Origin of the sequence: Pseudoxanthomonas koreensis, assembly GCF_041890415.1 — a bacterium.
Taxonomy (GTDB): domain Bacteria; phylum Pseudomonadota; class Gammaproteobacteria; order Xanthomonadales; family Xanthomonadaceae; genus Pseudoxanthomonas; species Pseudoxanthomonas koreensis_A.
Genome location: NZ_CP169056.1, coordinates 782,780 through 896,547 on the forward strand (window position 1 = coordinate 782,780; position 113,768 = coordinate 896,547).

Annotated in this window: 99 protein-coding genes, 2 tRNA genes and 1 pseudogene (2 of these 102 running past the window's edge); 52 read left to right on the forward strand and 50 right to left on the reverse strand. The window is 69.5% G+C overall.

Going from position 1 to position 113,768, the window contains the following annotated elements; all coding sequences use genetic code 11:
* The 6 genes and pseudogenes from ACEJ41_RS03665 to ACEJ41_RS03690 all read right to left on the reverse strand — a co-directional run.
* Window positions 1-583, reverse strand: partial view of a hypothetical protein gene (locus tag ACEJ41_RS03665; protein WP_374013442.1) — the start only. 764 nt of this gene lie to the left of the window's left edge; 583 of the gene's 1,347 nt are visible here — the first part of the coding sequence; its start codon is at window positions 581-583; its stop codon lies beyond the left edge, outside the window.
* Window positions 584-727: 144 nt separating this feature from the next.
* On the reverse strand, window positions 728-2,155 hold the full coding sequence (locus ACEJ41_RS03670; RefSeq protein WP_374013443.1) for a hypothetical protein: 1,428 nt from the start codon (window positions 2,153-2,155) through the stop codon (window positions 728-730).
* A 14-nt stretch (window positions 2,156-2,169) separates the two neighbouring features.
* Window positions 2,170-3,705: a hypothetical protein gene (locus ACEJ41_RS03675; protein ID WP_374013444.1), complete on the reverse strand. Its 1,536-nt coding sequence runs from the start codon at window positions 3,703-3,705 to the stop codon at window positions 2,170-2,172.
* Window positions 3,706-3,967: 262 nt separating this feature from the next.
* Window positions 3,968-5,638 (reverse strand): annotated as a pseudogene (locus tag ACEJ41_RS03680) (type IV secretory system conjugative DNA transfer family protein); the annotation flags it as partial.
* A 46-nt stretch (window positions 5,639-5,684) separates the two neighbouring features.
* On the reverse strand, window positions 5,685-6,968 hold the full coding sequence (locus tag ACEJ41_RS03685) for a hypothetical protein (RefSeq protein WP_374013445.1): 1,284 nt from the start codon (window positions 6,966-6,968) through the stop codon (window positions 5,685-5,687).
* A 22-nt stretch (window positions 6,969-6,990) separates the two neighbouring features.
* Window positions 6,991-7,812 carry a hypothetical protein gene (locus ACEJ41_RS03690; RefSeq protein ID WP_374013446.1) on the reverse strand — a complete coding sequence of 274 codons (822 nt, stop codon included), beginning with the start codon at window positions 7,810-7,812 and terminating at the stop codon, window positions 6,991-6,993.
* An 803-nt stretch (window positions 7,813-8,615) separates the two neighbouring features.
* Between ACEJ41_RS03690 and ACEJ41_RS03695 the strand changes: the two genes are divergently transcribed.
* The 13 genes from ACEJ41_RS03695 (at window position 8,616) to ACEJ41_RS03755 (ending at window position 20,990) form a co-directional block, all read left to right on the forward strand.
* A complete protein-coding gene (locus ACEJ41_RS03695; protein WP_374013447.1) occupies window positions 8,616-9,062 on the forward strand; it encodes a hypothetical protein in 447 nt (148 codons plus the stop codon).
* 6 nt (window positions 9,063-9,068) lie between these two features.
* On the forward strand, window positions 9,069-9,956 hold the full coding sequence (locus ACEJ41_RS03700; RefSeq protein ID WP_374013448.1) for a virB8 family protein: 888 nt from the start codon (window positions 9,069-9,071) through the stop codon (window positions 9,954-9,956).
* Window positions 9,956-10,729: a TrbG/VirB9 family P-type conjugative transfer protein gene (locus ACEJ41_RS03705; RefSeq protein ID WP_374013449.1), complete on the forward strand. Its 774-nt coding sequence runs from the start codon at window positions 9,956-9,958 to the stop codon at window positions 10,727-10,729. The genes ACEJ41_RS03700 and ACEJ41_RS03705 overlap by 1 nt, the downstream gene beginning before the upstream one ends.
* Window positions 10,726-11,928 (forward strand): TrbI/VirB10 family protein, encoded by a 1,203-nt coding sequence (locus ACEJ41_RS03710; protein ID WP_374013450.1) that lies wholly within the window; start codon window positions 10,726-10,728, stop codon window positions 11,926-11,928. The genes ACEJ41_RS03705 and ACEJ41_RS03710 overlap by 4 nt, the downstream gene beginning before the upstream one ends.
* A gap of 12 nt (window positions 11,929-11,940) precedes the next feature.
* On the forward strand, window positions 11,941-12,978 hold the full coding sequence (gene virB11, locus ACEJ41_RS03715; protein WP_374014055.1) for a P-type DNA transfer ATPase VirB11: 1,038 nt from the start codon (window positions 11,941-11,943) through the stop codon (window positions 12,976-12,978).
* Between the two features lie 58 nt (window positions 12,979-13,036).
* Complete coding sequence (locus ACEJ41_RS03720; protein ID WP_374013451.1) at window positions 13,037-13,912, forward strand: lytic transglycosylase domain-containing protein; 876 nt, start codon at window positions 13,037-13,039, stop codon at window positions 13,910-13,912.
* Between the two features lie 60 nt (window positions 13,913-13,972).
* Window positions 13,973-14,347, forward strand: coding sequence for a TrbC/VirB2 family protein (locus tag ACEJ41_RS03725; protein WP_374013452.1), 375 nt, complete (start codon window positions 13,973-13,975; stop codon window positions 14,345-14,347).
* Complete coding sequence (locus ACEJ41_RS03730; protein ID WP_374013453.1) at window positions 14,340-14,651, forward strand: type IV secretion system protein VirB3; 312 nt, start codon at window positions 14,340-14,342, stop codon at window positions 14,649-14,651. The genes ACEJ41_RS03725 and ACEJ41_RS03730 overlap by 8 nt, the downstream gene beginning before the upstream one ends.
* A gap of 4 nt (window positions 14,652-14,655) precedes the next feature.
* On the forward strand, window positions 14,656-17,142 hold the full coding sequence (locus ACEJ41_RS03735) for a VirB4 family type IV secretion/conjugal transfer ATPase (protein WP_374013454.1): 2,487 nt from the start codon (window positions 14,656-14,658) through the stop codon (window positions 17,140-17,142).
* 20 nt (window positions 17,143-17,162) lie between these two features.
* Window positions 17,163-17,990 carry a hypothetical protein gene (locus tag ACEJ41_RS03740; RefSeq protein ID WP_374013455.1) on the forward strand — a complete coding sequence of 276 codons (828 nt, stop codon included), beginning with the start codon at window positions 17,163-17,165 and terminating at the stop codon, window positions 17,988-17,990.
* Window positions 17,991-18,023: 33 nt separating this feature from the next.
* Complete coding sequence (locus ACEJ41_RS03745; RefSeq protein ID WP_374013456.1) at window positions 18,024-19,136, forward strand: type IV secretion system protein; 1,113 nt, start codon at window positions 18,024-18,026, stop codon at window positions 19,134-19,136.
* Window positions 19,133-19,567, forward strand: coding sequence for a hypothetical protein (locus ACEJ41_RS03750; protein ID WP_374013457.1), 435 nt, complete (start codon window positions 19,133-19,135; stop codon window positions 19,565-19,567). The genes ACEJ41_RS03745 and ACEJ41_RS03750 overlap by 4 nt, the downstream gene beginning before the upstream one ends.
* A gap of 160 nt (window positions 19,568-19,727) precedes the next feature.
* Window positions 19,728-20,990: an MFS transporter gene (locus tag ACEJ41_RS03755; protein WP_374013458.1), complete on the forward strand. Its 1,263-nt coding sequence runs from the start codon at window positions 19,728-19,730 to the stop codon at window positions 20,988-20,990.
* 4 nt (window positions 20,991-20,994) lie between these two features.
* Here the strand turns inward: ACEJ41_RS03755 and ACEJ41_RS03760 are convergent, their stop codons facing one another.
* The gene (locus ACEJ41_RS03760; RefSeq protein ID WP_374013459.1) at window positions 20,995-22,284 is read right to left on the reverse strand and encodes a diguanylate cyclase; all 1,290 of its coding nucleotides are present in this window, start codon (window positions 22,282-22,284) and stop codon (window positions 20,995-20,997) included.
* A 102-nt stretch (window positions 22,285-22,386) separates the two neighbouring features.
* The gene (locus tag ACEJ41_RS03765) at window positions 22,387-23,703 is read right to left on the reverse strand and encodes an NAD(P)/FAD-dependent oxidoreductase (RefSeq protein WP_374013460.1); all 1,317 of its coding nucleotides are present in this window, start codon (window positions 23,701-23,703) and stop codon (window positions 22,387-22,389) included.
* Between the two features lie 252 nt (window positions 23,704-23,955).
* Between ACEJ41_RS03765 and ACEJ41_RS03770 the strand changes: the two genes are divergently transcribed.
* From ACEJ41_RS03770 to ACEJ41_RS03795, 6 genes are all read left to right on the forward strand, one after another.
* Window positions 23,956-25,338 (forward strand): glutamine synthetase family protein, encoded by a 1,383-nt coding sequence (locus ACEJ41_RS03770; RefSeq protein ID WP_374013461.1) that lies wholly within the window; start codon window positions 23,956-23,958, stop codon window positions 25,336-25,338.
* Between the two features lie 144 nt (window positions 25,339-25,482).
* Complete coding sequence (locus tag ACEJ41_RS03775; RefSeq protein ID WP_374013462.1) at window positions 25,483-26,604, forward strand: polyamine ABC transporter substrate-binding protein; 1,122 nt, start codon at window positions 25,483-25,485, stop codon at window positions 26,602-26,604.
* 5 nt (window positions 26,605-26,609) lie between these two features.
* A complete protein-coding gene (locus tag ACEJ41_RS03780) occupies window positions 26,610-27,764 on the forward strand; it encodes an ABC transporter ATP-binding protein (protein WP_374013463.1) in 1,155 nt (384 codons plus the stop codon).
* 2 nt (window positions 27,765-27,766) lie between these two features.
* On the forward strand, window positions 27,767-28,672 hold the full coding sequence (locus ACEJ41_RS03785) for an ABC transporter permease subunit (protein WP_374014056.1): 906 nt from the start codon (window positions 27,767-27,769) through the stop codon (window positions 28,670-28,672).
* A complete protein-coding gene (locus tag ACEJ41_RS03790) occupies window positions 28,669-29,514 on the forward strand; it encodes an ABC transporter permease subunit (RefSeq protein ID WP_374013464.1) in 846 nt (281 codons plus the stop codon). The genes ACEJ41_RS03785 and ACEJ41_RS03790 overlap by 4 nt, the downstream gene beginning before the upstream one ends.
* 924 nt (window positions 29,515-30,438) lie before the next feature.
* Window positions 30,439-31,302, forward strand: a complete 864-nt coding sequence (locus ACEJ41_RS03795) for a pirin family protein (RefSeq protein WP_374013465.1) — start codon at window positions 30,439-30,441, stop codon at window positions 31,300-31,302.
* 37 nt (window positions 31,303-31,339) lie between these two features.
* Here the strand turns inward: ACEJ41_RS03795 and ACEJ41_RS03800 are convergent, their stop codons facing one another.
* A complete protein-coding gene (locus tag ACEJ41_RS03800) occupies window positions 31,340-31,807 on the reverse strand; it encodes a DUF4426 domain-containing protein (RefSeq protein WP_374013466.1) in 468 nt (155 codons plus the stop codon).
* A 5-nt stretch (window positions 31,808-31,812) separates the two neighbouring features.
* Window positions 31,813-32,658: a pyrroline-5-carboxylate reductase gene (gene proC, locus ACEJ41_RS03805; protein WP_374013467.1), complete on the reverse strand. Its 846-nt coding sequence runs from the start codon at window positions 32,656-32,658 to the stop codon at window positions 31,813-31,815.
* Between the two features lie 304 nt (window positions 32,659-32,962).
* On the opposite strand from proC, the gene ACEJ41_RS03810 reads away from it, so the two are divergent.
* Together ACEJ41_RS03810 and ACEJ41_RS03815 are read left to right on the forward strand one after the other, a co-directional pair.
* Entirely contained in the window at window positions 32,963-34,000 is a 1,038-nt protein-coding gene (locus tag ACEJ41_RS03810; protein ID WP_374013468.1) for a type IV pilus twitching motility protein PilT, read from the forward strand.
* Window positions 34,001-34,050: 50 nt separating this feature from the next.
* Window positions 34,051-35,181, forward strand: a complete 1,131-nt coding sequence (locus ACEJ41_RS03815) for a PilT/PilU family type 4a pilus ATPase (RefSeq protein WP_374013469.1) — start codon at window positions 34,051-34,053, stop codon at window positions 35,179-35,181.
* Window positions 35,182-35,221: 40 nt separating this feature from the next.
* Here the strand turns inward: ACEJ41_RS03815 and ACEJ41_RS03820 are convergent, their stop codons facing one another.
* Complete coding sequence (locus ACEJ41_RS03820) at window positions 35,222-37,030, reverse strand: DUF4153 domain-containing protein (protein ID WP_374013470.1); 1,809 nt, start codon at window positions 37,028-37,030, stop codon at window positions 35,222-35,224.
* Window positions 37,031-37,110: 80 nt separating this feature from the next.
* Here ACEJ41_RS03820 and ACEJ41_RS03825 point away from each other — a divergent pair, with 80 nt between their 5' ends.
* The 3 genes from ACEJ41_RS03825 to ACEJ41_RS03835 all read left to right on the forward strand — a co-directional run bounded on the left by ACEJ41_RS03825 (window position 37,111) and on the right by ACEJ41_RS03835 (window position 39,203).
* The gene (locus ACEJ41_RS03825) at window positions 37,111-37,677 is read left to right on the forward strand and encodes a YqgE/AlgH family protein (RefSeq protein WP_374013471.1); all 567 of its coding nucleotides are present in this window, start codon (window positions 37,111-37,113) and stop codon (window positions 37,675-37,677) included.
* Window positions 37,670-38,143, forward strand: a complete 474-nt coding sequence (gene ruvX, locus ACEJ41_RS03830) for a Holliday junction resolvase RuvX (RefSeq protein WP_374013472.1) — start codon at window positions 37,670-37,672, stop codon at window positions 38,141-38,143. Before ACEJ41_RS03825 ends, ruvX begins: the two co-directional genes overlap by 8 nt.
* 115 nt (window positions 38,144-38,258) lie before the next feature.
* Window positions 38,259-39,203, forward strand: coding sequence for an aspartate carbamoyltransferase catalytic subunit (locus ACEJ41_RS03835; protein ID WP_374013473.1), 945 nt, complete (start codon window positions 38,259-38,261; stop codon window positions 39,201-39,203).
* 36 nt (window positions 39,204-39,239) lie between these two features.
* Here the strand turns inward: ACEJ41_RS03835 and ACEJ41_RS03840 are convergent, their stop codons facing one another.
* The 6 genes from ACEJ41_RS03840 to ACEJ41_RS03865 form a co-directional block, all read right to left on the reverse strand.
* Window positions 39,240-40,946: a von Willebrand factor type A domain-containing protein gene (locus tag ACEJ41_RS03840; protein WP_374013474.1), complete on the reverse strand. Its 1,707-nt coding sequence runs from the start codon at window positions 40,944-40,946 to the stop codon at window positions 39,240-39,242.
* An 89-nt stretch (window positions 40,947-41,035) separates the two neighbouring features.
* Window positions 41,036-42,562, reverse strand: coding sequence for an exopolyphosphatase (gene ppx, locus ACEJ41_RS03845; RefSeq protein ID WP_374013475.1), 1,527 nt, complete (start codon window positions 42,560-42,562; stop codon window positions 41,036-41,038).
* A 47-nt stretch (window positions 42,563-42,609) separates the two neighbouring features.
* Complete coding sequence (gene ppk1 / locus ACEJ41_RS03850; protein ID WP_374014057.1) at window positions 42,610-44,715, reverse strand: polyphosphate kinase 1; 2,106 nt, start codon at window positions 44,713-44,715, stop codon at window positions 42,610-42,612.
* 38 nt (window positions 44,716-44,753) lie between these two features.
* The gene (phoR, locus tag ACEJ41_RS03855; protein WP_374014058.1) at window positions 44,754-46,100 is read right to left on the reverse strand and encodes a phosphate regulon sensor histidine kinase PhoR; all 1,347 of its coding nucleotides are present in this window, start codon (window positions 46,098-46,100) and stop codon (window positions 44,754-44,756) included.
* Between the two features lie 96 nt (window positions 46,101-46,196).
* Window positions 46,197-46,889, reverse strand: a complete 693-nt coding sequence (gene phoB, locus ACEJ41_RS03860) for a phosphate regulon transcriptional regulator PhoB (protein WP_374013476.1) — start codon at window positions 46,887-46,889, stop codon at window positions 46,197-46,199.
* A gap of 91 nt (window positions 46,890-46,980) precedes the next feature.
* The gene (locus ACEJ41_RS03865) at window positions 46,981-48,642 is read right to left on the reverse strand and encodes a M48 family metalloprotease (RefSeq protein WP_374013477.1); all 1,662 of its coding nucleotides are present in this window, start codon (window positions 48,640-48,642) and stop codon (window positions 46,981-46,983) included.
* A 155-nt stretch (window positions 48,643-48,797) separates the two neighbouring features.
* Here ACEJ41_RS03865 and grxC point away from each other — a divergent pair, with 155 nt between their 5' ends.
* Both grxC and ACEJ41_RS03875 read left to right on the forward strand, forming a co-directional pair.
* Complete coding sequence (gene grxC, locus ACEJ41_RS03870; protein ID WP_374013478.1) at window positions 48,798-49,085, forward strand: glutaredoxin 3; 288 nt, start codon at window positions 48,798-48,800, stop codon at window positions 49,083-49,085.
* A 160-nt stretch (window positions 49,086-49,245) separates the two neighbouring features.
* A complete protein-coding gene (locus ACEJ41_RS03875) occupies window positions 49,246-50,253 on the forward strand; it encodes an isocitrate dehydrogenase (RefSeq protein ID WP_374013479.1) in 1,008 nt (335 codons plus the stop codon).
* Between the two features lie 703 nt (window positions 50,254-50,956).
* On the opposite strand, the gene ACEJ41_RS03880 is transcribed toward ACEJ41_RS03875, so the two are convergent.
* The 6 genes from ACEJ41_RS03880 to ACEJ41_RS03905 form a co-directional block, all read right to left on the reverse strand.
* Window positions 50,957-51,033: transfer RNA gene (locus ACEJ41_RS03880), tRNA-Arg, on the reverse strand.
* Between the two features lie 85 nt (window positions 51,034-51,118).
* The gene (gene thiD / locus ACEJ41_RS03885; RefSeq protein WP_374013480.1) at window positions 51,119-51,937 is read right to left on the reverse strand and encodes a bifunctional hydroxymethylpyrimidine kinase/phosphomethylpyrimidine kinase; all 819 of its coding nucleotides are present in this window, start codon (window positions 51,935-51,937) and stop codon (window positions 51,119-51,121) included.
* A gap of 4 nt (window positions 51,938-51,941) precedes the next feature.
* Window positions 51,942-53,648, reverse strand: coding sequence for a SulP family inorganic anion transporter (locus ACEJ41_RS03890; RefSeq protein WP_374013481.1), 1,707 nt, complete (start codon window positions 53,646-53,648; stop codon window positions 51,942-51,944).
* Window positions 53,649-53,729: 81 nt separating this feature from the next.
* On the reverse strand, window positions 53,730-55,133 hold the full coding sequence (locus ACEJ41_RS03895) for a PhoH family protein (RefSeq protein WP_374013482.1): 1,404 nt from the start codon (window positions 55,131-55,133) through the stop codon (window positions 53,730-53,732).
* Window positions 55,134-55,260: 127 nt separating this feature from the next.
* Window positions 55,261-55,737 carry a peroxiredoxin gene (locus tag ACEJ41_RS03900; RefSeq protein WP_374013483.1) on the reverse strand — a complete coding sequence of 159 codons (477 nt, stop codon included), beginning with the start codon at window positions 55,735-55,737 and terminating at the stop codon, window positions 55,261-55,263.
* 10 nt (window positions 55,738-55,747) lie between these two features.
* Window positions 55,748-56,323 (reverse strand): glycine cleavage system protein R, encoded by a 576-nt coding sequence (locus tag ACEJ41_RS03905; RefSeq protein WP_374013484.1) that lies wholly within the window; start codon window positions 56,321-56,323, stop codon window positions 55,748-55,750.
* Between the two features lie 146 nt (window positions 56,324-56,469).
* Here ACEJ41_RS03905 and dapA point away from each other — a divergent pair, with 146 nt between their 5' ends.
* The 4 genes from dapA (at window position 56,470) to ACEJ41_RS03925 (ending at window position 59,686) form a co-directional block, all read left to right on the forward strand.
* Complete coding sequence (dapA, locus tag ACEJ41_RS03910; protein ID WP_374013485.1) at window positions 56,470-57,378, forward strand: 4-hydroxy-tetrahydrodipicolinate synthase; 909 nt, start codon at window positions 56,470-56,472, stop codon at window positions 57,376-57,378.
* Window positions 57,379-57,405: 27 nt separating this feature from the next.
* Window positions 57,406-57,921, forward strand: coding sequence for a hypothetical protein (locus tag ACEJ41_RS03915; RefSeq protein ID WP_374013486.1), 516 nt, complete (start codon window positions 57,406-57,408; stop codon window positions 57,919-57,921).
* Window positions 57,922-58,006: 85 nt separating this feature from the next.
* Window positions 58,007-58,876 (forward strand): LytR/AlgR family response regulator transcription factor, encoded by an 870-nt coding sequence (locus ACEJ41_RS03920; protein WP_374013487.1) that lies wholly within the window; start codon window positions 58,007-58,009, stop codon window positions 58,874-58,876.
* 240 nt (window positions 58,877-59,116) lie between these two features.
* Entirely contained in the window at window positions 59,117-59,686 is a 570-nt protein-coding gene (locus ACEJ41_RS03925; RefSeq protein ID WP_374013488.1) for a cytochrome b, read from the forward strand.
* 55 nt (window positions 59,687-59,741) lie between these two features.
* Here ACEJ41_RS03925 and fdxA read toward each other — a convergent pair whose 3' ends face one another.
* The 5 genes from fdxA to ACEJ41_RS03950 all read right to left on the reverse strand — a co-directional run bounded on the left by fdxA (window position 59,742) and on the right by ACEJ41_RS03950 (window position 63,754).
* Window positions 59,742-60,065 (reverse strand): ferredoxin FdxA, encoded by a 324-nt coding sequence (gene fdxA / locus ACEJ41_RS03930; protein ID WP_374013489.1) that lies wholly within the window; start codon window positions 60,063-60,065, stop codon window positions 59,742-59,744.
* 107 nt (window positions 60,066-60,172) lie between these two features.
* Complete coding sequence (locus tag ACEJ41_RS03935; RefSeq protein ID WP_374013490.1) at window positions 60,173-61,060, reverse strand: 2-dehydro-3-deoxygalactonokinase; 888 nt, start codon at window positions 61,058-61,060, stop codon at window positions 60,173-60,175.
* Complete coding sequence (locus ACEJ41_RS03940) at window positions 61,057-61,983, reverse strand: SMP-30/gluconolactonase/LRE family protein (protein WP_374013491.1); 927 nt, start codon at window positions 61,981-61,983, stop codon at window positions 61,057-61,059. Before ACEJ41_RS03940 ends, ACEJ41_RS03935 begins: the two co-directional genes overlap by 4 nt.
* Entirely contained in the window at window positions 61,977-63,125 is a 1,149-nt protein-coding gene (dgoD, locus tag ACEJ41_RS03945; RefSeq protein WP_374013492.1) for a galactonate dehydratase, read from the reverse strand. The genes ACEJ41_RS03940 and dgoD overlap by 7 nt, the downstream gene beginning before the upstream one ends.
* Window positions 63,122-63,754: a 2-dehydro-3-deoxy-6-phosphogalactonate aldolase gene (locus ACEJ41_RS03950; RefSeq protein ID WP_374013493.1), complete on the reverse strand. Its 633-nt coding sequence runs from the start codon at window positions 63,752-63,754 to the stop codon at window positions 63,122-63,124. The genes dgoD and ACEJ41_RS03950 overlap by 4 nt, the downstream gene beginning before the upstream one ends.
* A gap of 130 nt (window positions 63,755-63,884) precedes the next feature.
* Here ACEJ41_RS03950 and ACEJ41_RS03955 point away from each other — a divergent pair, with 130 nt between their 5' ends.
* The 9 genes from ACEJ41_RS03955 to ACEJ41_RS03995 all read left to right on the forward strand — a co-directional run bounded on the left by ACEJ41_RS03955 (window position 63,885) and on the right by ACEJ41_RS03995 (window position 83,356).
* On the forward strand, window positions 63,885-64,844 hold the full coding sequence (locus tag ACEJ41_RS03955; RefSeq protein WP_374013494.1) for a LysR substrate-binding domain-containing protein: 960 nt from the start codon (window positions 63,885-63,887) through the stop codon (window positions 64,842-64,844).
* Window positions 64,845-65,066: 222 nt separating this feature from the next.
* Window positions 65,067-65,993 carry a TonB-dependent receptor plug domain-containing protein gene (locus tag ACEJ41_RS03960; protein WP_374013495.1) on the forward strand — a complete coding sequence of 309 codons (927 nt, stop codon included), beginning with the start codon at window positions 65,067-65,069 and terminating at the stop codon, window positions 65,991-65,993.
* Entirely contained in the window at window positions 65,888-68,278 is a 2,391-nt protein-coding gene (locus ACEJ41_RS03965; RefSeq protein WP_374013496.1) for a TonB-dependent receptor, read from the forward strand. Before ACEJ41_RS03960 ends, ACEJ41_RS03965 begins: the two co-directional genes overlap by 106 nt.
* Before the next feature lie 624 nt (window positions 68,279-68,902).
* Window positions 68,903-71,854 carry a TonB-dependent receptor gene (locus ACEJ41_RS03970; protein WP_374013497.1) on the forward strand — a complete coding sequence of 984 codons (2,952 nt, stop codon included), beginning with the start codon at window positions 68,903-68,905 and terminating at the stop codon, window positions 71,852-71,854.
* Window positions 71,855-72,017: 163 nt separating this feature from the next.
* Window positions 72,018-74,246, forward strand: a complete 2,229-nt coding sequence (locus ACEJ41_RS03975) for a WD40/YVTN/BNR-like repeat-containing protein (protein WP_374013498.1) — start codon at window positions 72,018-72,020, stop codon at window positions 74,244-74,246.
* Window positions 74,243-76,183, forward strand: a complete 1,941-nt coding sequence (locus ACEJ41_RS03980) for a sialate O-acetylesterase (RefSeq protein ID WP_374013499.1) — start codon at window positions 74,243-74,245, stop codon at window positions 76,181-76,183. The genes ACEJ41_RS03975 and ACEJ41_RS03980 overlap by 4 nt, the downstream gene beginning before the upstream one ends.
* Before the next feature lie 22 nt (window positions 76,184-76,205).
* Window positions 76,206-77,915 carry a DUF5597 domain-containing protein gene (locus tag ACEJ41_RS03985; RefSeq protein ID WP_374013500.1) on the forward strand — a complete coding sequence of 570 codons (1,710 nt, stop codon included), beginning with the start codon at window positions 76,206-76,208 and terminating at the stop codon, window positions 77,913-77,915.
* Between the two features lie 74 nt (window positions 77,916-77,989).
* Window positions 77,990-80,854: a TIM-barrel domain-containing protein gene (locus tag ACEJ41_RS03990; protein WP_374013501.1), complete on the forward strand. Its 2,865-nt coding sequence runs from the start codon at window positions 77,990-77,992 to the stop codon at window positions 80,852-80,854.
* A 72-nt stretch (window positions 80,855-80,926) separates the two neighbouring features.
* Window positions 80,927-83,356, forward strand: a complete 2,430-nt coding sequence (locus ACEJ41_RS03995) for a glycoside hydrolase N-terminal domain-containing protein (protein ID WP_374013502.1) — start codon at window positions 80,927-80,929, stop codon at window positions 83,354-83,356.
* Between the two features lie 996 nt (window positions 83,357-84,352).
* On the opposite strand, the gene ACEJ41_RS04000 is transcribed toward ACEJ41_RS03995, so the two are convergent.
* Window positions 84,353-84,427, reverse strand: a tRNA-Glu gene (locus ACEJ41_RS04000).
* A 94-nt stretch (window positions 84,428-84,521) separates the two neighbouring features.
* Here ACEJ41_RS04000 and pcnB point away from each other — a divergent pair.
* The 6 genes from pcnB to pgi all read left to right on the forward strand — a co-directional run bounded on the left by pcnB (window position 84,522) and on the right by pgi (window position 90,144).
* Complete coding sequence (gene pcnB, locus ACEJ41_RS04005) at window positions 84,522-85,859, forward strand: polynucleotide adenylyltransferase PcnB (protein WP_374014059.1); 1,338 nt, start codon at window positions 84,522-84,524, stop codon at window positions 85,857-85,859.
* On the forward strand, window positions 85,856-86,365 hold the full coding sequence (gene folK, locus ACEJ41_RS04010; protein ID WP_374013503.1) for a 2-amino-4-hydroxy-6-hydroxymethyldihydropteridine diphosphokinase: 510 nt from the start codon (window positions 85,856-85,858) through the stop codon (window positions 86,363-86,365). The genes pcnB and folK overlap by 4 nt, the downstream gene beginning before the upstream one ends.
* Window positions 86,366-86,438: 73 nt before the next feature.
* Window positions 86,439-87,254, forward strand: a complete 816-nt coding sequence (gene panB / locus ACEJ41_RS04015; protein ID WP_374013504.1) for a 3-methyl-2-oxobutanoate hydroxymethyltransferase — start codon at window positions 86,439-86,441, stop codon at window positions 87,252-87,254.
* 7 nt (window positions 87,255-87,261) lie between these two features.
* A complete protein-coding gene (gene panC, locus ACEJ41_RS04020) occupies window positions 87,262-88,104 on the forward strand; it encodes a pantoate--beta-alanine ligase (protein ID WP_374013505.1) in 843 nt (280 codons plus the stop codon).
* A gap of 145 nt (window positions 88,105-88,249) precedes the next feature.
* The gene (gene panD / locus ACEJ41_RS04025) at window positions 88,250-88,630 is read left to right on the forward strand and encodes an aspartate 1-decarboxylase (RefSeq protein ID WP_374013506.1); all 381 of its coding nucleotides are present in this window, start codon (window positions 88,250-88,252) and stop codon (window positions 88,628-88,630) included.
* On the forward strand, window positions 88,630-90,144 hold the full coding sequence (pgi, locus tag ACEJ41_RS04030) for a glucose-6-phosphate isomerase (RefSeq protein WP_374013507.1): 1,515 nt from the start codon (window positions 88,630-88,632) through the stop codon (window positions 90,142-90,144). The genes panD and pgi overlap by 1 nt, the downstream gene beginning before the upstream one ends.
* Before the next feature lie 157 nt (window positions 90,145-90,301).
* Here the strand turns inward: pgi and ACEJ41_RS04035 are convergent, their stop codons facing one another.
* The 15 genes from ACEJ41_RS04035 to ACEJ41_RS04105 all read right to left on the reverse strand — a co-directional run bounded on the left by ACEJ41_RS04035 (window position 90,302) and on the right by ACEJ41_RS04105 (window position 103,173).
* The gene (locus ACEJ41_RS04035; RefSeq protein WP_374013508.1) at window positions 90,302-90,574 is read right to left on the reverse strand and encodes a hypothetical protein; all 273 of its coding nucleotides are present in this window, start codon (window positions 90,572-90,574) and stop codon (window positions 90,302-90,304) included.
* A gap of 394 nt (window positions 90,575-90,968) precedes the next feature.
* Window positions 90,969-91,859: a DNA ligase gene (locus ACEJ41_RS04040; protein ID WP_374013509.1), complete on the reverse strand. Its 891-nt coding sequence runs from the start codon at window positions 91,857-91,859 to the stop codon at window positions 90,969-90,971.
* A 110-nt stretch (window positions 91,860-91,969) separates the two neighbouring features.
* Window positions 91,970-93,331 (reverse strand): magnesium transporter, encoded by a 1,362-nt coding sequence (gene mgtE / locus ACEJ41_RS04045; protein WP_374013510.1) that lies wholly within the window; start codon window positions 93,329-93,331, stop codon window positions 91,970-91,972.
* 156 nt (window positions 93,332-93,487) lie between these two features.
* Window positions 93,488-95,209, reverse strand: a complete 1,722-nt coding sequence (gene ptsP, locus ACEJ41_RS04050) for a phosphoenolpyruvate--protein phosphotransferase (protein ID WP_374013511.1) — start codon at window positions 95,207-95,209, stop codon at window positions 93,488-93,490.
* 61 nt (window positions 95,210-95,270) lie between these two features.
* On the reverse strand, window positions 95,271-95,540 hold the full coding sequence (locus ACEJ41_RS04055) for an HPr family phosphocarrier protein (protein WP_374013512.1): 270 nt from the start codon (window positions 95,538-95,540) through the stop codon (window positions 95,271-95,273).
* The gene (locus ACEJ41_RS04060; protein WP_374013513.1) at window positions 95,533-95,925 is read right to left on the reverse strand and encodes a PTS sugar transporter subunit IIA; all 393 of its coding nucleotides are present in this window, start codon (window positions 95,923-95,925) and stop codon (window positions 95,533-95,535) included. Before ACEJ41_RS04060 ends, ACEJ41_RS04055 begins: the two co-directional genes overlap by 8 nt.
* A gap of 92 nt (window positions 95,926-96,017) precedes the next feature.
* Window positions 96,018-96,890, reverse strand: a complete 873-nt coding sequence (gene rapZ, locus ACEJ41_RS04065) for an RNase adapter RapZ (RefSeq protein WP_374013514.1) — start codon at window positions 96,888-96,890, stop codon at window positions 96,018-96,020.
* Complete coding sequence (gene hprK, locus ACEJ41_RS04070) at window positions 96,887-97,837, reverse strand: HPr(Ser) kinase/phosphatase (RefSeq protein ID WP_374013515.1); 951 nt, start codon at window positions 97,835-97,837, stop codon at window positions 96,887-96,889. The genes rapZ and hprK overlap by 4 nt, the downstream gene beginning before the upstream one ends.
* 82 nt (window positions 97,838-97,919) lie before the next feature.
* Window positions 97,920-98,234, reverse strand: a complete 315-nt coding sequence (hpf, locus tag ACEJ41_RS04075) for a ribosome hibernation-promoting factor, HPF/YfiA family (protein ID WP_374014060.1) — start codon at window positions 98,232-98,234, stop codon at window positions 97,920-97,922.
* Window positions 98,235-98,295: 61 nt separating this feature from the next.
* Window positions 98,296-99,726, reverse strand: coding sequence for an RNA polymerase factor sigma-54 (locus ACEJ41_RS04080; protein ID WP_374013516.1), 1,431 nt, complete (start codon window positions 99,724-99,726; stop codon window positions 98,296-98,298).
* Window positions 99,727-99,784: 58 nt separating this feature from the next.
* Window positions 99,785-100,507: an LPS export ABC transporter ATP-binding protein gene (lptB, locus tag ACEJ41_RS04085; RefSeq protein ID WP_374013517.1), complete on the reverse strand. Its 723-nt coding sequence runs from the start codon at window positions 100,505-100,507 to the stop codon at window positions 99,785-99,787.
* Window positions 100,507-101,046 carry a lipopolysaccharide transport periplasmic protein LptA gene (gene lptA / locus ACEJ41_RS04090; RefSeq protein WP_374013518.1) on the reverse strand — a complete coding sequence of 180 codons (540 nt, stop codon included), beginning with the start codon at window positions 101,044-101,046 and terminating at the stop codon, window positions 100,507-100,509. The genes lptB and lptA overlap by 1 nt, the downstream gene beginning before the upstream one ends.
* On the reverse strand, window positions 101,024-101,581 hold the full coding sequence (gene lptC / locus ACEJ41_RS04095; RefSeq protein ID WP_374013519.1) for an LPS export ABC transporter periplasmic protein LptC: 558 nt from the start codon (window positions 101,579-101,581) through the stop codon (window positions 101,024-101,026). Before lptC ends, lptA begins: the two co-directional genes overlap by 23 nt.
* Entirely contained in the window at window positions 101,578-102,144 is a 567-nt protein-coding gene (locus ACEJ41_RS04100) for a KdsC family phosphatase (protein ID WP_374013520.1), read from the reverse strand. Before ACEJ41_RS04100 ends, lptC begins: the two co-directional genes overlap by 4 nt.
* 24 nt (window positions 102,145-102,168) lie before the next feature.
* The gene (locus tag ACEJ41_RS04105) at window positions 102,169-103,173 is read right to left on the reverse strand and encodes a KpsF/GutQ family sugar-phosphate isomerase (RefSeq protein WP_374013521.1); all 1,005 of its coding nucleotides are present in this window, start codon (window positions 103,171-103,173) and stop codon (window positions 102,169-102,171) included.
* Between the two features lie 65 nt (window positions 103,174-103,238).
* Between ACEJ41_RS04105 and ACEJ41_RS04110 the strand changes: the two genes are divergently transcribed.
* The 3 genes from ACEJ41_RS04110 to ACEJ41_RS04120 are packed head-to-tail and all read left to right on the forward strand — an operon-like array spanning window position 103,239 to window position 105,097.
* Window positions 103,239-103,469, forward strand: coding sequence for a BolA family protein (locus tag ACEJ41_RS04110; RefSeq protein WP_374013522.1), 231 nt, complete (start codon window positions 103,239-103,241; stop codon window positions 103,467-103,469).
* A gap of 54 nt (window positions 103,470-103,523) precedes the next feature.
* Window positions 103,524-104,798: a UDP-N-acetylglucosamine 1-carboxyvinyltransferase gene (gene murA / locus ACEJ41_RS04115; protein WP_374013523.1), complete on the forward strand. Its 1,275-nt coding sequence runs from the start codon at window positions 103,524-103,526 to the stop codon at window positions 104,796-104,798.
* Entirely contained in the window at window positions 104,798-105,097 is a 300-nt protein-coding gene (locus tag ACEJ41_RS04120; RefSeq protein WP_374013524.1) for a hypothetical protein, read from the forward strand. Before murA ends, ACEJ41_RS04120 begins: the two co-directional genes overlap by 1 nt.
* 4 nt (window positions 105,098-105,101) lie before the next feature.
* On the opposite strand, the gene ACEJ41_RS04125 is transcribed toward ACEJ41_RS04120, so the two are convergent.
* The 4 genes from ACEJ41_RS04125 to purM form a co-directional block, all read right to left on the reverse strand.
* Window positions 105,102-105,815: a DUF3108 domain-containing protein gene (locus ACEJ41_RS04125; protein WP_374013525.1), complete on the reverse strand. Its 714-nt coding sequence runs from the start codon at window positions 105,813-105,815 to the stop codon at window positions 105,102-105,104.
* An 89-nt stretch (window positions 105,816-105,904) separates the two neighbouring features.
* Window positions 105,905-106,570 (reverse strand): phosphoribosylglycinamide formyltransferase, encoded by a 666-nt coding sequence (gene purN, locus ACEJ41_RS04130; protein ID WP_374013526.1) that lies wholly within the window; start codon window positions 106,568-106,570, stop codon window positions 105,905-105,907.
* On the reverse strand, window positions 106,567-107,016 hold the full coding sequence (locus ACEJ41_RS04135) for a hypothetical protein (RefSeq protein WP_374013527.1): 450 nt from the start codon (window positions 107,014-107,016) through the stop codon (window positions 106,567-106,569). Before ACEJ41_RS04135 ends, purN begins: the two co-directional genes overlap by 4 nt.
* A gap of 2 nt (window positions 107,017-107,018) precedes the next feature.
* Window positions 107,019-108,068: a phosphoribosylformylglycinamidine cyclo-ligase gene (purM, locus tag ACEJ41_RS04140; protein ID WP_374013528.1), complete on the reverse strand. Its 1,050-nt coding sequence runs from the start codon at window positions 108,066-108,068 to the stop codon at window positions 107,019-107,021.
* A 215-nt stretch (window positions 108,069-108,283) separates the two neighbouring features.
* Between purM and ACEJ41_RS04145 the strand changes: the two genes are divergently transcribed.
* From ACEJ41_RS04145 to hda, 3 genes are read left to right on the forward strand one after another with little or no spacing between them, the layout of a single operon-like run.
* Window positions 108,284-109,387 (forward strand): DUF2066 domain-containing protein, encoded by a 1,104-nt coding sequence (locus ACEJ41_RS04145; protein ID WP_374013529.1) that lies wholly within the window; start codon window positions 108,284-108,286, stop codon window positions 109,385-109,387.
* Complete coding sequence (locus ACEJ41_RS04150) at window positions 109,384-110,574, forward strand: AI-2E family transporter (RefSeq protein WP_374013530.1); 1,191 nt, start codon at window positions 109,384-109,386, stop codon at window positions 110,572-110,574. The genes ACEJ41_RS04145 and ACEJ41_RS04150 overlap by 4 nt, the downstream gene beginning before the upstream one ends.
* 26 nt (window positions 110,575-110,600) lie before the next feature.
* Window positions 110,601-111,299 (forward strand): DnaA regulatory inactivator Hda, encoded by a 699-nt coding sequence (gene hda / locus ACEJ41_RS04155; RefSeq protein WP_374014061.1) that lies wholly within the window; start codon window positions 110,601-110,603, stop codon window positions 111,297-111,299.
* A gap of 18 nt (window positions 111,300-111,317) precedes the next feature.
* Here hda and murU read toward each other — a convergent pair whose 3' ends face one another.
* Together murU and ACEJ41_RS04165 are read right to left on the reverse strand one after the other, a co-directional pair.
* Window positions 111,318-112,034 carry an N-acetylmuramate alpha-1-phosphate uridylyltransferase MurU gene (murU, locus tag ACEJ41_RS04160; protein ID WP_374013531.1) on the reverse strand — a complete coding sequence of 239 codons (717 nt, stop codon included), beginning with the start codon at window positions 112,032-112,034 and terminating at the stop codon, window positions 111,318-111,320.
* On the reverse strand, window positions 112,034-113,038 hold the full coding sequence (locus ACEJ41_RS04165; RefSeq protein WP_374013532.1) for an aminoglycoside phosphotransferase family protein: 1,005 nt from the start codon (window positions 113,036-113,038) through the stop codon (window positions 112,034-112,036). Before ACEJ41_RS04165 ends, murU begins: the two co-directional genes overlap by 1 nt.
* Before the next feature lie 87 nt (window positions 113,039-113,125).
* Here ACEJ41_RS04165 and ACEJ41_RS04170 point away from each other — a divergent pair, with 87 nt between their 5' ends.
* Window positions 113,126-113,768: the start of a mannose-1-phosphate guanylyltransferase/mannose-6-phosphate isomerase gene (locus ACEJ41_RS04170; protein ID WP_374014062.1), read on the forward strand. 779 nt of this gene lie beyond the right edge of the window; the window shows 643 of its 1,422 coding nt (coding positions 1-643); it begins with the start codon at window positions 113,126-113,128; the stop codon falls past the right edge of the window.

A 113,768-nucleotide genomic window follows, 5' to 3' on the forward strand; every position in this document is an offset into this window, starting at 1 on the left:
GGGTGTTGGCGTCCGGGACCTGGCCGGTGGTGTGGCTGATCCGGCTGGACAGCGCGTTGAGCGCAGCCTGTTCGGCCCGGGCTTCGGAGAGCCGGCGTTCGGACAGGTACCTGTCGGCCGCATCGGTGATGTCGGCCACGCCGCCGTGCGCGGCCTGCTTCAGCGACGACCTGACCTGGCGATGCAGCAGGTCGTTGTTGCGCGTGCTGTCCTTGCGTTCCAGCGCATGCGAGGTTTCATGGGCCAGCGTCGTCACCAGGAAGTCGTGCAGCGCTTCCCCGGTGCCCTTCGACGGGTTGGCCAGGTAGGTCTCGATGCGCCGGGGATTGAGGTGGATGGTGCCGTCCTCGCCCCGGTAGCGCCCCGAAAGCGATTCGTTGGTGAACCGGATCGACGTCAGGTGGCCGTCGCGCCAGGCCTTGCCGAGCAGCGTCCCCAGGTGGGGCGAGCTGTCGATGGCCTTGGCCAGCTCCGCGGCGGCGGCGGGGTGGGACTGCTGCAGGTCGGAGAGCAGCGCCTGGTCGGGCGTGGCGGTCGAGCGGGCCAGCATGCGCTGGAGCACGGGGGGAAGTTCAAGACGCATGGATGACCTCATGGATGACAGGTCGGTACCCGTTGCCGGGGGACCGATGGCGCGGACCAGATGCATCCGCGGGAGCAGCCGTTGCCAGGCCCGCGTTCACGGGCCGGCGTTGTTGCCTGGGCCGGGCATCGGCCCGGCGGATGTTCATTGCAGCAGCCCCGGCGCCGCGCCTGCGGCGTGCGCGGGCTCGGCCGCGGGTTGCCGGCTGGCCTGGCGGGCCGGCGGTGCCTCGCCGCTGGCGGTGGCGTGCAGGTCCACCGATGCCAGATGGGTGGGGTGGCGGCCGCGCAGGGTGATGCCGTCTGCGGCGACGATGACGTCGATGGGATCCCCGGCGCGGATGCCTGCGTCCCAGGCGGCCCCGGTGAACCGGTTGATCCAGGGCTGTGCGACCTTGGCATCGGCCGGCAGCGCGTCGCGCAGGCTGTGTTCCAGTTGCCCCTGCAACGCCGCCCGCGCATCTGCATCGGGCGCATGCGCCGAATGGCCGTCGCGGGCACGGTACGGTGACGGTACGTCCATCCTGGCCCCGCCGCGGGCCTCGCCACCGAACATCAGCGCGCCGTGCTCGCGTTCGTGCACGAGCACGGGCTGGCGCACCCAGCCATCGTGCTGCCGCGCCCGGTCCAGCAGCGCCTGGAGGTCAACGCCAAGCGCGCCGGCATCCAGCTCCAGGCGGCCCTCGAAGCGGGTCGCATCGCGCATGCTGGCGATGGTGGCCAGCGCCGGCAGGAAGCTTTCGTTGTTGTAGAAGCGCTGGTCCAGTGCGCACTCGCCCCAGCGGCGGCTCATGTGGGGGGCGACCATGCCGCGCGCGTCCAGCTCGACGCCGGCCCGCAGTGGCGGCGCAGGGCCATCGACCGGGGCCACGCAATCGGCGTAACTGGCGCCGCGCTCGCGGAACAGGGCCTGGTCATGCGCCGTGCTGCCTCCGGGCAGCTGCGCGTGCGCCTGGAAATCGTTGAGCAGCACGTCCAGGTTGCGCGACACCTGGGCCACCACCGGGCCACCGTGCTCGTGCTCGATCCGGCTCATCAATGCATTCCAGCCGTGCACCTCGGCCGTGGCTTCGTTGAGGAATTCGCGTTCCTGGAAGTGCTGCATCAGCGGGGTGATGTTGATGGTCCCCTGCTGGCCCGCCTGGCGGACCGCCTGCGCGAACTCCAGCCGCAGGCGTTCCCTGTGTTCCTGGAACGTCCCCGGAGTGAGCGAGTGATAGGCCTCGTGCGCCAGGGTCGGGACGAGGCTGTCCTCCTCCTTGCCGGCAAGCTCCTTCTGCATCCGGTAGTCGACCATCATGCTCAGGGTGGGGGGGCGGTACACATCGTGGGCGTGGAAATTCACGCTCATGGTCCCGTCGTTGCGCAGGTACTGCGCTTCCGGTTCCCATGCCCTGGATTCGGTGATCCGGGTCAGGCGTCCCATCCGCATCGCGTCGGACACCATCCCGGCCAGGTATGGCGAACTGCGGATGGCCGATTCGACCCGGTCGGCCAGCCCGCCGGCGCCTGTGTGGCGCAACGTCTCCACCAGGGTGCCCGGGTCCAGCATGGCTTCTGCGGGTTTGGTCATGGCAGCGTCCTTTTTCAAAAGGCCAGCGCGGGCGGGCGTGCGGAGTCGACCTGGTGGGCGGCCGGGCCTTCCTGGCTGGCGCCGGCCTGGCTGCGGTGGCCGGGGGGCGCGGACAGGTCGATCGACGCCACGTGGGTGGGGTGCTGCCCGTGGAGGGTGACCCGGGTTCCATCGAGGGACGCGCTGATGGCTTCGCCGGGCCGGAAGCCGGCGGTCCTGGCTTCATCGGTGAACTGGGCCAGGCGTTGCCGGCTCACCATCGCCCCTTCCGGCAGCACGTTGTGGAAGGCCTGCTCGATCTGCAACTGGAGCGGCTCGCGCGCAGGCGTGGTGGAGGCCGGTGCAGGCCTGGGCGGCTCGGGTGCCTTGGCGTCGCCGTCGGCCGCCGCGGACGGACGGGTGCCGTAGACCGTGACGGTCGTGACCGGCGGCGGGGGCTGTTCACCGAAGGTGATGGCGCCCAGGTTGGGGTCGTGGATCGTCAGCCGGTGGCCGTGCTTCCACAGCTCGGCCATGCGCATCTGCGCCATTCGCGCGTCGATGCCCACCGCGGCCAGGTCCAGCCGCACTTCTCCGTCGAACGACGCGTTCTCGGTGCCGTGCCGGATCGCATCCAGGGCATACGCAAAGTACATGGGCCGGTAGTTCGAGGACACCGCGCATTCGCGCAGGGCGGGCAGCGAGCGCGCGTCCAGGGTTCCGTCGGGGGCCATCCGGATGCCGTCGTGGGGGGTGGGGACGCCGCGCTCGTCGTACTGGACGCACCCGGTCAGGCCGGTCTGCTGGATGCGCTCGAGGATTCGGTGCCGGTGCACGGCCCAGTCCAGCCGGCTGGACCAGGACATCTGCGCCGGGAAACTCCATTCCCATTCGGCCACGCCCGGGCTGAGCAGCGCGCGCGCGGTGCTTCCGTTGGCCAACTGCGCCAACGGGGCTTCATTGCCGACCCGGCTGACCAGTGCATTGATTCCCTGCAACTGCGCATGGGCTTCTTCGTCGAGGCGGCTGTCGATGAACTGGTTGACGCGCGCGGTCATGTCCAGCCGCGGCCGATCCGGGTTCATCGCCGAGGCCGCCATGCTGGCCCTCCAGGTGGCCGAGACCAGGTCGGGGACGCCGTGCGGGTTGTGCAGCGCGCAGTCGGCGTGCCAGACCTCGTGGCCCACGACCCAGGTCAGCGCATCCTGCCAGCGCTCGGCGCGCGACTGGTGCTCGCGCGGATCGACCACCGGGCCGGGCAGGTCCCGCGACACGATGCTTTCCAGCATGGCGGAGTTGACCGCGATGTCCTTGCGGCCCGGGTAATAGGCACCCAGCGCATCCGGGTTGCTGGTGGTGCCGATGGATGCGATGCCGCCCTTCTCGGCGGTCTTGCGGAACTGGCGGGCCAGGAACGGGGACTGGTTCACCGCCTCGCGGATCTCGTGGGCCAGGTGGTCGTGGCCGCTGCCATGCAAGGGTGCCAGGAGGGTGCCGACGTGGTCGGGCGGGCCATCGGCCGGCGCGGTGGGCGGCCGATCCTGGGAGGCATTGGTGGAGGATGCGGACATGTGGATCCTGGGCAATCTTGAAAGTGTGTGCGGGGTCGCGTGCCGGGCCGGCGGTTTCAGTCATGCATCGCGGCGGGGACCGCGCGCGGGGGCAGGTGCGCCGCGCATCGACCAGCGGCGGCACCCACCATGGCCAGGCGGGTCATCGCGGCGGCACCGGGTTGGGATCCCCGGCCGGCGCTTCCTGCGCGCCCATCGCCAGCAGCGCCAGGATCGACGCCGGGATCTCCGCCGGTGCCGGGACGGGCACCGCCTGCGCCGGCTCCAGCGACAGCGGCGCGACCTCCACCCGCGGCAGCAGGCGGCGGGTGAAATGGCGCTCCTTGTAGTAGCGGATCTTGCGGCACAGCACCGGGTGGGGCAGGCCCTCGTACAGCACGATGGCCTTGTCCGGGCCGAGCGCCTTCAACTCCTGGGGCAGCATCAGCGCGCGCCGTTCCAGCATCTCGTTGTCCGACACGCTGCGGCCCTGGCCATGCGAGCGCGTGCGGCTGCGCCTGCGCACGGTGGTGTAGCCGAGCATGTCCGAGTATTCGTTCGCGTCCTGCTGCTCGCGCGGTGCGAAGATGATCTGCAGCGCATGGTTGGTGATCATGGTGCGCGCCAGTTCCTTGCCGTACACCGCGTCCAGCTGCGCCATCGACTGCACGATCGGCAGCAGGCGCAGGTTGTAGCCGGCCATGTAGGCGACCGCGCGGGCGAGGATGTCCACCCGCCCGATGGAGGTGAACTCGTCCATCAGCAGCAGGCACTGGTGCCGCAGCGAGGGATCGTTCTGCGGCAGGACCTTGGTATTGACGTTGATCAGCTGGCTGAAGAACAGGTTCACGATCAGGCGGCTTTCGGCCAGCTTGTTGGGCTGGATGCCCACGTAGATCGACATCCGCCGGCGGCGCAGGTCACGCAGGTCGAAGTCGTCGGCGCTGGTGGCTGCATCCAGCACCGGGTTGAGCCACGGGTTCAGCGGCTCGCGCAACGACCCCATGATCGAAGCGAAGGTGACGTCGGCCTGGGACAACAGCCCGGCGAACGCGGTGCGCGCGTGTTCGCTCAGGAACGGGCGTTCGGACAGCCGCTGCAGGTAGGGCTTGAGCTCGGAGCCGTCCCCGGAGGCCACGCGCAGCACCGTGCCCAGGGTGGGGTGCGGCGCGACCGGGTTGTCCTCGTGCTGCTCGAACACGTACAGGGCAAAGGCCAGGAAGGCGTTGCGCGCATGACTGATCCAGAACGTGTCCTTGTCGCCGGCATCCGGGTAGAGCAGGGCCGCGATGGCCTGCAGGTCCGAGACCCGGAAGGCCGGGTCGGCCGAGACGTAGGACAGCGGGTTCCAGCGATGGGTGCGCCGGTCCTCGGCGAAGGGATTGAACAGGAACACCTCATGGCCGATGGACCTGCGCCAGCCCGAGGTCAGGTCGAAGTTCTCCTGCTTGATGTCCAGCACCACCACCGACTCGCGGTATTCCAGCAGGTTGGGGACCACCACGCCCACGCCCTTGCCCGAGCGGGTGGGCGCGGCCAGGATCGCGAACTGCTGCCCGGACAGGCGCAGCTTCATGCCCATGAGGCTGCCGACGATGATCCCGTCGTCCTTGCGCCTGAGGAAGCCGCGCGGCACCAGGTCCGCCAGGCCGGCGAAGCGGGCGCGGCCATGCAGGTCGTGGTGGCTGCGCAGCTTGAACAGCATCACCACCACCGACAGCCAGGCCAGCATCACCAGCCCGAAGCCTGCGCCACCGCCCAGCCAGATGCGCCACGCATACGGGGCGACCTGGGGGTGGTCCAGGTGACGCAGGTAGCCGTAATAGGTCCCCACGCTCACCAGGCCGCCATCCAGCCCCAGCAGCAGGAGCACCAGGTAGCCGGACAGGTACAGGCCACCCAGCAAGGCCAGGCAGCCGGTGATGATGGCGATGAGCAGGCGCGGAGTGGTCATGTGGCGGGGAGCATCGGAGGCGGGGAGCTTGCGTGGTGGCCGGTTGCTACATGTGCATCGCGTGCGGCTGGGCCTGGGCCGGGCGGTGCGCGGCATGCAGTTCGGCGTCCGCGGTCATGCGCTGCGCCTCGGGCGTTGCGTGGCCGGCTGCCGCAGGCGGTGGCTGGCGCAGGTCCACCGCGGCCACGTGGCTGGGGTGTTCGCCGTGCAGGGTCAGGCGCGTGCCGGCCGCGGCGATGTGGATCCGCTCGCCGGGCTGGATCCCGACCTGTTGCGCGGCATGGGTGAGCTGGGCGATGCGCTCATGGGACACCGTGCTGCCCGCGGGCAGGTGGGCCTGGAGCGATTGCTGCACGTGCTGGTACAGCGGGTCGACGCGCATGTCGGCCATCGTCGTGCGCCCTGCCGTCGGGGGAGCACCGGCCAACTGCGGATCACGGCTGTCCGGCACGGCCTGGTTGTCTGCCAGGCTCCACGGGCTGCGCGCGATTTCCCGGTACGGATCGTCGGGGTGGAATTGGGCCCGCAGTTCCTGCCGCTCCAGGCGCAGGTTCCGGGCGTCATCCAGTTGCTCGATCATGGCCGGGTCGCGGACCGGTCGCCGGAACGGCAGGGGGATGGTCCCGGCTGGGATGACGACATGGTTCCAGGCGCCCGTGGCGTCGTCGCGTTCGTGGTAGACGCGCTGGGCGCCGATGATGTCGGGGTCCGAATGGGGGCGGTCGACCCCCGCCTGGGCCCAGGCGGCGCTGAGCCGTCCGGCATAGCTGGCCGATTCGTTCCTGCCCTCGGCGGAGGACCAGTCGGTGTACTGGCGGATCTGCTCGAGCGTGGATGCCGCGCGCCAGGTACCGGCCGCGGTGTTGTCGAGCATCGTGTTCCAGATCGGCTCGATGGCCCCGGGCCCGTCGCGTTCCTCGGCCATCAGCATCAGCTTGCGCGGGGTCCAGGCCTCGCGGTCGATGCCGGCCAGTTCGAAGGTCTCGTCGTGGACCTTGGCCACGGCGCTCCCGGGGAGGTTGAGGGCCTGGTCCCGGCGGCCGCTTTCGTACAGCTGGCTGCGCGTGGCCAGGTCGTTGCGCATCAGGTCCACGCCCACCGCTTCCCAGTCGCGCTCGGTCATTCCCGGACGGGTTTCCTCGGCGATGCCCCGCGCATAGGTGTTGGCGGTCTTGCCGGGCATGTTGTCGTTGCGCACCACGCCAAGGGCCAGCAGGCCATAGCCGTCGTTGCCGGGCGTGTTGGCCAGGTAGTTCCAGTAGAGCTCCCGGTTGCCCTGCGCCGCGTAGTGATCCAGGACCCGGAGGTCGCGGGCGGTGAGTTCTGCCATGTGGTGTTCCGTCCGTCCGGGTCTAGTCGATCAGGCTTTCGTGCAGGAGGGAGCGCACCCGTTCCTCGATGCGCCCCCAGTGGCCCAGGTAGGCGCGCGGGTAGCTGGCCGAGGCCAGCGCGCTGTACTGGCCGAGGGCGAAGTCGTGGTGGCACCACGCCAGGGGCTGGAACGGTTCGCTGCGGCGCACCGTGTTGCCTTCGACGATGGCGCCGTCCGGGAGCCGGTGGTTGCTGCACTTGATCACGGTGGTCACGCGCCCGTCCGCGTCGCGGTCCACGTACCAGTCCTTGGCGATGCGCAGCAGGTTCTCGCGTGAAGACGGCGACCCGTACGTGTCCTCGTAGTGCGCCGCGGCCGCGTCCAGATCGGCGTAGTGCGGTTCCAGGCCGTGCACCGGGTCACCCGGCAGTCGCAGTGCGATCTGGTACAGCGGATCCCCGGCGAAACCAGAGGACATGATCCGGTTGTCCATCGCCTGGGCCAGCGATACAGGCGCGTCCGGCGGCATGTAGCTCAGACTGATCCAGATGGCGCGCAGCGAAGTGTCGCGGACGTTGGCGTAATCATGGCCCAGGGGCAGCGGCTCCAGGCATGGCCACTGCAGGTTCAGGTTGATGTCCTGGCGGGGAGTGTCACGGGCCGGCGCGCTCTGTGACCAGAAATACTGCAGCGGGATGCGGAACCGGTGCGCACCGAAGGCGAACTCGGCCGGCTCGCCGCGGGCCCTGGCTTCCATCCGTGCGCCGTCTTCGTCGATCACGCCCCCGGCCACCATTGCATCGACCCTCTGGCCGGCGGCGGCATTGCGTGCGGCGAGCTGTTGCTGGCGTTCAACCGACACGGTCGTCGGTGGGCAGTGATGCACGGGCGCCACGTGTGCCTGCTCGGGTTGGACCACGAGCGGGGCGGCCTGCGCTGGGCGTTCGCGCGGCGGGCTGCAGCCGGCCAGCGCCACCAGGCCTGCAAGCGCGGCGCCCAGCACGCAACGGCCAGGACGTGCCGATCGCGCACGCGCGCCATTGGCGGTATGCATTCCACTGTTGCCGCTGGCGGACCGGACATCCCGTGCCCCACGCCAGGCACCCGCCCGCAAGTATCCCGACATCCGTGCCACTCCAGGTCGCCAGGCAGGGGATTGCGTGCGCACGGCAACATGCCCGTGTCGCCGGGTCGATCCCCTGCCTGCATTTCGTGTTGGCCCCTGTGCGGGCGATATTGCCAGACATTGCATGCAATCGCGAAGCAGTACGCAGTGGTATGCCGCGTCTGCAAAATGGTTGCGCGCGAACTCAATATCCCCGGGCTGCGTCGGCAATATCCAGGCGCTGGCGGTTTCCTCGCTGTTTTCCAGCTGTTTTCAGGCAGTTCCGCAAAGTGCACCCGGTGTCAGGGGTGTACCTGATATTCCGTGCGAGGTTGACGCGCCCCATGCGATGCATGGATTATGCGCGCGCTCTCCGGGGGGAAGAGGGCGTCACATGCCGGAATATCGACGACATCGGGAATCCGATGGAGTGCGATGCCGGCAATGGTGACGCCAGCAGCAAATCCGGTTGCCGGGGAGGCGCCGGGACTGCAGTCCACAGTGCGTCGTCGGCTTCGTGCCGCGGCGGTGAATCCTGTCGAACATCATTCCGGTGACACGTGAGAAGTCCTGTTTCCATCCATCCCTGGTCGACCGCCCTGCTGGTCCTGCTTGCGTGCACGCTGGGTGCATGCGCCACCCCGGACGCCCCGGATATCCGCGGAGGCTGGCGTCCGGTGAACCAGTACGGCCAGACCCCGCAGGCCATCCCGCTGCAGCGTGGCTACGTGTACCAGGCCTCGCCGGCGGACGGCACGGTCAAGGCAATGCTGGAGCGCTGGGCGCGCCATTCCGGCAGGACGCTGGCCTACGAGCATCCGAACGATTACACCCTGCACGCGCCGGTGGCCCACATCCGCACCACCCGGCTGGAGGATGCCGCCGCGGCCGTTTCCGCCGCGTATGCCGAGCAGGGGCTGAGCGTCGGCATCGAGGCCGGCAGGATCGTGGTCACCCGCGCGGTGTCGCCGGCCGATCCGGCCGATGGCGATTCCCAGGGCGGGTGACCGGGAATGCGTGCATCCCGCCAGCGGTCCTCGCCCGCCATCGACAACGCTGTCAACCAGGGTGTCAGCTACGAGTTGAGCCTGGCCGACCGCGCACGCCGCAGCGAGCGGCGTGCATGGATGGTGGCCGGCTGCGCCGTGGTGATGTCGCTGATCCTGGCCGGCGGCTATTTCCTGTTCCTTCCGCTGAAGGAAAAGGTGCCCTACCTGGTGATGGCCGATCCCTACACCGGCACGGCCACCGTGGCCCGCCTGGTAGGCAACTTCCATGACCGCGCCATCACCACCGAGGAAGCGGTCAACAAGAGCAACGTCGCCCAGTTCGTGCTGTCGCGCGAGGCCTACGATTCGGGGCTGATCGGCCAGCGCAACTGGCGCACCACGCTGTCGATGGCCGGGCCTGCGGTGGCCCCGGCGTACATGCGCCTGTTTTCCGAGGCCAATCCCGAGCGTCCGCCGCGCCTGTTCGGCGCCACGCGCTCGGTGCGCGTGCGCATCCTCAGCATCGTGTTGACCGGTGGCGGCCAGGCCGGGCGCCCGGGTGGCGCCACCGTGCGCTTCCAGCGCAGCGTGTTCGACAAGAGCAGCGGGCGCTCGACGCCGCTGGACAGCAAGATCGCCACCATGGAGTTCACCTACAACCCGGACCTGCGCCTGAGCGAGGAAGACCGCCTGCTCAACCCGCTGGGTTTCCGCGTGGTGAATTACCGGGTGGATGACGATTTCGCCGCTGCGCCGGTGCCCGAGCGGGAATTCCCGTTCGACCCGGTGGCCGAGGCGATACCGCCGGCGCCGACCCCCGCGGATTCCGCGGCGGCCGAAGACGGAATGAACGAAGCGGAGACGAGCGTCCCGCAGACGGAAACGGAACAGGTAGACGGGGAACTGCCGTGATGAATGGCAACAAGCTTCTGGGGATGCGTGCCTGCGTGGCGCTGCTGCTGGCCGGACTGGCCTTCGTGGCCGGTGCCCAGGTGGTGCAGGAATACGAGTACCGTCCCGACCAGGTCTACACGGTCAAGGCCGGGCTGGGCATCACCACCCAGATCGAACTGAGCCCGCACGAGGAAATCCTGGACTACAGCACCGGCTTCAGCGGTGGCTGGGAGATCAGCCGCAGGGAGAACGTGTTCTACATCAAGCCCCGCGACGTGGACGTGGACACGAACCTGCTGGTCCGGACCGCGGCCCATTCCTACATCTTCGAACTGCGCGTGGTGGCCACCGACTGGCGGATGCTTGACCACGCCAAGGCGGCCGGCGTGCAGTACAAGATCCGCTTCGTGTACCCCGGCGGGACCAGCTTCGCGTCCACCGTCGCCGAGCAGCCCGAGGAGGAGCAGGCCGAGCTCGATACCCGCCTGCACCCGGACCGCGAATACAACTTCAACTACGAGTATTCGTACCGCAAGCGCCTGCCGCGCTGGCTGGTTCCGTCCACGGTCTACGACGACAGGCGCTTCACCTACATCCGGATGGGCGACCGCACCCGGTTCCCGAGCGGAAATTTCCCGGCCGTGTTCGCCCGCGACAGCAGGCTGGGCGAGGAATTCGTGGTGAACTCCACCGTGGAGGGCGACACCATCGTCGTCCACGGCACCTATCCCTACCTGGTCATCCGCCACGGCAAGAACGTGGTCGGCCTGCGCAGGAGCACCGAACAGTGAACCCTTCGTCCTCCAACAGCCCTTCCGACAACCAGGCGGAGGGCGCGCAGCCAGCCGCCAACCCGTACCAGGGCCGCGTCGCGCCGCAACACCCGGACCTCGACGCCGGCGCGCCGTACCTCAATTCGGCCGACGTGCAGCGGATGAACCGCAAGGCGCTGGTGTTCCTGGCCGGCATCGTGCTGCTGGTGGTGGCCATCGCCATCTGGATCTTCAGCGGCGGCCTGTCCGGTCCGTCCGAGCGCCCGGCCCGCACCCCGCCCGCCGAGCAACTGGTGATCCCGGCCGCGCCGCGGGACCTGCCCGAGCTGCCGCCCGAGCGTCCGGCGCCCGTGCCGGAACTCCCGCCGCTGCCGGTGGTGAACGATTACGCTGCCGCGCCGGCCATGCTGCCCGGCGCAGCTCCCGGCCAGCGCATGGGTTACCTCGACGAGGACCCGCGGCAGACGCTGCGCGAACGCCGCATTGCCGACGCCTCGGCCGGTGGGCCGGTCAGCGCCGGGGGCATGGATGCCATGGGCGAGCACTTTCCGGGCATGGGTCAGCAGGTGGCTGCTGCGCCGACGGTCAAGGAAGCGCCGCCCGACGGCGTCACCAGCGCGCGCCCGCTGTACAGCCAGGACACCCTGCTGCTGCGCGGTACCTATATCCGCTGCGTGCTGCAGTCGCGGGTCATCACCGACTTCCCCGGGTACACCTCGTGCATCGTGACCGAGCCGGTGTACTCGGTGAACGGGCGCAGGCTGCTGCTGCCCCGGGGTTCGAAGGTCTCCGGTACCTACAACTCCAACAGCATCATCGGCGACCGCGCGGCCATCGTCTGGGACCGCATCACCACGCCGACCGGGCTGGACGTGAACATGCGCAGCCCGGGCGTGGATGCGCTTGGCTCGGCCGGCAACGCCGGGCACTACACCGCGCACTGGGGGCAGAGGATCAGCTCTGCGCTGCTGATCAGCATGCTCAGCGACGCCTTCAAGTACGCCGGCGCCAAGCATGGCCCCAGCGAGCTGGCGTACGGCCAGGGCGTGGTGGTCCAGAGCCCCTACGAGAGCACCACGGCGCGCACCATGGAGCGCATGGCCAACCTGGCGATGGAGCGCAACATGAGCCGCCCGCCGACCGTGACCATCAACCAGGGCACGGTGGTGAATGTCTACGTGGCCCGCGACGTGGATTTCTCCGCGGTCCTGCGCTGATGGGTCATGCAGATGGACATCCAGCCCGAGGCCACCGCCAACGTTTCCAATGATTTCCTGGATTACCAGTACAGCGTGCTGGGCATCGGGGAATACATGCATTCGTCGGATGTGACCGAGATCTGCGTCAACCGCCCTGGCGAGATCTACCTGGAAACCCGCAATGGCTGGGAACGGCGCGAGGTGCGGTCGCTGACGTTCGAGCGTGCGCGGCAGTTCTGCACATCGGTGGTCAACGAGAGCAACACCGGGCAGCGGGTCACCGACATGGACCCGATGGTGTCGCTGACGTTCCCGACCGGGCAGCGCGCCCAGTTCGTGATTCCCCCCGCCTGCGATGCGGGCAAGGTCTCGATCACGATCCGCCTGCCGGCCAAGTTCAGCAAGAGCCTGGAAGAGTACGAGGCGGACGGCTTCTTCTCCGAGATCCTGGAGCAGGCCCAGGACGTGGGCGACCACGACCGCGAACTGCTGGAGCTGCGCCGCAGCCGGAACTATGCGGAGTTCTTCCGCAAGGCCGTGCAGTACCACAAGAACATCGTCGTGGCCGGCGCCACCGGCAGTGGCAAGACCACGTTCATGAAGTCGCTGGTCAACCACATCCCGGACAGTGAGCGCCTGGTGACCATCGAGGACGCGCGCGAGCTGTTCCTGCGCCAGCCCAACGTGGTCCACCTGCTCTATTCCAAGGGCGGGCAGAGCGCCAGCAATATCACCGCCAAGAGCTGCATGGAGTCGTGCCTGCGCATGAAGCCGGACCGGATCATCCTGGCCGAGCTGCGTGGCGACGAGTCCTTCTACTTCATCCGCAACTGCGCTTCGGGCCATCCGGGTTCGATCACCAGCTGCCACGCCGGTAGCACGGCCCAGGCATGGGACCAGCTGGCGCTGATGGTGAAGGCCTCGTCCGAGGGCTCGGGCCTGGAGTTCGATGTCATCAAGCGGCTGCTGATGCTGACCATCGACATCGTGGTCCACATCAAGGCGCATGCGGGGCGGCGCTACATCACCGGGATCGATTTCGACCCGGCGCGGAAGCTGGCCTCGTGAGCGCGGCCCGGACCCCGGCTGGCTTGCGCGCCGGGCCCGTGGCGGGGAGGCGCTGAGCATGCTTGCTGGCCTGGAAATGCTTGCCTGCCCGGAGCTGGCGGTGCCCAAGGAGATCATGCAGCACGTGGTGCGCGTGGAGTCCTCCTTCAACCCCTATGCCATCGGCGTGGTGGACGCACGCCTGGTGCGCCAGCCGCGGAACCTGGGCGAGGCGGTGTCCACCGCCCGCATGCTGGAGCAGCAGGGCTACAACTTCTCGCTCGGCCTGGCCCAGGTCAACCGCTACAACCTGGCCAAGCAGGGCCTGGACAGTTACGAAAAGGCGTTCGAGGTGTGTCCCAACCTCCAGGCCGGTTCGCGCATCCTGGCCGAGTGCCACGGCCGCGCCGGCGGGGATTGGGGCAAGGCCCTGAGCTGCTATTACTCGGGCAATTTCACCCGCGGGTTCCGCGACGGTTACGTGCAGAAGGTGTTCGCCTCCTGGCAGGGCGGTGCCCAGGTGGCGGTGGCCCAGGCCGGCGCGGACGGGGTGGTCACCCGCGATCCCGTGTGGCCGATGTCGCTGGTGCAGCGCCGGGTGTTCGAGGCCGGCGGCGGAGCACGCCGCGCCGCGGCGCCGGCCGCGCGTCCGTCGCGGGTCGCACCGGTGCTGGCATCGAGGCAACCCGCCGCCCCGGCACCCTGGCCCGACACCATGGCGCACGCACCGCACGCACCGCATGCACCGGCGGTCGCCGCGCCGCCTGCCGCAGCGCGCGGCGGCGTCGATGACGGCCCGGTCACGGTCCAGCTCATGGGCCAGCGGCCGCCAGCCGCGGCTGCGCCTGCAGTGGCGGCACCGACGCCGCTTGCACCGCCTGGGTCCGGTGCAGGCCAGGCCGTCCCGCACGCCGGGGCCAGCCCGCTCGTCCAGGACAGCGCATTCGTTTTCTAGCAGTACCGCAGCACCCGGGCCAGATGGCCGCCATCCACATCCAACATGCAGAGGTCGACCATGAACAATTCCAATGACACCACCGCGATCCGGCACGCCCTGCGTGGCGCGGCAACCGCCGTCGCCGCCGTCGCCATGCTTGCCCTGCCGGAACTGGCCATGGCCCAGGACGGCACCGGGGCTGCCGGGCGCGTCACCACGTTCTTCAACAACATCAACGCGCTGCTGAACGTGGCCTCCATCGCCATCGTCACCATCGCGGTGATCTTTGCCGGCTACCAGATCGCGTTCAACCACAAGCGCGTTGGCGACGTGGCCCCGGTGCTGATCGGCGGCTTCCTGATCGGCGCCGCGGCGCAGATCGCCAAGATGCTGCTGCCCGACGACGTCACCGCCACCGCAATGGTCGTGGGCCAGTTGCTGCAGTATGCGTAAGGATGTGCTCTTCAGGGGTTGCACGCGCCCGGCCATGTTCATGGGGGTGCCCTACGTGCCCTTCGCGATCGCGGCCGGCGCGTGCCTCCTGATGACGTTCTATTTCGACATGTTCTTCCTGCTGCTGCTGCCGGTGGTGATCTTCGTGATGCGGCAGATGGCGCGGCGTGACGAGATGATCTTCCGCCTGCTCGGGCTGCGCTGGCGGTTCCGGCTGCAGGTGAGGAACCTCAAGCGCCACGGCGGGATGTGGGTGTTCTCGCCAAACATCTATCGGGACAAGCTCCCGGACCTGGACCGATAGGAAGATGCCAGCACCCGACATTTCAATCAGCGAACTCGTCCCGCTCTCCTCGCATGTGTCCGCGCACGTGGTGAAGACCACGGGCGGGGATTTCCTGCTGTGCTGGCGGCTGGACGGGCTGCCGTTCGTCGGCCGCGAGGAATGGGAGCTGGAGCACCGGCACACCACCTTCAACCGGCTGCTGCAGACCCTGCGTGCGCCCGACTTCATCAACGTGGCCTTCTGGGTGCACGACGTGCGCCGGCGCGGCGGCATCGACGTGGACTCAAGGTTCGGGCAGGCGTTCAACCAGCAGTTGTCGGACGACTACTACCAGGCATTGTCCTCGCAGAAGATCATGCGCAACGAGCTGTACCTGACCATGATCTACCGCCCGGTCGTGGTCGGTAAGAAGTTCGTGGAAAAGAGCGCGAACGTGCCCCGCCTGCAGGCCGAGCAGGACCAGTCGGTGGCCAAGCTGGAGGAGCTGGCCGGCAACGTGGAAGCCGTGCTCAAGGATTACGCCCCGGTGCGGCTGGGAATGTACGAGGGCGACAACGGGGTGGTGTTCTCCGAGACCCTGGAGTTCTTCGGCTACCTGCTCAACCGGATCGAGGAGCCGGTGCCGGTGCTGCGTGCCCCGGTATGCGACTACCTGGCGGTCAGCAGGCACATGTTCGCCGCCCGCACCGGCGACTTCGTGGTGTCCACCCCGTCGGGCGACAACCACTTCGGCGCGATCCTGAACATCAAGGAGTACACCGACGGGACCTGGCCGGGCATCCTCAACGGGCTCAAGTACCTGGACTTCGAGTACGTGATCACCCATTCCTTCAGCCCGATGGGGCGGCAGGATGCGCTGCGCGTGCTGGAGCGCACCAAGGGCATGATGATCTCCTCCGGCGACAAGGCGGTCAGCCAGGTCGTCGAGATGGACCATGCGATGGACCAGGTCGCCTCGGGCAACTTCGTCCTGGGCGAGTACCACTTCACCATGGCCCTGTATGCCGGGGACCAGCAGCAGCTCTCGCAGAACATCGCCATCGCGCGGGCCGAGCTGTCCAACGCGGGCTTCGTGTCCACCAAGGAGGACCTTGCGGTCTCGTCCGCGTACTACGCGCAGTTGCCGGCCAACTGGATGTACCGCACGCGCCTGGCCAACGTCAGCTCGCTCAACTTCCTGGGGCTGGCGCCGCTGCACAACTTCGCCACGGGCAAGCGCAACCACAACCCGTGGGGCGACTGCGTGACCGTGCTGCAGACCACCAACGGGCAGCCGTATTACTTCAATTTCCACGCCACCCACCCGGCCGAGAACTCGCTGGGCGAGAAGGCCATCGCCAACACGATGGTCATCGGCAAGTCCGGCACCGGCAAGACCGCGCTGATCAACTTCCTGCTCAGCCAGGTGCAGAAGTTCGACCCGGTGCCCACGATCTTCTTCTTCGACAAGGACCGCGGCGCGGAGATCTTCGTGCGCGCCTGCGGCGGCGCCTACCTGGCGCTGGAGAATGGCCAGCCGACCGGGTTCAACCCGTTCCAGTGCGAGGCCACCGACGCCAACGTGCAGTTCCTGGCCGGGCTGGTGAAGGTGCTGGCCGGCAAGAACCACTACACCGCGCGCGAGGACGAGGACATCTTCCGGGCGGTCGAGAGCATGCTCGACATGCCGATGCACCTGCGCTCGATGAGCAACTTCCAGAAGAGCCTGCCCAACATGGGCGACGACGGCGTCTATGCGCGGTTGCGCAAGTGGACCGCGGGCAATGCACTGGGCTGGGTGTTCGACAACCCGGTGGATGCCATCGACCTGGAGCGCTCCAACATCGTCGGGTTCGACTACACCGACGTACTCGAGAATGCCGAGGTGCGCGTGCCGGTGGTCAGCTACCTGCTGCATCGGCTCGAAGAGCTGATCGATGGCCGGCCGCTGATCTACGTGATGGACGAGTTCTGGAAGATCCTCGACGGCGGCGGTGCGCTGAAGGACTTCGCCAAGAACAAGCAGAAGACCATCCGCAAGCAGAACGGCCTGGGCATCTTCGCCACCCAGAGCCCGGAGGACGCGCTTGCCAGCGACATTTCCGCCGCCCTGGTCGAGCAGACCGCCACCCTGATCCTGCTGCCCAACCCCAATGCGGCGCGCGATGACTACGTGGAAGGCCTGAAGCTGACCGAGGCGGAGTTCCAGGTGGTACGCAGCCTGGACGAGCGCTCGCGCTGCTTCCTGGTCAAGCAGGGGCATGCCTCGACGGTATGCCAGCTCAACCTGCGCGGCATGGACGATGCGCTGGCGGTGATTTCCTCCAGCACCGACAACATCGAGATCATGCACAGGATCCTCGCCGAGGAATCCGCACGCCTGGACGTGGAGCGCGCGGACCTGCGCCCCGAGCAGTGGCTGCCGCGGTTCCAGGACGAACGCCGCGGGTCCCGCAGCCGCGGGGCTGGCTCCGCGGACAAGGCAGGTGGGCGTTCGGCGGCCCGCGCCGGCACCCGGGTTCCATATTGATGCAACAGGAGAAACTGACGATGGATACTCAGCATCACGCGTCCCGGCCCGGACTGTCCCGGCGCTGCGCATCGGTCCTGGTCCTGGGCCTGCTGGCCATGGCCCCGGCGGCGCATGCGCAATGGCGGGTGGTGGACAACTCCGCCAACCAGAAACTGAACACGGTCAATGATCGCCTCGGCTCGACCCCGGTGGACGGAGGCAGTGGCGGCACGGTGACCGGCAACCTGCGCGAGATGTACCAGCAGCAGCGCATCAGCTCGTACAACGACGGCGATCCCAACAATGCCGCCGCGGACGAGCCCGAGGAGCAGCTCTCCCGCAACGGGCCCAGCAGCGCGGTGAGCATGGGCGAGGCCGACCGCTGTCCGCGGCCCAGCGCCCAGGGCGTTGCGCAGACCCAGTGGGCGCTGTGCAAGGAGGCCTACAAGACCGAGCTGGCCCAGTACAACTACGCGCTGCAGATGTACGAGGTGACCCGCAAGCGGCAGGAGTACCTGGACCAGCTCAAGCGCGAGCGCGCCGGCCTGGCCGCGCACGAGATCGGCAAGCTGCAGGACAACACCAACCGCCTGCTGATCCTGATGTCGCAGATGGAGATCGACCGGCAGCAGCACGACTCCTACATGGCCGCCTACAACGCGCGCATGGTGTACCTGCAGCAGGCCAGCAAGACCCTTTCGCAGCAGGCGCTGGAGGGCACCCGTTCCGATGGCGGGGGCGGCGGCCTGACCGGCGGCGGCGGTGGCGGCGGCGGTGCCGCCGGTGTGGTCGCTGGCCTGGCCGGTGCGGGAGCCCTGCGCATGGCCCTCGAGGTTTCGCAGTCCAGGCGGCGGCACAGTTTCTGACGCCGGCCCTTCCAACGCATACGGGTGACATCCATGGCCAACCTCTTCCCCTACCTCGACCACGTCCTGGGCACGCTGCTGCGTGGCCCGTCCGTGGCGCTCGGGGCCGTGGAGCGCTGGGCGTTCTTCCGGCTGGTGTTCGACTGGGTGAACGAGGAAATCAACGTCTTCCGCGACAACCTGCTCGGCGAGATGGCCGGTTGGGTCGGGGGCATGGCCTTCACCCTGCTGACCCTGTGGATCCTGCTGCAGGGCTACAGGATCGTGACCGGGCAGTCGCGCGAGTACATGATGGGCCTGGTGGTCAACTCGCTCAAATGGGTGCTGATCATCACCGTGGCCACCACCTTCGCCTTCGGCAGCAGCAACATCCACAGCCTGCTGACCGATGACATGCCGCGGCTGGTCAACACCGTGGTCACCGGCGAGGACGCCGGCCCGGAGGATTCCATCGACGACAACCTCCAGACCATGGAGCTGTCGATGATGGCCATCGATGCACTGTTCACCAACTGGGACGAAACCCTGCAATCGGCCAAGACGCGCGCGCTGTGGTTCACCGGCGTCGGCGTGGCCGGTCCGTCCCTGGTCGGCGGCGCGATCCTGCTGATGTACAAGATGGGGCTTGCCTTGTTCGTGGGGCTGGGGCCGTTCTTCATCCTGTGCCTGGGGTTCGAGCAGACCAAGTCGATGTTCCAGAAATGGCTCTGGTACGGGATCGGCACCATGTTCTCGCTGGGCGTGCTCAGCTTCACCGTGTCGATGATCTCCAAGCTGCTGGGCGCGGTGGCGATCTCGTTCGCCACCCAGTACCTGGTGGCCACCTCGATGGACGCCACGCCCACCGGCGTCAACAGCATGGCGATGCAGCAGGGCGGGCTGGGCCTGCTGATGACGATGTTCCTGATCACCGTGCCGCCGATGGCGTCGATGTTCTTCCAGGGCACGCTCGGCCACTTCATGGCGTTCAGTGCCTTCAACCAGCAGCCCATGCAGCCGGTCAACCCGGGCCAGCCCGGCGCCGGGTACTATCCGCCGGCACAGGCCGGGCAGGGTGCGCCTGGTGCACCAGGCGCACCGGGTGCGCCGGGCGGTGGCGGCCAGGTCCCGCCTGAAGCTTTCACTCAGAGGACGAGGATGACATGAGCAAAATGACCGATCCCGGCAACCAGCCTGTCTCCGCCGCGCCTGCGGCACCGGTCCGCCAGCGGGCGCCGCGCATGCGCCGGCTCGTGGCCGGCGCGCTGGTGGCGGCAATATCCGCGGCCAGCTTCGGGCTCGGCGCGGAAGGCGGCTTCTACAGCCGGCTTTCGTACCGCTCGAACGACCCGTTCGTGTTCTGCACCCAGGGTCAGGATCGCGAGGTGAACCCGACCCCGTGCTGGATCCCGATGCCGCCCTATACCGGCGCCTTCATGGTCATGCCCTATTGCTTGCCGGTGAATCCGTACGGCAAGGAGTGGTCGGCCGACGACACCCAGTCGTTCCAGGAATACCTGCGCACGTGCCCGGCGGCAGGGAGGTCGGGGCGGTGGGAAGGCAGCGGGCAGCCCGAGATGTCGCCGTTCAAGCACTGATCCGCAGGCCCGCTGCCGGCCGTGCTGCGCGCGCGCGGCCGGCCGTAGCGGGCCGCTGCGCGTCCACGCGCGCCTGCGCGATGCGCCGCCATGGCCGCGGCCGCCGCACCGTTGAATCTGCCAGAATCGCGTCCTTCACGCCGCTGCCAGCGACTTGCCGATGAGCGCACCTGCTTCGTCCCGCCGCATCCTGTTCGCCAGCCTCATCGGCACCACGATCGAGTTCTTCGATTTCTACATCTACGCCACCGCGGCGGTGCTGGTGTTCCCCGCGCTGTTCTTCCCGTCCGCCGAGCCGGCGGCGGCCACCCTGCAGTCGCTGGCCACCTTCGCCCTGGCATTCTTCGCGCGGCCGCTGGGCTCGGCCCTGTTCGGCCACTTCGGTGACCGGGTCGGGCGCAAGGCCACCCTGGTGGCGGCGCTGCTGACCATGGGCCTGTCCACCGTGCTGATCGGCCTGCTGCCCACCCATGCGCAGATCGGCGTGGCCGCGCCGGCGCTGCTGGCACTGTGCCGTTTCGGCCAGGGCCTGGGCCTGGGCGGGGAGTGGGGCGGTGCGGTGCTGCTGGCCACCGAGAACGCGCCTGCGGGCAAGCGCGCCTGGTACGGCATGTTTCCGCAATTGGGCGCTCCGCTGGGTTTCCTGTGTTCGACCGGCGTGTTCCTGCTGCTGGCCCATTACCTGAGCGATGCCCAGTTCATGGCCTGGGGCTGGCGCATCCCGTTCGTGGCCAGTGCGGTGCTGGTGCTGATGGGGCTGTGGGTGCGGCTGCGGATCCCGGAGACCCCGGCGTTCCGCAAGACCCTGGAACGCAACGAGCGCGAGCGCCTGCCGATGGCCGCGGTGCTGTTGCGGCATGGCGGCACGCTGCTGGTGGGCACCCTGTCGCTGATGGCCACGTTCGTGCTGTTCTACCTGATGACGGTGTTCGCGCTCAGCTGGGGCACCTCGGCGCTGGGCTACGGGCGCGAGCAGTTCCTGCTGCTGCAGATGGTGGGCGTGCTGTGCTTTGCCGCCACCATCCCGTTGTCGGCGGTGTATGCCGACCGCGTTGGCCGGCGTCGGGCGATGATCCTTGCGACCGTGGGCATCATCGTCTTCGGCCTGCTGTTCGAGCCGCTGTTTGCCGCCGGAAGTGCCTGGCAGGTGCTGCTGTTCCTGTGCGTCGGGCTGGGCCTGATGGGGCTGACCTACGGCCCGTGCGGCACCATCCTGGCCGAGATGTTCCCGACTCCGGTGCGCTACACCGGCGCCTCGCTGGCCTTCAACCTGGCCGGCATCCTGGGGGCCTCGCCGGCGCCGTACGTGGCCACGCTGCTGGCCGACCGCCACGGCATCGGATCGGTGGGCTGGTACCTGGCCGGGATGGCGGCGCTGACCTTGCTGGCCTTGCTGGCGGTGCCGCGCAAGCCGGCGGACTGACCGCTCAGCTGGTCACGACCACCCGGTTGCGGCCGCCGGCCTTGGCCAGGTAGAGGCGGCGGTCGGCCTCGGTGATCAACTGGTGCAGGTCGTCGCCGGGCATGGCGCTGCATACGCCGATGCTCACCGTCATCTGCAGTTCCTCGCCGCGCATCGGCACCCGCAGGTCCTCGATGCGCTGGCGCAGGCGCTCGAAGTACGCCGCCAGCGCGTCGCCTTCCAGCCCGTGCACCAGCAGGCAGAACTCCTCGCCGCCGAAGCGCGCCACCAGGTCCTGCGGGCGTGCGTGGTCCGAGACGGCGTGGGCCGCCGCGCGCAGCGCATGGTCGCCGGCATCATGGCCCCAGCTGTCGTTGATGTGCTTGAAGTGGTCGATGTCCACCATCGCCGCGGCCACCGGCGTGCGCGCCTCCTGCATCTGCGGCACCAGGGCCTCAGCCTGTTCCAGGAAGTGGCGGCGGTTGGGCAGGCCGGTGAGGAAGTCGCGGGTGGCCAGGTCCTGCAGGCTGCCGATCAGCTCCAGCTGGTCCACGTTTTGCGAGACCCGGCAAAAGAACTCCTCGCGGGTATAGGGCTTGCGCAGGAAGTCGTTGGCGCCGTTCTTGAGGAAGCAGGCCACCAGGCCCGGATCGTCGCGGCCGGACACGCCGATCACCGCCACCCGGTCGCGCGCGCGCAAGGCGCGCATGCGCCGGGTCAGTTCGATGCCCTGCATGCCGGGCATTTCCTGGTCGACCACGGCCAGGCGGATGGTGGGGTCCGCTTCCAGCGACCGCAGCGCGCTGGGGCCATCGGGCGCCTCGGTCACCTTGTAGCCGAACATTTCCAGCAGCCCGGCCGCGTGCGCCCGTGCCGACGGCGAGTCGTCCACCACCAGGGCCGAGATGCGGCGGTTGCGCTCCAGCCGCTGCACCAGCCACACGATGTAGTCCAGGTTGCCGGGGGTGCTCTTGAGCACGAAGTCGATGATCTGCCGGCGCAGCATGCGCTCGCGCAGGTCCTCGTCGTACACCCCGCTCACCACCACGGTGGGCAGGCCGCGCTCGAGGAAGCAATCGACCACCATGTCGCGGTCGCCGTCGGCCAGCACCAGGCCGGTGAGCACCATGAACCAGTCGTCGTGCGCCTCCAGCGCCTCGCGCGCCTCGGCCAGGGTCGAGGCCACGGTCACCGGCAGCTCCAGCTGCTGCTCGATGGCTTGCGCCACCGCAAGCATGAAGGCGCGGGAGTTCTCCACCAGCAGCACACGTTGCGGCAGGGGAGTGGGATGTGATTTCAGCGGTAGCGCTTGCATGCCCGGGCGTCGACGGTCTCTCCGGTGGATAGCGGCCGGCGCAATGCGGACTTTAGAACGCCTGCCCTGCCGGTGCGGCCGCCGGCGCGCAACCAAGCCGATTCACCACAGCGCATCGCGCAGCTTGTACCAGGCCATCGCCAGCACCAGCAGCGGCGTGCGCAGCACCCGGCCGCCAGGGAAGGGTGCGTGTGGAATGCGGGCGAACAGGTCCAGGCGCTGCGCCTGCCCACCGATGGCCTCGGCGATCAGGCGCCCGGCCAGGCCGGTGCTGGCAACGCCATGCCCGGAAAAACCCTGGGCGAAATACACGTTCGGCGTGAGCCGGCCCCAGTGCGGGGCGCGGTTGAGCGAGATGTCCACCTCGCCACCCCACAGGTACTGGATCGGAACGTCGGCCAGTTGCGGGAACACCATGCGGATGCGCCGGCGCATCACCGCGTGCAGGTTGCGTGGCGGCAGCCTGGAATAGCTGGCCCGCCCGCCGAACAGCAGGCGCTGGTCGCGGCTGAGGCGGAAGTAGTCCAGCGCCCAGTTCACGTCGGCCACGGCCATGTCGTTGCCGATCAGCGCCTGCGCGCGCGCCTGGCCAAGTGGGGCGGTAGCCGCCACGTAGGTGCCCACCGGCATGATCCGCGACTCGAGTTCCGGGGCAATGCCGCGCAGGTGTGCGTTGCCGGCGATCACCGCAAAATCGGCCACCACTTCGCCATCGGCGGTGCGCATGCGCGGGCGAGTGCCGCGTACCAGCGCCTGCACCGGCGAGTGCTCGTGAATGCGCACGCCGGCGGCCAGTGCCGCGCGTGCCAGGCCGAAGGCGTATGCCAGCGGGTGCAGGTGGCCGGCGGCCGGGTCGTACACCGCGCCCAGGTAGCGGTCGCTGTCCAGCACCGCGCGCAGCTGTTGCCGGTCCCACCACTGCAGCGGGTAGCCGTACTTCTCCGCCATCCACGCCGCGCCGGCGCGCAACTCGCGAACCTGGCGCGGGCGCACCGCCACGTGGGCGTGTCCGTCGTGCCAGTCGCAGGCGATGCCATGGCGGGCGATGCGCGTGCGCAGCAGCTCGACGCCCTCGCGCGACAGGTCGAACAACACCCGCGCCGCATCCTGGCCGAGCAGGTTCTCCAGGGTGGATGGCTCGCAGCCGTATCCGGGCAGGGCCTGGCCGCCGTTGCGGCCCGACGCGCCCCAGCCGACCCGCTGCGCTTCCAGCACGACCACGCGGTAGCCGGCCTGCGCCAGGTCCAGGGCCGCGCTCAGCCCGGTGTAGCCGGCGCCGAGGATGCATACGTCGGCGTCGATGCGGCCGCACAGCGCCGGTTGCAACGGCAGCGGCGTGGTGCTGTCCGCATACCAGCTGGACGGGGAGGGGGGGCGCGTCCCGGCCGGCGCGGTGGACGGTGCGGAATGACGGTTCATCGGGGCGTCGGGGTGCAGGCGCGGCCAGCTTAGCAGGCACGCGCGCGGCGCCCCGGACGCGGCCGCAGTCCTTTGTAAATGCCACGCCTCCGCGGTAAGTTGCGGAGCTGCCGGGTCGCGTCCGGCGTGCGGCCCCGGCCGCCGTCCCCGGGCGGTGGTATCGGGAGTTCCGGTGCCGGGCCCATGCGGCTGGTGGACGCGGCGGCGCATGGCGGCGCGAGGCGCGGTTGCCGGCCCAGTGGTGGAGGACGCATGAGTACACGATCCACACGTCGCAAGCCCAGCCCCGAGCAGCAGGAAAGCTCGCTGCGGCGCTGGCTCAAGGAGCGCCGCATCACCGAGGTCGAGTGCCTGGTGCCGGACATCACCGGCAACGCGCGCGGCAAGATCATCCCTGCCGACAAGTTCAGCCACGACTACGGCACCCGCCTGCCCGAGGGCATCTTCGCCACCACCGTCACCGGCGAATATCCCGACGATTACGACGAGCTGGTCTCGCCCTCGGATTCGGACATGCTGCTGCGCCCGGACCCGGACACGGTGCGGATGGTGCCATGGGCCACCGATCCGACCGCGCAGATCATCCATGACTGCGTCACCAAGGACGGCCAGCCGCACGAGCTGGCGCCACGCAACGTGCTGCGCCGGGTGCTGGACGAATACGCCAGCGAGGGGCTGCAGCCGGTGGTGGCACCGGAGCTTGAGTTCTTCCTGGTGCAGAAGAACACCGACCCGGACTTCCCGCTGCTGCCGCCGGCCGGCCGCAACGGGCGGCCGGAAACGGCGCGGCAGGCGTATTCGATCGACGCGGTCAACGAGTTCGACCCGATCCTGGACCTGATGTACGACTACTGCGATGCGATGCGGCTGGACGTGGATACCCTGATCCACGAGTCCGGCGCCGCGCAGCTGGAGGTCAACTTCACCCACGCCGGGGCGCTGTCGCTGGCCGACCAGGTGTTCCTGTTCAAGCGCACCATGCGCGAGGCGGCGCTGCGCCATGGGGTGTACGCCACGTTCCTGGCCAAGCCGATGGAGACCGAACCGGGCAGCGCCATGCACATCCACCAGAGCGTGGTCGACGGCAAGGGCCGCAACGTGTTCACCGGGCACGGCGGCGCCCGCCACAGCCCGGCGTTCGGCCACTACCTGGGCGGGCTGCAGGCCTACGTGCCGATGGCGATGGCGTTCTTCGCGCCCAACGTCAACTCGTACCGGCGGCTGATGTTCGGCGAGGTCTCGCCGATCAACGTGGAGTGGGGCTACGACAACCGCACCTGCGGCCTGCGGGTGCCGATGGACAGCCCGGAGAACATGCGCGTGGAGAGCCGCTTTGCCGGTTCCGACGCCAACCCCTACCTGGCCCTGGCCGCGACCCTGGCCTGCGGCCTGCTTGGCCTGCGCGGGCAGATCGAGCCGACCGCGCCGCTGTCCGGCAGCGCCCAGGAGCACGGTTTCACCCTGGCCCGTTCGCTGGGCGAGGCACTGGACCAACTGGAGGGCTGCGAGCCGCTGGCGCGCCTGCTGGGGCCGCGCTTCGTGCGCGCCTACGTGGCGGTCAAGCGCAAGGAGTACGAGACATTCTTCCGCGTGATCAGCTCGTGGGAGCGTGAATTCCTGCTGCTCAACGTATAGCGCGCGGCCGCGCCTGCACGCCGCGTCCATGCGCCCTCGGCCAGGCTGCGGACCACGGCTGCGCCGGGGTTGGCGCAGGCGGTGGGCAAACCCGTCCGCGGACGTTAACCTGCGCCCGAATCCGAGCCCCGAAGGAAACCCCCTATGAAGCTGCGCCTGTGGACCCCGTGCATCGCCGCCGTGCTGCTGGCCGCCTGTGGCGGCGATGGCAGCGGTTCGGCCACCGCCGACGGCGCCGAGGAGAAGGTGCTCAACGTCTACAACTACTCGGACTACATCGCCGAGGACACCATCCCCGGGTTCGAGCAGCGCACCGGCATCCGCGTCACCTACGATGTCTACGACAGCGACGAGATCCTGGAAACCAAGCTGCTGGCCGGGTCCAGCGGCTATGACGTGGTGGTGCCGACCCTGAACTTCTTCGGCCGCCAGATCCAGGCGGGGGTGTTCATGAAGCTGGACCCGTCGCGCATCCCCAACCTGGCCAACCTGGACCCCAAGGTCATGCAGCGCATCGCCGGGCAGGATCCGGGCAACGCATACGGCGTGCCGTACATGATGGGCACCACCGGCATCGGCTACAACGTCGACAAGGTGGTCGCGGCCTTCGGCAGCGACGACATCGCCTCCAGCTGGGATCTCGTCTTCAAGCCGGAGAACATCGCCAGGCTGAAGGACTGCGGCGTGACCCTGCTCGACACGCCCTCGGACATGCTTCCCATCGCCCTGCATTACCTGGGCGAGGACCCGCACAGCAGCGACCCGGACACGATCCGCAAGGCCGCCGACCTGCTCAAGTCGATCCGCCCCTACGTGCAGAACTTCCACTCCAGCCAGTATGTCAGCTCGCTGGCCAACGGCAGCACCTGCCTGGTGGTGGGCTGGTCGGGCGACATCATCCAGGCCCGCGACCGTGCGCAGGAGGCCGACAACGGCGTGAACGTGGCCTATTCGATCCCGGTGGAAGGCGCGCCGCAGTGGTTCGACATGCTGGCCATTCCGGCCGACGCACGCCACCCGGACAACGCCCACGCCTTCATCAACTACCTGCTCGATCCCGCGGTGGCGGCGGCCAACACCGATTACATCCAGTACGCCAACCCGGTGGCGGCGGCCACCCCGCTGGTGGACGAGGCGATCCGCAACGACCCCACGATCTATCCTTCCGACGAGGTGGCCGCAAAGATGTTCACCTACGCGACCAACAGCCCGGAGACGGACAAGCTGTACACGCGGCTGTGGACCGAGATCAAGACCGGTCGCTGACCGCCATGGCCGCAGCGCCGACAGACGGCACCCATGCCGGCACGCATGCCGCAGCGCCGGCAGCGGTCGACCCGGAGCGCTACCTGCGCATCGAGGGCGTGCGCAAGGAGTTCGACGGCTTCGTCGCCGTCGATGATGTCAGCCTGGATATCCGCAAGGGCGAGATCTTCGCCCTGCTCGGCGGCTCGGGCAGTGGCAAGTCCACCCTGCTGCGCTGCCTGGGCGGGTTCGAGCGGCCCACCCGTGGCCGCATCGTGCTCGACGGCCAGGTGCTGGACCCGCTGCCGCCCTACGAGCGCCCGGTCAACATGATGTTCCAGTCCTACGCGCTGTTCCCGCACATGACCGTGGAGCAGAACATCGCCTTCGGCCTGAAGCAGGACGGCCTGTCCGGCGACGCCCTCGCCGCGCGCGTGGGCGAGATGCTCTCGCTGGTGCAACTGGCCAAGCTGGCCGGGCGCAAGCCGCACCAGTTGTCCGGTGGCCAGCAGCAGCGCGTGGCCCTGGCCCGCTCGCTGGCCAAGGGGCCCAAGCTGCTGCTGCTGGACGAGCCGATGGGCGCGCTGGACAAGAAGCTGCGCTCGCGCATGCAACTGGAGCTGGTCAACATCATCGAGCAGTCCGGGGTGACCTGCGTGATGGTCACCCACGACCAGGAGGAGGCCATGACCATGGCCACCCGGATCGCGGTGATGGACCAGGGCTGGATCCAGCAGGTCGGCAAGCCGGACGACATCTACGAGCAGCCGGCCAACCGCTTCGTGGCCGGCTTCATCGGCTCGGTGAACCTGATCGAGGGCATCATCGACGAGGACCAGCCGGAGTACGTCACCGTGCGTACCGGCGATTTCCCCGCACCGATCTACGTGGGCCACGGCATCACCGGCTACGAGGGCCAGCCGGTGGCCTTCGCGCTGCGTCCGGAGAAGGTGTACATCGGCAAGCAGGAGCCGGACGGCGAGAACAACAAGGCCCGCGGCACGGTGGAGGACATCGCCTACTTCGGCAGCCATTCGGTGTACCACGTGCGCCTGCCCAGCGGCGCCAAGGTGCTGGCCAACTTCGCCAACATGAAGCGCTGGGACAGCGACGGCATTACCTGGAACGACGAGGTCTGGGTGTCCTGGGACGACAACGACGGCGTGGTGCTGACCGGGTGAGCATGCTGCGGCCATCGCGTTGGCGGCCATCGGTGCGCCTGCTGGTGATCGCAGTGCCGTTCCTGTGGCTGCTGCTGTTCTTCGCGGTGCCGTTCCTGATCGTGCTGAAGATCTCGTTCTCGCGGATGGCCATCGCGATGCCGCCCTACACCCCGGTGGTCGAGTACCTGGACAGCGCCCTGACCCTGCGCCTGAACCTGGGCAACTACGCGGCGCTGTTTGCCGATCCGCAGTACGTGCTGGCCTACCTGACCTCGATCCAGATCGCGGCGGTGTCCACCGTCCTGTGCCTGCTGATCGGCTACCCGATGGCCTACGCCATCGCCCGGATGCGGCCGGCCGCGCGCAACATCGCGCTGATGGCGGTGGTGCTGCCGTCGTGGACCTCGTTCCTGATCCGGGTCTATGCCTGGATCGGGATCCTCGATGCCAACGGCATCCTCAACCGCTTCCTGCTGTGGACCGGCCTGGTCGATGCGCCGCTGCGCATCCTCTACACGCCCACCGCCACCTACATCGGCATCGTCTACTGCTACCTGCCGTTCATGATCCTGCCGCTGTACGCCAACCTGGTGAAGCTGGACCAGCGCCTGCTGGAAGCGGCCTACGACCTCGGCGCGCGGCCGTGGAAGGCGTTCGTGCGCATCACCCTGCCGCTGTCGCGCTCGGGGATCATTGCTGGCTGCATGCTGGTGATGATCCCGGCGGTGGGCGAGTTCGTGATCCCGGAGATGCTGGGCGGCCCGGACACGCTGATGATCGGCCGGGTGCTGTGGGGCGAGTTCTTCAGCAACCGCGACTGGCCGGCGGCCTCGGCGGTGGCGATCGTGATGCTGTTGCTGCTGCTGGTGCCGATCCTGGTATTCAACCGCCACCAGCAGCGGCAGATGGAGGGCCGGCTGGCATGAACCCGGGCCTTGGCCAACGCATGCTGCGCTGGACGGTGCTGGGGCTGGGCTTCGCCTTCCTGTACCTGCCGATCGTGCTGCTGGTGGTGTACTCGTTCAACTCATCGCGCCTGGCCACGGTCTGGGCCGGGTTCTCCACCAAGTGGTACGGCGAGCTGCTGCGCGACCGGCAGATGCTGGAGGCCGCGTGGGTGAGCCTGCGCATCGCGTTCTGGACGGCGACGGCGGCCACGGTGGTCGGCACCCTGGCGGCGATGGTGATGACCCGCTTCCGGCGTTTCCCGGGCAAGACCGTGTTCGGCGCGCTGGTCACCGCGCCGCTGGTGATGCCCGAGGTGATCATCGGCCTGTCGATCCTGCTGATGCTGGTGTCGGTGGGGTCGATGCTCGGCATTCCGTCCAAGGGCATGGTGGCGATCTGGATCGCGCACGTGACCTTGACCGTCTCGTTCGTGACGGTGGTGGTGTCCTCGCGCCTGCAGGAGCTGGACCGGTCGCTGGAGGAGGCGGCGATGGACCTGGGCGCGAACCGGGTCAAGGTGTTCTTCCTGATCACCCTGCCGATCATCGCGCCGGCGCTGATGAGCGGGTGGTTGCTGGCGTTCACCCTGTCGCTGGACGACGTGGTGGTCGCCAGCTTCGTGGCCGGCCCGGATTCGACCACCCTGCCGATCAAGATCTTCGCCTCGGTACGGCGTGGCGTGAGCCCGAAGATCAATGCGCTGGCATCGCTGCTGATCATGGCCGTGTCGCTGGCGGCGGTGGTCGGCTGGTGGCTGATGTACCGCAAGGACCAGCGCCGCCGCCGCGACATGCAACTGGCGCTGCAGGAAAACGCCTGACGCCACCTTGCCCCCTGTACGAACGGGCTCGCCGGCGACAGCAGGCATCTTCCCGGATTTCGAGATGTGCGGGGTGTCAGTCACGACAGCCGCCGACGTGCTGGAGTAGCCGGCTCCGGATGAGCCGCGTCGGATCGACGACCGCAGGTATCGCCCCGCAAATCGAGATGTGCGGGGCGCCAGTCACGGCAACCGCCGACGTGCGGGAGTGGCCGGCTCCGGAAGGAGCCGCGGCAGGCCGGGCATATCGCCGCCGCTCGGGCGCACATCCATGTGCGCACTCGCTACCGCGGCCATCCATGGCCGCTGCCGCGATACACCCGACCCGCCGCGTCTTCGCTGTCGGAGGCATGGCTTCACTCGATGGGCTGCCTCGGGGAGTCCTCAGCGAATGTTGCTGGTGCTTGCGACTCCGGCTGGTCAGCGATTTCCATCGAAGACGCGCGCACGGATCAACGACCGCCGTGGCTGAGGCGTATCGCCCGCTTCGGCTGACGCAGCGCCGCGACCCTCCCTCTGTCAGTCCGCCGGTGTGCCTTTCGCCCATCAGAAGCCACCATCTGCACGCCGCGACGGACGTCATGTCCCGGGTATATGGAGCAAGTGGCACATGGATGTGCCACGGCCGCGAGTGCGCACATGGATGTGCGCCCGAGCGGTGCGCCATATACCCGGGACATGGCGGCCCCATCCGGAGCCGCGCTCCTGGACATGGCGGCCCATCCGGAGCCGCGCTTCCCCGCTCAGGCCCTGGGACATGGCGGCCCCATCCGAAGTAGCGCTTCCCCGCTCAGGTCCGGGACATGACGGCCCCACCCGGAGCCGCGTCGCCGTTCCGCCAGCGCAACGGTCCGGTGAATTCCGGAGTGGTTATGCTCGCAGCCATCGGCACCATCTTCGGGCGAAGCCATCCAGGAGATCCCCATGAACGCCACCGACCCGCGCCACGAGCCCGCCCGCATCATCCGCACCGTGCGCGGCCGCGCCGCATCCGACGGCGCCGGGGTCAAACTGACCCGGGTGATCGGCGGGCCGGAACTGCCCGACCTGGACCCGTTCCTGCTGCTGGACGAGTTCGGCACCGACAGCCCCGAAGACTACATCGCCGGCTTCCCCGACCACCCGCACCGCGGCTTCGAGACCGTGACCTACATGCTCGACGGCCGCATGCGCCACCGCGACAACCACGGCAACGAAGGCCTGCTCACCCCGGGCAGCGTGCAGTGGATGACCGCCGGGCGCGGGCTGGTCCATTCGGAAATGCCCGAGCAGGAATCCGGGCGCATGCGCGGCTTCCAGTTGTGGGTCAACCTGCCGGCGCGCGACAAGATGACCGACCCGCGCTACCAGGAGTTTGCACCGGACCACATTCCCCTGGCGCACCCCGCCGATGGCGTGCAGGTGAAGGTGATCGCCGGGCGCGTGGGCGACACGGTCGGCCCGATCGTGCAGCCGGCCACCGCGCCGCTGTACCTGGATGTCGTCCTGCAGCCCGGAGTGACCTGGGAATACGTGCTGCCGTACGGCCACAACGCGTTCGCCTATGTGTTCGAGGGCGCGCTGCGGATTGGTGTCGATGACAATGCACGCGTGCTGGCGACCCACGAAATGGGCGTGCTCGGAGGCGGTGCGGCACTGGCAATGCAGGCCGAAGATGCCGGCGCGCGCCTGATCCTGGTCGCCGGCGCACCACTGCGCGAGCCGGTGGCGCGCCACGGGCCGTTCGTGATGAACAACCGGCAGGAACTGATGCAGGCCTTCGTCGATTTCCAGGAAGGCCGCTTCTGAGCGGGCAGGGCGCGCAGCCGTCGCCGCGCGCCCCGGGTCAGAGGTGGCGCTCGAAGTCGAACGCCTGCCTGCGGCCGTCGACGTCCACCTGGACGTCGATGCGCAGCACGTCGCGCGGCGACACCGGCAGCACGCCGATGTGGTCCACATAGTCGCCGGTGGAGGCCGCGCGCAGGGCGATCGGCTGGCGGCGTCCGCTGAGGTCGCGTGCCTGCGCCTGCAACTTGCCATCGACCGGGTGCTCGACACCATCGGCGTCCACCCGGCGCAGTGCCACCACCAGCAGTGCGGTGCCCGCGCTGCGCTCGATGCCGTACTGGCGCGCCGTGGGCTCGCCCAGCGACAGCGTGGGCAGCAGGTTGTAGTGCGCGCGCAGCGACCCGTCCAGTTCGGCCACGGCCGGGGCCGGCGCGATGAACTGCGCCGGCTGCGGCGCCTGGCCGCCGCAGCCGGCCGGCAAGGCCAACGCGAGCAGCAGCATGCAGGTGGAGCGCAGGCGGGACATGGCCATCATCCGGCCGCCAGTTCCGCACCGCGCACCCGCGCCGCGTGCACCGCGCGGGCCACCAGCGCTTCGAAGCCGCCGTCGTGGAATGCCTCCAGCGCGGCCTGGGTGGTGCCACCGGGCGAGGTCACCCGGCGCCGCAACTCCGCTGCCGGTGTGTCGCCCTCGGCCAACATGCGGCCGGCCCCGAGCAAGGTCTGCACCACCAGGGTGCGCGCCGCATCGGCGGGCAAGCCTTCTGCTTCGGCCGCTGCCTGCAATGCCTCGGCCAGCAGGAACACATAGGCCGGGCCGCTGCCGGAAACCGCGGTCACCGCGTCCATCAGCGCCTCGCGCTCGATCCAGACGGTCGGGCCGGCGCTGGCCAGGACCGCATCGGCGCGCGCGCGCTGGGCCGCATCCACCTGCGCGTCTGCAAACAGGCCGGTGACGCCGGCGCCGAGCAGGGCGGGGGTATTGGGCATGCAACGCACCACCGGCAGGCCGCCGCCCAGCCATGCCTGCAGCCGCGCCACCGGGATCCCGGCGGCGATGGAGACCACCAGCGGGCGCGTGGCCTGGGCCTGCGGCGCAAGGGATTGGCACAGCTGGCGCATCACCTGCGGCTTCACCGCCAGCACCCACAGCGCGGTGCCCTGCACGGCGCTGCTGGCCTCGGCAAAGACCTGCACGCCGAAATCGGTGGCCAGCGCTTGGCGCAGCGGCTCCACCGGCTCGGCCACGCGGATGGCCGTGGTGTCGGCTCCGCGCGCGGCCAGGCCGCCGATCAGGCTGCGGGCCATGTTGCCGCCGCCGAGGAAGGCGATGGAGGCATCGGGAGTCGGGGATCGGGAATCGGAAGATGCGGGCATGGTCGGCCGATGGGCGGGTACAGGAGTGGATGGTATCGCCGATGCCGCGGCCCTGGCGCTGCGAGGCCCGGCCCCGCGGCGGTCGCGGCACTCCCGGTGCCATGTGTTGGGGGGGGCGGCCGGGCGGACGTCCGCATGGCCCGCGGCGGTCGCGCCAGGCGCCAGGGGACACGCCCGGGCCAGCCGCGCAAGGCCCGTAAGAGGCCGGGATTGGCGGCGGCGGCCGGAGCGCTATACTGCGGCGAAGGGGTTGTACCGCACCAGTGCGCGCACCGCGGCGCGTCCACAAGGGGAACGAATACAGATGGATATCGCCGAACTGCTGGCGTTCTCGGTCAAGAACAAGGCGTCCGACCTGCACCTGTCCGCCGGGCTGCCGCCGATGATCCGCGTCGACGGCGACGTGCGCCGGATCAACATCCCGGCGCTGGACCACAAGCAGGTGCACGCGCTGGTGTACGACATCATGTCGGACAAGCAGCGCCGCGACTACGAGGAATTCCTCGAGGTCGACTTCTCCTTCGAGATCCCCTCGCTGGCGCGTTTCCGCGTCAATGCGTTCAACCAGAACCGCGGCGCCGGCGCCGTGTTCCGCACCATTCCCTCCGAGGTGCTGAGCCTGGAGGACCTGGGCTGCCCGCCGATCTTCCGCGAGCTGATCCAGCAGCCGCAGGGCCTGATCCTGGTCACCGGCCCCACCGGCTCGGGTAAGTCCACCACGCTGGCGGCGATGGTCGATTTCGTCAACAAGAACGAATACGCCCACATCCTCACCGTCGAGGACCCGATCGAGTTCGTGCACACCTCGCAGAAGTGCCTGATCAACCAGCGCGAAGTGCATCGCGATACCCACGGCTTCAACGAAGCCCTGCGCTCGGCGCTGCGCGAGGACCCCGACTACATCCTGGTGGGCGAGTTGCGCGACCTGGAGACCATCCGCCTGGCGCTGACCGCCGCGGAAACCGGCCACCTGGTGTTCGGCACCCTGCATACCAGTTCGGCGGCCAAGACCATCGACCGCATCATCGACGTGTTCCCGGCCGGCGAGAAGCCGATGGTGCGCTCGATGCTGTCCGAGTCGCTGCGCGCGGTGATCAGCCAGGCGTTGCTGAAGAAGGTCGGCGGCGGGCGTACCGCAGCCTGGGAAATCATGGTCGGCACCCCGGCCATCCGCAACCTGATCCGCGAGGACAAGGTCGCGCAGATGTACTCGGCCATCCAGACCGGCCAGCAGTACGGCATGATGACCCTGGACCAGCACCTGCAGGACCTGGTCAAGCGTGGCCTGGTCACCCGCCAGCAGGCCAAGGAATACGCCAAGGACAAGCGCCTTTTCGAGTAAGCGGCGGTTCCGCGACTCCCATCCCCCGTTTCGGTTCCGCAGGAGCCAACATGAGCACCATCGACTTCACCTCGTTCCTCAAGCTGATGGCGCACCAGCGGGCGTCGGACCTGTTCATCACCGCGGGCATGCCGCCGGCGATGAAGGTGCACGGCAAGATCAGCCCGATCACGCAGACGCCGCTGACCCCGCAGCAGAGCCGCGACCTGGTGCTGAACGTGATGACGCCGGCCCAGCGCGAGGAGTTCGAGAAGACCCACGAGTGCAACTTCGCCATCGGCGTGTCGGGCGTGGGCCGCTTCCGCGTGAGCTGCTTCTACCAGCGCAACCAGGTGGGCATGGTGCTGCGCCGGATCGAGACCAAGATCCCGACCGTGGAAGAGCTGAACCTGCCGCCGGTGATCAAGACCCTGGCGATGACCAAGCGCGGCATCATCATCTTCGTCGGCGCCACCGGCACGGGTAAATCCACCTCGCTGGCGGCGATGATCGGCTACCGCAACCAGAACTCCACCGGGCACATCATCACCATCGAGGACCCGATCGAGTTCGTGCACAAGCACGAAGGCTGCATCATCACCCAGCGCGAGGTCGGCATCGACACCGACAGCTGGGACAACGCGCTCAAGAACACCCTGCGCCAGGCGCCGGACGTGATCATGATCGGCGAGGTGCGCACCCGCGAGGGCATGGACCACGCCATCGCCTTCGCCGAAACCGGCCACCTGGTGCTGTGCACCCTGCACGCCAACAACGCCAACCAGGCGATGGACCGCATCATCAACTTCTTCCCCGAGGACCGGCGCGGCCAGTTGTTGATGGACCTGTCGCTCAACCTCAAGGGCGTGGTCGCCCAGCAGCTGGTGCCCACCCCGGACGGCAAGGGCCGCCGGGTGGCGATGGAAATCCTGCTCGGCACGCCGCTGGTGCAGGACTACATCCGCGACGGCGAGGTCCACAAGCTCAAGGAAGTGATGAAGGAATCCACCAACCTGGGCATGAAGACCTTCGACCAGAGCCTGTTCGAGCTGTACCAGGCCGGCGAGATCAGCTACGAGGACGCGCTGCGCTTTGCCGACTCGCAGAACGAGGTGCGCCTGCGGATCAAGCTTTCCCAGGGCGGCGACGCGCGGACCCTGGCCCAGGGCATGGACGGGGTGGAGATCTCCGAGACCCGCTGACCCGGCGCACGCGCGTCGGGTCCGGCCGCGGGCCCACGCCTCAGCGGGAGTCGGCCTGCGGCTCCGGCGGTTCCAGGTGTTGCGGCGTGCGGCCCTGGCCCAGGGACAGCGCAGGCCAGCGCTGGTGGTGCACCTGCAACTGGCCGGTGCGCAGCACGTGGCGCAGGTCCTGCCGCTCCTTGCCGCCGACATTCGCGAACCCGACCTGGCCGGCGTCCTCCCAGCCGTCGTCCCCGTGCGCATGCAGGTGGCACTGGGCGTAGTGCCGGCTGGCGATACTGCACAGCAGCGCTTCGTCGAGGCCATCGCCGTCCAGGTCGCGGCCAAGCACCACGCAGTCCGCATCCGGTTGCAGGCAGCCGCCTGTGTCCAGGTGCCCGTCCACCAGCGCCTGCCACCAGGCGGTGCCGGGGTCCATGCCGCCTTCGGCCAGCACGATCACGTCGCGCGCCTGGCCGGCCTCGCGCAGCCGGAATTGCTCGCGTTCGGCGGCGTCCGGGCCGGAGCCCCAGCGGTTGCTGCTGCGGAGCATGGTGTCCAGCGCGGCCAGCGCATGCGGATGGCCGGCGAACGCCGGATCGGTGCGCAGCGCCTGCACCGCCTGGTAGCCGCGCCGCCCCAGGTCGAAGCGCAGGTACGCCAGGTCTTCGCGCGACACCTCCGGCGCCGCCTCGCGCAGCCGCTGGGCCTGGCTGGCGACGCTGATCCGTTGCCCATCCAGGAGCGGCGAGTTGGCCAGCACCACCAGCGCCATCACCGCCCAGGACAGGATCATGTTGACCTTGCGCAGTGGCCCCAGCCAGACCCCGCGCGAGCGCAGCACAGCCCACGCATGGCCCACGGCGTACAGCGCCGCGACCAGCGCCACCAGCCCGGCCCAGAAGCGGTCGGCGGTCCATCCGTACTGGGCCACGCGCAGGCCCATCGCATACAGGGCCAGGCCCGCGTACAGCGGCAGCACCAGCAGCCCGGCCTCCACCATCCGCCGCAGCCAGGCCGGATAGGGCCGGTCGCCTTCGCCGTCCTGGTAGACGGCGTTGGCGAACACGACCAGCAGCACGACCATGCTGACCAGCAGGCCGGCGGCAGAGCGCGTGCGCCACAGCGGTTCCAGCCCGGTGAACGGCAGGCTGGCGGCAAACAGCACGGCGATGAAGGCCAGCAGCGGCAGCAGGCCCTTGAACACCGCGAACAGGATCTGCCGAGCCACCCGCACCGGGTGCTGCTGGGTGCGGCCGATCAGGATGCCCAGCCCGGCCATCGTGCCGGTGGCCAGGTAGATGAAGGGATCCTCGCCGAACAGGTCGCGGAACACATGCACGTCCACCAGCACGAACAACTGGCCCCACAGGTGCAGCACCGCCCAGCAGATGCCGGTGAACATGGCGGCCAGGGCCAGGGTCAGCGCGTTCTGCCAGGCATGTTCGAACAGTTCCGGGTAGGGCGCCCGCCAGCTCGCGTGCGCCAGCCGGCACTGCAGCCAGGGAAGGGCCACGAACAGGCCAAGCGCCAGGGCCGTGCCGAACGGACCCAGCACCTGTCCGCTGCGCAGCCCCGGCGCGCCGGTCGCATTCCAGCCGGCCCAGGCCGCCAGGGCCAGGAACACAGTGGCCAGCGCGCCGGCGTAGCGCCACAGCCGCCGGTCGCCCAGGCGCTGCACGACCAGGACCAGTGCCGTCGGCACGGTCAGCACCAGGGTGTACCAGCAGACCCGGCCACCGAGCCCGGCCAACGGCCACCAGCCACGCTCGCTGCCTTGCTGCGCCAGGTACATCAGGCCGCCCTGCAGCAACGCGGTCAGGACGATGAAGGCGCGGGTCTGGCGCGGAAGCGCCGGGTCGATATGCATCGGCTGTGTCCCGCTGTGTTCCCCGAAGGCTGCCCGATTATGGCAAAGCCGCGCACCGGCGGCCGGGCTAGAATGCGTCCATGCCTGCCACTTCCGACACTCTCGCCAACCAGTTGCTGGTCGCGTTGCCGGCGCTGGCCGATCCCAACTTTGCCCGCAGCGTGGCCCTGATCTGCCAGCACGATGACCAGGGCGCGATGGGGGTGATGGTCAATCGCGCTTCCGAGTACACCCTGGGGCAGGTGCTGTCGCAGATGGGCATCGACAGCGGCGATGCGCAACTGCGCGCGCGCGTGGTGCTGCACGGCGGGCCGGTGCACCAGGAGCGCGGCTTCGTCCTGCATGACGGCGCGCGCGAGTGGGACTCGAGCATGGAAGTGGCCTCCGGCCTGTTCCTGACCACCTCGCGTGACGTACTGGAGGCGATGGCCGCAGGCGATGGCCCGGCCAATGCGGTGGTGGCGCTGGGTTGCGCGGGCTGGGGTGCCGGGCAGCTGGAGTACGAACTGGGCGAGAACACCTGGCTGACCGCGCCGGCCGACCCCGAGTTGCTGTTCACGCTGCCGCTGGAGCAGCGCTGGCAGACCGCGGCCGGGCGCATCGGCGTGGACCTGTTCCGGATGACCGACTACAGCGGCCATGCCTGAGCCGGCACCGACCGCTGCCACCCTGCCGGCCGATGCCATCGTGCTGGGCTTCGACGTTGGTGCACGCCGCATCGGCGTGGCCGTCGGCACCGGCCTGGGTGGCGCGCGTGCGCTTGCCGTGGTGGCCGTGCATGCCGGCGGGCCGGACTGGGCTGCGATTGACCGCCTGCATGGGCAGTGGCGCCCGCGCGGCCTGGTGGTGGGCGACCCGATGACCCTGGATGGCGGCGACCAGCCGATCCGGCGCCGGGCCCGCGCGTTCGCCGGCGAGCTCAAGGCGCGCTACGCGCTGCCGGTGGTGATGATCGACGAGCGCTCCAGTTCAGTCGAGGCCGCCAGGCGCTTCGCCCAGGAGCGTGCCGCCGGCAACCGTCGCCGCCGCGACGCCCAGGCGCTGGATGCGGCCGCCGCGGCGGTGATCGTCGAGCGCTGGCTGGCCGCGCCGGAGGACGCGATGCCGGTATAGGCGGCCCGATGCGGCCGCGATGCCGACGCTGCCCCCAAGCCCCTTTGCTGTGTCCACCTGATCCAACCGAACCGACCGCCGGCGTGCCGGCTTCCACCGACCGAACCCACCCGCCATGACCCTGCAACTCGATTCCGACGGCCGCCTGCGCCACCTGCTGACGCTGGAAGGCCTGCCACGCACGACCCTGCTGCAGGTGCTCGATCGCGCCGGCCAGATCCGCGACGCGGCGGTGGGGCGGGTCGGCAAGCGTGCCGTGCTCGCCGGTACCGCCGTGTGCACGCTGTTCTTCGAACCGTCCACCCGCACCCGCAGTTCGTTCCAGCTTGCGGCCCAGCGCCTGGGCGCGGACGTGCTGAACTTCGACGCATCCACGTCCTCCACGCGCAAGGGCGAAACCGCGCGCGACACCCTCAAGAACCTCGAGGCGATGGGCGTGCGCGGGTTCATCGTGCGCCACCCCGACGACCACGCCGTGCGCATGCTGGCCGAGAGTGCCGGCGAGGGCACCGCGCTGCTCAACGCCGGTGACGGCCGCAGCGCCCATCCCACCCAGGGCCTGCTGGACATGCTGACCCTGCGCCAGGCCAAGGGCGGCGACTTCTCCAGGCTCAAGGTGCTGATCGTGGGCGACGTGAAGCACTCGCGGGTGGCGCGTTCGGACCTGGATGCGCTGCGCATCCTGGGTGCCGGCGAGATCCGCATCTGTGGCCCGGCCGCGCTGCTGCCGGATGCGGCCACCACCGCCGGCTGCGTGGTCGGCGAGGATTTCGATGCGATGATCGAGGGCGTCGATGCGCTGATGATGCTGCGCCTGCAGCGCGAGCGCATGGAAGAAGGCCTGGTGCCGTCGCTGGAGGATTACCACGCCCGCTACGGCCTCACCGCGCAGCGCCTGCGGCGCGCTGCCAGCGATGCAGCGGTGCTGCACCCGGGTCCGATCAACCGCGGCGTGGAGATCACCGACGAGGTGGCCGACGGCCCGCAGTCGTGGGTGTTGCGCCAGGTCGCCAATGGCGTCGCGGTGCGCATGGCAGTGCTGGAGATGCTGCTGGGCTGAGCCCGGTGCGGCCAGGCCGCACCGGACCCTGGAGCCTCAGTCGGCGCTGATCGCCGCCGGGTCCTGGCCACTGGTGGCGCGGCGGGCCGATTCGACCAGGCCCAGGAATTCCTGGCGCAGGCCCCAGCGGTCCTCACCGACGGCACCGCGGGCGGTGGCCGCCACCTGGTCCCAGTCCCAGCCTTCGACGTTGCTGCCACCACGCAGCAGGTCGGCATAGCCGGCCACCGCCGCGGCCCAGCGCAGGGACTGGCCAGCCTGCGCACGCAGCGAGGAGCGCAGCACGGGAGTCTCGACCAGCCGGCTGTGGGCCTGGCCCGGGAGCTTGTAGCGCAGGCGCAGGTGGGCAAGCTCGTCGCCGCGTGCGGCGGCCGGCGCAGCGGCACCGGCATAGCGCAGCGCGGGCAGGCGCTCGCCGCCGGAGCCGACCAGGGCGATCTCGTACAGCGCGGTGACCTGGTGGCCGGCGCCGATGTCGCCGGCGTCGACCTTGTCGTTGGCGAAATCCTCGCGCGCCAGCATGCGGTTCTCGTAGCCGATCAGGCGGTACTCGGCCACCACCGCGGGGTTGAACTCGATCTGCACCTTCACGTCGTTGGCGATGGTCAGCAAGGTGGCCTGCATCTGCTGCACCAGGACCTTGCGCGCCTCCTCTGGGGTATCGATGTAGACGTGCTGGCCGTCACCGGCATCGGCCAGGCGTTCGGCCATGGCATCGTGGTAGTTGCCCTGGCCAAAACCCAGCGTGGACAAGGCAATGCCCGACTTGCGCTGGTCGGCCACCAGGGTTTCCAGCGCGCCGCGGTCGATGGTGCCGACATTGAAGTCGCCATCGGTGGCCAGCAGGATCCGGTTCACGCCGCCGTCGATGTAGGCCTGGCGAGCCACCGCGTAGGCCAGGCGGATGCCGTCGCCGCCGTTGGTGCTGCCGCCGGCGCGCAGGCGCTCCAGCGCCTCCAGGATCGTCGCATGCTGGTCACCGGGCGTCGGCGCCAGCACCAGCCCGGCCGAGCCGGCGTAGACCACGATGGAGACCCGGTCCTGGGCGCGCAACTGCGGCACCAGCTGGGCGAAGGCGTGCTGGAGCAGGGGCAGCTTGTCGGCGCTGTACATCGAGCCGGAGGTGTCGATGAGCAGGACCAGGTTGGACGCAGGCAGCTCCGACTTGTCCACGTCGTAGCCCTTGACCCCGACCATCAGCAACTGCCGCTTCGGATTCCACGGCGCCGGTGCCAGCTCGGTGGTGACCCGGAAAGGCACCTGGCGCGAGGCCGGCGCCGGGTGGCCGTAGTCGAAGTAATTGAGCATCTCCTCCACCCGCACCGCATCGGCGTGCGGGCGCACGCCATTGCGCAGCATGCGCCGCACGTTGGCGTAGCTGCCGGTATCCACGTCCACCGAGAACGTGGACACCGGCTGCTCGGTGGTGCGCTGCACCGGGTTGTCCTCGCGGCCCTCGTAGCGCTCGGTATTGGCCGCCGGCGGGGCCACGTTGAATCCCGGCCTCGCATCGGCGCGGCGTTCCCGTGCCGCCATGGCCATGCTCGCCGGTGCGGGTGCCATGGCCCGGTACGCAGCCGACGGCGAAGGCGGCGGAGGCGGCGGAGCGTAGGCATCGGTGAGCGGCCCGGCTGCCTGCTCGGCAATGGGCGCGTCGGTGCCGCCGGGGGTGGAGCGGCAGGCCGCCAGGGCCAGCAGCAGTGCGCTGGCAATCAGGAGAGGACGAAGCGAAAGGCCGTTCATGAGCGCGATCCCGTGTTGGTCCTGTGGTCAAACGCATGGCCCGGCCTGATGGGGTTGACGCGCCCATGCCGGGCGCTTGCCGGGCGGATTCAGACGACCATCGGCTCGAACGCGATCCCGAGCCCGGGCATGTTGTCCTTCTCGCCCAGCAGGTCGGCGCGCAGCAGCGGCCGGGCCTCGATCCAGCTGCGCTGCACGACCAGGCGCAGGCCGTCGTCGGTGGCGGCCAGCTCCAGCATCGGGATGGCGTCGTTATCGTGCGCGCGGTGCAGCAGGACCGCCAGGCGCAGCAGCGCGGCCTTGCGCCGGGCCGACAGCAGCAGGCGATCGGGCAGTGCGTCGAAGGCCGAACGCGGCACGCTGCGGCGGTGGGTGCGCACCAGCGCGGCCAGCACCTGCTGCTCCTGGCGCGAAAAGCCGGCGATGTCCGAATGTTCGAGGATGTAGGCGCCGTGCACGTGATAGTGGCTGTGGGCCAGGGTCAGGCCCAGCTCATGCAGGTGCGCGGCCCAGCCGAGCATGCGCGCGTCGTCGTCGTCCAGCGACCATGCCTCCGCGACCTGGGCAAACAGGCGCAGCGCAGTGCCTTCCACGCGCGCGCCCTGGTCCGCATCGATGCCGTAGCGGGCGGTGAGCGCCTGCACGGAGGCATCGCGCGGATCGTTGTCGCCGCCGCGGCCGAGCATGTCGTAGAGGATGCCCTCGCGCATGGCCGCCTTGCTCACCAGCAGCTTCTGCAGGCCCAGCGCATCGAAGGCCGCCTCCAGCACCAGCAGGCCGCCGGCGATGATCGGACGGCGCTCGCCGGACAGGCCGGGCAGGGTGATGCGGTCGATGCTGCTGGCCTGGAGCAGGCGGTCACGCACCAGCGGCAGCGCCTGTGCGGTGATCGCACCCTTGGTCAGCTTCATCGCCGCGCAGATCTCGCCGATGGACTTGTGGGTGCCCGACGAGCCCAGCACCTCCTGCCAGCCCAGCGCGCGGTACACGCCCGCGAACTGCTGGAACTCGGCGCTGATTTCGGTCAGCGCGTCCTTCCATTTCTTCTTCGAGAGCCGTCCATCGGGGAAGAACCGCCTGGTGCTGGCGATACAGCCCGCCTGCAGGCTCTCGCGCTCCACCGGGTCGACCCCGCGCCCGATGATGAACTCGGTGGAGCCGCCGCCGATGTCGATCACCAGGCGCAACTGCCCGGCCTTGGGCGGCTGCGCGTGGGCCACGCCCAGGTAGATCAGGCGTGCCTCCTCGCGGCCGGAGACCACTTCGATCGGATGGCCCAGCGCGGCCTCGCCCGCGGACAGGAAGGCCTGCGGCTGGCGCAGCTGGCGCACGGTGTTGGTGGCCAGCGCGCGCACATGCAGGTGCGACACCCCGCGCATGCGCTGGCCGAAGCGTGCCAGGCAGTCGAGCGCGCGCTGCCGCGCCGATGCGGCCAGGCCACCGTGCCCATCCAGCCCATCGGCCAGCCGCACCGTTTCGCGCAGGCGGTCGACCACCCGCAACTGGCCCATCGTGTACTGGGCCAGGACCATGTGGAAGCTGTTGGATCCAAGGTCGACGGCGGCGAGCGCGTCGCCGTCCTGGACCTGGGGGCGGCTGGGTGTGGAATAGGGCATGGACGCGGATGTTAGCGGATGCGCGGCACGAGGCCGTTGGCGCCCGCCTACAGCCCGTCCAGCAGTGCCTGCTGCGCCGAGTACGGGGTTGCGCCCTCGGCCGGCGTACACGGCCGGTAGGTCCCGTCCGCGCCCAGCTCCCAGGCGTTGAGGTTGTCGGCCAGGTAATTGTGCAATGCCTCGCGCCGGACCCGTTCCACCAGTTCGGGCGCCAGCACCGGGAAGCAGGTTTCCACCCGGCGCAGCAGGTTGCGCTCCAGCCAGTCGGCGCTGGCGCAGTACAGCTCCGGCTTGCCGTCGTTGCCGAACCAGTACACCCGGGTGTGCTCGAGGAAGCGGCCGACGATGGAACGGACCCGGATGTTGTCCGAAATGCCCGGTACGCCCGGGCGCAGGGTGCAGGCGCCGCGCACGATCAGGTCGATCTGCACGCCGGCCTGGGACGCCTGGTACAGCGCGCGGATCACCTGGGGCTCGTTGAGCGCGTTCATCTTGGCCACGATCCGCCCCGGGCGGCCGGACGCGGCCAGCTGCGCCTCGCGCGTGATCCGGCTGAGGATGCCGCTGTGCAGGGTGAATGGCGATTGCAGCAGGCGCTTGAGCCGGATCGACGGCGCCAGCCCCGACAACTGCTGGAACAGCAGGTGCACGTCGTTGCCGATGTCGGCATCGGCGGTGAGCAGGCCCAGGTCGGTGTAGGCACGCGCGGTGCCGGAGTGGTAGTTGCCGGTCCCCATGTGCACGTAGCGGCGCAGGCGCCGGCCCTCGCGGCGTACGATCAGCATCATCTTGGCGTGGGTCTTGAAGCCGACCACCCCGTACACCACCTGCACGCCGGCCTCCTGCAGGCGGTCGGCCAGGCCCAGGTTGGCCTCTTCGTCGAATCGCGCGCGCAACTCCACCACCACGGTCACGTCCTTGCCGTTGCGCGCGGCCAGGACCAGCGCATCGACGATCGCCGACTCCTTGCCGGTGCGATACAGGGTCTGCTTGATCGCCAGGACTTCCGGGTCGGCCGCGGCCTGGTTGAGCAGGTCCAGCACGCTGGCGAACGAGTCGAACGGGTGATGCAGCAGGACGTCGCCCCGGGCCAGCGCCTCGAACACATTCTCCCCTTCCAGGCGGTTGCGCGGGGTGAACGGCGGGTATTTCAGTTCCGGGCGCTGGACCAGCTCGTGGACCTGGATCACCCGGTTGAGGTTGACCGGGCCGTCGATGTAGTAGACCGCGCTCTCGCCCAGCTCGAAGTTCTGCAGCAGCGTGCGCACGATCGGCCGGGGGCAGTCGTGGGCGATTTCCAGGCGCACCGCGGGCCGGTAGCCACGGCCCACCAGCTCGGTGCGCAGGGCCGAGGCGAGGTTGTCCATCTCGTCCTCGTCCACCACCAGCTCGGAGTTGCGGGTGACCCGGAACTGGTAGGCGCCGCGCACGGTCATGCCCGGGAACAGCTCGTCCACGAACACGGCCAGCATCGAGGACAGCAGCACGAACGCCTGCTCGTTCTTGCCGCGCAGGCTGGCAGGCAGCTCGACGATGCGGTTGAGCGAACGCGGCGCACGCACGATGGCCAGGTGGCCGGGGCGGCCGAACGCGTCCATCCCTTCCAGCACCACCACCACGTTCAGCGACTTGTTGAGGATCCGCGGGAACGGATGCGAGCGGTCCAGCCCCAGCGGCGAGAGCACCGGCATCACGTTGTTGCGGAAATAGGCACGCAGCCAGCGGCGCTGGCGCGGGGTCCAGCCCTGGCGGCCGAGGATGCGTACCCCGGATTCGGCCAGCGCCGGCCGCAGGATCTTGTTCCAGCAGTCGTACTGGGACTGCACCAGCGCGGCGGCGCGCTCGTGGATGGCCTCCAGCAGCTGCGCAGGCGCGATTCCGTCGGCCGCCGCCGGCAGGCCGAAGTCCAGCGCGTGGCGTACCGCCGCGGCGCGGATCTCGAAGAATTCGTCCAGGTTGGTGCAGGAGATGCACAGGAAACGCAGCCGCTCCAGCAACGGCACCTGCGGATCCAGCGCCTGGGCCAGGACCCGGAAGTTGAAGTCCAGCTGCGACAGCTCCCGGTTGAGATACAGCGCCGGGTCGCGCAGGTCCTCGCCGGTGTCGTATCCGGGTGCACTGGTCGGGTCGGAAGCGGGCTGTTCGGTGTCCATGGCGGGCGCGGTGGTGGAGCGGGGTGGAAGGGGAGGGGTCATGGCGCGTCCGCTGCGGGCCGGGCACCGGGCGCAGCCTCATCATGCCGCGTCCGGACCCGTTCGGGGCCGAAATGGCAGGCGAACTCGCTGCCCTCGCCGACGCGGCTTTCAATCGACAGCCGCGCCTGGTGCAGCCCCAGCACGTGCTTGACGATGGACAGCCCCAGGCCGGTGCCGCCGCTCTCGCGCGAGCGGCTGCTGGACACGCGGTAGAAGCGTTCGGTCAGCCGCGGCAGGTGCGCGTGCGCAATGCCGTAGCCGGTATCGCGCACGGCCAGCACCGCGCCGCCGTCGGGCGCGCGGGCAAGGGTAATCGTCACCGTCCCGCCTGCAGGGGTGTAGCGCACGGCATTGGTCACCAGGTTGGAGAATGCGCTGTGCAACTCCCGGGTGGAGCCGAGCAGGTCGCAGCCGGCAAGGTCCTGCAGTTCCACGGTGTGCCGTCCCTGGCTGAAGGCCTCGGCCTCGCGCTTGAGGGTCGCCAGCATCGCCGCCATCGCCACAGGCTCCTCCGGCAGGCTGTCGCGCGCCTCCAGGCGCGAGAGGGTCAGCAGGTCTTCCACCAGTTGGGTCATGCGCTGGGACTGGCGCTGCATCTCCTCCAGCATCGGCCGCCACTCGGGGAATTCATCCGGGTCGAGCATCTCCAGGTAACCGTGGACCACGGTCAGCGGGGTGCGCAGTTCGTGCGAGACGTTGGCCACGAAATCGCGGCGCACCTGCTCCAGCTGCAGCAGCTTGCTCACGTCGCGCGCCACCAGCAGCCAGTGGTCTTCCGAATACGGGATCAGGCGCAGGTTCAGGCGCAATCGCGCGTCGGTGGGGGCCTGTGCGTCGAGGATCGGTTCGGCGCGGCGCCCGGCCGCCAGCCAGCGCGCCAGCGCAAGCGGCTGCAGGCATTCGGCCACCGGCGCGCCCATGTCGCGTGGATGGACCAGGCCCAGCAGGCCGGTGGCGGCCTCGTTGAACCACAGGATGCGCTGGGTGTTGCGGTCCACCACCACCACCGCGTCGGGCAGCGCGTCGGCGGCGGCGCGGTAGGCGCGCAGCATCTCCAGCAGGCGGCGCTTGCGCGCGCGCATCTCCGCGCGGCTGCGGTGCAGCAGCCGGTCCAGTTCGTTCCATGCGCCCTGGCCGCGGCCGGGCTCCTGGTGCTGGCGCGCGCCAAGGCCCTGCAGCACCCGGCGCAGGCGCCAGTGCTGCCATGCCAGCATGCCCAGCGCGGCCGCCGCCAGCACCGCACCGACGTGGCCGATGGCGATGCCGGCCACGATGGCGGCCAGCAGCAGCCCGCACTGTGCGAGCAGGGTGCGCCGCCACGCCGAGCGCAGCCGCGGCGGCATGCGCCTGGTCGGCACGGCGGCATCGGCCGGGTGCTCGTCGCTGGCGGACACGGTCGGAAGGGCGGGGAGATCGGTCATCCAGGGGCCGGTGCCGTGTCAGTCCGTGGCCGCGGAGAAGCGGTAGCCGGCACCACGCACGGTCTGGACCATGCGGTCGGCGCCGAACGCTTCCAGGGTCTTGCGCAGGCGGCGGATATGCACGTCGATGGTGCGTTCCTCCACGTACACGCTGCCGCCCCATACATGGTCGAGCAGTTGCGCGCGGCTGTACACGCGGTCGGGATGGGTCATGAAGAAATGCAGCAGGCGGTATTCGGTCGGCCCGATCGGTACCACCGCGTCGTCGGCAAATACCCGGTGCGCGGCGCCGTCGATGCGCAGTACGCCCATGGCCACGCTGCCGTCCTCGTCGTCCTCGCGCGAGCGCCGCAGTACCGCACGGATCCGGGCCAGCAGTTCGCGCGCGGAGAACGGCTTGACCACGTAGTCGTCCACGCCGGCCTCCAGGCCGCCAACCCGGTCGTTCTCCTCGCCGCGGGCGGTGAGCATGATGATCGGCACCTCGCGGGTCAGCGCTTCGCGCCGCCAGCGCCGCGCCAGTTCCAGGCCACTGCTGCCCGGCAACATCCAGTCCAGCAGGATCAGGTCGGGCACCCGGTCGGCGATGGCTGCCTGCGCTTCGCGGGCATCGCCTGCATGGACCGGGGCGTAGTCGCCCTTGCGCAGGGCGAAGGCGACCATGTCGCGGATGGCGGGTTCGTCGTCGACGATGAGGATCTGCTTCTGCACGGTCCTTCCAGCGTTTCGAGCGGTCGCCGGGATTAGACTACCGTTGCATGACACTCGTGTGACACCCGGGCGCCGGCGGCACCGTTGCCGTTCAGCGGCGCTGCATGTCCGGATCGCGGACGCCCAGGCGGCGCAGCTCCAGCACGGTCGGGGTAATGGCCGCGATGCGCGCGTCCACCCGGGCACGGGCCACGTAATCCAGATCGCCGCGCTTTTTCAGGTTTTCCAGCTGCATCAGCGCCTGTTCCGGGCGGCCGTTGAGGAAGGCCGCTTCGGCATAGGCCTCGCCGGCGCGGGCCTCATCCCCGGCCAGCTCGCAGGCGCGGGCGAAGGTCTGCTGGAAGATGGGGTCTTCGCCGGCGCGGGCCAGCAGCGGGCGCAGCACTTCCTGGGCGCGGCGGCCGGACTCGGTGCCACCCTGCTCCACCAGCACCCTGGCGTAGGTCAGCGCCACCGGGCGACTGCCGGGCAGGCGCCGCAGCCACTGGTCGAAGCGGGCGTTGGCCGCGGCGTGGCGGCCGGCGCGTGATTCGGCCTCGCCCAGGGCCATGCCCACCCACGGGTTGTCCGGGTGGCGGCGCTGCAGGGCCTGCAGTTCGGTGGCCGCCACGGCCGGCTCGTGCGCGGTCTGGACCAGGGCCAGGCCATAGCGCTGCGGGTCGCTCAGGCCGTCGGGGCTGGCCCGGCGCAGGGCTTCGTACTCGCGCATCGCGCCATCGCTGGTGGTGGCGCTGAGCGCGCGCAGCCGCTCCTGCACCCAGGCGAACTGGCCGGTGCCACCGGCCAGCGCGGCCGGCAGGGCATCCAGGCGGAAGTCGGCCGGCAGCAGCGGGTTGGGTTTGCCGGTTGCTGCGGCGACGCCGGGATCCTCCACCCGCTCGACCCGCACCACCTGCTCGCCGGGCTCGCCAACGGCGGTGGTGGCGGTGACCGCGCCGCGCTGGCGCAACTGGTCGGCGCGCTGCTTGGCCTCGCCGATGCGGGTGGTGTTGACCGGGTGGGTGCGCAGGTAGTCGGGCGTGCTGTACCCGCCCTGGTTGCCGCGCATGGCAAAGGACATGCGCTCGAAGAAGCCGGCCATCGCGTCGGCGTCGTAGCCGCTGCGCGACAGGGTGCGGATGCCGATGCGGTCGGCTTCGGCCTCGTTGGAGCGCGTGTAGTTGATCTGGTTCTGCTGGATCAGGCTCATCGCGCCGACCAGGGCGGCCTGGCTGGCATCGCCCGAGGAAGTGCCGCCCGCCGCCTGGGCCACCACGATGGCGGCCAGCATCCCCAGCAGGATCGGCACCTGGTCGCGCTGGGCGCGCTCGACACCGCGCAGCACGTGCTGCTGGGTGACGTGGGCGATTTCGTGGGCCAGCACCGCGGCCACCTCGTCCTCGCGCTCGGCAGTGAGTACCAGGCCGGCGTTCATGCCGATGTATCCGCCCAGGGTGGCGAAGGCGTTGATCTGCCGGTCCTTGAGCATGAACAGGACGTAGCGCTGCTCGGGCCGGTCGCTGTTGGCGCCGAGGCGGTTGCCGATGGACTGCAGCCAGTCGTCCACCAGCGGGTCTTCCAGGGTGTAGCGGTAGTTGCGCAGCTCGCGCAGCATCATCGCCCCGTACTGCTCCTGGCGCGCGGGCGTGAGCAGCTCGCCGGCCGAAGAGCCGATGTCGGGCAGGCGCAGGTCGTCCTGGGCCGGCGCAGGGGCGACGGCCAGGCCCAGCAGCACGGACAGGAACACGGCGATGGCCAGCGGGGGATAGCGCAAGTGATGGGACTCCGGATGTGATGGCAGCATGCAGTGCCGGCGGTGGAAAGGCGTGAATCGGCGGTTAATCCACAGCGTTCCGGCCATGACGCTGGGCTCCGGTGGCCCCCGTTACCATATCTTCCCTCGACCCCAGCTGCTTTGCGGAGTTCACCGTGTCCCGATCTTCCCCCCCGATCCGCATCTATTCCTCCGCCGTGTGCCCGTACTGCGTGGCGGCCAAGAACTTCCTCAAGAGCCAGGGCCGCGACTGGACCGAGATCCGCGTCGATCTGGACCCGGCCGAGCGCCAGAAGATGGTCGATCTGGCCCGCCGCACCAGCGTGCCGCAGATCTTCGTCGGCGATATCCACGTCGGTGGCTACGACGACATGATGGCCCTGCACCGGGCCGGCAAACTGTTGCCGCTGCTGGATGGACAGGCGCCCGGCGCATCGGCGTAGGTGGCCCGGGGCGGAGTGGCGCCACGCTGCGGGCTGCGGCAATGGCGGGCGGAGTAGGGTGTTCAGCCCCCATGGGGCATAATTTCACGACAAACTATCCCTCCCCACGCGCGCCTGGCCTGTGCCTGCGCCCATGCGCGCCCGCTTGGAACCCCCACACATGACCCAGAAGATCACGGTCATCCGCGGCGACGGCATCGGCCCGGAGATCATGGATGCGACCCTGCACGTGCTTGACCGGCTCGGCGCCGGCCTGGAGTACGAATTCGCCGACGCCGGCCTGGCTGCGCTGGACAGGCATGGCGAGCTGATGCCGCAAGCCACCCTGGACTCGATCGCGCGCAATGCGGTTGCGCTGAAGAGTCCGTTGACCACCCCGGTGGGCGGTGGCTTCAGTTCGATCAACGTCGCCCTGCGCCGCCATTTCGACCTGTATGCCAATGTGCGCCCGGCCAAGTCGTTCCCGAACACCCGCTCGCGTTTCGGCGACGGCGTGGACCTGGTCACCGTGCGCGAGAACACCGAGGGCGCCTACCTGTCTGAAGGCCAGGAGTTGTCCGAGGACGGCGAGGTTGCCATCTCCGGTGCGCGGATCACCCGCAAGGGGTCCGAGCGCATCGTGCGCTACGCGTTCGAGCTGGCACGCAGCACCGGCCGCAAGAAGGTCACCGCGATACACAAGGCGAACATCATCAAGTCGACTTCCGGCCTGTTCCTGGACGTGGCGCGCGAGGTGGCGGGCCGGTATCCCGACATCGGGTTCCAGGAAATGATCGTCGACAACGCCTGCATGCAGTTGGTGATGCGCCCCGAGCAGTTCGAGGTGCTGGTCACCACCAACCTGTTCGGCGACATCATTTCCGACCTGTGCGCGGGGCTGGTTGGTGGCCTGGGCCTGGCCCCGGGCGCCAACATCGGCGAGAACGCGGCGATTTTCGAGGCCGTGCACGGCACCGCGCCGGACATCGCGGGCAAGGGAATCGCCAACCCCTGTGCGTTGCTGCTGGGCGCGGTGCAGATGCTGGACCACATCGGCCGGCCGCAGGATGCCGACCGCGTGCGCCAGGCCATCGTCGCCACGCTGGCGGCCGGGGATTCGCTGACCGGCGACCTGGGCGGCAGCGGCACCACCATGGGCTTCGCGCAGGCCATCGCCAGCCGCCTGTAGCTTCCGGGGTCGCGCGTGACCCGGCCCGCGAGTGGCGGCAGGGTGAGCTTCAACGTGAGCTGCGGCCGTGCCGGGATCAAGGCCGGAGCCGTGCGGTGATGGTCGGCTCCGGAGGGAGCCGCGGCCGTACGGGTGTGGCATGCTGCTCGGGCGCACATCCGTGTGCGCAGTCGCTACCGCGGCCATCCATGGCCGCTGCCCCGACACACCCGCACGTCCACGTCTTCGGCGTGTCGATGTCGCCTCCCTTGTAGGAGCCGGTCTTGCCGGCGACCGCTGCGTGGTGTGGTGTGTCGCGATGCCGCAACCTGCATCGCGGTCGCCGGCAAGGCCGGCTCCTACACGAGTGCAGCACACGTCGGTGATGGGATGCGCGATTTTCGGGAGCCATTGCCTTCGCAAACGAAGGCCGCAGCATCGATACACCGATGGACGTCGCCCGGCCGGGGGGATGGGGCAAGTGGCACAGGGACGTGCCACGGCCCCGAGTGCGCACATGGATGTGCGCTCGAGGGGTGCACCATCCCCCCGGTCGGGCGGCGGCCCAATCCGAAGCCACACAATCACAGACGCTTTTGCCTTGGCCGCTGGCGCCATCGCCACGCGTCGCCTGAAGGCCGGTGGTCGTCCCCGCGGGGCGCAGCCGGCTCCGGGCGAAAACCCAAAAAAAAGACCGGCGACAATCGTCGCCGGTCTCTGAAAATGGCGCGCCCGGAGAGATTCGAACTCCCGACCGCCTGGTTCGTAGCCAGGTACTCTATCCAGCTGAGCTACGGGCGCGTTTCAAGGCGCGGAATTATGCGTGAGCCCCGTGCGGGCGTCAATCATTCCCTGTAAACCGCGGCCTGGCGCCTGTCCGTGCGGCTCACCGGCCCGGCGTTGCCGCGAAGTGGTCGAGCACCACCACCTCCCCGCGGCCGGGACGATAGCCGCCGCGCAGGGCCGCATGCACGTATTCCACCGCCGCGGCGCAGGCCGCGCGCAAGTGCAGGCCGCGGGCCAGGTTGGCGGCCACCGCCGACGCCAGCGTGCAGCCGGTGCCATGCGCGTCCAGGCGCAGGCGCGGGTGCGCGCTGCGCTGCTCGCCTCCGGCGTCGGCCAGGATGTCCACCACCTCGCCGGTCCCGGGCAGGTGCCCGCCCTTGAGCAGCACCGCCGGCGCGCCCAGCGCGCGCAGCGCGGCAGCGGCGGAGGTCATGCCGTCCAGGTCGGTGATGGGCGTGCCCAGCAGCAGCTCGGCTTCGGGCAGGTTGGGGGTGAGGACGGTGGCCAGTGGCAGCAGGCGCGTGCGCAGCGCATCCAGCGCGTCCTCGGCCAGCAGGCGTGCACCGCTGGTGGCGACCATCACCGGATCCACCACCACCTGTGCGGGGCGATGCCGTTGCAGCGCACGTGCCACCGTTTCGATCACCGGCGCGCTGGCCAGCATGCCCAGCTTGACCGCGCCGATCCGGAAATCCTCGAAGCAGGCATCGATCTGCGCGTCCAGGAACTCCAGCGGCGGCACGTGCACCGCGGTGACCCCGCGGGTGTGCTGCGCCGTGAGTGCAGCCAGCGCCGACAGCCCGTGCACGCCATGGGCGGCGAAAGTCTTGAGGTCGGCCTGGATGCCGGCGCCGCCGCCGGAGTCGGAGCCGGCGATGGTCAGCACACTCACCGGCCTGGCGTCTTGGATCGTGCTCATGCGCTCATTCTGCCGTGTCCGCAAGGCTCGAGGACAGTTCCAGCGCGTCGTCGAAGGTGGCCGCAAAGCGCACGTCAGGGTGGGCGGCGCGGAAACCCATGTCACCCAGCACCCGGCGCGGCTGCGCCTGCACGCCGGACAGCACCAGGGTGATCCCCAGACGCGTGCAGCGCTTGGCGAAGTTGTGCAGTGCGTGGGTGCCGGAGGCGTCGATGATGGGCACCAGGCGCATGCGCAGGATCAGCACCTTCGGCGGTGCGTGGATGAACTGGTCCAGCAGATGATCCAGGCGATTGCTGGCGCCGAAGAACAACGGGCCGTCGATGCGGAAGGCCTCCACGCCGGCGGGCAGCCGCAGGCGCTGGGTACTGTCCTCGGCCAGCGCCGGGTCGTCTTCGCCGCCAGCGCCACCTCCGCCCTGGCTGATCTCCACGCTTTCGGCCATGCGCACCATGAACACCACCATGGCCACGGCGAGCCCGGCCTGGATCGCGACGGTCAGGTCGAACAGCACGGTCAGGCCGAAGGTCAGCAGCAGCACCACCCGGTCGCCCCACGGCGCCGATAGGGTGTGCCGGAACTGCTGGTGCTCGCTCATGTTCCAGGCCACCACCAGCAGCACCGCGGCCAGCGCCGGCAGCGGCACGTAGCGCATCAGCGGGGCCAGCGCCAGCATGAATGCCAGCAGGAACGCGGCATGCAGCACGCCGGCCAGTGGCGAACGCGCTCCGGCGCGCACGTTGGTGGCGGTCCGCGCGATGGCGCCGGTGGCCGGCAGCCCGCCGACCAGAGCCGAGCCGATGTTGGCCAGGCCCTGCGCCACCAGCTCGCCGTTGGAGCGATGCTTGCCGCCACTCATGCCATCGGCGACCACCGCCGACAGCAGTGATTCGACGCCGGCCAGGAAGGCGATGGTGAATGCACTGGGCAGCAGCTCCGGGATCCGGTCCAGCGGAATGTCGGGCATCTGCAGCGGCGGCAGTGCGGTTGGCAGCTCGCCGAAGCGTTGCCCGATGGTTTCCACCGGCAGCGCCAGCCCCAGGCCGGCCAGGGTGCAGGCCACCAGGGCGATCAGGAATCCGGGCCAGGCGGGCTTCCAGTGGCGCAGGCCGAAGATCAGCACCAGTCCACCCACGGTCAGCGCCACCGTGGCCGGCTGGGTCGTGGCCAGGTGCTGTGCGTACGCAGTCCAGCGCGGGATGAACTCCGCCGGCAGCGACTCCATCTGCAGGCCCAGCGCATCCTTGACCTGGCTGGAGAAGATGCTCACCGCGATGCCGGCGGTGAAACCGGTGATCACCGGCTGCGGCATGTAGCGCATCAGCGTGCCCAGGCGCAGCAGGCCGGCGGCGATCAGCATCAGCCCGGCCATCAGCGTGCACAGCACCAGGCCACCAAACCCGAAGCGTTCGATCACCACGAACACCACCGGGATGAACGCGGCGGTCGGCCCGCCGACCTGCACCCGCGAGCCGCCCAGCGCCGAGATCAGGAACCCGGCGACGATGGCGGTATACAGGCCTTTTTCCGGGCCCGTGCCGCTTGCGATCGCCAGGGCCATGGCCAGCGGCAGTGCCACGATGGCCACGGTGAGGCCGGCCACCGCATCGGCGCGCAGGTCGCGCCAGCCATAGCCCTCGCGCAGCACGGTGACGAGCTTGGGCTCGAACTGTTTCAGGTAATGACGCAGATCGCTGCTGCCGCCCTGCATCGGTCGACTCCTCGGCACGTAGGGGTACCGGCTCCAGCCCCGATTATGCGGCCGGCGCCACCGCGGCGGCGCCGGCCACGGTCATAGCACTTCGGATGCGAAGTCCGCCAGCCGCGAGCGCTCGCCGCGGCGCAGGGTGATGTGCGCGCTGTGCGGCCAGTGCTTGAAGCGGTCCACCGCGTAGGTCAGGCCCGAGGTGGTCTCGGTCAGGTACGGGGTGTCGATCTGCTCCACGTTGCCCAGGCACACGATCTTGGTGCCGGGGCCGGCGCGGGTGATCAGGGTCTTCATCTGCTTGGGCGTCAGGTTCTGCGCCTCGTCCAGGATCAGGTAGCGCGACAGGAAGGTGCGCCCGCGCATGAAGTTCATCGAGCGGATCTTGATCCGGCTGGCGAGCAGGTCGTTGGTCGCCGCCCGGCCCCAGGCGCCGCCGTCCTGGTTGTGGGTGAGCACCTCCAGGTTGTCGGTCAGCGCGCCCATCCACGGCGTCATCTTTTCCTCTTCGGTGCCGGGCAGGAAGCCGATGTCCTCGCCGACGCTGACCGTGGCACGGGTCATGATGATCTCGCGGTAGCGCTGCTGGTCCATGGTCTGGGCCAGGCCGGCGGCCAGCGCCAGCAGGGTCTTGCCGGTGCCGGCGGTGCCGAGCAGGGTGACGAAGTCGATGTCCGGGTCCATCAGCGCGTTGAGCGCGAAGTTCTGCTCGCGGTTGCGGGCGTTGATGCCCCACACCGCGTGCTGGCCGCCACGGAAATCGTCGACCAGGGACAGGACGGCCTTGCCGTCCTCCACCCGGGCCACCCGCAACTCCACTTCGTCGTCGCCGGGCAGGTACAGGTACTGGTTGGGATGCCAGTCCTCGCCTTCCAGCGGGGCCACCTCGTAATGGGTGCGGCCCTTGTCCGACCAGGAGCGCAGGTCGCCACGGTGCTGTTCCCAGAAATCGTCGGGCAGTTCGGTGGCGCCGGTGAACAGCAGGCTGAAGTCGTCCAGTGCGCGGTCGTTCTCGTAATCCTCCGACACGATCCCGGCAATGGCCGCCTTGATCCGCAGGTTGATGTCCTTGGATACGAACACCACCGGCGTCTGCTCCGGCGTGACTTCCTTCAGTGCCAGGATCGCGCCGAGGATGGCGTTGTCGGGGATCGCCGCGCCGAAGCTCTTGCCGGCCTCGAAGTGGCTGGTCTGGAAGCGCAGCAGGCCGGCGGCATGGCGCCCGCGCAATTGCACGCTGTTGGGCTGGGTCAGCGGGATGCCCGATGCCAGGCGGTCCAGCCCGGCGCTCTCCACCAGCTCGTTGAGGAACCGGCTGACCTGGCGCGCGTTGCGGCTGGCCTCCGAGGTGCCCTTCTTGGCATTGTCCAGTTCCTCGATGACCTGCATCGGCAGGTAGATGTCGTGCTCCTCGAACTTGAACAGCGCGGTGGGGTCGTGCATCAGCACGTTGGTGTCCAGCACGTACATGCGCTTCTTGCCTGGGGTCATCATGGCTTCCTGGTGGGGCTGCTGGGCAGGGTGGCGTGGGGCGGCGCCGCAGTTGCGGACGCCGGACAGCGGCGAACCGCCGCGGCCTGCAGGGCAGGGCGGCGGGAACGCGGGACACGGGTGGAAGTCACTGCGAGGCTTGGGCCTTCAGTTGCTCGAGCACGGCCTGGGCGTGGCCGGGGACGCGCACCGCGCGCCATTCATGCGCGATGCGCGCGTCGGGCGAGATCAGGAAGGTGCTGCGCACCACGCCCATGACCTTGCGGCCGTACATGTTCTTTTCGTGGATGACGTCGAACGCGCGGCACAGCGCTTCGTCGGCGTCGCTGGCCAGCGGAAAGAGGAAGCCCTGCCTGGCGCGGAAATTGTCGTGCGACTTCAGCGAGTCGCGCGACACGCCCAGCACGTCGGCGCCCAGGGCGTTGAACTGCGGCAGCAGGGCATTGAAGTCCATGCCCTCGGTGGTGCAGCCGGGGGTGTTGTCCTTGGGGTAGAAGTACAGCACCAGCCAGCGCCCGGCGTAGTCGCCCAGGGTGGCGTTGCGGCCGCCGGACAGGGCCAGCGGAAGTTCCAGGGTGGAACGCTCGAGCGCGACCGATGTCATCTTGCCTGCCTCAGAACTTCATCGGGTCCATGATCGCGTCCAGGTTCAGGTGGTCGCAGAACTCGAGGAAATCGTCGCGCAGCGCGGCGATGTGCATGTCCGCCGGCACCCCGATGGTGACCTGTGCCGAGAACATCTCCGCACCGGTCTGCATGGCCCGGTAGCGGGTGCTCTGCAGGTTTTCCACGGTGATGCCCTGGCGGTCGAAGAAATCGGCCAGCTGGAACAGGATGCCGGGCTTGTCGGCGGCCACCACCTCGACGATGTAGGGCAGCAGATTGGACTGGATCTGCTTGGCCGCGGTGCGGTACCAGATCAGCTTGAGATGGTCCTCGCGCTCCATCCGGCCCAGCATCGCCTCCAGCTTGGCCACCGCGTCCCACGAACCCACCGCCAGCGCCGTCATCGACACGTCGCGGCCCACCGTGGCCAGGCGCGCATCCACCAGGTTGCAGCCGCTGTCGGCGATCCGGCGGGTGACCGCCAACAGGGGCGATTCCGGATGCGTCGTATAGGCGTTGATCAGGAGGTGGTTTTCGTTCGGCGAAGGCCGGGGAGGGGTGTCGGTCAAGGAGGCTTCCGGCATTGCGAGAGGCTGAATGGCAGGCAGGACGGCGCCCTGCCGCTACGATCAGCATACTTGCCCGTGGTTTCGCGCCGCAAGTATGATCGGATCCCCAGAAACCGGCCCGCGCGACCTGCGCAAGCCGCAGAATCTAGAGCGAATCCGCTTTGCATCCGTCCGGCCTGATCACCGCGCTTGCGACCCCGTTCGACGAGGCCGGCGCACTGGACCACGACGCCTGGCGCCGGCTGCTTGAATGGCAGTTGGCCGCCGGCGTGCAGGGCGTGGTCGTGGCCGGCTCCACCGGCGAGGCGGCGATGCTCGACGACGGCGAATACGACCTCCTGCTGCGCACGGCAGTGGAAATCGTGGCCGGCCGGGTGCCGGTGCTGGCCGGCACCGGCCTGTCCGGCACCGCCCGCACCATTGCCCAGACCCGGCGCGCGGCCGCGTGCGGCGCCGATGCGGCGCTGGTGGTGGCACCGCCGTACGTGCGCCCCGGCCAGGCCGGCCTGCTGGCCCATTACCGCGCCGTGGCCACGCAGGGTGGGTTGCCGGTGGTGCTTTACAACGTTCCGGTGCGCACCGGCTGCGACCTGCTGCCGGAGACGGTGGCCGAGCTGGCCACGCACGAGCACATCGTCGGCATCAAGGAAGCGGTGTCCGACCCGGCGCGCATGGCCGCGCTGCTGGCCCTGCGTGGTCCGCGGTTCAGCGTGCTGTGCGGCGACGACGGCAGCGGCGCGCGCGCGATGCTGGCCGGTGCCGACGGCCTGGTCTCGGTGGCCTCGAACGCCGCGCCCGGCGCCTGCCGCCGCCTGTGCGACCTTGCGCGTGGCGGCGATGTCGCCGGTACCGGCGAATGGGACGGGCGGCTGGCACCGCTGCATGCGTTCTGCGCGGTGGAGCCCAATCCGATCCCGGTCAAGGCGCTGCTGCAGCGCCAGGGCTACGGCCATGGCCTGCGCCTGCCATTGCTGTCATTGTCTGCCGCGCACCATGCCGAGGCGGCGCGCATCTGCGCGCTGGTGCGCGAGCTTGAATCACACACTGGCTGCGAACCGCTCGCAGCCTGACCCGAACCTTTCCGGAGACCCCTGCCGATGTCCCTGACTTCACGCCTCGCCCGCGCATCCACGATCGCGCTGCTGGCCGTCACCGCAGCCGCGGTGCTGGGCGGCTGTTCCTGGTTCCGCAAGGGCGCAAAGGGTGACTACGCGCTCAGCCAGGAGCAGCGGCCGCTGGAAGTGCCGCCGGATCTCACCCTGCCCGATACCTCCGGCGCGATGGGGCTGCCGTCGGCAGGTGGTGCCGCCGCGCGTCCGGTGGCGGCCGCGCCGGCGCCGTCGGCCAGCGGGTTCACCGTGGCGGGCACCCGTGACCAGGTCTTCGAGCAGGTCGGCACCGCGCTGGGCGGCATCGACGGGCTGACCATCGCCACCCGTGCGCAGTTGCTGGGCAGTTATGACGTGGCTTACCAGGGCAGCGACTTCCTGGTCCGGGTCACCCAGGTCGAGGGTGGCGCATACGTGTCGGCCGTCGATCCGCGTGGCCTGCCGGCCACCGACGCGGCTGCGCTGCAGTTGATCGCGGCGCTGCAGGCGGCGCTGGCGCGCTGAGTCCTGCGGGCGGCGCACGCGCCTGGCAGGGCGCGTGCCGCTTGCCGATGGAGTGTACGGCCCGGCACCGGGCCATCGTGACGGGATGTTCGCCATGCAGCAGACAGCAGGCCGGATGTCGTCGACCCTGTGGTCCGATTGCAGGGCATCCCTGGTCGGATGGGGCGCCTACATCGGTGTGGTGGTCGGCTATTGCGCGCTGTACACGATCTTTGTCGAGGCCGCGCAGGTCGATCTGATGCAGGCGGCGGCCTGGCCGCTGCGCGAATGGGGCGGCTGGCTGGCGCTCACGCCGCTGGTGTGTGCCGGCCTGCGCGCGCTGCATGCGGCATCCCCGGGGCGGCGGGCAATGGCCTGTCGGTATGTACTGCTGGGTGGTGGCGCCCTCGTCGTCACCCTCGGCTGCCGGGTCGGGCTCGACGTCCTGGATGGCGCCCACCCGGTGTCCAGCCTCGTCTATTTCCTCCCCCGGCATGCCGCCGCCCTGGCCCTGGTGGTCCTGGCCTGGCACGTCCTGGGCCGCCGCGGACGTGACGTTCCACCTGTATCGCCGTCCGTGGCGCAGCCACCCGGGCCCGCCCCCGGGATCGCTCCCGATGATGCGCTGCCGATGCCCGGGACCTTGCTGGTGTCGCAAGGCCGGCAGGAACGGCTCATCCAGGTGCGGGACATCGACGTGGTCAGTGCCGCGGGCAATTATGTGGATATCCGCTGCGGCGACACCACGTACCTCTTGCGCGCCTCGCTCACCCAGCTGGAGCAGGCATTGCCGCCCGGGCATTTCGTGCGGGTCCACCGCTCCCACCTGGTCAACGTGGCATCGATCGCGCACATGAGCCGCACCGCGGCGGGCAACGGGCAGGTACGGGTGCGCGGCGGCCATGAGGTGCCCATGAGCAAGAAATACCGCGCGTTGCTGAAGGCGTCCTGCACGATTCCTGCAGCCGACGCCTGATCCGGCCCCGCGTTCCGCCAGCCGGCCCGCACCCAGCCCCGCCGTACACCACCCACCCCGCATCACGCATCACGCGCGGGCGCCACGGCGCGCACGTCCCGGCGTCCCGGCAGGCGGACATCCGTCCCGCCATCCGGACACTCGCGTCAGCGCGATTGAGTCCGTTCTCCATGCCTGCTCGAGTGGTCCGGCCGGCTTCCACCGGCAGCGGGCTGCCACGTCTTGTGCAGGAACATCCAGATGGAGGAAATCGCCGTGGACCACACCCATGCATTCAGTAGGAAAACCGTTTGGCTGCACTGGCTGGTTGCCGTCGTGATGTTGCCCATGCTGGCCATCGGCATCTACATGTCGCTGGCCGAGGCCTATGGCCTGTATGACATCCACAAATCCATCGGCCTGCTGGCACTGCCGCTGTTGGCGGCCCGCGCGGCATGGCGGTTGCGGCAGGGGTGGCCACGGCCGCTGGGGCGGTACCGGGCCAGCGAGCGCTGGCTGGCCAAGGCCATCCACTGGTGCCTGCTGCTCGGTACGCTGGCCCTGCCGCTCAGCGGAATGCTCTACTCTGCGGCCAGCGGCCACGGGTTCGGGATTTTCGGGGTGACCCTGGTGCCGGCCAACCAGGATCCGTCCGATCCTGATGCAGTGATTCCCTACAGCCAGTTGCTGTCCGTGCTGGGCGAGACCGCACACGAATGGGTTGGCTACGGGCTGGTCGTGATCCTGCTGCTGCACGTGGCGGGCGCGCTGAAGCACCACCTGGTCGACAGGGACGGGACCCTGCGCCGCATGCTGGGCCGGCACGTGTGAGCGGCGCCGTGTCGCTCACCCGTTCATGCAGGGGCGCGCGGCAACTGGCGTCCCGTCAGCGTTCCAGGTGCTTGAGCTTGTCCGGCTTGCCGTCCCACTCCTCGGCTTCGGGCAGCGGTTCCTTGCGCGTGGTGATCACCGGCCAGGCCTTGGACAATTCGGCGTTGAGCGCGGCAAAGCCTTCCTGGCCGGCCGGCACGTCGTCCTCGGGATAGATCGCGTTGACCGGGCACTCCGGCTCGCACAGGGTGCAGTCGATGCACTCGTCCGGATCGATCACCAGGAAGTTCGGGCCTTCGTGGAAGCAGTCCACCGGGCACACCTCCACGCAGTCGGTGTACTTGCACTTGATGCAGTTTTCGGTGACGACGAAGGGCATGGATACAAACCACGGAAACGCGGGGACAGAGGCTATATTCTAATCCAGCGCCCGCTCCAGCGCCCTGTTGTGCCTTTGCGCAAGGCGCCAGGGCCTTGCGGCCGCAGTCAGAGCCCGCGTGCGCGTGCCAGCAGGTGCATGCCCGTGGCCGCCAGTTCTTCCGGGTGGCGCTGCACGCCCACGCCCAGCGTCGCAAGTGCACGGGCGTAGCGCTCCAGCAGTGCGTCACTGCCCAGCAGGTGCACGGCCACGCCGGCATGGCTGGCCAGTTCTGCACGCAGTTCGTGGCCGATCAGCAGGCCGGACAGGTAGGACGGCAGGGCGTCGGTGGCGAAGCGTTCGAACAGCGCGGCCGTGCGCACGCCGAACAGGTCCTGGAGCAGGCCGTGACCGGCGCCGCCATCGTCCAAGCCGGCGTCGAACGCGGCAGCATCCAGTGCCGGCTCGTGTTCGGGCATGGTCCGGCCCAGGATGCTGTGCCGGCGCAGCAGGCCGTACAGTTCGCCGGTCATGGCGGTGGAGATGCGCACGATGCTGCCGTCCTGCACCTGCACCCACTTGCTGTGGGTGCCCGGCAGGCACAGGTGGTGGGTGCCCGGGCCCAGGGTGTCCAGCAGGCCGGCGATCTGGGTTTCCTCGCCACGCATCACGTCCACGGCCTCGCGGCCGCGGTCGGCCATGCCGGGCACGCACCACAGCGCGTGTCCGGCCAGCGGCGCATCCGCATCCAGCCGGCGCATCCCGGCGGCCAGCGCACCGATGCCGGCAGGGCAGTCGATGTAGGGCATCTCGATCCAGCCGCCGCGCGCGCCGATCATGCCGCTCAGCACGACCAGGCGCTCGCTCCATCCCTCGATCAGGCCGCCCAGTACCTGGGAAAAGCGGCCGTGGCTGGCCAGTGCGCCGTCATTGCTGCGGCGGTGCTCGATGATCCGGCCGCCTGCATCCAGGCGATAGGCGCGCAGGCTGCTGCCGCCCCAGTCGACTGCAATCACGGAGCGGCCACCCTGCTTTCTTCCAGGCCCAGCGGCTCGCCCAGCGCAAGCGCGTACAGGCTGCCGGAGTGCGGATACTGCGCACGCGCATCGTCGCCCAGCCCCTGCGGCGAGGTGATCACGTAGAGCGTATCCAGGCCGGGGCCGCCGATGGTGCAGCACGAGGGTTGCGGTACCGGCATCGGCACGATCCGGTCGCGGCTGCCATCGGCGCGGTAGCGCACGACCCGTGCGCCGCCCCATTGCGCGTTCCACAGCCCGCCCTGTGCATCCAGCGTCGAACCGTCCGGGCTTGCGCCCGGATGGTCATCCACCTGTGCGAACACGCGGGCGTCGTGCACCTGCGCGGTGTCGGGGTCATAGCCGGCGCACAGGATCTGCTGGCGTACCGAGTCGCAGTAATAGAGGGTGCGGCCATCGGCGGAAAAGCAGATGGAGTTGGGGATGGCCACGCCCGGCAGTGGCAGCCGGCGCAGGCCGTGGCGGAAGGAGAACTGGTAGAAGGCGCCGGTCGGTGCGTGTTCCGGATGCTCGTTCATGGTGCCGAACACGAAATTGCCGTGGCGGTCGGCACGGCCGTCGTTGCTGCGGGTATGCGCAAGCTCCGGTTCGACCGGCGCCAGGTGGCGCAGTGGCAGTTCGTTGCCGTCCAGGCCGGCGTCCAGGTCGGCCAGGTACAGGCCCTTGGCCAGTGCCAGCAGCACGCTGCCATCCTCGACCAGGCCCAGGCATCCGGGTCGATCGGGTAGCGGCCACTGGCGGGTGAGGCCGTCACCAGGGCGATGCAGCCACAGCTGCGCGCCATCGATGTCCACCCACAACAGCAACTGCCGCCGCGCGCACCAGACCACCCCTTCGCCATGCGCACAGCGCGAGTCGACGATGATGCGGGGCACGGACTGGGACATGGGGACTCCTACCATTCGGCGATGCTGCCGTCTGCGTGGCGCCAGACCGGGTTGCGCCAGTCCGGCGGGTTGCGATGGGCCTGGATCAGGCGTTCCTCGTCGATCTCCACGCCCAGGCCGGGGCCGGGCAGGGCGGCGATGTGGCCATTGTGGCAGGCGAAGTCATCCTTGTTGAGCACATAGTCGAGCAGGTCGGCGCCCTGGTTGTAGTGGATGCCGATGCTCTGCTCCTGCAGCATCGCGTTGTGCGAGGCGAAGTCCACCTGCAGGCAGGCGGCCAGCGCCACCGGGCCAAGCGGGCAGTGCGGTGCCAGGGCCACGTCGTGGGCCTCGGCCATCGCCGCGATCTTCATGCACTCGGTGATGCCGCCGGCGTGGGACAGGTCCGGCTGCAGGATCGTCAGGCCACCGGCGGCGAGCACCGGCTTGAAATCAAAGCGCGAGTACATGCGTTCGCCGGCCGCCAGCGGGATCATGCTGGCCGCGGCCAGGCGCGGGTAGTACTCGGCCTGCTCCGGCAGGACCGGCTCTTCCACGAACAGCGGGCGGAACGGCTCCAGTGCTCGCAGCAGCGCCGGCGCCATCGGTGCGCCGACCCGGCCGTGGAAGTCGATGCCGAAATCGACGGTGTCGCCGAACGCCTCGCGCACCGCCGCCACCCGGGCCACTGCCGCATCGATCATGCGCGGGCTGTCCACCAGGCGCATTTCCGCGGTTGCGTTGAACTTGAAGGTGTCGAAGCCCTGTGCGCGGGCGTGGGCGATCTGCTCGACCAGTTCGGCCGGCCGGTCGCCGCCGACCCAGCGGTAGGTCTTCATGCTGTCGCGCACCAGGCCCCCGAGCAGCTGGTACACCGGCACGCCCAGGGCCTTGCCCTTGATGTCCCACAGGGCCTGGTCGATGCCGGCGATGGCGCTCATCAGCACCGGCCCGCCCCGGTAGAAGCCGGCGCGGTAGAGGGTCTGCCACAGGTCGTTGATGCGTGCCGGGTCCTTGCCGACCAGGTAGCCGGCCAGCTCGTGCACCGCGGCCTGGACCGTGCGGGCGCGGCCCTCGATCACCGGCTCGCCCCAGCCGCTGATGCCCTCGTCGGTTTCGATTTTCAGGAACAACCAGCGCGGCGCGGCGTGGTACGTGGTCAGGCGGGTGATCTTCATGCAGGGCGGTCTTCAAGGGCCTGGCGGAACGCGCGTGCGTTCGCGCCGGTGGTGTCGGGGGGCTGGCCGGGCCGGTAGAGTTCGCCACCGATGCCGGCACCGTCGGCGCCGCTGGCCAGCCACTGCGGCAGCGAGGCGGGCGTCACGCCACCGACGACGAACAGCGGCACGTCCTTCGGCAGCACTGCGCGCAGCGCGCGCACATGCCCGGGGCCATAGCTGGCAGCGGGGAACAGCTTGAGCATCTGCGCGCCGGCGTCCAGCGCGGCGAAGGCTTCGCTGGCGGTGGCAAAGCCGGCGACCACCTGCATCCGCGCGGCCACCGCATGCCGGATCAGCACCGGATCGGTATGCGGGGTGACGATGAAGCGCGCGCCCAGCGCATGCAGGGTGTCCACCTGGGCGGCGCGGCGGACGGTGCCGCCGCCGATCCAGGCGCTGCCGCCGTGGGCCTGCACCGCACGCCCGATGCTGTCCTCCCACGCCGGGGAGTTCAGCGGGATCTCGATGGCGTCGTAACCCCCGGCCACCAGCCGGCCGACGTGCTCGACCGCCTCGCCGGGGCCGATGCCGCGCAGGATCGCGATCAACGGAAGGCGGAACGGGGAGCGGGGGAGGGCTTGAGTCATGACGGGCCTGTTGGGAGTGCGAGCGGTGCCCATCGCGGGGCCGGACGATGCCAAGCGTCGCGTGTAGGATGTATATTTGGAAATGAAATTTCTACCCTGATCTATTCTTATGCGGAATACAGGAGCGACAATGGAGCAAACCACCGTCGGTGCGCACTGGTCCAACCCTTCCCGGCTCAAGACCAGGCACCTGATGCTGCTGCTGCATCTGGACGAGCAGGGCTCGGTGCTGCGCGCGGCCGAGGCCGCGCGGATGACCCAGCCGGCCGCCTCCAAGCTGCTGGCGGAGATGGAAGCCCTGCTCGACGTGCAGTTGTTCGATCGCCACGCACGCGGCGTGCAGCCGACCTGGTACGGCCAGGTGCTGATCCGGCGCGCGCGCAGTGCGCTGCTGGAAATCAGCCGCGCGCAGGAGGAGATCGCGGCGCTGCGTGATGGGCACCTGGGCCAGGCGTCCATCGGCACCGTGGTCAACCCGGGCACCAATTTGGTCCCGCAGGCGGTGGCCGAGATCAAGAAGAGCCATCCGGACATCCTTATAAGGGTGGACATGGATTACAGCCGGCCGCTGGTGGCCCGGCTGCTGGATGGTCGCCTTGACCTGGTGGTGGGGCGGGTCATGGACCCGCAGGGTGGCATCGACCTGGAATTCGAGCCCCTGTCCGACGAGCCGCATTGGGCCATCGTCCGCCACGGCCATCCGCTGGCGGCGCAGAAGCGGGTGCGGCATGCCGACCTGGTGGACCACGGCTGGATCATGCCGCCCCCGGACAGCGTGTTGCGCACCCGGCTGGAGACGATGTTCCTGGAGCGCGGCCTGCAGGCACCGCGCAACGTGGTGGAGACCTCGTCGCTGCCGGTGATGATCAACCTGCTGCGGGCCAGCGACCTGGTCACCGCCCTGCCGCTGGAGGCCGTTGCGCCCTACGTGGAGACCCGGCAGCTGGCGGTGCTGAAGCTGGAACTGGGGGTCGGGATGGAGTCGTTCGGCATCATCCGCCGGCGCGGGCACCAGCTCTCCCCGGCGGCCCGCAAGGTGCTGGAGGCGCTGCGTTCGGTGGCCCGTCGGCTGTATGCGCGACAGCGGTAATCAATCCCGTTGTCGTTATCGTTTTCTATATACGTTCCGGGATACCCGCAAGTCCGGAAATTCATTGACAAGGGTCACGCCTCCACCTAACGTCCGGAACGGGTAACAGACCGTCCGGTACGTGCCTGATAACGATATACCGCTCCGGGAGGGGTGGGTGCCCTGGTCCCGGCCGCCATGTGGAACGAGCCGTTTTTTTACTCTTTTGGGAGAGCAGCAGTAATGACGAAGTATCCCGTTCGTGCCGCAGGGGGCGGCACTGCGTCCAGTTTCCACCGATCCACGCTCGCAGTCGGCGTGGCGCTTGCCCTGGCGGCCGGTGGCGTGTACGCGCAGGAAACCTCCGAAACCAGTGCGACATCCTCCAATGAAGCAGTAGAGCTGGAGACCGTCCAGGTCACCGGCCTGCGCGGAAGCCTGATGCGCGCGCAGGACCTCAAGCAGGATGCCGAGCAGATCATCGACTCGGTCACCGCCCAGGACATCGGCGCGATGCCGGACCGCAGCGTCACCGAGACCCTGAAGCGCGTCTCGGGCGTCACCGTCACCGGCTTCGCCGCGCGCGACGATACGGACCACTTCTCGGCAGAAGGCAGCGGCGTGATGATCCGCGGCCTGACCTTCGTGCGCGGCGAGCTCAACGGCCGCGACGTGTTCAGCGCCAACGGCGGCCGCGGCATCAGCTTCGAGGAAGTGTCCGCCGACCTGATGGCCGGCGTGGACGTGTACAAGAATCCGTCGGCCGAAATCATCGAAGGCGGCCTGGGCGGCACGGTCAACCTGCGCACCCGCAAGCCCTTCGACGAGCCGGGCCGCAAGATCGCCGGCAGCCTCGACTACAACTACGGCGACAAGGCCAGGGACGCGCGTCCGTCGGCCTCGTTCCTGTTCAGCGATCGCTGGGACACCGGCGTCGGCGAGATCGGCTTCCTGGCCAACGTTTCGTACTCGGAGCTGGCCACCCAGTCCGATGGCATCCAGATCCAGCCGTACTCCCGCCGCGGCCGCAAGCCGGCCGAGCAGCCCGAGGGCGGCGAGGGTGGTTGGCCTACGACTGGGAGCAGGGCAGCTGGCAGCCGAACGACGGCCAGCGTGATGCACTGCTGGAGGGGACCGACCGCGACCACGTGTTCATCCCCGGCGGCATGAACTGGCGCCGCACCGACTTCGACCGCACCCGCCAGGGTGGTGCCTTCGCATTCCAGTGGCGCCCGAACGAAAACACCGAAATCTATACCCAGGCCATCACCTCCAAGTACGACCTGGAGTGGCGCGAGCACTTCATGGAGTTCGCCGGCGCCGGTGAAGCCAACAACACGGCCAACTGGAACGGCGACGTCAACTGGTTCGACGAAGCCTGGGACGGCGCCAGCGGCCTGGCCGACAAGACCAACAAGCTGGTTCCCATGCCGGGCACCACGTTCGTGTATGACCAGAACGGCCGCTTCCTGAAGGGCACGCCGCGAGTTGGTGGCTGGCGCGGCACGCCGGACGATCCGCCGACCATGAACCAGAGCGGAGGCCTGCAGTTTGCGCTGGGCAACCGCCGCAACGTTCAGACCTCGCGTACCACCGACTGGTCTGCCGGCTTCCGCCATTACCTCACCGACGACCTGATCGTGCGCGGCGACTTCCAGTACGTGAAGTCCGAGAGCGAGCAGGTGGACTTCTCGGTCCACACCTCCTCCCTGGTGGAGGGGCTCACCATGGACCTCACCGGCAAGTACCCGTCGATGACCCTGGCCGATCCGTCCGTCCTGCAGGATCAGAGCCGTTACTTCTGGCGTTCGGCGATGGACCACCTGGCCGACAACGTAGGCCGCGAGCGTGCCGGTCGCCTGGACCTGGAATACAACTTCCCGGACAGCGACTGGTGGCGCCTGGTGCGCTTCGGCGTGCGCGTGGCCGACCGCAGCTATACCAGCTACTCGACCATCTACAACTGGGCAGTGATCAGCGACGAGTGGAACAAGATCGACAATCCGGACCAGAGCCGGCCGCCAGTGGCCTGGCTGGATCAGTATTACAGCAACCAATCCCAGCTCTATACGCTGAAGGACTTCTTCGGCGGCAAGGCCAACGTCCCGACCCAGTTCTGGGCGGCGCAGGATCCCTTCGTGGACATCGCCAAGGTGCGCGACACCCTGGCGACGATTCCGGGCCGGGCCGCCGGTACGCGCGGCGAAAGTGACGAGGGAGTCCCGGGTGCGCAGTGGGAGCCGGTCAGCTACGAGCCTGATGCCATCAACGATCAGCAGGAGCGCACGCAGGCGGGCTACGGCATCCTGTACTTCGAGAACCACGACCGCTTCGGCGTGCCGGTCGACGGCAACATCGGCGTGCGCGTGGTCAAGACCAGCGTCAAGACCCTCGGCGGCGGCCTGATGCCGGACATGACCTCCGGTTACCAGGACGTCCTGGATCCGGCGGTGCGCGAGGCGTTCTACGGCCAGGCGTTCCAGAGCCAGGTCAGCACCACGTATACCGACGTGCTGCCCAGCCTGAACGTGCGGGTGCGCTTCGACCACGGTCTGCAGTGGCGCTTCGCCGCGTCCAAGGCCATCGCCCGTCCCGAGTTCCGCCTGATGCAGAACTGGATCACGCTGGGCGCCAGCGCGGGCGGCTGTGCACAGGCCATGACCGACGGCTTGCGCGACAAGGCCGACCTGTGCAGCTTCGATGACCTGAGCTACAGCGGCGGCGGCGGCAACCCGGCGCTCAAGCCGATGCGTGCGGACCAGTTCGACACCGCGCTGGAGTGGTATTTCGGACCGGCCAACAGCCTGTACCTGACCCTGTTCCGCAAGGACGTGAAGGACTACTTCGCCACCTCGCTGGGCAACGAGGTCATCAATGGTCAGGTGTACCAGATGACCCGTACCCGCAACCTGGATGAAGGCAAGATCCGCGGCTTCGAAGTCGGCTACTCGCAGTTCTTCGACTTCCTGCCCGGCTTCGGCATCCAGGCCAACTACACCTACGTCGACAGCAAGGGCGGCACCAACGTGGACATCAGCCCGCCGGCTGATGGCGTGGATACCATCCCGCGCGTCGTGCCGCTGGACCTGCCGCTGGAAGGCCTGTCCAAGCGCAGCTACAACGTGATGGGCATCTTCGAGCGTGGCCCGGTGTCGGTGCGGCTTGCCTACAACTGGCGTTCGCGTTACCTGCTCACCAGCAGCGACGTGATGCCGGCCATGCAGCAGCCGGTGTGGAACGATGACTACGGTCAGCTGGACGGTTCGATCTTCTACAACATCAACTCGAACATCCAGGTCGGCCTGCAGGCCAACAACCTGACCAACGCCACCACCGAACTGCTGATGGGTCCGCGTGGCTACACCCGTGACGGATTCATGGACAACACGCTGTACAAGCGTGCCTGGTTCGAGAATGACCGCCGTTACGCGCTGGTGCTGCGCGCCAACTGGTAAAAGCTGACAAGCAGTGTGTTCCAGGGCCCGCGCGGGAAACCGCGCGGGCCTTTTCTTTGGTTCTTCCCTCCGGGTGAAGGGCATCGCTTCACGCCGCCCCGGTCATCGGCCGGTCCGAAAACCCGGACACCGGAGTTGTAGGAGCCGGCCTTGCCGGCGACCGCGGTCCGGTGTGATGTGACGTGGTGCGTGGACGTACGGGTGTTGCCGGTGTCTGGCTTCGGACGGGCCTGTCGCCCGGCCAGACGCCGTCCGTCGGCGCATCGATGGCGTGCCTTCGTTTTTGTAGGAGCCGGTCTTGCCGGCGACCGCGGCCCCGGGCGGCCGGTCGCCGGCAAGGCCGGCTCCTGCAGCAAGGAGGCCGTTCCTTCCGCACTTAGCTATTCCCAATAAACATAGATTCTGGCGGATATTTTATTGGAACGACATAGCGTGGATGACTAAGCTGCTGCCAGCACTGGCCCGCGCAGGTAGTGCTGAGGCTGGGATCCGGCAACGACGCCTTCAGCCACGTCGTTGCGATGTATCGATACCAAGACAAGGGGCGGTGCCCGCAACGGCGCATCGCCTGACCAGAAAACCAGGGGGCCGCCGCTCCCGTTGCATGTCCTGGGAGGGAACGCAATGTCCACGCAGCACAACCGTAGTACCGCTCCGGCCTACCGGGTGCCAGTGCCCGGCCACGACCGCCGCTTCAAGCACAGCGCGCTGGCGCTGGGGGTTGCCCTCATGCTCGCCGCGCCGGCCCATGCCCAGGACGCGGCCGCCGCGAAGGCCGTGACCGAACTGGACGAGATTGTCGTCACCGGCATCCGCGGCTCGGTCTACAAGGCCCAGGACATCAAGCGCGATGCCGACACCTTCGTCGATTCGGTCACCGCGCTCGACATCGGCGCGCTGCCGGACCGCAGCGTCACCGAAACCCTGTCGCGCATTCCCGGCGTGACCATCGACCGCTTCCTCTCGGTCGGCGACCCGGAGCATTTTTCGGCCGAGGGCAACGGCGTGGCCGTGCGCGGCCTGACCCAGGTCCGTTCCGAGCTCAATGGCCGCGACAGCTTCTCCGCCTCCGGCGGCCGTGCGCTGAGCTTCCAGGACGTGCCGTCCGAGCTGATGGCCGGCGTGGACGTGTACAAGAACCAGAAGGCCGACATGATCGAGGGCGGCCTGGGTGGTTCGGTCGACCTGCGCACCTTCATGCCGTTCGACTTCCCGGGCCGCAAGCTGGGCGTGTCCTTCAGCGTCAACCAGGGCGACTTTGCCGAGAAGCTGCAGCCTTCGGCGTCGGCCTTATTCAGTGACCGCTGGGAGACCGGTGCCGGCGAGTTCGGCATCCTGGTGGACGTGGCGCGTTCGGACCTGTCCACCCGCACCGACGGCATGTTCGTGCGGCCGTTCTTCAAGACATCCAATACCGACCTGGACGGCGATGGCAGCAACGAGGAACTGTGGCTGCCGCGCGGCGCGGACTGGCGCACCCTGGAGTACGAGCGCGAGCGCGAAGGCGCCTACATCGCCATGCAGTGGCGCCCGAACGACCGCCTGGACCTGTTCGCCACCGCGTTCCAGAGCAAGTACGACGAACTGTGGTTCGAGGACGCGATCTTCGTTTCCAACGACCCCACCCAGGTCGCGCTCGACGCGAGCCAGCCCTACGCGCTCGACGGCAACGTGTTCCGTTCGGGCCGGCTGCGGTCCAGTGGCGACATCCCGATGGGCACGGACATCCGCGCCTCGCATCGCCAGTCCAAGACCAGCGACTACTCGCTCGGCCTGAAGTGGCTGGCCAGCGAGCGCACCGAGGTATCCACCGAGCTGCAGTTCATCAAGGCCGACACCCGGGTCCTGGATTCGACCGTGTCGCTGGGCGTGAACGTGCCCTATATCGACATCGCCCTGGGCAACGGCCTGCCATCCATCGGCATCGACCAGCAGTTCACCACCAACCCCGGCAATTACTACTGGGGCTTCACCATGGACCACCGCGACGACAACCAGGCCGAAGAAGTGGCCTGGCGCGCGGACCTCAAGCACAGCTTCGACAACGGCTTCTTCTCCTCGTTCAAGGCCGGCGTGCGGGTGACCGACCGCGATGCCACCAGCATCGATACCGGGTACGACTGGCAGCCGGTGATCCAGACGTGGATGCAGTGGTGGGCCCTGCCAGGCGACCAGCCGCTGCCCGGGCTGGACCTCAACGGCACGGTCAACTCGGGCCTGGTGAACCTGCAGGCGTTCGACAATTTCTACCGTGGCGATGCCAACACCCCGGGTGCGTTCTACTCGCCGGTGCTGGCCACCGCGCTCGGCTTCCCGGGCAGCTACCAGGACATCCACAGCGCGGCCGACCCGTACTACACCTGCTGCTACGCCGGGGTATACGCGCCGCGCCTGATGAGCGACCCGCAGTGGGGCAACGTGCAGAGCGAGCGCACCTACGCCGCCTACGCGATGTTGAACTTCGCCGCCGAGTCGGCGCCGATCAGCGGCAACTTCGGCGTGCGCGTGGTCCGCACCGAGAACCAGGCCGACGGCTTCCTGGTGTACCCGAACCAGCCCTATGCGCCGTACCTGGGCAACGGCAATTCCGAGGCGATCAGCGCCAGCAACAGCTATACCGACGTGCTGCCCAGCGTGAACGTGAAGTGGGAGCCGGTCAGCAACCTGGTCATGCGCTTCGCCGCGTCCAAGGCCATCGCCCGCCCGAACTTCAGCGACATGCAGGCCTACCAGATGCTGGGTGTGGGCACCAAGCCCGGGATCACGCCTCCCGAGGACGGCAGCAGCCTGCCGCTGGGCGACCTGGACCTGACCGGCGACTCGTACGACAACCCGTACCTGACCCCGATGAAGGCCAACCAGTTCGACCTGTCGCTGGAGTGGTACTTCGACCCCGATCACGGCGGCATGGCCTGGATCAACCTGTTCCACAAGGACGTCAAGGACTACTTCCGCCGGCAGACCCAACTGGAGTCCTACCCGGGACTGGACGGCAATTCGTACAACTACCTGGTCACCCGCCCGGTGAACGTGGGCACGGCCCGGATCCAGGGCGCGGAAATCGGCTGGAACCAGTTCTTCGACTTCCTGCCCGGCCCGCTCAGCGGCCTGGGCATGTCGGCCAACTACACCTGGATCGACAGTTCGACCGACGTGCCGAACGACCCGACCGTGCTGCCGACCGACACCGATGGTTCGAGCTTTGGCCAGTTGCCGGCCGATGGCCTGTCCGAGCACTCCTACAACCTGGCCGTGTTCTACGAGAAGGGCCCGTGGCAGGTCCGGTTCGCCTACAACTGGCGCAGCGAGTACCTGCTGTCGGTCGGGCCGAACGGCTACAACGGCGGCGACGGCGGCATCGCCTGGAAGCTGCCGGTGTACAGCGACGATTACGGCCAGCTGGATGGTTCGATCTTCTACCGGCTCAGCGACAACGTGCAGATCGGCCTGGAGATGAACAACCTCAACAATGCCGAGCAGCGCACGATCATGGACCAGAACGCGGCCGGGCGCCGGGTAACTTCCTGGTACGTGAACGACCGCCGGTACGCGGCGACCATCCGCTTCACGTTCTGAGGTCGATACCACCTCGACCTGTAACGTTCCCGCGGGGAAGCATGGAGGCGCACGGCTGCAGGGCCGTGCGTTTCCATGCGTCCTTCCGGCGCCGGCCCGCCTTTCTCCCCGGGGCGGCCGGTGCCGGGGGACACCATCCGCAGCAACCATGGGGGAGCAGTGCATGATCGGCATTGCAATCACGCGGCACGGCTCCGGCGCAGGCCGCTTCGCATGCGGTGTGTTGCTGGCGCTGGCGCTGGCCGGCAGCGCCTGGGCCGCGCGGGTGCCGGAGCAGGCCTACCGCTGGCACAACGTCGCCATCGGCGGCGGCGGCTTCGTCACCGGCATCGAATTCCACCCGGCCGAACCTGGCCTGGCCTATGCGCGCACCGACGTGGGCGGCGCCTACCGCTGGGATGCGGCGCAGCGGCGCTGGGTCCCGCTGACCGACTGGATCGGCCACGCCGACGCCAACCTGGCCGGGATCGAAAGCGTGGCCCTGGATCCGTCCGATCCACAGCGCGTCTACCTGGCCGCCGGCACCTACACCCACGAGCATGCCGGCAACGGCGCGATCCTGCGCTCGGCCGACCGTGGCGCCACCTTCCAGCGCAGCGACCTGCCGTTCAAGCTCGGCGCCAACGAACTGGCGCGCGGCAACGGCGAACGCCTGGCGGTGGATCCGAACGATGGCCGGGTACTGTTCCTGGGCTCACGTGCGCATGGCCTGTGGCGCAGCGAGGACCACGGCGTGCGCTGGAAGCGGGTGGCCGACTTCCCGGCCCTGGCCACGGCTGAATCGGCCAGTGCCAGCAACTGGAAGAAGCAGGCCATCGGCATCGTCTTCGTCGTGTTCGACCCGGCCAGCGGCCAGGCTGGCGCGCCCACGCCGGTGGTGTACGCGGGCGTGTCCAGCCGCGAGGGCGGGCTGGTGCGTTCGGCCGATGCCGGCCGCACCTGGCAGGCCGTGCCCGGCCAGCCCACGGGGCTGCGGCCCAACCACATGGTTGGCGATGGCCGTGGCGACTTCCTGCTCAGCTACGGCGACGAGCCGGGCCCGGACAGCATGAAGGACGGCGCGGTGTGGCGTTACTCGCCGGCCAGCGGCACCTGGCGCCAGATCACGCCCCGGCCCGGCGACGGGCAGCGCGACGGTTTCGGCTGGGGCGCGGTGGCGGTGGATGCGTCCAACCCCGACGTGCTCGTGGCCACCACCTTCAACCGCTGGGCGCCCGGTGACGAGGTCTACCGCAGCACCGATGGCGGCGCGAACTGGACGCCGGTGCTGGCGCGTTCGCGGTTGGACCATTCCACCGCACCGTGGACCGCGCAGGCGCGGCCGCACTGGCTGGCCGACATCGAGATCGACCCGCACGACCCGGACCGGGTGCTGTTCGTCACCGGCTACGGCATCTGGGCTTCGCGCAACATGGGCGCGCTGGAGCGCGGCGGACAGGTGGAGTGGACCTTCGAGGTGGCCGGCCTGGACGAGACCGTGCCGCTGGACCTGGTCAGCCCGCCGCAGGGCGCGCCGCTGGTCAGCGGCCTGGGCGACCTCGACGGCTTCCGCCACGACGTCCTGGACGCGGCCACGGTGCAGTTCGAGGGCCCGCGCTACAGCAATACCGAAAGCCTGGACTACGCCGGCCAGCAACCGCAGGTACTGGTGCGCAGCGGTCACCTGCATGGCGATGACCATGCGCTGGTGCGGGCGGCGTACTCGCGCGATGGCGGCGCCACCTGGAGTGCCTTCGCCAAGGAGCCGCCGGATGGCAAGGGCGCCGGGCAGATCGCGCTGTCGGCCGACGGCACCCGGGTGATCTGGAAGCCACGTGACGGCAGCCACTGGCTGACCGATGCCTTCGGCGCGCGCTGGCAGAAGGTGCGCGGCCTGCCCGCCTCGGCGGTGGTGGCAGCCGACCGGGTGGAGCCGGCGCTGTGGTACGGATTCGATCCGGTCAGCGGGCAGCTGCATGTCAGCGGCGACGGCGGGGTGGCGTTCGAGGCCACCCAGGGAGGCGTGGGCACGATCGGCGACTGGTTCGCTGCTGAACTGCTGCCCTCTACGCAGGCCAGCGGGGTGGTGTACTTCGCCGCTTCCTGGCGCGGGATGATGCGCTGGAGCGCGGGCCGGCTGGAGCGCCTGGGCACGATCGAGAACGCGTTCGCCGCCGGCCTGGGCGCGCCCGCGCCGGGGCGCACGACGCCGGCGCTGTTCGTGTTCGGCCAGGCCGATGGCCAGGTGGGCCTGTACCGTTCCGACGACGATGGCCGCCGCTGGAAGCGGATCGACGATCCGATGCACCGGTTCGGCAGCGTGCGTATGCTCACCGGCGATGCGCGCGTCCCGGGACGCGTATACCTGGCCACCTCCGGCCGCGGCGTGATCTACGGAGACCCCGAACCATGAAACACCGCTTTGCCGTCCTCGTCCTGGCATGGCTGGCCATGCCCCTGGCCGCGCTGGCCTCGCCCGCGCTGGAACTGCCGCTGCTGTTTTCCGATGGCGCGGTGCTGCAGCGCGACCGCCCGCTGCCTGTGTGGGGTACGGCCACGCCGGGCGCCCGGGTGCAGGTGGAGTTCGATGGCAGCAGCGTGCAGGCCACGGCCGGCGCGGATGGGCACTGGTCGCTGCAACTGCCGGCGCATGGTGCCGGTGGACCCTACGTGCTGACGGTGCGGGCCGGGGGCCAGGAGCGGCGGATCGACGACGTGCTGGTCGGCGAGGTCTGGCTGGCCTCGGGGCAGTCGAACATGGAATGGCCGGTGGCGCAGACCCTGCACGCGCAGGACGACATCGCCTCGGCCGGCGACCCGCAGCTGCGCCATTTCAAGGTGCCCAAGTCCTGGGCCGAGGCGCCGCGCACGCAGTTGGAAGGCGGCCAATGGCAGGCGGCCAGTACAGCCACGGTGGGCGGGTTCTCCGCGGCCGGCTATGCCTTCGCACGCGAGCTGCGACGCACCTTGCATGTGCCGGTGGGCATCATCGACAGCACCTGGGGCGGCAGTTCGATCGAGACGTGGATGGATGCCGGGATGCTGGGACTGGATGCGGCCGCGCTGCAGGCGAAGATGCGCGAGCGCCGTGCGGCAGAGGCCAAGGTCGAGGCGGAAGTGCGCCAGCGGGTTGCGGCGTGGGAGCCGGTGGATCCGGCGTCCGACGCGTTCGCGGCCACCGCGCTGGACACCTCCCACTGGGCGCCGATCGCGGTGCCCGCACCCTGGGAGGCACAGGGGTATGCCGGCATGGATGGCGTGGCCTGGTACCGGACCAGCTTCGAACTGAGCCAGGCCGAGGCTGCCGCCGGCATCACCCTGGGGGTGGGCCAGATCGACGATACCGACACCACCTGGGTCAATGGCCAGCAGGTTGGCAGCACCGTCAACGCCTACAGCAAGCCGCGGGTCTATGCGGTGCCCGCGTCCGCGCTGCGTGCCGGCACCAACGTGCTTGCGGTGCGGGTGCAGGACGATGGCGGTGGTGGCGGCATCATGGGTACCCCGGATGAGATCTTCGTGCAGCCGGCCGCGGGCCAGGCGCGTGCGCTGCAGGGCCCGTGGCAGTTCCGCACCGCCCAGGTGCGCGTGTCGATGCAGGATGGCAAGAACCAGGTCGACACCTTGCTGTACAACGCGATGCTGCATCCGCTGCAGCCCTATGCGCTGGCCGGGGCGATCTGGTACCAGGGCGAAACCAATGCCAGCGAGCATGGTGCATACCGTTACCGCGACCAGTTCCGGTCCATGATCGAAGGCTGGCGCGCGGGGTTCCGCACACCGGAACTGCCGTTCCTGTGGGTGCAGCTGGCCCCGTTCCATTCCGGCAATGACCGCCTGGATGCCAGCGGCCGGGTGCTGGACAGCCCGTGGGCCACCCTGCGCGAGTCGCAGTCGGCCACGCTGGCACTGCCGGGTACCGGCCAGGTCGTGATCACCGATGCGGGCGATACCCACGACATCCATCCGCGCGACAAGCGCACCGTTGGCCAACGCCTGGCGCGGATCGCGCAGCACATGGTGTACGGCCAGCAGGATGTGGCCTGGACCGGGCCGGTGTTCCGCCGCGCGCAGGTGCGCGGGCAGGACGTTGTCCTGCACTTCGACCACGCCGGCGGCGCCCTGGCCGCGCGCGGCGGCGGTGCCCTGGCGGGTTTCGAACTGGCGGGCGCCGACGGCCTGTTCCACCCGGCGCAAGCACGGGTCGAAGGCGACACCGTGGTGGTGCAGTCTGAAGCGGTACATGCGCCGGTGATGGCGCGCTATGGCTGGAGCGATGACCCGCAGGCCGCCAACCTGGTTGGCCGCGATGGGCTTCCGGCGTCGCCGTTCCGCACCGCCGAGTGGTGAACCGATGCATGGAGAGGACGCGATGACGTACCGGGGTTTGCGGCGCAGTGCCTGGAATGGTTTGGCCACGTTGCTGGCATTGCTGCTGGTTGCGTGCGGTGGCGAGGTTGCGTCGCAGGCCGATCATGCAGCCGACGACGCGGCCGTCGCCGCGACGGCGGCACGCACGAACGACGCAGCCCCGGCCGACAGTGCCGCGCCGATCCCGCAGGTGGTCACCCGCGATGGCCGCCATGCACTGCTGGTGGATGGCGCGCCGTTCCTGATGCTTGGTGCCCAGGTCAACAACTCCAGCAACTGGCCGCAGGCGCTGGAGGATGTATGGCCGGCGATTGCGGTGGTGAAGCCGAACACAGTGATGGTGCCGGTGGCCTGGGAGCAGGTGGAGCCGGAAGAGGGAAGCTTCGACTTCTCCTTCGTCGATACCCTTCTGGCGCAGGCGCGCGAGCACGATGTGCGCCTGGTCCTGCTGTGGTTCGCGACCTGGAAGAACAATGCCCCGCACTACGCGCCGGCCTGGGTGAAGCTGGACAACGCCCGCTTCCCGCGCGTGGTCACTGCCGACGGGCGCACGCTCAATTCGCTGTCGCCGCACGGGCAGGAAACCCTGGAAGCGGACCGCAAGGCCTTCGTGCAACTGATGCGGCATTTGAAGGCCAACGACCCCCAGCGCACCGTGATCATGGTCCAGCCGCAGAACGAGCCGGGCACCTACGGCAGCGTGCGCGACTTCTCGCCGCTGGCGCAGGCGGTGTTCGAAGGCCCGGTGCCGCAGGCGCTGGTCGAAAAACTCGGGCGCCAGCCCGGCACCTGGCGGCAGGTGTTCGGCGCCGATGCCGACGAGTACTTCCACGCCTGGCACATCGCCCACTTCATCGACCAGGTGGCACAGGCGGGCAAGGCCGAGTATCCGCTGCCGATGCTGGTCAACGCGGCGCTGCGCGGTCCGTTCAACCCCGGCCAGCCCGGCCAGTACGCCAGCGGCGGGCCGACCGACAACGTGCTGGACATCTACAAGGCCGCAGCGCCGCACATCGACCTGCTGGCGCCGGACATCTACATGCCCGAGTACGGCCACTACACCACGGTGCTGAAGCGCTACGCGCGGCCGGACAACCCGCTGTTCGTGGCCGAGACCGGCAACCGCGCCGAATACGCGCGCTACTTCTTCTCCGCGCTCGGTCACCAGGCCATCGGCTGGTCGCCGTTCGGCATCGATTTTTCCAGCTACAGCAACTGGCCGCTCGGTGCCAGGGTGGTGAGCCCGGAGACGCTGGAGGATTTCGCCCTGAACTACCGGCTGGTTGGCCCGGCCGCGCGGGTGATCGCCCAGGCCAGCTTCGAGGGCAAGGTGCGCGGGACCGCCGAGCAACCCGGGCAGCCTGTGCAGACCCTGAAGATCGACGACCGCTGGAACATGGTGGTCACCTATGGCGTGCCGCAGTTCTGGTTCCAGGGCACCCCGCCGGGCAACCCGGAGCCGGTCGGGCGCGCGCTGGTGGTGCAACTGGGGCCGGACGAGTTCCTGGTCACCGGCGCGCATGCGCGGATCAACATCAATGCGGCCGACCCGGCCATCGCCGAACGCCAGATCTACGAGTACGTGGACGAGGGCACCTACGTGGATGGCCAGTGGCAGTTCCGGCGGCGCTGGAACGGCGACCAGACCGACTACGGCCTCAATTTTTCCGATGCCACCCGGTTGTTGCGGGTGAAGATGGCCCACTACTGATGCATGCCGGCGCGAGCCGGCACCGACAGACACACGGGCGCCGACCTGAGGCGCCGCAACGGAGGAAGGTACCGATGAATCGCAAGAACAAGCCCGTCCATGCCCGGGGGTGCCTGCTGGCCGTCGCCGTGGCGAGCATGTTGCCCCTGGCTGCGCTGGCGCAGACCGTGGAACGCCAGGCCGACGGCGTGATCGTGCGCCCGGCCGATGCATCCGCCGCCGACGTGCGCCTGCAGGTGGTGGGCGAGCGCATCGTGCGGGTCAGCGCCGACCCGGATGGCGATTTCAAGCGCAGCCCGAGCCTGATGCGCAGCACCAGCGCCACGCCGGTGCCGGCGTTCAAGATCGAACAGGATGACGACGCAGTACGGCTGCAGGCCGCAGGCATCTCCGCGCAGGTCGCGCTGGCCGATGGCCAGGTCAGCTTCTTCGACGCCGCCGGCAAGCCACTGCTGGCCGAGACCGCCGGCGCACGCACGTTCGAGGCGGTGGAATTCGAGGGCACGCCCTACTACAGCCTGCGCCAGCGCTTCCAGTCGCAGGGCGACGAGGCGTTCTACGGCACCGGCCTGCACCAGCAGGGCTGGATGAACCTCAAGGGCCGCGACGTCGAACTGCTCCAGCACAACATCGACAACGCCATCCCTTACCTGGTGTCGAGCCGCAACTACGGCATCCTGTGGGACAACAACGCCATCACCCGCTACGGCGATCCGCGCGGCCTGCGCCAGATCGGCGAGGCCGTGGCGCTGTACGACAAGGACGGGGTGGAAGGCGCCCTGACCGCGACCTATTCGATCGACGGCGAGGTCAAGCTGGTCCGCCGCGAAGCGAAGATCGACTACCAGTTCATCTCCGGCCTGGAGGACTTTCCGGAGGAAGGCAAGAACATGGCGCCGGGCGGGCGCAGTGACGTGGTCTGGGAAGGCCAGATCGCGGCCCGCAGCGATGGCCGCCACACCTTCTCGCTCTACAACAGCGAGTACGCCAGGCTGTACGTCGACGGCAAGCTGGTGATCGACCGCTGGCGCCAGAACTGGAACCCGTGGCACCACGAGTTCGCGCTGGACCTCAAGGCCGGGCACAAGCACGACCTGCGTATCGAGTGGGACCGTATCGAGCCGGCCTACCTGGCCCTGCAGGGGCGCGACCCGTTGCCGGCGGCCGAAGCCGCGGACCTTTCGATCTGGTCCGAGGCCGGGCAGATGATCGACTACTACGTGGTGGCCGGCCGCAACGGCGACGAGGTGATCGCCGGCTATCGCGCGCTCACCGGCAAGGCGGTGCTGCTGCCCAAGTGGTCCTACGGCTTCTGGCAGAGCCGCGAGCGCTACAAGACCCAGGACGAACTCACCGGCGCGCTGGACGAGTACCGCCGCCGCGGCCTGCCGATCGACGCGATCGTGCTGGACTGGTCGTACTGGCCCGAGAACGCCTGGGGCTCGCATGATTTCGACCCGGCCAACTTCCCCGACCCCGATGGCATGGTCAAGCACGTGCACGACCAGCACGCCCAGATCATGATTTCGGTGTGGCCGAAGTTCTATCCGACCACCGCCAACTACAAGGAACTGGACGCGGCCGGGCACATGTACCACCGCAACGTCGAGGTCGGCGAGCTGGACTGGATCGGCAAGGGCTACCTGAACTCCTTCTACGACCCGTACTCGAAGGAAGCCCAGGACATCTTCTGGCGGCAGATGCACGAGAAGCTCAACGTCAAGGGCTTCGACGCCTGGTGGCTGGACGCTTCCGAGCCGGACCTGCACAGCAACATCGACATCGGCGAGCGCAAGGCACGCACCACGCCCACCGCGCTGGGCTCGTCGGTGGAGTACTTCAACTCCTACCCGCTGCCGCATTCGGAAGGCGTGTACCGCGGGTCGCGCGAAGTGGAGCCGGACAAGCGCGTGTTCATCCTCTCGCGCGCCTACTTCGCCGGCCAGCAGCGCGCCGGCGCGGCGTTCTGGAGCGGTGACATCGTGCCGCGCTGGGACGACATGCGCGAGCAGATCTCCGGCCTGGTCAACGCCTCGATGGCCGGCGCGCCGAACGTGAGCTTCGACATCGGCGGGTTCTCGCCCGAGCGCCGCTACGAGCAGAAGGACCCGGCGCACCTGCCCGAGTGGCGCGAGCTGAGCCTGCGCTGGTTCCAGTACGGTGCGTTCGTGCCGGTGTTCCGCCTGCACGGCCAGTTCCCGTACCGCGAGATCTGGGAGATCGCGCCGGAAGGCACCCCGCATTACGCCAGCTTCGTCCATTACCTGAAGCTGCGTTACACCCTGCTGCCGTACATCTACACCCTGGCCGGCGACACCTGGCACGACGACGGCACCATCCTGCGCACCCTGGCGATGGACTTCCCGCACGATCCGAAGGTGCGCGACATCGCCGACCAGTACCTGTTCGGCCCGGCTTTCCTGGTTGCCCCGGTGACGCAGTTCAAGGCCACCAGCCGCCCGGTGTACCTGCCGGCCGGCAGCAGCTGGATCGACTTCCACACCGGCCAGCGCCATGCCGGCGGGCAGACCCTGCAGGCGGCCGCGCCGCTGGAGCGCAGCCCGCTGTTCGTGCGTGCCGGTTCGATCGTGCCGCGCACCGTGGTCCAGCAGTACGTGGACGAAAAGCCGGCCGCGCCGCTCACCATCGAGATCTACACCGGGGCCGACGGCAGCTTCTCGCTGTACGAGGACGATGGCCGCAACTACGGCTACGAGCGCGGCGAGTCCAGCCGCATTCCGCTGGCCTGGGACGAAGCCGGTGGCGAGCTGCGCATCGGTGCGCGCCAGGGCAGCTATCCGGGCATGCAGGCCCGGCGCGAGATCCGCGTGCGCTGGGTCGATGGCCCGCGCGACGACGCCGGTGCGCTGGAGCCGGCGGCCGATGCCACCGTCGAGTACACCGGCAAGGCGCTCACCGTACGGCGTCCGCGCGGCTGATCCGCGGCTGCGACGGGCACCGGCCAGGCGCCGGCGCCCGTCGCGGCATCCATTGCAAGGAAACACATCGAAATGAGCCTGACCCGACGCGAACTGCTCAAGGGGACCGCCGCGGCGCTGGCCGTGGCCGGCAGCGGCGCCACCAGGGCAGCCACTCCATCGCCGACGGGCAAGGCGGGTGCCGCTGTCGGCAGCGCATCGATCTCCGCTTCGACCGTTGCCGCAGGGCAGGGCGACACGACCGCGCTGAAGCTGTGGTACCCGCGCCCGGCCACCCAGTGGGTGGAAGCGCTGCCGCTGGGCAACGGCCGCCTCGGTGCCATGGTCTGGGGTGGCGGCCGCTCCGAGCGGCTGCAGCTCAACGAGGACACCCTCTACGCCGGCCAGCCCTACGACCCGACCCCGGACACCGCGCTGGCCGCGCTGCCGCAGGTGCGCGAGTTGCTGTTCGCCGGCCGCCATGCCGAGGCCGAGGCCCTGGCCAATGCGCAGATGATGGCCACTCCGGTCAAGCAGATGCCTTACCAGCCGCTGGGCGACCTGCTGCTGGATTTCCTGGAGATCTCCGATCTCAACGGCTACCGCCGCGAGCTGGACCTGGACCGCGCGCTGGCCACCAGCACCTTCGAGGCCGGCTGGAAGCTGCAGCACACGCGCCAGGCGTTCGTCTCGGCCGCCGATCCGTGCCTGGCCGTGCGCCTGGCCACCAGCCAGCCGGGCCGGGTGCGGGTGCGCATCGGCCTGGGCAGCGACCATGCGCGCAGCGAAGTCGCCTTCGACGGCGAACATGGCCTGCTGCTGCGCGGCCGCAATGGCGAGGCCTTCGGCATTCCGGGCGGGCTGCGCTTTGCCGCGCGCCTGCGGGTGCTGGCCAGCGGCGGAACCCTGCGCCGGCGCGGTGACCGCATCGAGGTGGACGCCGCCGATGAAGTGCTGTTGCTGCTGACCGCGGCCACCAGCTTCCGCCACTACGACGACATCGGCGGCGACCCGGAAGCGATCACCCGCGCGCAACTGGATGCGGTCGCGCACAAGTCCTGGGACGACCTGCTGGCCGCGCACGTGGCCGAGCACCAGCGCCTGTTCCATCGCGTGTCCATCGACCTGGGCGCCAGCCCGGCTGATATCGCCGCCCTGCCCACCGACACGCGCGTGGCCCGCTTCGCCGAAGGCGGCGATCCGCAACTGGCCGCGCTCTACCACCAGTTCGGCCGCTACCTGCTGATCTGCAGTTCACGCCCGGGCACCCAGCCGGCCAACCTGCAGGGAATCTGGAACGACCTGCTCGCGCCGCCGTGGGAGAGCAAGTACACGATCAACATCAACACTCAGATGAACTACTGGCCGGCCGAGGCCAATGCGCTGCCCGAATGTGTGGAGCCGCTGGAGCGGATGGTGGCCGAGCTGGCCGTTGCCGGCGCCGACACCGCCCGGCGCATGTACGGCGCACCCGGCTGGGTGGTCCACCACAACACCGACCTGTGGCGACGGACCGCGCCGATCGACGGCGCCCAGTGGGGCCTGTGGCCGCTGGGCGGTGCGTGGCTGCTGCAGCACCTGTGGGACCGCTGGGACTATGGGCGTGACCCCGCCTACCTGGGCAAGGTCTGGCCGCTGTTCAAGGGCGCGGCCGAGTTCTTCGCTGCCACCCTGGTGGAGGACCCGACCACCGGCGCCATGGTCACCGCGCCGTCGATCTCGCCGGAAAACCAGCATCCCCATGGCGCCGCGCTATGCGCAGGACCATCAATGGACGCGCAGATCCTGCGCGACCTGTTTGGCCAATGCATCGAGATTGCCGGCCTGCTCGGCGTGGACGCAGCGCTGGCGCAGAGACTGGCCGCGCTGCGTGAGCGGTTGCCGCCGCACCGCATCGGCAAGGCCGGGCAGTTGCAGGAATGGCAGCACGACTGGGACATGGAGGCGCCGGAGATGGACCATCGCCATGTCTCGCACCTGTACGCGCTGCACCCGTCCAGCCAGATCAACGTGCGTGACACGCCGGAGCTGGCTGCTGCGGCGAAACGCTCGCTGGAGATCCGCGGCGACGACGCGACCGGCTGGGGCATCGGCTGGCGCCTGAACCTGTGGGCGCGGCTGGGCGATGCCGAGCATGCCTACCAGGTGCTGGCCATGTTGCTCAGTCCGTCGCGCACCTATCCCAACCTGTTCGACGCGCATCCGCCGTTCCAGATCGATGGCAACTTCGGTGGCACCGCCGGCATCACCGAGATGCTGTTGCAGAGCTGGGGCGGCAGCGTGTTCCTGTTGCCGGCGTTGCCGCGTGCCTGGCCACAGGGCCAAGTGACCGGGCTGCAGGCCCGCGGTGCTGCGCAGGTCGATCTGGAGTGGAGTGGCGGCCAACTGGTGCGCGCGCGGTTGCACAGCCGCCGTGGTGGCAGCTATCGGCTCGACTACCGCGGCCAGGTGCTGGAACTGGCGCTGGAGCCGGGTGCCTCGGCGGACGTGGGCCTGCGGGCGGGGCAGTTGCGCCGCGTGTGAGCGGCAGCCGGTGCAACCGGGATATCGGCGGCGGGGCGGTGGGGTGTTATCGCCTCCGGAGGGAGCCGTGGACGTGCGGGTGTGGCGTGGCCGCTCGGGCGCACATCCGTGTGCGCACTCGCTACCGCGGCCATCCATGGCCGCTGCCCCGACACACCTGCACGTCCACGTCCTCGGCGCGCCGATGTCTCCTCCCTTGTAGGAGCCGGTCTTGCCGGCGACCCGTCACAGGCCGCGTCATTCCACGCCGCACAGCATCGCGTCACGTGACGCACGTACGCGAGTCACGCACCCCGCGGTCGCCGGCAAGACCGGCTCCTACACGAGCGAGTGCAGCGCACACGTCGGTGATGGGATGCGCGGTGCGCGACGCAGTTGCCTTCGCACACGAAGCCGCAGCATCGATACACCGATGGCCGTCGTCCGGCCGGGGGGATGGGGCAAGTGGCACAGGGATGTGCCACGGCCCCGAGTGCGCACATGGATGTGCGCCCGAGGGGTGCACCATCCCCCGGTCGGGCGACGGCCCCCTCCGAAGTCACGGATCTGCGGCCCCTCCGAAGTCACGGATCTGCGGCCCCCTCCGAAGCCACGGATCTGCGGCCCCTCCGAAGTCACGGATCTGTGGCCCCCTCCGAAGTCACGGATCTGCGGTCCCCTCCGAAGCCACAGATCTGCGGTCCCCTCCGAAGCCACAGATCTGCGGCCCCCTCCGAAGCCACGGTTCCTCTGCCTTCGATCTGGAGTCGCTTTGGAGTGACGCCCGCCCGCTTTGCATTGGCCGCCAGCCAAGCTTGGGACGATTTGGTGCGTGGGGTGCTGACGGGAAGTAAAGGAGGAGGTCCTGGCCCGCAGGGCCGGGGCCGGGGGACATGAGCGGCAGCACCCCACGCACCAAAGCGCCGCAGCACTGCTTCCGGTCCTCCCAGCTCTTGGGAGAAGGCCCACAAAAAACCCCGCCAAGGCGGGGTTCCTGTTCCATCGCCGCACCTGAAGTGGCGCTCCCTAGGGGACTCGAACCCCTGTTTTAGCCTTGAGAGGGCCACGTCCTAACCACTAGACGAAGGGAGCGTTGCGGGTGTCGCCGGCGAAGGCGCGCTAGTATATTCACGCGCCAGCCGGTCGGCAATCGCCGCGGCCCGTCCCCGTTCACGGAAGTACGCCCATCGACCCGCAAGCCCTCCCGAGCCCTGTCCTGCGCACCATCCCGCGCGACCAGCACACGATTTCCCGCCGGGACATCAGCCCCAACGCCCTGCGCGTGCTCTATCGCCTGCGCGAAGCCGGCTTCGGCGCCTACCTGGTGGGCGGCGCGGTGCGCGACCTGCTGCTGGGCCGGCACCCCAAGGATTTCGACGTGGCCACCGACGCCACGCCCGAGCAGGTGCGGCAACTGTTCCGCAACTGCCGCCTGATCGGTCGCCGCTTCCGCCTGGCCCACGTGGTCTACGGGCGCGAGATCATCGAGGTGGCCACCTTCCGCGCCAACAGCGACGACGGCAGCGGCGACCGCGAGATGGAGGATGGCCGCCTCGTCCGCGACAACGTCTACGGCAGCATCGAGGACGACGCGGTCCGCCGCGATTTCACCTGCAATGCCCTGTATTACGCGATCGAGGATTTCTCGGTGCGCGATTACGTGGGAGGCTTCGACGACGTGCAGGCGCGGACCATGCGCCTGATCGGCGACCCGGAAACCCGTTACCGTGAAGACCCGGTGCGCATGCTGCGCGCGGTGCGGTTGGCGGCCAAGCTGGACCTGTCGATCGAGCCGGCCACCGCCGCGCCGATCCCGGTGCTGGCGCCGCTGCTGGGAGATGCCGCACCGGCACGGCTGTTCGAGGAAATGCTCAAGCTGTTCCTGAGCGGACATGCGGTGGCCAGCTTCGAGGGGCTGGAACGCTACGGCCTGGTGGCCAGCCTGCTGCCCGACACCGCGGCGGCGCTGCGCTCCAACCGCAGCGGTGCGCTGCGGCGGATGCTGCTGCAGGGCCTTGCCAATACCGACGCGCGGGTGGCGGCCGATGAGCCGGTATCGCCGGCGTTCCTGTTTGCCATGCTGCTGTGGCCGGCGTACTGCCGTGCGTTGGCCGGGCTGCTGGCCCAGGGCATGCCGGGCGAAGAGGCGCAGCGCCGTGCCGCCGACCGGGTGACCCTGCGCCAGGTGCAGACCATCGCCCTGCCCAAGCGCTTCTCGCTGCCGATGCAGGAGATCTGGCTGCTGCAGGAGCGCTTTTCATCGCGCCAGCGGCGACGGGTGTTCCGGCTGCTGGCGAACCCGCGCTTCCGCGCTGCCTACGATTTCCTGGTGTTGCGCCTGGCCGCCTCCGACAGCCATGCCGGCGATGTCGAGTTCTGGCAGCAGGCCCAGGCCAGCTCCGGCGACGAACTTTCCGATAGCCTGGAAGCGGCAGCCGCAGCCCGCGAGGGTGACGGCGAGGCCGACGAGGCGCCACGCCGGCGCCGCCGCCGCCGCCGTTCGGCCGGTGCGGTGTCCGGGTGACGGCCCCGGTCCGCGCCTGCATCGGCCTGGGCGCCAACCTGGGGCACCCGCAGGCGGCCCTGCGCGGCGCGGTGGAGGCCCTGGCCGCGCTGCCGGCCAGCACGCTGCTGGCGGTATCCCGGTTCTACCGTACCGTGGCATGGGGACAGGTCGACCAGCCGGACTTCATCAATGCCGCGGTGCTGCTCGAGACCCGGCTGGAGCCCCAGGCACTGCTCGCGCACCTGCTGGACATCGAGCGGGCCGCGGGGCGCGACCGCAGCCACGACACGGCCTCCCAGCGCTGGGGGCCGCGGGTGCTGGACCTGGACCTGCTGCTGTACGGCAACCAGGTGATCGCCGAGCCGGGGCTGCGGGTGCCGCATCCCTACCTGCACCAGCGCGCATTCGCTCTGCAGCCGCTGGCGGAAATCGCCCTGGATGCCCCGTTCCCGGGCCACGGCAGCGTCGCCGCGGCCCTGCGCGGGGTTGACGTGTCGGGCGTCCAGGCGCTTGACCACGCCTGAGCGGCGGCCAGGCCGCGACGGGGCGCAGCGCCCTTTTGCGCGATAATGCCCGGCCCACTCCGCGGATACCGAGATGAGCGTACATGCCGAGCAGAAGCCATGGACCGTTCCGGCCCTGGCCGACGCCAAGCGGGCCGGCCGCCGGATGGCGATGCTGACCGCCTACGACGCCGGTTTCGCCCGGGTCATGGACCGCAACGGGGTCGACCTGGTGCTGGTGGGGGACTCGCTGGGGATGGTGGTGCAGGGCCACGACTCGACCCTGCCGGTCACGGTGGCCGACATCGCCTACCACACCGCGGCGGTGGCCCGGGTGCTGACCCGTGCGCTGCTGCTGGCCGACCTTCCATTCCAGGCCGACGCCACCCCCGAGCGTGCGCTGGACGCCTCGACCGTGCTGCTGCAGGCCGGCGCGCAGATGGTCAAGCTGGAAGGTGCCGGGCCCAAGCTCGAGGTGATCCGGTTCCTGACCGAACGCGAGATCCCGGTGTGCTCGCACCTGGGCCTGACCCCGCAGTCGGTGCTGCGCCTGGGCGGATACAAGGTGCAGGGCCGCGAGCAACAGGCCGCCGAGCGGCTGCTGGCCGATGCCCGGGCGGTGGCCGAGGCCGGTGCGGCGCTGCTGGTGCTCGAATGCGTGCCCACGCCGTTGGCCCGCCGGATCACCGAGGCGGTGGACATCCCCACCATCGGCATCGGCGCCGGTCCCCATTGCGACGGCCAGGTGCTGGTGCTGCACGATTTCCTCGGGCTGGACAGCGGCCACCGCCGGCCGCGTTTCGTCAAGGATTTCCTGGCCGGGGGTGGTTCGGTGGACGGCGCGGTGCGCGCCTACGCGCAGGCCGTGCGCGACGGCAGCTTCCCCGGCGCCGAACATGCCTACGCCTGAGCCTTTGATGATCGAGACCATCACCGCCCTGGAGGCCCTGCGCGAACGCTTGCGCAGCTGGCGGCGCGCGGGCCTGACCGTCGGCTTCGTTCCGACCATGGGCAACCTGCACGCCGGCCACTACTCGCTGGTCGCGCTGGCCCGTCGGCACGCCGACCGGGTCGTATCCAGCGTGTTCGTCAACCCGACCCAGTTCGGGCCCAGCGAGGATTTCACCCGCTACCCGCGCACGCCCGACACCGACACGTCGGGGCTGGAAGCCGCAGGCTGCGACGTGCTGTGGTTGCCGACGGTCGAGTCGATGTATCCGTTCGGGGTGGAACTGGCCGCCAACGTGCACGTGCCCGGTGTGAGCGCGGTGCTGGAAGGCGAGTGCCGCCCGGGCCATTTCGACGGCGTGTGCACCGTGGTCACCCGCCTGTTCAACCAGGTGCAGCCGGACGTGGCCGCGTTCGGCAAGAAGGACTACCAGCAACTGACCGTGATCCAGCAGATGGTGGCCGACCTGCATTTCCCGATCCGGATCCTGGCCGGCGAGATCGTGCGCGAGGACGACGGCCTGGCGATGAGCTCGCGCAACCAGTACCTGGGTTCCGACGTGCGCCCGCGTGCCGGTACCATCTACCAGGTGCTGCAGCAGATGCGCCGCGCCCACCTGGACGGCATGCCGCGCCTGGCACTGGAGGCGCAGGCCGCCGCGCGCCTGGGCGAGAGCGGGTTCGTGGTCGACTACGCCGCGCTGCGGCGCCCGGACCTGGGCATTGCCGGGGACGGCGAGCCCGGCTCGCGGGTTGCGCTGGTTGCCGCGCGCCTGGGCGCCACGCGCCTGATCGACAACCTGGAGTTCTGACCCCGGCGGCGCGATGGCGCCGGCGGCGGGCACCCACCCGGGTGCAGCCATGCCGCGGAGTGGCGCACACGGCCGTGCGCACCGCGATTTCCGGCGCAACGCCGCGTGCGTTGCTACCATTCATGTTGCAAGAGTTGATATCACGATGCACCTGACCCTGTTGAAAGCAAAAATCCACCGCGCCACCGTCACCCACTCGGAGCTGAACTACGAAGGCTCGGTGGCGATCGACGGGCTGCTGCTCGACGCCACCGGCATCCGCGAGTTCGAGCAGGTGCACATCTGGGACGTCAACAACGGCAGCCGCATTTCCACCTATGCGATCCGTGCCGAGGCCGGCAGCGGGATCATCTCGCTCAATGGCGGCGCCGCGCGCCACGTGCAGGTGGGCGACCTGGTGATCATCGCCGCATTCGCCTCGGTGGACGCGGCCGAAGCCGACGGGTTCCAGCCCAACCTGGTCTACGTGGACGCCGCCAACCGCATCACCCACACCAATCATTCCATCCCCACGCAGGCCGCCTGATGACCGCATCCGCTCCTGGTTTCGAACGTCTCCAGTCCCATGCCACGCGCCTGTCCGGCACCGGCATTGCGCAGCTGCTGAACGCCGAGCCGGACCGGATCCAGCGCCATGCGCTGCAGGCCGGGCCGCTGTACGCCACCTTCGCGCGCCAGCGTTACGACGCGCAGGCCTGGGATGCGCTGCTCGCGCTCGGCCGCGGGCGCGACCTGGCTGGCGCGTTCCGGCGTCTGTTCGACGGTGAAAAAATCAATGTCACCGAAGGCCGTGCGGTGCTGCACACCGCGCTGCGCGGCGACCTGTCGCCGGCGCCGGTGGCGCGCGAGGCGTACCGCACCGCCGCCGAGGTGCGCGTGCGCATGCGCGGCCTGATCGACGCGCTGGAAGCGTCCGACGTCACCGACATCGTCAGTGTCGGCATCGGCGGCTCGGACCTGGGCCCGCGGCTGGTGGCCGATGCCCTGCGTGGGCCGCTGCCGGGGCGTTTCCGCGTGCACTTCATCTCCAACGTGGATGGCGCCGCCGCGCAGCGCGTGCTGGCCCCGCTGGATCCGGCGCGTACCGCGGCGATCTTCATCTCCAAGACCTTCGGCACCCAGGAAACCCTGCTCAACGGCGCGATCGTGCGTGACTGGTTGGGCGGCAGCGATCGCCTGTACGCGGTCAGCGCCAACCCGGAACGCGCCGCGGCCGCTTTCGATATCGCCGCCGAGCGCGTGCTGCCGATGTGGGACTGGGTGGGTGGCCGCTACTCGCTGTGGTCGGCGGTCGGCTTTCCGATCGCCCTGGCGATCGGCTTCGAGCGCTTCGAGCAACTGCTGGAAGGTGCCTCGCAGTTCGACCAGCACGCATTGGACGCGCCGCTGGAATCCAACCTGGCGGTGCGCCACGGCCTGACCGCGGTGTGGAACCGCAATGCGCTGGGCCTGGCCTCGCACGCGGTGATGACCTACGACCAGCGCCTGGCGCTGCTGCCCGCCTACCTGCAGCAACTGGTGATGGAATCGCTGGGCAAGCGGGTAACCCTGGATGGCAGCCCGGTGGCCGCCGACACCGTGCCGGTGTGGTGGGGCGGGGCGGGCACCGACGTGCAGCACAGCTTCTTCCAGGCGCTGCACCAGGGCACGGGCATCGTGCCGGCCGACTTCATCGGCACCGTGCACAACGACGACCCCTACGCCGAAAACCACGACGCGCTGCTGTCCAACCTGCTGGCGCAGACCGAAGCCCTGGCCAATGGCCAGCCCAGCGACGATCCGCACCGCGCCTATCCGGGCGGGCGTCCCAGCACCACCATCCTGCTGGATGCGTTGACCCCGCAGTCGCTGGGCGCGCTGCTGGCCATGTACGAGCACAGTGTCTACGTGCAGTCGGTGGTGTGGGGCATCAACGCCTTCGACCAGTTCGGCGTGGAGTTGGGCAAGCAGGTGGCCAATACCCTGCTGCCGGCGCTGCGCGGGCAGGGCCAGGCCGACGACCCGGTCACTGCCGCCCTGATCGCGCGCCTGCGCGGCTGATCCGTCCGCACGGGCGCTGCCGCGCTGCATCGCGGCCGCCCTCGGCTGCCCGGCCGTAGCCGCCGGCGCCAGGTACACGCGCGGCCACGTGGATGCCCGGGGATGGTGGGAGCGTGGTGCCGGTCATCCGCGTTGCGGTCGCCGGCAAGGCCGGCTCCTACAGGGGCTTGTGCTGCCGGTACGCATCGACCAGGGCCAGTTGCTCCAGCGCCTCGGGGTGCCCGGCCGCAGCGGCCGCGCGGACCTGTGCCAGGTCTGGGTGGCGCACCACCAGCATGATGTCCTCGCAGCGCGGGCACAGGTATTCGCTGAGGTCTTCGTGCGGTTCCAGCGTCATCTGCGTGCTGTCGCCGTTCCACTCGCAGGCCTCGCATGTCAGCGGCCGGCTGCGCCAGCCGGGCCGGAAATAGTCCTCGATCAGTTCGGGCATGGGAAATCCGGTTCAGGGCAGGCAGGCGGCGAGCGGTGGACATGGAAGCCGAAGCCGACCATGCCGCTTCGCGCCGGGTCATGCAATACGTCATCGCCTGCGGTCGCGCGCATTTGAATGGCTCTGAATCGCTCCAGTCTGGCTGGCGGCAGGGTCCCTCTAGCAGGCGCTGGCAAGACCGGCTTCTACATGCGGCGGCCGATGATCGCTAAACGGTGTGGTGCGATGCCTGCTGACGGGAGGTCAAGGAGGAGGCTGCGGCCGGGGGACATGAGCGGCAGCAGGCATCGTGCCGCACCGCCGCGACAAACACTCCCGCCACCGCTGGGGCGATGAGCCTATCGGTGTGCGCGCCAGCTTCCGAGGTGTGTGACTCGGGTCAGGGTGAGGCGCGTCAGCGCGCAGAGTCGAGTGGCACGAAGTTGGGTGGCCCGGGGTCGGGTGGCGGCGGTTCATCGCGCAGCCGCATGAAGCGGGCGAAGCGCGGCAGGCCCGTGGACGTGAGGCCGTTGTAGCGGTACGTCACCCAGCTTCCGGGTGGCGGCGGCGAGACACGCTGGGCGTCGCTGAATCCGCTGCCGATGCGGAAGCTGCGCCCCTCCGGGGTGCGCACCAGCACCGCACCGAGCATGCCGTGGTACTTGCCCTTGCCGGGCAGGTGCGCGACCACCTGTGCTTCCGCATCCTGGTAAGGCTTGTACTTGAGCAGGGCATCGCTGCGCCCGGGGCGGTAGCGGGCGTCGCGGCGGTGGAGCATCAGGCCCTCGCCGCCGGCTGCCACCACCCGCGCCAGTTCGGCGTCCAGTGCGTCGGCAGTGTGGAGGCGCTGCTGCGCGATCATCGCCAGCGATGGATTTGCCGTGGCATCCACCAGCACGCGCATGCGCGCGACCCGCTCGCTGAAAGTGCCGGGGTGGGCGGGCAGGTCGAACACCATGAAGCGGATGCCGCGCCAGTCCTGCGGGCTGGCCTGGACCCGGCGGACCGTGGCGCTGACCTCGTCGAACCGGCCGCGGCCAAGCCACAGCTCGCCTTCCATCGGCTCGGCCGGCCAGCCCCGCGTGAATGCCGGTGGCGGGGTGATCGGCGCGCCGCCGCGGGTCCACAGTGCGCGCCCATCCCAGCGGCCGCGCACGCCGTCCAGCTTTTCGCTGACCAGGAACGCCGCTACCGGCACGCCTTGGCGGTAAGGGGTTGCCAGCATGGGATCGGGCAACGGCGTCGCCAGGGCCGCCCACGCCGGCAGGCACAGCAGGAGCAGCAGGAACAAGAGCGGCACGCGCATGGCAGCGATCAGGGTGGGCCCGGCCGCAGGATGGTCTCCTGCGGCCGGGGCCCGCCATCGGCACACATCGCCACGGCGCGTAGGGAAATTCCTGCCGGGGGCGGGGCCACTCAGCGTAGCAGTACCAAGGTGGCCAGCCCGAGAAAACTGAAGAAGCCCATCGAATCGGTGATCGCGGTCAGGAAGATGCCGCTGGCGAGCGCCGGATCGAAACCCAGGCGCCTGAGCGTGATCGGAATCAGCACCCCGGCCGAGGCGGCGAGCACCAAGTTGCAGGTCAGCGCGGCGAAAATCACCACCGACAGGCCGATGTTGTGGAACCAGGCCAGTACGATCAGCCCCAGCACCGCGCCCATCAAAAGGCCATTGAGCAGCGCGACGCGCAGTTCCTTCCACAGCAGCACCATGACGTTGGACGAGCTCACCTGGCCCAGCGCCAGCCCTCGCACCATCAGGGCCAGCACCTGGGTGCCGGCGTTGCCGCCCAGGCCGGCGACCATCGGCATGAGCACAGCCAGCGCCACCAGCTTGTCGATTGTGCCTTCGAACTGGCCGACCACATTGGCCGCGATGAACGCGGTGCACAGATTGACGAACAGCCATACCAGGCGCCGGCGCATCGCCCTCCAGACCGGGCTGAACAGATCCTCGTCCTCGTCCAGACCGGCCGCGCCCAGCGCCTGGTGCTCGGCCTGCTCGCGGATGATGTCGACCACGTCGTCGATGGTGATGCGGCCCAGCAGGATGTTGTTGTCGTCCACCACCGGCGCGCTTACCCAGTCGTGGTCGGAGAAACGCCGCGCCACCTCCTGGTCGGACGCGTCCACGTCGATGGCCGGCTGCTCGTCGTCGATCAACCGGTTGATCGGGGTGGAACCGTCGTGGGTCACCAGCGCGGCCAGCGGCACCCGGCCCAGGTACTGGTGCCGGCGGCTGACCACGTACAGGTGGTCGGTGTGGTCGGGCAGTTCGCCGCGCAGGCGCAGGTAGCGCAGGATGACGTCGACGTTGACGTCGGCGCGCACGGTGACCACGTCCGGGTTCATCAGGCGCCCGGCGGTGTCCTCCGGGTACGACAGCACCTGTTCCAGGCGCTCGCGGTTTTCCCGGTCCATCGACTTGAGGACCTCGTCGATGACCGTGTCCGGCAGGTCCTCGACCAGGTCGGCCAGGTCGTCGATGTCCAGGTCTTCGACCGCAGCGACGATCTCGTCCGGGTCCATCGCCGCCAGCAGGCTTTCGCGCACCTCGTCGCCGACGTGGACCAGCACCTCGCCGTCATCGTCCGGGTCGACCAGGCCCCAGACCACCTCGCGCTTGCCCGGCGGCAGGGATTCGAGCAGGTTGCCGATCTCGGCCGGGGCAAGGGTGTTGACCAACCGCCGCACCGGACCGAGCCGGCCACTGTCCAGCGCATCGGACAGCATGCGCAACTGGCGCGCTGTCTTTTCGTGGCGGACGGCTTCGGCCATGCGCGTCTCCGGTGGGCGGGCAGGATTGCCGCGACGGGACGCGCGGCGGGTCAGGCGTTCATGGCCGCCATTATCCCTGTCGTCGATGCCATTGGATAGGGCGGGTGGCGAGCGTCACCGCGCGCGGCGCGGGCCAGCCGCAGCCCAGGGCGTGGATCAGGCCGACGCGGTGGCATCCAGCCAGCGTTCGATGCCGCGCCGGTCACGCGCACGCAGCAGCGCCGGGCGGCGAGCCAGCAGGCGCGACAGGTCGCACTCGCGGATGGCGCGGCGCAGCTCCAGTAGGTGCGACGGATGCAGGCTGAACTCGCGCAATCCCAGCGCCAGCAGCAGTGGTGCCAGCAACGGGTCGCCGGCCATCTCGCCACACACCGCCACCGGCACCTGCCGCTGCGCGCCGGCATCGAGTACATGCGCAAGCAGGCGCAGCACGCCCGGGTGCAACGGCGAATACAGGTCACCCAGCGCGTCGTTGTTGCGGTCCACCGCCAGCAGGTACTGGACCAGGTCGTTGGTGCCCACCGACAGGAAGTCCACCGCATCGAGCAGGCCGTGCACGCCGATGGCCGCGGCGGGGACCTCGATCATCGCACCCAGTGGCGGCGGCTCCACCGCCACGCCGCGGCGACGCACCGCGGCCACGGCGCGGCGCAGGCGCTTGCGCACGATCAGCAACTCCTCGCGGCAACTGACCATCGGCACCAGCACCCGCAACGGCCCGTAGGCGGCCGCCCGCGCAATCGCGCGCAGCTGGGTGTCGAACACGTGGTCGTAGAGCAGCGACAGGCGCACGCCGCGCACGCCCAGCGCCGGGTTGTCCTCGTTGGCCAGGGCCAGGCCGGCGCGGTCGGCCTTGTCGGCGCCCAGGTCCAGGGTGCGGAAGGTGACCGGGCGCCCGTCCATGGCCAAGACCGCATCGCGATAGGCCAGGAACTGCTCGTCCTCGCCCGGCGTCTGCTCGCTCTGCAGGAACAGGAACTCGGTGCGGTACAGGCCCACGCCGGCAGCGCCGACCGCATGCGCGCGGGCCACGTCCTCGCGCGATTCGGCATTGGCGTACAACGCGATGTCGGTGCCGTCCAGGGTGCGGGTGGGCTTGCTGCGCAGCCGCTCCAGGCCGCGCAGCTCGCGCGCCTCCTGCTGCTGGAGGCTGCGGTAGTCGCGCAGGTCGGCCGGATCCGGATCGACCACGATCCGCCCGTTCTCGCCGTCCACCATGAGCACGTCGCCGTCGCCGATGCCGGCCAGCGCCTCGGGGATGCCGACCACCAGCGGCAGGTACAGGCTGCGCGCCATGATGGCGCTGTGCGACAGCGGGCTGCCGCCGGCCGAGACCACCGCCACCACGCCCTGCGCCTGCAGTTGCGCAAGTTCGGAAGGGGCCAGGTTGTCGCACACCAGGATCTCGCCGGCGGTGCCGCGCGCGGTCGCCGGTTCGCGCCGGTGCAGGTGTGCATGGACCCGGCCGATGATGTGGTCCAGGTCGTCCAGGCGGGCCTTCAGGTACGGGTCGTCCATGCGCTCGAACACCGCGGCCAGGCGGTCGCGCTGCACGCGCAGGGCGTGGCTGGCCGAGTAGCGCTCCTGGCGGATCAGGGTGTCCAGGGCCTGGACCAGTTCCGGGTCGTCCAGCAGCAGTGCATGCAGGTCGACGAACTCCAGCGCATCGTCCGACAGCGCGCCCTGCAGCTTCTCGCGCAGCGCGCGCATCTCGTCGCGCGTGGCGGCCAGTGCGTGCTGCAGGCGTTGCAGCTCGCCCCGCACCCGGGCTGCAGGGACGTGGCGTTCGCCTACTCCCAGGGTGCGCGGCATGCGCACCCGGGCACTGCCAAGGGCCAGCCCGCGGGACGCGCCATGGCCGGTGAGTACCCGCCTCATTGCATGCCTTCCGGACGCGGGCGCCGGCCGCTTGCAGCGACGCGCGCCGGCGTCCGCCGGCTCATGCGCCCTCGTCGAAGCGGCACTCGAACAGGGCGACCACCGCCTCCATCGCGCTGCCCTCGTCCTCGCCATCGGTGCGCACGATCACCGGCGTGCCCTGGCCGGCGGCCAGCAGCATCACGCCCATGATGCTCTTGGCGTTGACCTCGCGTCCCTTCGCCTGCAGGGTGACCGAGCAGCGGAACGGCGCCAGTGCCTGCACCAGCTTGGCGGTGGCCCGGGCATGCAGGCCCAGGCGGTTGCTGACGGTGAGTTCTCGTTCAAGCATCGTCGATGATCGCTCCGTTGCGCGTGCCCGCCGCGGCTGTGGCGGGCAGTTCGTCCAGTCCCTGTTCCGGGTAGTTCATCACCCGCAGCAGCATCGGCAGGCTCAGCGCCGAAACCCGCCGCACGGGTGTTCCAAGCCGGGCCACGCGCTGGGCCAGGTTGCTGGGGCTGGCGCCATACAGGTCGGTGAGGACCAGCACGCCGTCGCCGCCATCGACCCGGCGCAAGGCTGCCGAGGCGAGGGGGAGCAACCGGTCCAGGTCGGCGTCGAGCGGCACGTCGAAGGCTTCCGCGCGCAGCGGCAGGTTGCGCAGCAGGGCGGTCGCCACCGCCAGCAGCGCGCTGCCGACGCCAGGATGGGTAATCAGGAGAATGCCACAGGCCATGCCCGGAAGTTAACAGAGCGCGATGACCGCCGTCAGCGGGACATGCGGCCGGGTTGCCGACGGGCGTCGATCGCTCCCCGGATGTCCCCGGGTCAGTCCTGCTCGCGGTGGTAGGTGGCCACTTCCTCCCAGCCCTGGGCGCGGGCATGGGTGGCCAGGCGTTCGGCCAGGTAGACCGAGCGGTGCTTGCCGCCGGTGCAGCCGAAGGCCACGGTGACGTAGGCGCGGGTATCGGTGCGCAACTTCGGCAGCCAGGTGTCCAGGAAGGCGGCGACCTGGGTGGCATAGGCCTCCACCTCGGGCTGCGCATCCAGGTACTCGCGCACCCGCGCGTCGCGGCCGGTCAACGGGCGCAGGTCCGGGTCCCAGTGCGGGTTGGGCAGCACCCGCGCGTCGAACACGAAGTCCGCCTCCTCCGGCACCCCGCGCCGGTAGGCGAAGGACTCGAACAGCAGCGACAGCCCCGGGCTGTGTTCCAGGGCGAAGCCGGTGATGACCTGGCGGCGCAACTGATGGACGTTGAGCCCGCTGGTGTCGATGACCGCGTCGGCTTCCTCGCGCAACGGCCGGATGATCTCGCGCTCGCGGGCGATGGCCTGCGGCAGCGACAGGCCAAGGCGGCTGAGCGGATGGCGCCGGCGGGTATCGGCGTAGCGGCGCAGCAGGATCTCGTCGTCGGCCTCGAAGAACAGCAGGCGCGCGTCGGCGCCGAGCGAGGCCGCCACCGCGCGCCACTCGGCCAGCCGGCTGAGGTCGCTGTCGCGGCTGCGCACGTCGATGCCCACGGCCATGCGTTCGGGCAGGCCATCGTCGCGCACCAGGGTGCGCACGAACGCCGGCAGCAGTTCGACCGGCAGGTTGTCCACGCAGTAGTAGTCCAGGTCCTCGAAGGTCTTCAACGCCACCGACTTGCCCGAACCGGACAGGCCGCTGACGATCACCAGGGTGGAGCCGTGCGCGTTCATCCGCGCCGCTCCAGCATGTTGCTGTGCCGGGCGATGAAGATTGCCGCCGGGTCGATGCCCTTGGTGCGCAGGATATGCAGGCGGGTGGCGGCCTCGGTGAGCACCGCCAGGTTGCGGCCGGGCATCACCGGCAGGGTGATCAGGGGCACGTCCAGGTCAAGCACGTGGCGGGTGCCCGAATCGCCGGTCAGGCGCTCGTAGCCGTGCGGGTTGGGCTCGGTCATCGGCCGGGTGAGGTGCACGATCAGGCGCAGGTACTTGTTCCGCTTCACCGCGGTGTCGCCGAACATTTCGCGCACGTTGAGCACGCCCAGGCCCCGCACTTCGAGCAGGTCCTGCAGCAGTTCCGGGCAGGTGCCGTCGAGCACGTCCGGCGCGATCTGGGTGAACTCGGGCGCATCGTCGGCCACCAGGCGGTGGCCACGGCTGAGCAGTTCCAGCGCCAGTTCGCTCTTGCCCGAGCCGGCCTCGCCGGTGATCAGCACGCCGATGGAGTAGATCTCCATGAACACCCCGTGCAGGGTCACCCGCGGGGCCAGGGTCAGGGCCAGGTGGTAGGAAAGATGATTGAGCAGTTCGTGGCCGCGCTTGGGTGAAACCCACAGCGGGGTATCCGATTCCTCCGCGGCGGCGCGCAGGTCCTCGGGGCAGGACTGGCTCTTGCTGATGACCAGCGCCAGCGGGCGGAACTGCACGATCTTCTCGATCGTCTCCCAGCGCTGGCGCGAGTCCAGCGAATCCAGCCAGGTCAGCTCCTCGCTGCCCAGGATCTGCACCTTGTTGGGGTACACCGCGTTGAGATAGCCGGCCAGCGAGGGCCGGCGGGCGTTGGTCTGGCCGGATTCGATCTCGCGCTGCTCGCCCTTGTGCCCGGCCAGCCAGCGCAGCGAGAGCTTATCCTGCTGCTGGTCGAACAGCTCGCGCGCGGTGATGCTGGCGTTTCTCATGCGGCCCGGCCTTGGACGGAATGGGTCGGCCGATTGTCGCGCAAACCGGCGGCGCATGTGCGCCGCCGGCCGCGCCACGGACTCACAGGGCGTCCGGCACCGTCCGCGGGGTGTACTGCTGCTGCTTTTCCTTGTGCTTGACCACCTGGCGGTCGAGCTTGTCGGCCAGCACGTCGATGGCCGCGTACATGTTCTCGCCCTCGGCCTCTGCATGCAGGGTCTTGCCGGGAACGATCAGGTCGGCCGCGGCGTGGTGGGAGGGCTTGCGCACGCCCAGTTGCACGCGCACCTCGATGGGCTGGTCGAAATGGCGGTCCAGGCGTTGCAGCTTGCTCTGCACGTATTCGTCCAGGGCCTGGGTGATCTCCAGCTGCTGGCCGTAGATTTCGATGCGCATCATGAACCTCCTTCGGAGTTTGCCGCGTGGACGGCTCCGGCGATCCAGGTGCCGCATCGATTCAGCCGATGCGGACCCGCTCGTGCGAAGCCGGAATGTTCATGGCTTCACGATACTTCGCCACCGTGCGCCGCGCTACCGGTATTCCACCCTGCTTGAGCAGGTCAGCCAGCTTGGCGTCAGAAAGCGGCTTGCGGGGGTTTTCTTCATCGATGAAACCGCGGATCATCGACTGGATGGCGGTGCTGGATGCTTCGCCACCGCCGCCGGTGTCGATGCCCGAGGCGAAGAACGCCTTCAGCGGCAAGGTGCCACGCGGGGTGCGCACGAACTTGCGCGCGATGGCGCGCGAGATGGTGGATTCGTGCAGGCCCACCTGCCCGGCGATCTCGCGCAGGGTCAACGGGCGCAGGGCCTGCTCGCCGAACTCCAGGAACGCAGCCTGCTGGTGCACCAGGCTGCGCATCACCTTGAGCAGGGTGTCGCCGCGCGCTTCCAGGCTCTTGAGCAGCCAGCGCGCCTCTTGCAACTGGGTGCGCAGGTAGCCGGCATCGCCCTCGCCGCAGCGGCGGATCAGTTGTTCATAGCCGCGGTGGATCGATACCCGCGGCAGCGCCTGGCGTGACAGGGCCACCTTCCACACGCCACGCTGGCGCCAGATCACGCAGTCGGGCACCACGTAGTTGTCGTGGTCCAGGTCGGCCAGGGCCTTGCCGGGGCGCGGGTCGAGCGAGCGCACCAGTTGCACTGCTTGTTCCACCTCGGCCGGCGCGCAGCGCAGCTCGTGGGCAATGCCTTCGATGCCGCTGCGCGGCAGCCGCTCCAGCGGGCCGTCGACGATGCGCAGGGCCAGCTCGCGGCCGGGGGTGTCGGCCGGGAGTACGTCCAGCTGCAGGCGCAGGCATTCGCCAAGCCCGCGCGCGGCCACGCCAACCGGATCGAAGCGCTGCAACTGGTGCAGCACGGTCAGGATCTCGTCCTCGCTGGCGCAGATGTCCGGCAGCAGCGCCTGGGCGATGGCGGCCAGCGGCTCGCGCAGGTAGCCGTCCTCGTCCAGTGCATCGATCAGGGTCGCGCCGATCAGCCGGTCGCGCGCCGACAGGGGCGAGAGGTGGAGCTGCCAGAGCAGGTGACTGGACAGGGTTTCCGGCTCGCGCATGCGCTCGGCGGCATCGTCGCCCTGGTCATCGTCGAAGCCGCCGCCACCTTCCCAGGTGGGGCCATCGTTGGACCAGTCGCCCTCGTCGGCCGCTTCGGCCGGGGCGCGTGCGTCGTCGTCGCCGCCGTCACTGGCCGTGGTTTCGGAGCGTTCCCCGGTCGCAGGCTCCGGCTCGGCATCGTCGGTCCATTCCAGCAGCGGATTGGTCTCGATCGCTTCGGCGACCTCGGCCTGCAGTTCCAGCGAGGACATCTGCAACAGGCGGATGGCCTGACGCAACTGCGGCGTCATGACCAGGTGCTGTCCGAGCGATGTCTGCAGCCGTGCCTTCATGTCCCTGCCAGGTGTGGAGCGGCGGGGCTGCCGATCAGGGGCATCCTGGACCAGGTGTCTACAGGCGGAAGGTGTCCCCGAGATAGACCCGGCGCACGTCCGGGTCGGCCAGCAGTGCGTCCGGTGCCCCCTGCGCCAGTACGCTCCCCTCTGCGAGGATATACGCACGGTCGCAGATTCCCAAGGTCTCGCGGACATTGTGGTCGGTGATGAGCACGCCGATGCCGCGGTTCTTGAGGTGGGTGATGATGCGCTGGATCTCGCCGACCGAGATCGGGTCCACGCCGGCGAACGGCTCGTCCAGCAGCATCAGCCGCGGCCGCGCGGCCAGCGCCCGGGCGATCTCGCAGCGCCGGCGTTCACCGCCGGACAGGCTGGCGCCGAGCTGGTCGGCGACGTGGCCGATCTGCAGTTCGTCCAGCAGCGCGGACAGCTCACGTTCGCGTGCATCCTCGTCCTGCAGGTCGTCGCGCAGTTCCAGCACCAGGCGCAGGTTGTCGGCCACGCTGAGCTTGCGGAATACCGATGGCTCCTGCGGCAGGTAGCCCACGCCCAGGCGCGCACGCGCATGCATCGGCTCGCTGGTGATGTCGCGGCCGTCCAGCACGATGCGTCCGGCGTCGGCGGCCACCAGGCCCACGATCATGTAGAAGCAGGTGGTCTTGCCGGCGCCGTTGGGGCCGAGCAGGCCGACCACCTCGCCGGCGTCCAGGCTCAGGCCGAAGTCACGCACCACCTCGCGCTGCCGGTAGCGCTTGCGCAGGCCCTCTGCAACCAGCATCAGTTGCTCCCGTCCGTGGCCGGGGCAGGGTTGCGCGGCTGGATCACGGTGCGCACGCGGCTGCCGTCACCGCCGCTGCGCACCTGGCCGCTGGCCATGTTGTAGACCATGCGCTGGCCGCTGTTGCTGCCGCGCGCGGAGTCGACCTGGTAGTTGCCGGTCAGGGTCAGCAGTTCCTTGGCGGGCTCGTACACGATGCGGTCGGCACGCGCGTTCATGGTGCTGCCGTCGTCCATGTCCTGTTTCATGCTGGCCTGCTTGCCGGTCAGCACGACCTGCTCGATCTCGCCGTTGCGCTGCACGATTTCGGCGCGCTCGGCGCGGATGTCCAGGGTGCCCTGGGTGATGACCACGCTGCCGGTGAATATGCAGCGCGAGTTGGCTTGGCCCTGGTTGCAGTCGGAGCTGTCCGAATCCAGCGTCATTGGCTGGTTGCGGTCGCTGGACTTGGCCTGGGCCGGGGCTGCGGCCAGCAGCGCCAGCGCGGCCAGCGCCAGGGCGGCGCCGGTGCGCAGGCTAACGGGATGCGGAAGGTTCATAGCGGGTCCTGACCTGCGAGAGGAGGCGGTACTGGCGCGTCTTGAGGTTGGCTTCCAGCCCGGTGCCGGTCTGGATGATGCCGGGCTGGGTCAGGGTGACCTGGCCGCGGGTACGCGCCAGGTCCTGGTGGGGCAGCAGTTCCAGGCTGGCGGTGTCGAAGGTCGTGGGCGGGCCTGCATCCGGGTCGCTGCGGCCGGAGACGCCGCCTTCGAGCCGGGCCAGTTCGGCGTCGGGGCTGACCCAGCCATGCTCGGCGCGCACCTGCCAGGTGCCGCCACTGCCCGGGATCATGAACAGCGGGGTGGTGATATCCATGCTCTGGTCCTCGCCGCGCTGCAGGCGCGGCGCCAGCAGGCGCATGGACTCGGTACCGTCGCTGCCCAGCACCACCAGTTCGAAATCGCGCAGCACGTAATCGGAGCGCTGCGCCAGGCCCGCCGTGGGTGCATCGCTGCCGCGCATGCGCCAGGCCGACCAGCCGCTGACGATCGCCGCCGCCAGCAGCGTCAGGCCCAGGGCCGCGCGCCAGTTCATGCACGCCGTCCGTCACGCGAACCGTGGCCGGCGAGGATCGCCGGCAGGTGTCCCTGCGCGGCCAGCAGCACGTCGCAGACCTCGCGCACCGCGCCTTCCCCGGCGCGTGCGCGGGTGCGCCAGTGCACGACTTCGGAGATCCACGGGTGCGCGGTGGCCGGTGCGACCGACAACCCGGCCACGCGCAGGCAGTCCAGGTCGGGCAGGTCGTCGCCGACGAAGCAGGTGCGCTCGCGCGACAACCCGTGCCGGGTGATCAGTGCATCCATGCAGGCCAGCTTGTCGCGCACGCCGATATGGGTGTCCACCCCCAGGTCGGCGCCGCGCACCTGCGCCACCAGGCTGGAGCGCGCGGTGATCATCGCCACCTTGATGCCGAACCGCAGCAGCTGGGCCAGGCCCTGGCCATCGAGCACACTGAACGACTTGAGCTCCTTGCCGGCGGCGTCGAAGTACAGGCGGCCGTCGGTGAGGGTCCCGTCCACGTCCAGGCAGACCAGGCCGATGCGGCTTGCGCGCTCCTGGACGCCGGGGGGAGCGGTGGCGAGGGGGTCGTAGGGCATGAAGGTCTCGGGATCTGACGGGGTTTAAACCACGCGCGCGCGCAACAGGTCGTGAATGTTGAGCGCACCCACCGGACGCCCGGTGGCATCGACCACCACCAGGCCGTTGATCTGGTGGCGTTCCATCAGGTGCGCCGCCTCGGCCGCCATCTGCCCCGCATCGATGGTGCGCGGGTTGCGGGTCATGACGTCGGCGATGGCCGCCTGGCGCACGTCGATGCCGCGGTCCAGGGCACGGCGCAGGTCGCCGTCGGTAAAGATGCCGGCCAGGCGCCCGTCGCTGCCGGCCACCGCGGTCATGCCCAGGCGCTTGCGGCTCATCTCCATCAGCGCCTCGGCCACGCTGGCGTCCAGCCCGACCAGCGGCAGGGCATCGCCGTGGTGCATCACGTCGGTGATCCGCAGCAGCAGGCGCCGGCCCAGGCTGCCGGCCGGGTGCGAGCGGGCGAAGTCATCGGCGGTGAAGCCGCGCGCTTCCAGCAGTGCCACCGCCAGTGCATCGCCCATCGCCAGTGATGCGGTGGTGGAGGAGGTGGGCGCCAGGTGCAGCGGGCAGGCCTCGGCCGGCACGCTCACGTCCAGGTGCAGGTCGGCCTCGCGGCCGAGGGCGGACTGCGGATATCCGGTCATCGCGATCACCGTGTTGCCCTGCCGGCGCAGTGCCGGCAGCAGCATCAGCACCTCCTCCGACGTGCCCGAATAGGACAGCGCCAGGACCACATCGGCATCGGTGATCATGCCCAGGTCGCCGTGGCCTGCCTCGCCGGGATGGACGAAGAAGGCGGGGGTGCCGGTGGAGGCCAGGGTCGCGGCGATCTTGTGCGCGATGTGGCCGGACTTGCCCATGCCGGTGCACACCACCCGCCCCGTGCACGCCAGCAGGCGCTGGCACGCCTCGACGAAGGCGTCGCCGAGGCGCGCGCCGACGGCCTCCAGTGCCTGGGCCTCGACCGCGAACACCCGGCGCCCGCTGGCGACCAGCTGGCCGGCATCGGTGGCGGTGGAGCTGGGTGCGACGGGAGCGACCATGTGCAGGGGGCCCGGCTGCCCGGGATTCGCTAGACTATGGCGCCTCATTCTAGGCCAAGCGCTCAATGGACGCCGATACCATCGCCCGCATGATCGAAGCCGGCCTGCCCGGGGCGCAGGCCCGGGTGCAGGGCGACGACGGCGTGCACTTCGAGGCCACCGTGGTGTGCGCGGCGTTTGCCGGCAAGTTGCCGCTGGCGCGCCACCGCATGGTCTACGCCACCCTGGGTGAGCTGATGGGCGGTGCCATCCATGCCCTGGCGCTCAAGACCGTCACGCCCGACGAAGCGTCCTGATCACCGGGACGCATCCGCGCTGTCCTCGAACACCAATCCGGAACCCCGGCCTCCATGCAGAAGATCGTAGTCAGCGGCGGCGTGCCGCTCCAGGGCGAGGTTGCCATCTCCGGCGCCAAGAACGCCGTATTGCCCATCCTGTGCGCGACCCTGCTGGCCGATGCGCCGGTGGAGATCCGCAACGTCCCGCACCTGCACGACGTGGTCACCACCATCAAGCTGCTGGGCGAGCTGGGCGCAACGGTCGATTTCGACCGCGACGCGCTGGCCCGCGACGGCGGCCTGGTGGTCGACCCGCGCACGGTGAACCAGCACGTGGCGCCGTATGAACTGGTCAAGACCATGCGTGCCTCGATCCTGGTGCTGGGCCCGCTGCTGGCGCGGCATGGCGCGGCCGAAGTCTCGCTGCCGGGCGGCTGCGCGATCGGCTCGCGCCCGGTGGACCAGCACATCAAGGGGCTGCAGGCGCTGGGCGCCGAAGTCAGCGTGGAAGGCGGTTACATCAAGGCCCGCGCCGGTCGCCTGAAGGGCGCCCGCTTCGTGTTCGACATGGTCACCGTGACCGGCACCGAGAACGTGATGGCGGCCGCGACCCTGGCCGATGGCACCACCGTGCTGGAGAACGCGGCGATGGAGCCGGAGGTCACCGACCTGGCCGATTGCCTCAACGGGCTGGGCGCACGGATCGAGGGTGCCGGCACCTCGCGCATCACCATCCACGGGGTCGAGCGACTGAGCGGCGGCCGCCACACGGTGCTGCCGGACCGGATCGAGACCGGCACCTTCTTGGTGGCCGCGGCCATGACCGGCGGCCGCGTCACCGCCCGTGGCGTGCGCCCGGACACCCTGGAGGCGGTGCTGGACAAGCTGCAGGAAGCCGGGGCCGAGGTCGTGGTCGAGGCCGACAGCATCACCTTGGACATGCACGGGCGGCGGCCGCGTGCGGTCAGCCTGACCACCGCGCCATACCCGGCGTTCCCGACCGACATGCAGGCCCAGTTCATGGCGCTCAACTGCGTGGCCGACGGCGTGGGCGTAATCAGTGAAACGATCTTCGAGAACCGTTTCATGCACGTCAACGAACTGCTGCGGCTGGGCGCGGACATCCATATCGACGGCCACACCGCGGTGGTGCGCGGGGTCGAGCGCCTGGGCGGCGCGCCGGTGATGGCCACCGACCTGCGTGCGTCCGCCTCGCTGATCCTGGCTGGCCTGGTGGCCGAAGGCGACACCACGATCGACCGCATCTACCACCTGGACCGCGGCTACGAGAACATCGAGCAGAAGCTCGGTGCGCTGGGCGCGCGCATCCGCCGGATCGACGGCTGATGCTGCTGCGTGGCCGGCTTACGCCGCGGCGCAAGGTCCTGCTGGCAGTGCTGGCGGCGGTCCTGCTGGCGGTGGGTTGGGCCGGGTGGGCCGGCATCGCCGCCACCCGCGGCATCGCCACCGCCGACATGGACTGGAACGGCGACGGCACGGTCGAGCGCAGGGAGGTGCTGCAGGCGTTCTACGCCGTCGCGGCGGAGCGCCACGCCGAGGGCAACCGCGAGTGCACCACCTTCCGCTGGTACCGCAGCGGCGAAACCATCCGGGTCGAATGCAGGACGGTGTTCGCGGAGCAGTAGGCGATCAGTTGAGCGACTGCAGGGTCAGGTCGATGGTGTCCTTGCCGTCCTCGCGCTGCAGGATTCGCGCCGGCACCGGCATCCCGGGCACGATCCAGGCCACCGTCTCGCGCTTGTCGTCGCGCCGCACCACCTTGGTCGCCTGGCGCGGCTTGCCGGAGATGGTGATCTGCTCCTTGCCGGCGACCTCGTAGTGCATCGCCTTGGCGCGGCCGTCATCGACCATGCGGTAATCCAGGGCCCGCCCGGCGGCGACGTCGCGCACCACCGCCAGGTTGATCAGCAGCGCGTCCATGTCGCCCGGCTGCAATGCCACCGGGCCGCGTCGCTCGGGCTTGACGTCGCCGTGCCAGGTGGCCTGGGCCGCGGACCAGTCGTAGTCGGCCTGCACCGACTTGCGCTTGATCAGCATCACCGTGCGGTCGCTGCTGCTGAGCGGGCGCAGCCGCCCCTGGTGTTCGTCGAACACCGTGGTCTGGGTCAGGTCGGCAAGCTGGTTGCGGACCGTGAGCTGGTACTTCCAGTGTTCGCCCTCGCGGGCCAGGGACATGTGGCCGTCGGCCTTCATGCCCATGTAGCTGGCCTGGTAGCGGGCATTGAACGGTGCCAGCGCCGCAGCCTGCACCGTTGCGGCCGCCAGCAGCAGCCCGGAGGCCACGCAGGCCGGCACGATGCTGCGAAGCACGATGCTGCGAAGAAATTGGGCGCGGTTGTTCATCCTCGGACTCCTGCGTATTGCTTCGTCGACCGGCCTGCGTGTGCATGCGGGGTGCAAGCCGGAGCGTCCAGCCTGGCAGGCCCGCGGTGTCAGCCGCGTGAGCCCGGGTCCAGGACGCCCGTGGAATCTAGTAGCAGTGGTTTAAACAGGGTCTGACCATCAAGCTGGACCTGACCGTCACGTTCAGCCAGCCGGCCGCTGGCGGCCAGGGCCATGACCTCGGTCACCAGCCGGTGCTCCTGCGGCAGCAACCTCTCGGCAAGGGTGTCGGCCGTGTCGCCGGGCAGCACCGGGATGCGCACCTGGGCGATCACCGCACCCGAATCCAGCTCCGGCACCACGAAGTGCACGCTGGCGCCATGCTCGGCGTCGCCGGCGCGCAGGGCCCGGGCGTGGGTGTGCAGGCCCTTGTAACGTGGCAGCAGCGACGGGTGGACGTTGAGCACCCGGCCCTCGAAGCGGCGCACGAAGGCTTCGCCGAGGATGCGCATGTAGCCGGCGCAGAAGATCCAGTCCGGCGCGCACGCGGCCAGCGCATCGCCCAGGGCTGCATCGAAGGCGTTGCGGTCGGGGAAGCCCCGGGCATCGGCGCTCCAGCGCTGCGGCTCGGCCACGCGCTGCAGCGCGGCCGCGTCCGGTCGGTCGGAGAACACGCCGACGATTTCCGCATCCAGGCGCCCGCCGGCGATGGCGTCGAGCAGGGCCTGCAGGTTGCTGCCGCGCCCGGAAACCAGCACTGCGATGCGGCTGGTCATCGCGCCGCGGCTCCGTCCGCGTCGAACAGCGCGCGCACGCCCGGGCGTTGCAGGACCACCAGCAGGGCCACGCCCAGCGCGGTTCCCAGCGGCAGGCCCGGGCACAGCAGTGCGGCGGTGACCATGCACAGCCGGTAACGGCGCGCCGCGCGCAAGGCCCGGCCGGTGAGGACCAGCAGGGCCAGCATCACCACCTGCACCACCAGCACGGCCGAATAGAACGCCAGTGCCAGGCGCCCGCCCTGCTGGGCGTTGCCGGCGGTCGTCTCCATCCACAGGCCCACGCCGACGATCATTGCGGTGAAACACACCGCCAGTGCGCACAGCGCGGCGAACACGTACACCAGCACCGACAGCGTATGCAGCTGGCGGCGGGCGATGTCCTGCGACGGCAGCGGGATGGGCGGGGCGACGGCGGCCTGCGGAACGGGGGGCGGGGCCGGCATCGTCAGCCGATCCGGACCCGTTCGCCGCTGCCGGCAGGGGCCACCGCGCCGATCCGCCGGTGCGGCAGCTGCAGCTGTTCCAGCGCCGCCTCGATGCGTGCCAGCCCGTCCTGCGGCACCACCAGCACGAAGCCGACGCCGCAGTTGAAGGTGCGCCACATCTCCGCGTCGGCCACTGCGCCTTCGCGCTGCAGCCAGTCGAACACCGGCGGCAACACAATGGCCGAGGCCTCGATCTGCAGGCCCAGGTGCTCGGGGATCACGCGGATGATGTTCTCGGTCAGGCCGCCGCCGGTGATGTGGGCCATGGCGTGGATCGCCTCGCCGTGCTCGCGCAGCAGCGACAGCACCGGCTTGACGTACAGCCGGGTGGGCGCCATCAGCGCGTCGGCCAGGGCCACGCCGCCGACCTGCACGTCGGCCGGGCGGCCGGCGCGGTCGTAGATGCGGCGGATCAGCGAGTAGCCGTTGGAGTGCGGGCCGGAGGAGGCGATGCCCAGCAGCACGTCGCCTTCGCGCACCCTGGCCCCGTCCAGCAACTGCGACTTCTCGACCGCGCCAACCGCAAAGCCGGCCAGGTCGTACTCGCCCGGTGCGTACATGTCGGGCATCTCGGCGGTTTCGCCGCCGATCAGCGCGCAGCCCGATTCCTCGCAGCCGCGGGCGATGCCGCCGACCACCGCCACGGTGGTTTCCACGTCCAGCTTGCCGGTGGCGAAATAATCCAGGAAGAACAGCGGCTCGGCGCCCTGGACCAGGATGTCGTTGACGCACATGCCCACCAGGTCGATGCCGATGGTGTCGTGGCGGCCCAGCTGCTGGGCCAGCTTGAGCTTGGTGCCCACGCCGTCGGTCCCGGACACCAGCACCGGCTCGCGGTACTTGCCGGACAGGTCGAACAGCGCGCCGAAGCCGCCCAGCCCGCCCATCACTTCGGGCCGGAAACTGCGCCGGACCAGCGGCTTGATCCGCTCGACGACCTCGTTGCCGACGTCGATGTCCACGCCCGCGTCGCGGTAGGTCAGGGGGGTGGGCGAGGGGATCTGGCTCACATGCGGGCCTGCGGAAAAAGCGGATCGGGCCGGCGATTCTAGCAGCCGGACCGGCGTGCGGCCGCGCTCGGGACTCCCGCGCCCCCGGTGTCCATGGCGGCGCATGCGGGGCCGCCAACCCGGAGCCGGCGGCCCCGCGCGATGGCGCTGCAGCTGCATTCGCGCAACAATTCCGGTATCTCCGCCTCGGCGGACCGTCAGAGCAAGGATCCTGCATGCGCAACCGCCGTGCCGCCGCCCCGTCCCGGTTCCACCTGCCATCGCTGTGCGTGCTGCTGGCCCTGGCCCTGCTTGCGGCGGCGCCCGCGTCCGCGCAGGCCGACCTGCGTACCGAGGGCGACGTGGCCAGTGCGCAGAGCATGTACGCCGGCGAAGTGCAGGTGAACAGCCAGACCGACCAGGCGCGCGAGGCCGGCTACGCCCGTGCGCTGGCCCAGGTGCTGGCCAAGCTGTCCGGGGACACGGACGTGGTTGCCCGGCCCGGCGTGGTCGAGGCGTTGCGCAGCGCGGGCAGTTACGTCGATGGCTACGATTACCGCCAGGACCAGGGCACCTCGCCCGGTGGCGCGCCCACCTTCCGCACCATGCTGGTGGTGCGCTTCGTGCGCGAATCGGTGGATGCACTCACCGCCGCGCTGGGCCTGCCGGTGTGGCCGCAGCCACGGCCCAGGCCGGTGCTGTGGCTGGCGATCGACGACGGCAGCGGCCCGCGCCTGCTTGGCACCGCCCAGGCCAACGCCGCCCGGCCGCTGCTGGACCGCGCCGTCGAGCGCGGCTTCCGCCTCGGCCTGCCGGCCGGCAACGCAGCCGAGCAGGCGGTGGTCGCCGCGATCTGGCGCAATGATCCGGCCGCCGTGACGCGCGCCTCGGCCAGCTACAGCTCACCGATGCAGCTGATCGGCAAGATGTACCGTCGCAATGGCGGCTGGGTGACCGAATGGACCTTCGTCGATGCCGGGCGGACGCTGGCAAGCCGCTCGATCAGCCAGGGTGATCCGCGGCGCGCCCTGGCTGGCGGCGCCGACGTGGCGGCCGACGCGCTGGCCAAGCGCTACGCACGCGTGCCGGCGTCCGAGCCGGCGGGCACCTACCGGGTTGCGTTCAAGGGCGTGCGCAGCGCCGATGACTACCTGCGCGTGTCGGCCCTGCTGCAACAGATGCCGGTGGTGCGCCGGGTGGCGCCGGTGCGGGTCGCGTCGGACCGCATCGAGTTCGACCTGGACCTGCTGACCGGGCTGGCCGGCTTCGAGCGCATGCTCGGCGCCGATGCACCGGTGGTGGCCGTGGAAGGGGTGCAGGCGGAGTACCAGGTGCGATGAGTACCGCCGGGGAATCGCCCGAATTCGAGATCGCGCGCTTCCTGCGCCAGCTGAAGTGGACCCTGCTGGGGCTGATGGCACTGTGGCTGGTGTGGATGCTGGCGCCGGTGCTGACCCCGTTCGTGTTCGGTGCGCTGCTGGGCTGGCTGGGCGATCCACTGGTGGACCGGCTGGAGCGGCGCGGTCGTTCGCGCAACGTGGCCGTGGCCCTGGTGTTCGGCCTGATGACCCTGCTGCTGACCCTGGCCCTGCTGATCCTGGTGCCGCTGCTGGAGCGCCAGGTCAAGACCCTGATCTCCACCTTGCCGCAATACCGCGACTGGTTCGTGGAAACCGCGCTGCCATGGGTGGAAGCGCGCACCGGGCTGGACCTGCTGGTGTGGCTGGATCCGGACCGCCTGGTGGACTGGATCCGCGACCATTGGCGCCAGGCCGGTGGATTTGCCGCCACCCTGTTCGGCTACCTGTCGCGCTCGGGCTTCGCGATGGTCGCCTGGGTCGTCAACGTGGTCCTGCTGCCGATCCTCACGTTCTATTTCCTGCGTGACTGGGACGTGCTGGTGGCGCGTGTGGCCGCGCTGGTTCCGCGCGACCACATCGTCACCGTGTCGCGGCTGGCGCGCGAATCCAACGACGTGCTGGCGGCGTTCATGCGCGGGCAGTTCCTGGTCATGCTCGCGCTCGGCGCGATCTACGCCATCGGCCTGCAACTGGTCGGGCTGAAGGTGGGCGTGCTGATCGGCATCGTCGCCGGCCTGATCAGTTTCATCCCCTACCTGGGCGCGACCACCGGCGTGGTCCTGGCCGTGGTGGCGGCGCTGGTCCAGTCCCAGGGCCTGGACCTGAAACTGCTGATCCTGGTGGGCGCGGTGTTCACCATTGGCCAGTTGCTGGAGAGCTACGTGCTCACGCCGCGCATCGTTGGCGACAAGATCGGCCTGCATCCGGTGGCGGTGATTTTCGCGGTGATGGCCGGCGGGCAGTTGTTCGGCTTCCTCGGGATGCTGCTGGCGCTGCCGGTGGCGGCGGTGGCCAACGTGCTGCTGCGCTATGCCAGCGAACGCTATCGCGAGAGTGACCTGTACACCGGCGAGCAGGTGCCCATCGTGCTGGATGCCACCGGCCATGCCGGGATCGAGCCGGCGCCCATCCCGACGGGCGAAGCGCCGGAGCCGGAAGCGCCGTGAGTGCATCGCCCCCGGCGCCGCCCTCCATGGCCGGGGGTACACCGCAGTTGCCACTGGCCCTGCGCTACCCGCCGGAACAGCGGCTGGACAGCTATGTCGATGCTCCGGCCGGTGCGCTGGAGCAGGTACGCGCCCTGGCCGTGACGCTGCACGCAGACTGGCTTTATCTGGAAGGCCCGGCCGGTTCCGGCAAGAGCCACCTGGGCCTGGCGGCCTGTGCCGAGGCCGAGCGGGTTGGCCGCAGCGCCGCCTACCTGCCATTGCGCACCGCCGCCGGCCGCCTGGGCCAGGCGCTGGAGGCGCTGGATGCGGACCTGGTGGCACTGGACGGGCTGGAGGCCATCGCCGGGCATCGCGACGACGAGGTGGCCCTGTTCGACTTCCACAACCGTGCACGCGCCGCCGGCAAAGGCGTGCTGTACCTGGCCGCTGCCGCACCCGCGGTACTGCCGCTGGTGTTGCCGGACCTGCGCTCGCGGCTGGGCCAGTGCACGCGCATCGCGTTGCGCACGCTGGATGACGATGGCCGGCGCCAGGTGTTGCGCGACCGCGCCAACCGTCGCGGACTGGTGCTGGAGGAGGCGGCCATCGACTGGCTGCTCACCCGTACCGGACGCGACCTGGTGCAACTGCTGGCATTGCTGGAGCGGATCGATCGCGAATCGCTGGCGGCGCAGCGCCGGGTGACCGTGCCGTTCCTGCGCACGATGGCCGCGGGCCGGTAATCGGTTGCCTTGCAGCGTCTACACCGGGTCCGCGCCAGGCCGTTGCGCGATCAGCCGTGAATCCAGTTCGTGCAGGCGCTGCGGCGTGCCCACGTCGGTCCAGTCGCCACGATGGTGCTGGCCGTCGACCGCGCCGCGCGCCATGGCCGCACGCAGCAGCGGCGCCAGCTTGAAGCACGGTGGCGTGCCGGGATCGCCGGCGACGGTGTCGCGCCAACCGGCCAGCAGGGCGCCGCGATAGACGCCGATGCCGGCGAAGGTCAGCCGCGACGGGCCTTCGGTGCCGATCCGGCCCTGCGCATCCAGGACGAAATCCCCGTGCGGGTGGTGCGCCGGGTTGTCCACCAGCACCAGGTGCGCATCACCGGCCGGTGCGCGTGGCAGGCACGCGAAATCGAAGTCGGTCCACACATCGCCGTTGACCGCGATGAACGGTTCATCGCCCAGCAGCGGCAACGCATGCAGCATGCCGCCGCCGGTCTCCAGCGGTGCATCGCCCTCATGGCTGAAATGCAGGCGCAGGCCCCAGCGGCTGCCGTCGCCCAGCACTTCGGGAAAGCGCGCGGCCAGCCACGAGGTATTGATCACCACCTCGTCCACGCCCAGCGCGGCCAGCTTCTCCAGGTGCCAGGCGATCAGCGGCTTGTTGCCGGCCGGCAGCAGCGGCTTGGGCGTGTGCGTGGTGAGCGGACGCATGCGCTCGCCACGGCCGGCGGCAAAGACCAAGGCGCGCATCAGGGGTGCCGTGCGCGGGTGATGTCGGCATCGCCGATGGCGCGCTCGAGCAGTTCCACCATCGGCCGCACCACCTCGTGGCGGCGACCGACCTGGCGCACGTAGTTCCAGACCAGCGGCAGGTCGGCCAGGTAGCCGGGCTTGCCGTCGCGGTAGGCCAGCCGGCAGAACAGCCCCAGCACCTTGATGTGGCGCTGCAGGCCGACCATGTCGAACCAGTACGCGAACACGTCGGGGGCCGCATCGGTCAGCCCCAGCGCCACGGCGCGGCGGTGGTAAGCCTGGCGCCAGTACGCCACCTGCGCATCCGGCCAGGTGATGTAGCAGTCGCGCAGCAGCGAGGCCAGGTCATAGGCCAGCGGGCCGCGCATGGCGCCCTGGAAATCGATGACGCCGGGCGTGTTGGCGTCCACCAGCAGCAGGTTGCGCGAGTGGAAGTCGCGGTGCATGAAGCATTGCGGCTGGGCGTGGGCCGCATTGAGGATGGCGCGGAAGGCCGACTCGACCGGATCCCAGTCCTCGCACTCCAGGTCCATGCCCAGGTGCCGGCGCAGGAACCACTGCGGCATCAGTTCCAGTTCCATCACCATCCACGGTTCGTCGAACGCCGGCAGGCCATCGCTCGAGGCCCGCGCCTGCATCGCCAGGATCGCGTCCATCGCCGGTGCATACAGGCCATCGGCGCTGGCCGGGTCCAGCACGGACAGGTACAGGCGCTCGCCCAGGTCCTCCATCAGCACGAAACCCTGCGCCACGTCGGCGGCCCGCACCGCGGGCACATGCAGGCCGGCATCGGCCAGGCGCGCGCCGATCTCCAGCCACGGGGCGATGTCCTCGCGGCCGGGCGGGGCATCCATCACGATCCAGCTGTGGCCGCCGCTGCGGGTGCGCCAGTAGCTGCGGAAGCTGGCATCGGCCGAGGCGACCTCCAGGGTCAGCGCGGGATCGGACAGGGCCTGGCGGGTCCAGGCCAGGCGCTGGTCGGCGCGGTCGGTCTCGGGCATGTGCTCACACGGGAAGGGCGGTACGCACAGGGTAAACTTGCCGCCATCGTCAGGCGAGCCTGCACACCGGTAGCGTTGCCCATGTCCATGTCCCCCACGCAGCCCCCTTCGCAACTCGTCCCCGTCCTGCTGTCCGGTGGCTCCGGCACGCGCCTGTGGCCGCTCTCGCGCGAGGCCTATCCCAAGCAGTTCCTGCCGCTGGTGGGCGAGGAATCGTTGCTGCAGGAAACCTGGCGCCGGGTGGCCGAACTGGCCGATGCCGCGCCACTGGTGGTGGCCAACGAGGAACACCGTTTCATGGTCGCCGAGCAGTTGCGCCAGGTTGGCGCCGCGCCGCAGGCGATCGTGCTGGAGCCGGTCGGCCGCAACACCGCGCCGGCCATTGCCGCCGCCGCGCTGCAGGCCACCGCCGCCGGCGACGACCCGCTGCTGCTGGTGCTGCCCTCCGACCACGTGATCGCCGCCGCTGCCGCGTTCCGCAATGCGGTGCAGGCTGCGCGCAAGGCCGCCGAGGACGGCGCCCTGGTCACCTTCGGCATCGTGCCGACCGGTGCGGAAACGGGCTATGGCTACATCAAGGCGGCGCCGGGCCAGGGCGTGCGCGCGGTGGAGCGTTTCGTCGAAAAGCCGGACGCGGCCACCGCGCAGGACTATGTGGCCTCCGGCGCGTACTTCTGGAACAGCGGCATGTTCCTGTTCCGCGCCTCGCGTTACCTGCAGGAACTGGGGC

Coding starts and splice junctions, on each gene's coding strand:
- ACEJ41_RS03670 (WP_374013443.1), bottom strand. CDS start 2,155: ATGACCAAACCCGCAGAAGCCATGCTGGACCCGGGCACCCTGGTGGAG.
- ACEJ41_RS03675 (WP_374013444.1), bottom strand. CDS start 3,705: ATGTCCGCATCCTCCACCAATGCCTCCCAGGATCGGCCGCCCACCGCG.
- ACEJ41_RS03685 (WP_374013445.1), bottom strand. CDS start 6,968: ATGGCAGAACTCACCGCCCGCGACCTCCGGGTCCTGGATCACTACGCG.
- ACEJ41_RS03700 (WP_374013448.1), top strand. CDS start 9,069: ATGCGTGCATCCCGCCAGCGGTCCTCGCCCGCCATCGACAACGCTGTC.
- ACEJ41_RS03705 (WP_374013449.1), top strand. CDS start 9,956: ATGAATGGCAACAAGCTTCTGGGGATGCGTGCCTGCGTGGCGCTGCTG.
- virB11 (WP_374014055.1), top strand. CDS start 11,941: ATGGACATCCAGCCCGAGGCCACCGCCAACGTTTCCAATGATTTCCTG.
- ACEJ41_RS03720 (WP_374013451.1), top strand. CDS start 13,037: ATGCTTGCTGGCCTGGAAATGCTTGCCTGCCCGGAGCTGGCGGTGCCC.
- ACEJ41_RS03725 (WP_374013452.1), top strand. CDS start 13,973: ATGAACAATTCCAATGACACCACCGCGATCCGGCACGCCCTGCGTGGC.
- ACEJ41_RS03730 (WP_374013453.1), top strand. CDS start 14,340: ATGCGTAAGGATGTGCTCTTCAGGGGTTGCACGCGCCCGGCCATGTTC.
- ACEJ41_RS03735 (WP_374013454.1), top strand. CDS start 14,656: ATGCCAGCACCCGACATTTCAATCAGCGAACTCGTCCCGCTCTCCTCG.
- ACEJ41_RS03740 (WP_374013455.1), top strand. CDS start 17,163: ATGGATACTCAGCATCACGCGTCCCGGCCCGGACTGTCCCGGCGCTGC.
- ACEJ41_RS03745 (WP_374013456.1), top strand. CDS start 18,024: ATGGCCAACCTCTTCCCCTACCTCGACCACGTCCTGGGCACGCTGCTG.
- ACEJ41_RS03750 (WP_374013457.1), top strand. CDS start 19,133: ATGAGCAAAATGACCGATCCCGGCAACCAGCCTGTCTCCGCCGCGCCT.
- ACEJ41_RS03755 (WP_374013458.1), top strand. CDS start 19,728: ATGAGCGCACCTGCTTCGTCCCGCCGCATCCTGTTCGCCAGCCTCATC.
- ACEJ41_RS03760 (WP_374013459.1), bottom strand. CDS start 22,284: ATGCAAGCGCTACCGCTGAAATCACATCCCACTCCCCTGCCGCAACGT.
- ACEJ41_RS03765 (WP_374013460.1), bottom strand. CDS start 23,703: ATGAACCGTCATTCCGCACCGTCCACCGCGCCGGCCGGGACGCGCCCC.
- ACEJ41_RS03770 (WP_374013461.1), top strand. CDS start 23,956: ATGAGTACACGATCCACACGTCGCAAGCCCAGCCCCGAGCAGCAGGAA.
- ACEJ41_RS03775 (WP_374013462.1), top strand. CDS start 25,483: ATGAAGCTGCGCCTGTGGACCCCGTGCATCGCCGCCGTGCTGCTGGCC.
- ACEJ41_RS03780 (WP_374013463.1), top strand. CDS start 26,610: ATGGCCGCAGCGCCGACAGACGGCACCCATGCCGGCACGCATGCCGCA.
- ACEJ41_RS03785 (WP_374014056.1), top strand. CDS start 27,767: ATGCTGCGGCCATCGCGTTGGCGGCCATCGGTGCGCCTGCTGGTGATC.
- ACEJ41_RS03790 (WP_374013464.1), top strand. CDS start 28,669: ATGAACCCGGGCCTTGGCCAACGCATGCTGCGCTGGACGGTGCTGGGG.
- ACEJ41_RS03795 (WP_374013465.1), top strand. CDS start 30,439: ATGAACGCCACCGACCCGCGCCACGAGCCCGCCCGCATCATCCGCACC.
- ACEJ41_RS03800 (WP_374013466.1), bottom strand. CDS start 31,807: ATGTCCCGCCTGCGCTCCACCTGCATGCTGCTGCTCGCGTTGGCCTTG.
- proC (WP_374013467.1), bottom strand. CDS start 32,658: ATGCCCGCATCTTCCGATTCCCGATCCCCGACTCCCGATGCCTCCATC.
- ACEJ41_RS03810 (WP_374013468.1), top strand. CDS start 32,963: ATGGATATCGCCGAACTGCTGGCGTTCTCGGTCAAGAACAAGGCGTCC.
- ACEJ41_RS03815 (WP_374013469.1), top strand. CDS start 34,051: ATGAGCACCATCGACTTCACCTCGTTCCTCAAGCTGATGGCGCACCAG.
- ACEJ41_RS03820 (WP_374013470.1), bottom strand. CDS start 37,030: ATGCATATCGACCCGGCGCTTCCGCGCCAGACCCGCGCCTTCATCGTC.
- ACEJ41_RS03825 (WP_374013471.1), top strand. CDS start 37,111: ATGCCTGCCACTTCCGACACTCTCGCCAACCAGTTGCTGGTCGCGTTG.
- ruvX (WP_374013472.1), top strand. CDS start 37,670: ATGCCTGAGCCGGCACCGACCGCTGCCACCCTGCCGGCCGATGCCATC.
- ACEJ41_RS03835 (WP_374013473.1), top strand. CDS start 38,259: ATGACCCTGCAACTCGATTCCGACGGCCGCCTGCGCCACCTGCTGACG.
- ACEJ41_RS03840 (WP_374013474.1), bottom strand. CDS start 40,946: ATGAACGGCCTTTCGCTTCGTCCTCTCCTGATTGCCAGCGCACTGCTG.
- ppx (WP_374013475.1), bottom strand. CDS start 42,562: ATGCCCTATTCCACACCCAGCCGCCCCCAGGTCCAGGACGGCGACGCG.
- ppk1 (WP_374014057.1), bottom strand. CDS start 44,715: ATGGACACCGAACAGCCCGCTTCCGACCCGACCAGTGCACCCGGATAC.
- phoR (WP_374014058.1), bottom strand. CDS start 46,100: ATGCCGCCGCGGCTGCGCTCGGCGTGGCGGCGCACCCTGCTCGCACAG.
- ACEJ41_RS03875 (WP_374013479.1), top strand. CDS start 49,246: ATGACCCAGAAGATCACGGTCATCCGCGGCGACGGCATCGGCCCGGAG.
- thiD (WP_374013480.1), bottom strand. CDS start 51,937: ATGAGCACGATCCAAGACGCCAGGCCGGTGAGTGTGCTGACCATCGCC.
- ACEJ41_RS03890 (WP_374013481.1), bottom strand. CDS start 53,648: ATGCAGGGCGGCAGCAGCGATCTGCGTCATTACCTGAAACAGTTCGAG.
- ACEJ41_RS03895 (WP_374013482.1), bottom strand. CDS start 55,133: ATGACCCCAGGCAAGAAGCGCATGTACGTGCTGGACACCAACGTGCTG.
- ACEJ41_RS03900 (WP_374013483.1), bottom strand. CDS start 55,737: ATGACATCGGTCGCGCTCGAGCGTTCCACCCTGGAACTTCCGCTGGCC.
- ACEJ41_RS03905 (WP_374013484.1), bottom strand. CDS start 56,323: ATGCCGGAAGCCTCCTTGACCGACACCCCTCCCCGGCCTTCGCCGAAC.
- ACEJ41_RS03915 (WP_374013486.1), top strand. CDS start 57,406: ATGTCCCTGACTTCACGCCTCGCCCGCGCATCCACGATCGCGCTGCTG.
- ACEJ41_RS03920 (WP_374013487.1), top strand. CDS start 58,007: ATGTTCGCCATGCAGCAGACAGCAGGCCGGATGTCGTCGACCCTGTGG.
- ACEJ41_RS03925 (WP_374013488.1), top strand. CDS start 59,117: ATGGAGGAAATCGCCGTGGACCACACCCATGCATTCAGTAGGAAAACC.
- fdxA (WP_374013489.1), bottom strand. CDS start 60,065: ATGCCCTTCGTCGTCACCGAAAACTGCATCAAGTGCAAGTACACCGAC.
- ACEJ41_RS03940 (WP_374013491.1), bottom strand. CDS start 61,983: ATGGTAGGAGTCCCCATGTCCCAGTCCGTGCCCCGCATCATCGTCGAC.
- dgoD (WP_374013492.1), bottom strand. CDS start 63,125: ATGAAGATCACCCGCCTGACCACGTACCACGCCGCGCCGCGCTGGTTG.
- ACEJ41_RS03950 (WP_374013493.1), bottom strand. CDS start 63,754: ATGACTCAAGCCCTCCCCCGCTCCCCGTTCCGCCTTCCGTTGATCGCG.
- ACEJ41_RS03955 (WP_374013494.1), top strand. CDS start 63,885: ATGGAGCAAACCACCGTCGGTGCGCACTGGTCCAACCCTTCCCGGCTC.
- ACEJ41_RS03960 (WP_374013495.1), top strand. CDS start 65,067: ATGACGAAGTATCCCGTTCGTGCCGCAGGGGGCGGCACTGCGTCCAGT.
- ACEJ41_RS03970 (WP_374013497.1), top strand. CDS start 68,903: ATGTCCACGCAGCACAACCGTAGTACCGCTCCGGCCTACCGGGTGCCA.
- ACEJ41_RS03975 (WP_374013498.1), top strand. CDS start 72,018: ATGATCGGCATTGCAATCACGCGGCACGGCTCCGGCGCAGGCCGCTTC.
- ACEJ41_RS03980 (WP_374013499.1), top strand. CDS start 74,243: ATGAAACACCGCTTTGCCGTCCTCGTCCTGGCATGGCTGGCCATGCCC.
- ACEJ41_RS03985 (WP_374013500.1), top strand. CDS start 76,206: ATGACGTACCGGGGTTTGCGGCGCAGTGCCTGGAATGGTTTGGCCACG.
- ACEJ41_RS03990 (WP_374013501.1), top strand. CDS start 77,990: ATGAATCGCAAGAACAAGCCCGTCCATGCCCGGGGGTGCCTGCTGGCC.
- ACEJ41_RS03995 (WP_374013502.1), top strand. CDS start 80,927: ATGAGCCTGACCCGACGCGAACTGCTCAAGGGGACCGCCGCGGCGCTG.
- panB (WP_374013504.1), top strand. CDS start 86,439: ATGAGCGTACATGCCGAGCAGAAGCCATGGACCGTTCCGGCCCTGGCC.
- panC (WP_374013505.1), top strand. CDS start 87,262: ATGATCGAGACCATCACCGCCCTGGAGGCCCTGCGCGAACGCTTGCGC.
- panD (WP_374013506.1), top strand. CDS start 88,250: ATGCACCTGACCCTGTTGAAAGCAAAAATCCACCGCGCCACCGTCACC.
- pgi (WP_374013507.1), top strand. CDS start 88,630: ATGACCGCATCCGCTCCTGGTTTCGAACGTCTCCAGTCCCATGCCACG.
- ACEJ41_RS04035 (WP_374013508.1), bottom strand. CDS start 90,574: ATGCCCGAACTGATCGAGGACTATTTCCGGCCCGGCTGGCGCAGCCGG.
- ACEJ41_RS04040 (WP_374013509.1), bottom strand. CDS start 91,859: ATGCGCGTGCCGCTCTTGTTCCTGCTGCTCCTGCTGTGCCTGCCGGCG.
- mgtE (WP_374013510.1), bottom strand. CDS start 93,331: ATGGCCGAAGCCGTCCGCCACGAAAAGACAGCGCGCCAGTTGCGCATG.
- ptsP (WP_374013511.1), bottom strand. CDS start 95,209: ATGAGGCGGGTACTCACCGGCCATGGCGCGTCCCGCGGGCTGGCCCTT.
- ACEJ41_RS04055 (WP_374013512.1), bottom strand. CDS start 95,540: ATGCTTGAACGAGAACTCACCGTCAGCAACCGCCTGGGCCTGCATGCC.
- ACEJ41_RS04060 (WP_374013513.1), bottom strand. CDS start 95,925: ATGGCCTGTGGCATTCTCCTGATTACCCATCCTGGCGTCGGCAGCGCG.
- rapZ (WP_374013514.1), bottom strand. CDS start 96,890: ATGAACGCGCACGGCTCCACCCTGGTGATCGTCAGCGGCCTGTCCGGT.
- hprK (WP_374013515.1), bottom strand. CDS start 97,837: ATGAGAAACGCCAGCATCACCGCGCGCGAGCTGTTCGACCAGCAGCAG.
- hpf (WP_374014060.1), bottom strand. CDS start 98,234: ATGCGCATCGAAATCTACGGCCAGCAGCTGGAGATCACCCAGGCCCTG.
- ACEJ41_RS04080 (WP_374013516.1), bottom strand. CDS start 99,726: ATGAAGGCACGGCTGCAGACATCGCTCGGACAGCACCTGGTCATGACG.
- lptB (WP_374013517.1), bottom strand. CDS start 100,507: ATGCTGGTTGCAGAGGGCCTGCGCAAGCGCTACCGGCAGCGCGAGGTG.
- lptA (WP_374013518.1), bottom strand. CDS start 101,046: ATGAACCTTCCGCATCCCGTTAGCCTGCGCACCGGCGCCGCCCTGGCG.
- lptC (WP_374013519.1), bottom strand. CDS start 101,581: ATGAACTGGCGCGCGGCCCTGGGCCTGACGCTGCTGGCGGCGGCGATC.
- ACEJ41_RS04100 (WP_374013520.1), bottom strand. CDS start 102,144: ATGCCCTACGACCCCCTCGCCACCGCTCCCCCCGGCGTCCAGGAGCGC.
- ACEJ41_RS04105 (WP_374013521.1), bottom strand. CDS start 103,173: ATGGTCGCTCCCGTCGCACCCAGCTCCACCGCCACCGATGCCGGCCAG.
- ACEJ41_RS04110 (WP_374013522.1), top strand. CDS start 103,239: ATGGACGCCGATACCATCGCCCGCATGATCGAAGCCGGCCTGCCCGGG.
- murA (WP_374013523.1), top strand. CDS start 103,524: ATGCAGAAGATCGTAGTCAGCGGCGGCGTGCCGCTCCAGGGCGAGGTT.
- ACEJ41_RS04120 (WP_374013524.1), top strand. CDS start 104,798: ATGCTGCTGCGTGGCCGGCTTACGCCGCGGCGCAAGGTCCTGCTGGCA.
- ACEJ41_RS04125 (WP_374013525.1), bottom strand. CDS start 105,815: ATGAACAACCGCGCCCAATTTCTTCGCAGCATCGTGCTTCGCAGCATC.
- purN (WP_374013526.1), bottom strand. CDS start 106,570: ATGACCAGCCGCATCGCAGTGCTGGTTTCCGGGCGCGGCAGCAACCTG.
- ACEJ41_RS04135 (WP_374013527.1), bottom strand. CDS start 107,016: ATGCCGGCCCCGCCCCCCGTTCCGCAGGCCGCCGTCGCCCCGCCCATC.
- ACEJ41_RS04145 (WP_374013529.1), top strand. CDS start 108,284: ATGCGCAACCGCCGTGCCGCCGCCCCGTCCCGGTTCCACCTGCCATCG.
- ACEJ41_RS04150 (WP_374013530.1), top strand. CDS start 109,384: ATGAGTACCGCCGGGGAATCGCCCGAATTCGAGATCGCGCGCTTCCTG.
- hda (WP_374014061.1), top strand. CDS start 110,601: ATGGCCGGGGGTACACCGCAGTTGCCACTGGCCCTGCGCTACCCGCCG.
- murU (WP_374013531.1), bottom strand. CDS start 112,034: ATGCGCGCCTTGGTCTTTGCCGCCGGCCGTGGCGAGCGCATGCGTCCG.
- ACEJ41_RS04165 (WP_374013532.1), bottom strand. CDS start 113,038: ATGCCCGAGACCGACCGCGCCGACCAGCGCCTGGCCTGGACCCGCCAG.